108 protein-coding genes and 1 pseudogene (2 of these 109 cut by a window edge) are annotated in these 113,531 nt (G+C 63.8%); 69 read left to right on the forward strand and 40 right to left on the reverse strand.

Annotated features, from left to right (window positions below; genetic code table 11):
* Both FJ949_RS13050 and FJ949_RS13055 read right to left on the reverse strand, forming a co-directional pair.
* A protein-coding gene (locus FJ949_RS13050) for a TAT-variant-translocated molybdopterin oxidoreductase (RefSeq protein WP_140496134.1) crosses the window boundary here: on the reverse strand, window positions 1–2,344 show its 5' portion. It extends 632 nt beyond the left edge of the window; only the first 2,344 of its 2,976 coding nucleotides appear in the window; the start codon lies at window positions 2,342–2,344; its stop codon lies beyond the left edge, outside the window.
* Window positions 2,328–2,984 (reverse strand): cytochrome c3 family protein, encoded by a 657-nt coding sequence (locus FJ949_RS13055; RefSeq protein ID WP_140496135.1) that lies wholly within the window; start codon window positions 2,982–2,984, stop codon window positions 2,328–2,330. Before FJ949_RS13055 ends, FJ949_RS13050 begins: the two co-directional genes overlap by 17 nt.
* A 195-nt stretch (window positions 2,985–3,179) precedes the next feature.
* On the opposite strand from FJ949_RS13055, the gene FJ949_RS13060 reads away from it, so the two are divergent.
* The 6 genes from FJ949_RS13060 to FJ949_RS13080 all read left to right on the forward strand — a co-directional run bounded on the left by FJ949_RS13060 (window position 3,180) and on the right by FJ949_RS13080 (window position 9,687).
* On the forward strand, window positions 3,180–5,648 hold the full coding sequence (locus FJ949_RS13060) for a membrane-bound PQQ-dependent dehydrogenase, glucose/quinate/shikimate family (RefSeq protein ID WP_140496136.1): 2,469 nt from the start codon (window positions 3,180–3,182) through the stop codon (window positions 5,646–5,648).
* A gap of 151 nt (window positions 5,649–5,799) precedes the next feature.
* The gene (locus tag FJ949_RS13065) at window positions 5,800–5,952 is read left to right on the forward strand and encodes a peptide ABC transporter permease (RefSeq protein ID WP_140496137.1); all 153 of its coding nucleotides are present in this window, start codon (window positions 5,800–5,802) and stop codon (window positions 5,950–5,952) included.
* Between the two features lie 258 nt (window positions 5,953–6,210).
* A complete protein-coding gene (locus FJ949_RS13070; RefSeq protein WP_246680008.1) occupies window positions 6,211–7,236 on the forward strand; it encodes an HlyD family secretion protein in 1,026 nt (341 codons plus the stop codon).
* The gene (locus tag FJ949_RS13075; RefSeq protein WP_140496139.1) at window positions 7,233–8,831 is read left to right on the forward strand and encodes a DHA2 family efflux MFS transporter permease subunit; all 1,599 of its coding nucleotides are present in this window, start codon (window positions 7,233–7,235) and stop codon (window positions 8,829–8,831) included. Before FJ949_RS13070 ends, FJ949_RS13075 begins: the two co-directional genes overlap by 4 nt.
* 101 nt (window positions 8,832–8,932) lie before the next feature.
* Window positions 8,933–9,097: a hypothetical protein gene (locus tag FJ949_RS30335; protein WP_181165226.1), complete on the forward strand. Its 165-nt coding sequence runs from the start codon at window positions 8,933–8,935 to the stop codon at window positions 9,095–9,097.
* A 146-nt stretch (window positions 9,098–9,243) separates the two neighbouring features.
* Window positions 9,244–9,687: a PPC domain-containing DNA-binding protein gene (locus tag FJ949_RS13080; RefSeq protein ID WP_140496140.1), complete on the forward strand. Its 444-nt coding sequence runs from the start codon at window positions 9,244–9,246 to the stop codon at window positions 9,685–9,687.
* Window positions 9,688–9,706: 19 nt separating this feature from the next.
* On the opposite strand, the gene FJ949_RS13085 is transcribed toward FJ949_RS13080, so the two are convergent.
* Window positions 9,707–10,315, reverse strand: coding sequence for an isochorismatase family cysteine hydrolase (locus FJ949_RS13085; protein ID WP_140496141.1), 609 nt, complete (start codon window positions 10,313–10,315; stop codon window positions 9,707–9,709).
* A 256-nt stretch (window positions 10,316–10,571) separates the two neighbouring features.
* On the opposite strand from FJ949_RS13085, the gene FJ949_RS13090 reads away from it, so the two are divergent.
* The 3 genes from FJ949_RS13090 to FJ949_RS13100 are packed head-to-tail and all read left to right on the forward strand — an operon-like array spanning window position 10,572 to window position 12,407.
* On the forward strand, window positions 10,572–10,970 hold the full coding sequence (locus FJ949_RS13090; protein ID WP_263496447.1) for a GFA family protein: 399 nt from the start codon (window positions 10,572–10,574) through the stop codon (window positions 10,968–10,970).
* On the forward strand, window positions 10,922–11,977 hold the full coding sequence (locus FJ949_RS13095; RefSeq protein WP_140496444.1) for an ATP-dependent DNA ligase: 1,056 nt from the start codon (window positions 10,922–10,924) through the stop codon (window positions 11,975–11,977). Before FJ949_RS13090 ends, FJ949_RS13095 begins: the two co-directional genes overlap by 49 nt.
* A gap of 13 nt (window positions 11,978–11,990) precedes the next feature.
* Complete coding sequence (locus tag FJ949_RS13100) at window positions 11,991–12,407, forward strand: HD domain-containing protein (RefSeq protein WP_140496143.1); 417 nt, start codon at window positions 11,991–11,993, stop codon at window positions 12,405–12,407.
* Window positions 12,408–12,484: 77 nt separating this feature from the next.
* Here the strand turns inward: FJ949_RS13100 and FJ949_RS13105 are convergent, their stop codons facing one another.
* Entirely contained in the window at window positions 12,485–12,823 is a 339-nt protein-coding gene (locus tag FJ949_RS13105) for a DUF427 domain-containing protein (RefSeq protein ID WP_318012459.1), read from the reverse strand.
* Window positions 12,824–13,186: 363 nt separating this feature from the next.
* Here FJ949_RS13105 and FJ949_RS13110 point away from each other — a divergent pair, with 363 nt between their 5' ends.
* Window positions 13,187–13,468: a hypothetical protein gene (locus FJ949_RS13110; RefSeq protein ID WP_140496145.1), complete on the forward strand. Its 282-nt coding sequence runs from the start codon at window positions 13,187–13,189 to the stop codon at window positions 13,466–13,468.
* 120 nt (window positions 13,469–13,588) lie between these two features.
* Here the strand turns inward: FJ949_RS13110 and FJ949_RS13115 are convergent, their stop codons facing one another.
* A complete protein-coding gene (locus FJ949_RS13115) occupies window positions 13,589–14,185 on the reverse strand; it encodes an NAD(P)H-dependent oxidoreductase (protein ID WP_140496146.1) in 597 nt (198 codons plus the stop codon).
* 149 nt (window positions 14,186–14,334) lie between these two features.
* Between FJ949_RS13115 and FJ949_RS13120 the strand changes: the two genes are divergently transcribed.
* From FJ949_RS13120 to FJ949_RS13130, 3 genes are all read left to right on the forward strand, one after another.
* Entirely contained in the window at window positions 14,335–15,048 is a 714-nt protein-coding gene (locus tag FJ949_RS13120) for an MgtC/SapB family protein (RefSeq protein ID WP_181172114.1), read from the forward strand.
* Window positions 15,049–15,210: 162 nt separating this feature from the next.
* Window positions 15,211–15,597, forward strand: a complete 387-nt coding sequence (locus FJ949_RS13125) for a hypothetical protein (protein ID WP_140496147.1) — start codon at window positions 15,211–15,213, stop codon at window positions 15,595–15,597.
* A 77-nt stretch (window positions 15,598–15,674) separates the two neighbouring features.
* Window positions 15,675–16,865 carry an NADH-quinone oxidoreductase subunit D gene (locus FJ949_RS13130; RefSeq protein ID WP_140496148.1) on the forward strand — a complete coding sequence of 397 codons (1,191 nt, stop codon included), beginning with the start codon at window positions 15,675–15,677 and terminating at the stop codon, window positions 16,863–16,865.
* Window positions 16,866–16,919: 54 nt separating this feature from the next.
* Here FJ949_RS13130 and FJ949_RS13135 read toward each other — a convergent pair whose 3' ends face one another.
* Both FJ949_RS13135 and FJ949_RS13140 read right to left on the reverse strand, forming a co-directional pair.
* Window positions 16,920–17,357, reverse strand: a complete 438-nt coding sequence (locus tag FJ949_RS13135; RefSeq protein ID WP_140496149.1) for a CBS domain-containing protein — start codon at window positions 17,355–17,357, stop codon at window positions 16,920–16,922.
* Between the two features lie 121 nt (window positions 17,358–17,478).
* On the reverse strand, window positions 17,479–17,652 hold the full coding sequence (locus FJ949_RS13140) for a hypothetical protein (protein WP_140496150.1): 174 nt from the start codon (window positions 17,650–17,652) through the stop codon (window positions 17,479–17,481).
* 202 nt (window positions 17,653–17,854) lie between these two features.
* Here FJ949_RS13140 and FJ949_RS13145 point away from each other — a divergent pair, with 202 nt between their 5' ends.
* Window positions 17,855–18,040, forward strand: coding sequence for a hypothetical protein (locus FJ949_RS13145; RefSeq protein WP_140496151.1), 186 nt, complete (start codon window positions 17,855–17,857; stop codon window positions 18,038–18,040).
* A gap of 24 nt (window positions 18,041–18,064) precedes the next feature.
* Here the strand turns inward: FJ949_RS13145 and FJ949_RS13150 are convergent, their stop codons facing one another.
* Both FJ949_RS13150 and FJ949_RS13155 read right to left on the reverse strand, forming a co-directional pair.
* Window positions 18,065–18,814 (reverse strand): metallophosphoesterase, encoded by a 750-nt coding sequence (locus FJ949_RS13150; protein ID WP_140496152.1) that lies wholly within the window; start codon window positions 18,812–18,814, stop codon window positions 18,065–18,067.
* Window positions 18,807–19,616 carry a nucleotidyltransferase family protein gene (locus FJ949_RS13155; protein ID WP_140496153.1) on the reverse strand — a complete coding sequence of 270 codons (810 nt, stop codon included), beginning with the start codon at window positions 19,614–19,616 and terminating at the stop codon, window positions 18,807–18,809. Before FJ949_RS13155 ends, FJ949_RS13150 begins: the two co-directional genes overlap by 8 nt.
* Before the next feature lie 269 nt (window positions 19,617–19,885).
* On the opposite strand from FJ949_RS13155, the gene FJ949_RS13160 reads away from it, so the two are divergent.
* On the forward strand, window positions 19,886–21,589 hold the full coding sequence (locus FJ949_RS13160) for an HAD family hydrolase (RefSeq protein ID WP_140496154.1): 1,704 nt from the start codon (window positions 19,886–19,888) through the stop codon (window positions 21,587–21,589).
* Window positions 21,590–21,688: 99 nt separating this feature from the next.
* Here FJ949_RS13160 and FJ949_RS13165 read toward each other — a convergent pair whose 3' ends face one another.
* The 5 genes from FJ949_RS13165 to FJ949_RS13185 all read right to left on the reverse strand — a co-directional run bounded on the left by FJ949_RS13165 (window position 21,689) and on the right by FJ949_RS13185 (window position 27,554).
* Window positions 21,689–21,886: a hypothetical protein gene (locus FJ949_RS13165; protein WP_140496155.1), complete on the reverse strand. Its 198-nt coding sequence runs from the start codon at window positions 21,884–21,886 to the stop codon at window positions 21,689–21,691.
* 173 nt (window positions 21,887–22,059) lie between these two features.
* Window positions 22,060–23,406, reverse strand: a complete 1,347-nt coding sequence (locus FJ949_RS13170) for a sorbosone dehydrogenase family protein (protein ID WP_140496156.1) — start codon at window positions 23,404–23,406, stop codon at window positions 22,060–22,062.
* Window positions 23,393–23,851: a DUF2231 domain-containing protein gene (locus tag FJ949_RS13175; protein ID WP_140496157.1), complete on the reverse strand. Its 459-nt coding sequence runs from the start codon at window positions 23,849–23,851 to the stop codon at window positions 23,393–23,395. Before FJ949_RS13175 ends, FJ949_RS13170 begins: the two co-directional genes overlap by 14 nt.
* A 106-nt stretch (window positions 23,852–23,957) precedes the next feature.
* Window positions 23,958–25,139: an acetate/propionate family kinase gene (locus tag FJ949_RS13180; RefSeq protein ID WP_140496158.1), complete on the reverse strand. Its 1,182-nt coding sequence runs from the start codon at window positions 25,137–25,139 to the stop codon at window positions 23,958–23,960.
* A gap of 27 nt (window positions 25,140–25,166) precedes the next feature.
* Window positions 25,167–27,554 carry a phosphoketolase family protein gene (locus FJ949_RS13185; protein WP_140496448.1) on the reverse strand — a complete coding sequence of 796 codons (2,388 nt, stop codon included), beginning with the start codon at window positions 27,552–27,554 and terminating at the stop codon, window positions 25,167–25,169.
* Between the two features lie 164 nt (window positions 27,555–27,718).
* Here FJ949_RS13185 and FJ949_RS13190 point away from each other — a divergent pair.
* From FJ949_RS13190 to FJ949_RS13215, 6 genes and pseudogenes are all read left to right on the forward strand, one after another.
* Window positions 27,719–28,305: pseudogene (locus tag FJ949_RS13190) on the forward strand (alpha-ketoglutarate-dependent dioxygenase AlkB).
* A 147-nt stretch (window positions 28,306–28,452) separates the two neighbouring features.
* Window positions 28,453–28,893 carry a DUF2267 domain-containing protein gene (locus tag FJ949_RS13195; protein ID WP_140496159.1) on the forward strand — a complete coding sequence of 147 codons (441 nt, stop codon included), beginning with the start codon at window positions 28,453–28,455 and terminating at the stop codon, window positions 28,891–28,893.
* A 49-nt stretch (window positions 28,894–28,942) separates the two neighbouring features.
* Complete coding sequence (locus FJ949_RS13200) at window positions 28,943–30,712, forward strand: thiamine pyrophosphate-dependent enzyme (protein WP_140496160.1); 1,770 nt, start codon at window positions 28,943–28,945, stop codon at window positions 30,710–30,712.
* Between the two features lie 354 nt (window positions 30,713–31,066).
* Entirely contained in the window at window positions 31,067–31,531 is a 465-nt protein-coding gene (locus tag FJ949_RS13205) for an Hsp20 family protein (protein ID WP_140496161.1), read from the forward strand.
* A 66-nt stretch (window positions 31,532–31,597) separates the two neighbouring features.
* Entirely contained in the window at window positions 31,598–32,065 is a 468-nt protein-coding gene (locus tag FJ949_RS13210; RefSeq protein ID WP_140496162.1) for a hypothetical protein, read from the forward strand.
* A 153-nt stretch (window positions 32,066–32,218) separates the two neighbouring features.
* Window positions 32,219–32,521 (forward strand): DUF982 domain-containing protein, encoded by a 303-nt coding sequence (locus tag FJ949_RS13215; protein ID WP_140496450.1) that lies wholly within the window; start codon window positions 32,219–32,221, stop codon window positions 32,519–32,521.
* A gap of 141 nt (window positions 32,522–32,662) precedes the next feature.
* Here FJ949_RS13215 and FJ949_RS13220 read toward each other — a convergent pair whose 3' ends face one another.
* From FJ949_RS13220 to FJ949_RS13235, 4 genes are read right to left on the reverse strand one after another with little or no spacing between them, the layout of a single operon-like run.
* Window positions 32,663–33,451 carry an SDR family oxidoreductase gene (locus FJ949_RS13220; RefSeq protein WP_140496163.1) on the reverse strand — a complete coding sequence of 263 codons (789 nt, stop codon included), beginning with the start codon at window positions 33,449–33,451 and terminating at the stop codon, window positions 32,663–32,665.
* Window positions 33,452–33,505: 54 nt separating this feature from the next.
* The gene (locus tag FJ949_RS13225) at window positions 33,506–33,841 is read right to left on the reverse strand and encodes a hypothetical protein (RefSeq protein ID WP_140496164.1); all 336 of its coding nucleotides are present in this window, start codon (window positions 33,839–33,841) and stop codon (window positions 33,506–33,508) included.
* Window positions 33,841–34,707 (reverse strand): DUF6772 family protein, encoded by an 867-nt coding sequence (locus tag FJ949_RS13230; protein ID WP_140496452.1) that lies wholly within the window; start codon window positions 34,705–34,707, stop codon window positions 33,841–33,843. The genes FJ949_RS13225 and FJ949_RS13230 overlap by 1 nt, the downstream gene beginning before the upstream one ends.
* Before the next feature lie 52 nt (window positions 34,708–34,759).
* The gene (locus tag FJ949_RS13235; RefSeq protein WP_224646427.1) at window positions 34,760–35,899 is read right to left on the reverse strand and encodes a mandelate racemase/muconate lactonizing enzyme family protein; all 1,140 of its coding nucleotides are present in this window, start codon (window positions 35,897–35,899) and stop codon (window positions 34,760–34,762) included.
* Window positions 35,900–36,032: 133 nt separating this feature from the next.
* Here FJ949_RS13235 and FJ949_RS13240 point away from each other — a divergent pair, with 133 nt between their 5' ends.
* From FJ949_RS13240 to FJ949_RS13320, 17 genes are all read left to right on the forward strand, one after another.
* Entirely contained in the window at window positions 36,033–36,791 is a 759-nt protein-coding gene (locus tag FJ949_RS13240; RefSeq protein WP_140496166.1) for a FadR/GntR family transcriptional regulator, read from the forward strand.
* Window positions 36,788–37,576 (forward strand): SDR family oxidoreductase, encoded by a 789-nt coding sequence (locus FJ949_RS13245; RefSeq protein WP_140496167.1) that lies wholly within the window; start codon window positions 36,788–36,790, stop codon window positions 37,574–37,576. The genes FJ949_RS13240 and FJ949_RS13245 overlap by 4 nt, the downstream gene beginning before the upstream one ends.
* 79 nt (window positions 37,577–37,655) lie before the next feature.
* A complete protein-coding gene (locus tag FJ949_RS13250) occupies window positions 37,656–38,900 on the forward strand; it encodes a sugar ABC transporter substrate-binding protein (protein ID WP_140496168.1) in 1,245 nt (414 codons plus the stop codon).
* A 23-nt stretch (window positions 38,901–38,923) separates the two neighbouring features.
* Window positions 38,924–39,844 carry a sugar ABC transporter permease gene (locus FJ949_RS13255; protein WP_140496454.1) on the forward strand — a complete coding sequence of 307 codons (921 nt, stop codon included), beginning with the start codon at window positions 38,924–38,926 and terminating at the stop codon, window positions 39,842–39,844.
* Window positions 39,841–40,683: a carbohydrate ABC transporter permease gene (locus FJ949_RS13260; RefSeq protein WP_140496169.1), complete on the forward strand. Its 843-nt coding sequence runs from the start codon at window positions 39,841–39,843 to the stop codon at window positions 40,681–40,683. Before FJ949_RS13255 ends, FJ949_RS13260 begins: the two co-directional genes overlap by 4 nt.
* Window positions 40,684–40,691: 8 nt before the next feature.
* Entirely contained in the window at window positions 40,692–41,717 is a 1,026-nt protein-coding gene (locus FJ949_RS13265; RefSeq protein WP_140496170.1) for an ABC transporter ATP-binding protein, read from the forward strand.
* 120 nt (window positions 41,718–41,837) lie between these two features.
* On the forward strand, window positions 41,838–43,301 hold the full coding sequence (locus FJ949_RS13270) for a phosphatidylserine/phosphatidylglycerophosphate/cardiolipin synthase family protein (protein ID WP_140496171.1): 1,464 nt from the start codon (window positions 41,838–41,840) through the stop codon (window positions 43,299–43,301).
* Between the two features lie 107 nt (window positions 43,302–43,408).
* Window positions 43,409–44,209, forward strand: coding sequence for an endonuclease/exonuclease/phosphatase family protein (locus FJ949_RS13275; RefSeq protein ID WP_140496172.1), 801 nt, complete (start codon window positions 43,409–43,411; stop codon window positions 44,207–44,209).
* A gap of 112 nt (window positions 44,210–44,321) precedes the next feature.
* Window positions 44,322–44,654 (forward strand): hypothetical protein, encoded by a 333-nt coding sequence (locus FJ949_RS13280; RefSeq protein ID WP_140496173.1) that lies wholly within the window; start codon window positions 44,322–44,324, stop codon window positions 44,652–44,654.
* 125 nt (window positions 44,655–44,779) lie between these two features.
* A complete protein-coding gene (locus tag FJ949_RS13285) occupies window positions 44,780–45,382 on the forward strand; it encodes an ANTAR domain-containing response regulator (protein WP_140496174.1) in 603 nt (200 codons plus the stop codon).
* Window positions 45,383–45,384: 2 nt separating this feature from the next.
* The gene (locus FJ949_RS13290; RefSeq protein ID WP_181172119.1) at window positions 45,385–46,611 is read left to right on the forward strand and encodes a CmpA/NrtA family ABC transporter substrate-binding protein; all 1,227 of its coding nucleotides are present in this window, start codon (window positions 45,385–45,387) and stop codon (window positions 46,609–46,611) included.
* A gap of 210 nt (window positions 46,612–46,821) precedes the next feature.
* Window positions 46,822–47,142: a hypothetical protein gene (locus FJ949_RS13295; protein WP_140496176.1), complete on the forward strand. Its 321-nt coding sequence runs from the start codon at window positions 46,822–46,824 to the stop codon at window positions 47,140–47,142.
* Between the two features lie 68 nt (window positions 47,143–47,210).
* Window positions 47,211–48,512 (forward strand): nitrate/nitrite transporter, encoded by a 1,302-nt coding sequence (locus FJ949_RS13300; RefSeq protein ID WP_140496177.1) that lies wholly within the window; start codon window positions 47,211–47,213, stop codon window positions 48,510–48,512.
* Between the two features lie 20 nt (window positions 48,513–48,532).
* A complete protein-coding gene (gene nirB, locus FJ949_RS13305) occupies window positions 48,533–50,983 on the forward strand; it encodes a nitrite reductase large subunit NirB (protein WP_140496178.1) in 2,451 nt (816 codons plus the stop codon).
* A gap of 208 nt (window positions 50,984–51,191) precedes the next feature.
* The gene (gene nirD, locus FJ949_RS13310) at window positions 51,192–51,521 is read left to right on the forward strand and encodes a nitrite reductase small subunit NirD (RefSeq protein ID WP_140496179.1); all 330 of its coding nucleotides are present in this window, start codon (window positions 51,192–51,194) and stop codon (window positions 51,519–51,521) included.
* Between the two features lie 3 nt (window positions 51,522–51,524).
* Window positions 51,525–54,416 carry a nitrate reductase gene (locus tag FJ949_RS13315; RefSeq protein ID WP_140496180.1) on the forward strand — a complete coding sequence of 964 codons (2,892 nt, stop codon included), beginning with the start codon at window positions 51,525–51,527 and terminating at the stop codon, window positions 54,414–54,416.
* Window positions 54,417–54,798: 382 nt separating this feature from the next.
* A complete protein-coding gene (locus tag FJ949_RS13320) occupies window positions 54,799–55,653 on the forward strand; it encodes a hypothetical protein (protein ID WP_140496181.1) in 855 nt (284 codons plus the stop codon).
* A 188-nt stretch (window positions 55,654–55,841) separates the two neighbouring features.
* Here FJ949_RS13320 and FJ949_RS13325 read toward each other — a convergent pair whose 3' ends face one another.
* The 8 genes from FJ949_RS13325 to FJ949_RS13360 form a co-directional block, all read right to left on the reverse strand.
* Window positions 55,842–57,356, reverse strand: a complete 1,515-nt coding sequence (locus FJ949_RS13325; RefSeq protein ID WP_140496182.1) for an aldehyde dehydrogenase family protein — start codon at window positions 57,354–57,356, stop codon at window positions 55,842–55,844.
* Between the two features lie 171 nt (window positions 57,357–57,527).
* The gene (locus tag FJ949_RS13330; protein ID WP_140496183.1) at window positions 57,528–58,790 is read right to left on the reverse strand and encodes an RNA polymerase sigma factor; all 1,263 of its coding nucleotides are present in this window, start codon (window positions 58,788–58,790) and stop codon (window positions 57,528–57,530) included.
* On the reverse strand, window positions 58,787–59,161 hold the full coding sequence (locus FJ949_RS13335; RefSeq protein WP_140496184.1) for a YciI family protein: 375 nt from the start codon (window positions 59,159–59,161) through the stop codon (window positions 58,787–58,789). Before FJ949_RS13335 ends, FJ949_RS13330 begins: the two co-directional genes overlap by 4 nt.
* A gap of 84 nt (window positions 59,162–59,245) precedes the next feature.
* Window positions 59,246–60,349 (reverse strand): DNA topoisomerase IB, encoded by a 1,104-nt coding sequence (locus FJ949_RS13340; RefSeq protein WP_140496185.1) that lies wholly within the window; start codon window positions 60,347–60,349, stop codon window positions 59,246–59,248.
* Window positions 60,350–60,479: 130 nt separating this feature from the next.
* Complete coding sequence (locus tag FJ949_RS13345; protein ID WP_140496186.1) at window positions 60,480–61,364, reverse strand: transglutaminase family protein; 885 nt, start codon at window positions 61,362–61,364, stop codon at window positions 60,480–60,482.
* A 14-nt stretch (window positions 61,365–61,378) separates the two neighbouring features.
* Window positions 61,379–63,790: a circularly permuted type 2 ATP-grasp protein gene (locus FJ949_RS13350; RefSeq protein WP_140496187.1), complete on the reverse strand. Its 2,412-nt coding sequence runs from the start codon at window positions 63,788–63,790 to the stop codon at window positions 61,379–61,381.
* A 6-nt stretch (window positions 63,791–63,796) separates the two neighbouring features.
* Complete coding sequence (locus FJ949_RS13355; RefSeq protein ID WP_140496188.1) at window positions 63,797–67,156, reverse strand: transglutaminase family protein; 3,360 nt, start codon at window positions 67,154–67,156, stop codon at window positions 63,797–63,799.
* Window positions 67,157–67,260: 104 nt separating this feature from the next.
* A complete protein-coding gene (locus FJ949_RS13360) occupies window positions 67,261–68,457 on the reverse strand; it encodes an acyl-CoA dehydrogenase (RefSeq protein WP_140496189.1) in 1,197 nt (398 codons plus the stop codon).
* A gap of 104 nt (window positions 68,458–68,561) precedes the next feature.
* On the opposite strand from FJ949_RS13360, the gene FJ949_RS13365 reads away from it, so the two are divergent.
* A complete protein-coding gene (locus FJ949_RS13365; RefSeq protein ID WP_140496190.1) occupies window positions 68,562–69,473 on the forward strand; it encodes a LysR family transcriptional regulator in 912 nt (303 codons plus the stop codon).
* On the opposite strand, the gene FJ949_RS13370 is transcribed toward FJ949_RS13365, so the two are convergent.
* The 8 genes from FJ949_RS13370 to FJ949_RS13405 form a co-directional block, all read right to left on the reverse strand.
* On the reverse strand, window positions 69,474–71,795 hold the full coding sequence (locus FJ949_RS13370) for a Tex family protein (RefSeq protein ID WP_140496456.1): 2,322 nt from the start codon (window positions 71,793–71,795) through the stop codon (window positions 69,474–69,476).
* A gap of 121 nt (window positions 71,796–71,916) precedes the next feature.
* Window positions 71,917–73,095: a serine hydrolase gene (locus tag FJ949_RS13375; protein WP_140496191.1), complete on the reverse strand. Its 1,179-nt coding sequence runs from the start codon at window positions 73,093–73,095 to the stop codon at window positions 71,917–71,919.
* A gap of 33 nt (window positions 73,096–73,128) precedes the next feature.
* Window positions 73,129–74,325, reverse strand: a complete 1,197-nt coding sequence (locus tag FJ949_RS13380; protein ID WP_140496192.1) for a serine hydrolase — start codon at window positions 74,323–74,325, stop codon at window positions 73,129–73,131.
* A 64-nt stretch (window positions 74,326–74,389) separates the two neighbouring features.
* On the reverse strand, window positions 74,390–75,424 hold the full coding sequence (locus FJ949_RS13385) for an extracellular solute-binding protein (protein WP_140496193.1): 1,035 nt from the start codon (window positions 75,422–75,424) through the stop codon (window positions 74,390–74,392).
* A gap of 23 nt (window positions 75,425–75,447) precedes the next feature.
* Complete coding sequence (locus tag FJ949_RS13390; RefSeq protein ID WP_140496194.1) at window positions 75,448–76,248, reverse strand: ABC transporter permease; 801 nt, start codon at window positions 76,246–76,248, stop codon at window positions 75,448–75,450.
* On the reverse strand, window positions 76,241–77,161 hold the full coding sequence (locus FJ949_RS13395) for an ABC transporter permease (protein WP_140496195.1): 921 nt from the start codon (window positions 77,159–77,161) through the stop codon (window positions 76,241–76,243). The genes FJ949_RS13390 and FJ949_RS13395 overlap by 8 nt, the downstream gene beginning before the upstream one ends.
* The gene (locus FJ949_RS13400) at window positions 77,161–78,255 is read right to left on the reverse strand and encodes an ABC transporter ATP-binding protein (RefSeq protein WP_140496196.1); all 1,095 of its coding nucleotides are present in this window, start codon (window positions 78,253–78,255) and stop codon (window positions 77,161–77,163) included. Before FJ949_RS13400 ends, FJ949_RS13395 begins: the two co-directional genes overlap by 1 nt.
* A 153-nt stretch (window positions 78,256–78,408) precedes the next feature.
* Window positions 78,409–80,088 (reverse strand): amidohydrolase, encoded by a 1,680-nt coding sequence (locus tag FJ949_RS13405; RefSeq protein ID WP_140496197.1) that lies wholly within the window; start codon window positions 80,086–80,088, stop codon window positions 78,409–78,411.
* 246 nt (window positions 80,089–80,334) lie between these two features.
* Here FJ949_RS13405 and FJ949_RS13410 point away from each other — a divergent pair, with 246 nt between their 5' ends.
* The 4 genes from FJ949_RS13410 (at window position 80,335) to FJ949_RS13425 (ending at window position 83,996) form a co-directional block, all read left to right on the forward strand.
* Window positions 80,335–80,988 (forward strand): TetR/AcrR family transcriptional regulator, encoded by a 654-nt coding sequence (locus tag FJ949_RS13410; protein WP_140496198.1) that lies wholly within the window; start codon window positions 80,335–80,337, stop codon window positions 80,986–80,988.
* 22 nt (window positions 80,989–81,010) lie between these two features.
* Window positions 81,011–82,042: a histone deacetylase family protein gene (locus tag FJ949_RS13415; RefSeq protein ID WP_140496199.1), complete on the forward strand. Its 1,032-nt coding sequence runs from the start codon at window positions 81,011–81,013 to the stop codon at window positions 82,040–82,042.
* A 476-nt stretch (window positions 82,043–82,518) separates the two neighbouring features.
* Window positions 82,519–83,229 carry a helix-turn-helix transcriptional regulator gene (locus tag FJ949_RS13420; RefSeq protein WP_140496200.1) on the forward strand — a complete coding sequence of 237 codons (711 nt, stop codon included), beginning with the start codon at window positions 82,519–82,521 and terminating at the stop codon, window positions 83,227–83,229.
* Window positions 83,226–83,996: a helix-turn-helix transcriptional regulator gene (locus tag FJ949_RS13425; RefSeq protein ID WP_140496201.1), complete on the forward strand. Its 771-nt coding sequence runs from the start codon at window positions 83,226–83,228 to the stop codon at window positions 83,994–83,996. Before FJ949_RS13420 ends, FJ949_RS13425 begins: the two co-directional genes overlap by 4 nt.
* On the opposite strand, the gene FJ949_RS13430 is transcribed toward FJ949_RS13425, so the two are convergent.
* The 6 genes from FJ949_RS13430 to motA are packed head-to-tail and all read right to left on the reverse strand — an operon-like array spanning window position 83,997 to window position 88,835.
* Complete coding sequence (locus FJ949_RS13430; protein ID WP_140496202.1) at window positions 83,997–84,431, reverse strand: hypothetical protein; 435 nt, start codon at window positions 84,429–84,431, stop codon at window positions 83,997–83,999.
* Complete coding sequence (gene flhB, locus FJ949_RS13435; protein WP_140496203.1) at window positions 84,428–85,510, reverse strand: flagellar biosynthesis protein FlhB; 1,083 nt, start codon at window positions 85,508–85,510, stop codon at window positions 84,428–84,430. The genes FJ949_RS13430 and flhB overlap by 4 nt, the downstream gene beginning before the upstream one ends.
* An 8-nt stretch (window positions 85,511–85,518) precedes the next feature.
* Window positions 85,519–86,532, reverse strand: coding sequence for a flagellar motor switch protein FliG (locus FJ949_RS13440; RefSeq protein WP_140496204.1), 1,014 nt, complete (start codon window positions 86,530–86,532; stop codon window positions 85,519–85,521).
* A gap of 43 nt (window positions 86,533–86,575) precedes the next feature.
* On the reverse strand, window positions 86,576–86,962 hold the full coding sequence (fliN, locus tag FJ949_RS13445) for a flagellar motor switch protein FliN (protein WP_140496205.1): 387 nt from the start codon (window positions 86,960–86,962) through the stop codon (window positions 86,576–86,578).
* 17 nt (window positions 86,963–86,979) lie between these two features.
* A complete protein-coding gene (locus FJ949_RS13450) occupies window positions 86,980–87,927 on the reverse strand; it encodes a FliM/FliN family flagellar motor switch protein (RefSeq protein ID WP_140496206.1) in 948 nt (315 codons plus the stop codon).
* A 32-nt stretch (window positions 87,928–87,959) separates the two neighbouring features.
* Complete coding sequence (gene motA, locus FJ949_RS13455; protein WP_140496207.1) at window positions 87,960–88,835, reverse strand: flagellar motor stator protein MotA; 876 nt, start codon at window positions 88,833–88,835, stop codon at window positions 87,960–87,962.
* Between the two features lie 157 nt (window positions 88,836–88,992).
* Between motA and FJ949_RS13460 the strand changes: the two genes are divergently transcribed.
* The 26 genes from FJ949_RS13460 to FJ949_RS13585 all read left to right on the forward strand — a co-directional run.
* Window positions 88,993–90,804, forward strand: a complete 1,812-nt coding sequence (locus FJ949_RS13460; RefSeq protein ID WP_140496208.1) for a DUF1217 domain-containing protein — start codon at window positions 88,993–88,995, stop codon at window positions 90,802–90,804.
* A 2-nt stretch (window positions 90,805–90,806) separates the two neighbouring features.
* On the forward strand, window positions 90,807–91,529 hold the full coding sequence (gene flgF / locus FJ949_RS13465) for a flagellar basal-body rod protein FlgF (RefSeq protein ID WP_140496209.1): 723 nt from the start codon (window positions 90,807–90,809) through the stop codon (window positions 91,527–91,529).
* A 1-nt stretch (window position 91,530) separates the two neighbouring features.
* Entirely contained in the window at window positions 91,531–92,931 is a 1,401-nt protein-coding gene (gene fliI, locus FJ949_RS13470; RefSeq protein ID WP_140496210.1) for a flagellar protein export ATPase FliI, read from the forward strand.
* Window positions 92,912–93,571 carry a hypothetical protein gene (locus FJ949_RS13475; protein ID WP_140496211.1) on the forward strand — a complete coding sequence of 220 codons (660 nt, stop codon included), beginning with the start codon at window positions 92,912–92,914 and terminating at the stop codon, window positions 93,569–93,571. Before fliI ends, FJ949_RS13475 begins: the two co-directional genes overlap by 20 nt.
* A gap of 86 nt (window positions 93,572–93,657) precedes the next feature.
* Window positions 93,658–94,038 carry a flagellar basal body rod protein FlgB gene (flgB, locus tag FJ949_RS13480; RefSeq protein ID WP_140496212.1) on the forward strand — a complete coding sequence of 127 codons (381 nt, stop codon included), beginning with the start codon at window positions 93,658–93,660 and terminating at the stop codon, window positions 94,036–94,038.
* A 2-nt stretch (window positions 94,039–94,040) separates the two neighbouring features.
* A complete protein-coding gene (gene flgC, locus FJ949_RS13485; protein WP_140496213.1) occupies window positions 94,041–94,457 on the forward strand; it encodes a flagellar basal body rod protein FlgC in 417 nt (138 codons plus the stop codon).
* A complete protein-coding gene (locus tag FJ949_RS13490) occupies window positions 94,454–94,777 on the forward strand; it encodes a flagellar hook-basal body complex protein FliE (RefSeq protein ID WP_181168599.1) in 324 nt (107 codons plus the stop codon). The genes flgC and FJ949_RS13490 overlap by 4 nt, the downstream gene beginning before the upstream one ends.
* Before the next feature lie 11 nt (window positions 94,778–94,788).
* Window positions 94,789–95,577, forward strand: coding sequence for a flagellar basal-body rod protein FlgG (gene flgG / locus FJ949_RS13495; protein WP_140496214.1), 789 nt, complete (start codon window positions 94,789–94,791; stop codon window positions 95,575–95,577).
* Between the two features lie 5 nt (window positions 95,578–95,582).
* A complete protein-coding gene (flgA, locus tag FJ949_RS13500; RefSeq protein ID WP_140496215.1) occupies window positions 95,583–96,107 on the forward strand; it encodes a flagellar basal body P-ring formation chaperone FlgA in 525 nt (174 codons plus the stop codon).
* Window positions 96,104–97,345: a flagellar basal body P-ring protein FlgI gene (locus FJ949_RS13505; RefSeq protein WP_140496216.1), complete on the forward strand. Its 1,242-nt coding sequence runs from the start codon at window positions 96,104–96,106 to the stop codon at window positions 97,343–97,345. Before flgA ends, FJ949_RS13505 begins: the two co-directional genes overlap by 4 nt.
* Window positions 97,346–97,348: 3 nt before the next feature.
* Window positions 97,349–97,927 carry a MotE family protein gene (locus tag FJ949_RS13510; protein ID WP_181169624.1) on the forward strand — a complete coding sequence of 193 codons (579 nt, stop codon included), beginning with the start codon at window positions 97,349–97,351 and terminating at the stop codon, window positions 97,925–97,927.
* The gene (flgH, locus tag FJ949_RS13515; protein WP_140496218.1) at window positions 97,924–98,628 is read left to right on the forward strand and encodes a flagellar basal body L-ring protein FlgH; all 705 of its coding nucleotides are present in this window, start codon (window positions 97,924–97,926) and stop codon (window positions 98,626–98,628) included. Before FJ949_RS13510 ends, flgH begins: the two co-directional genes overlap by 4 nt.
* A gap of 21 nt (window positions 98,629–98,649) precedes the next feature.
* Window positions 98,650–99,144 carry a flagellar basal body-associated FliL family protein gene (locus tag FJ949_RS13520; protein WP_140496219.1) on the forward strand — a complete coding sequence of 165 codons (495 nt, stop codon included), beginning with the start codon at window positions 98,650–98,652 and terminating at the stop codon, window positions 99,142–99,144.
* Window positions 99,141–99,872, forward strand: coding sequence for a flagellar type III secretion system pore protein FliP (fliP, locus tag FJ949_RS13525; protein WP_140496220.1), 732 nt, complete (start codon window positions 99,141–99,143; stop codon window positions 99,870–99,872). The genes FJ949_RS13520 and fliP overlap by 4 nt, the downstream gene beginning before the upstream one ends.
* A gap of 214 nt (window positions 99,873–100,086) precedes the next feature.
* On the forward strand, window positions 100,087–101,085 hold the full coding sequence (locus FJ949_RS13530; protein WP_140496221.1) for a flagellin: 999 nt from the start codon (window positions 100,087–100,089) through the stop codon (window positions 101,083–101,085).
* A 263-nt stretch (window positions 101,086–101,348) separates the two neighbouring features.
* Window positions 101,349–102,413: a flagellin gene (locus tag FJ949_RS13535; protein ID WP_140496222.1), complete on the forward strand. Its 1,065-nt coding sequence runs from the start codon at window positions 101,349–101,351 to the stop codon at window positions 102,411–102,413.
* Window positions 102,414–102,537: 124 nt separating this feature from the next.
* Window positions 102,538–104,187 (forward strand): flagellar basal-body MS-ring/collar protein FliF, encoded by a 1,650-nt coding sequence (gene fliF, locus FJ949_RS13540; protein WP_140496223.1) that lies wholly within the window; start codon window positions 102,538–102,540, stop codon window positions 104,185–104,187.
* A gap of 3 nt (window positions 104,188–104,190) precedes the next feature.
* Window positions 104,191–104,811 (forward strand): hypothetical protein, encoded by a 621-nt coding sequence (locus FJ949_RS13545; protein ID WP_140496224.1) that lies wholly within the window; start codon window positions 104,191–104,193, stop codon window positions 104,809–104,811.
* Entirely contained in the window at window positions 104,808–106,142 is a 1,335-nt protein-coding gene (locus FJ949_RS13550) for a MotB family protein (RefSeq protein ID WP_140496225.1), read from the forward strand. Before FJ949_RS13545 ends, FJ949_RS13550 begins: the two co-directional genes overlap by 4 nt.
* Complete coding sequence (locus FJ949_RS13555) at window positions 106,139–107,503, forward strand: chemotaxis protein MotC (protein WP_140496226.1); 1,365 nt, start codon at window positions 106,139–106,141, stop codon at window positions 107,501–107,503. The genes FJ949_RS13550 and FJ949_RS13555 overlap by 4 nt, the downstream gene beginning before the upstream one ends.
* Before the next feature lie 362 nt (window positions 107,504–107,865).
* Complete coding sequence (locus FJ949_RS13560; protein WP_224646433.1) at window positions 107,866–108,864, forward strand: flagellar hook-length control protein FliK; 999 nt, start codon at window positions 107,866–107,868, stop codon at window positions 108,862–108,864.
* On the forward strand, window positions 108,794–109,381 hold the full coding sequence (locus FJ949_RS13565) for a transglycosylase SLT domain-containing protein (protein WP_181169824.1): 588 nt from the start codon (window positions 108,794–108,796) through the stop codon (window positions 109,379–109,381). Before FJ949_RS13560 ends, FJ949_RS13565 begins: the two co-directional genes overlap by 71 nt.
* Before the next feature lie 222 nt (window positions 109,382–109,603).
* On the forward strand, window positions 109,604–110,272 hold the full coding sequence (locus FJ949_RS13570) for a response regulator transcription factor (protein ID WP_140496228.1): 669 nt from the start codon (window positions 109,604–109,606) through the stop codon (window positions 110,270–110,272).
* A gap of 79 nt (window positions 110,273–110,351) precedes the next feature.
* The gene (locus tag FJ949_RS13575; protein WP_140496229.1) at window positions 110,352–111,608 is read left to right on the forward strand and encodes a flagellar hook protein FlgE; all 1,257 of its coding nucleotides are present in this window, start codon (window positions 110,352–110,354) and stop codon (window positions 111,606–111,608) included.
* Between the two features lie 28 nt (window positions 111,609–111,636).
* On the forward strand, window positions 111,637–113,088 hold the full coding sequence (gene flgK / locus FJ949_RS13580; RefSeq protein ID WP_140496230.1) for a flagellar hook-associated protein FlgK: 1,452 nt from the start codon (window positions 111,637–111,639) through the stop codon (window positions 113,086–113,088).
* A 3-nt stretch (window positions 113,089–113,091) separates the two neighbouring features.
* Window positions 113,092–113,531, forward strand: partial view of a flagellar hook-associated family protein gene (locus FJ949_RS13585; protein WP_140496231.1) — the start only. Its footprint extends 604 nt past the window's final position; the window shows 440 of its 1,044 coding nt (coding positions 1–440); it begins with the start codon at window positions 113,092–113,094; its stop codon lies off the right edge, out of view.

Genomic DNA, 113,531 nt, shown 5'->3' on the forward strand with positions numbered 1-113,531 from the left:
CGAGTGCCGCCTCGTCCGGCCCCACCGTTGCGATGTTGTTCTCGGCCTGACAGGCCGACACGCAGGCCATGCAGCCGATGCAGGCCGACAGGTCTATCGACATGCCCCAGGCTTCCTGGTCGTAGCTCCAGTCGGGGTAGAGCGATTCCACGGGCGCTGGGGGCGCGTGGTCGCGCACGAAATGGGGATTTGCCCTGAACGCATCGAGCGAAGCATGGCGGATGATCGCCCTGCCCTCCATCGCTTGATGATGTTGGGTCGTGACTACACGCGCCGAACCGCCGCGCGGGCTCAGGACGACATCGTCGGCAAACCATGGCGCATCGCTGGTCCGGATCGCGAAGGCATCGTAGCCGCCCGCGAGTGCCGCCACCGAGCCGGCCTTGCGTCCAAAACCGAGCGACAGCGTCACTGTGTCGTCAGGCTGTCCCGGCGTGATCCAGACGGGTGCGTCCAGCGTCCTGCCGTCCCGCGCCAGGTTGACCACCTGCCCGTTTTCGAGCCTCAGGCGCTGCGCGGTGGCTGGCGAGACCAGCGCCGCATTGCCCCAGACGAGCTTGCTTAACGGCCGGGGCAATTCCTGAAGCCAGGATGAATTGGCGTGGCGGCCGTCGCGAAGCCAGGGATCGGCGACGAAGCGAACCTCCAACCCCTTGGTGGCGGCATTGGGTGCCGAGCCATCGCTATCCGGCGGTGCCGAAACGGCAGCGGGACCAGCAGCAGTGTTCGGCACGATGCCGTCGCGCAGCGCCTTGCGCCAGGCCACCTCGTCCATGGCGGCCCACGTCCGGCGCACGGGTGCCTGCGCATTGGCGCCGAATTCACCGCCCAGCGCGGCAAGCAACTGATGCAGGCTCTTGCCACCGAACAGAGGCTCTATGAGCGGCTGCACGATCGAAACCGTACCGTCATAGGCCCGGATATCGCTCCAGCTCTCCAACTCGTGCGCGGCTGGGATATGCCAGCGAGCCAGAAACGCCGTCTCATCGCGGTAGAGTCCCCAGTGGACAAGAAGCTTCAGGCTCGAAAAAGCCTTCCGTGCATCGAGGTCCGATGGCGCCGTGTGCAAGGGATTGGCGCCGAGCACGACGGTCTTGTCGATCGAACCATCCGTGATGGCCCCGCAGAGCGTGGCAAGATCGCCATCCACCGGCATGGCATCAGGCGGCTCGATCAATTGCAGCGTGTTGCCAAGGGCACCAAGCCTGGCATTCATCGCTAGGGCCAAGGCATGCACGGACGGTGCCTGGTGCGCTCCGGCCACCACAAGCGCATTGCGGCCGGCGCCGCGCAGATCGTCGGCAAGCGCGTTTGTCCATTCCGGACCGAGCGGCGACAAGCCGGCCGCGGCATTGTCGCCATCGAGGGCGGCCTTGATCGCCGCCGCAACGCTTGCGACGGCGCTTGGCCTGATAGCTCGGCGATGGTCGGCGGCAGCACCCGTGATGGTGGGAGTCGTCTCGACGACATAGAGGCGACTCATCGTGTCCGTCGATTTGCGCACCCGTCGCCGCTGCGCGAAATCACGAGCATAGGCCAGGCGCCCCGGACCATCGCCCAGGAAATCGGCATCCAGGCTGACGATCACATCGGCGCGGTCGAAACGGTAGATCGCCGTCAACGGCCTGCCGAACAATGTACCCGTTGCCTGTTCACCGGAATTGGCCGCAAGCGGATCGTGGCGGAAGACGCGAAGTCTGGGATAGCGCACCCTCAGCGCCGCGATCTGCGCCTTCGTCGTCGGCGATGTCGTCGCCTCGAGCAGCAATGCCAGCCCTTGCCCGCCTGAAGCGAGGAATCCACCAGCCAGTTCGGCGATATCTTTCAGGAACTCATCGTAACTTGCGGGCTCGCCCAGCTTGAGCGGTGTGCGAGATCGCTCGGGATCGAACAGCGACAACACCGCCGCCTGCATGACGGCATCGGTGGCGCCGCGCGATGCCGGATGATCCGGGTTGCCCTCGACCTTTGTCGGCCGGCCCTCATGGCTCTCGATCACGGCTCCGATGCCGTAGCCGTCGCTGGAGAGGGCTGTCGCGTAGTAGAGCGGCCGGCCGGGAATGATGTTCTCCGGCTGGCGGACATAAGGCACGATGCTCTCGGCCTCGCTGCAGGCGGTCAGGCCGGCCAGCGACAGCGATGCACCCATCAGTTTCAGGACGGTGCGCCGGTCGAAGCCAGGCTGAAGGCGATCGGCCATCGCGGGGAATTCCGCCTCCACAAAGCGCTGGAACTCCGCCGTGTCAGCCAGTTCGCCCATGCTTCGCCATGGCTCGCGCCCCGCCGCGGCGAGCCGCAATGCCGCAAGATCGAAAGCCGGATTTCGGTCAACGGTGGCAGACATAGCAATCCGTCATGGTCTCGGGATGAATGTCGAGCACGCCGATCAGGGAACGCCGGATCTGCTCGATGTCGTCAGGCGGCTTCCAGTGCATCAGGAAAACGTCCCGCGGCGGGCGAAGGTTGGGACCTGGGTCCCGGTGGCAGCCAAGGCACCATTCCATCGACAATGAATGCGCCCGTCGCGTCAGCGGCATGTCGTCGACCGCGCCATGGCAGGTCTCGCAGGCGACGCCCTTCGCGATATGGATGGAGTGGTTGAAGTAAACGAAATCCGGCACCGAATTGACCCGCTGCCATTGCAGCGGCTGTCCCGAAGCGAGACTTGCGCGCACCGGCGCCAACATCTCGGCATTGGTGAAGAGCTGCGAATGACAGGTCATGCACACTTCTGTCGCCGGCAGCCCCGCCGAGGCTGATGTCTCGACCCCGTTGTGGCAATAACGACAGTCCAGTCCGATATCGCCGACATGATGCTTGTGGCTGAACGGAACGGCCTGGGCCACCGGTTGCCCCACGCCGGTAACGAACCCTGAACGCAAAAACGCCGTGCCGCCGACGGCCGCCAGAAGCGCGAAACAGCAAACACCCCACAGAAAGAAGCGGGCAATCCCATTGGCGTTGCTGGAAAAGACCTGCGGCATCCTCGCCGATTTTTCGCTTGGAACAAGCTTTTGGATCGAGCGCCTAACGGCGGCAAAGCGACAAAGGTTCCGTCGGCGCGGAATGCTCACAAAATGGTGAGTTAGGAGCACCCTCGAAAACCGCGGCCGATCGCAACCATGCGGGACGGCCAGCGTTCGAAATAATCATGAGCCTGTCGTAATGGAAATGCTGTCATGACTTCTGCCAATCCGAATCTCGCCGACAGGCGTCGCTCCGGCGTCGCCTTCTGGTGGACCATGTTCGTGGGTGTGCTGCTGGCAATACTTGGTTTGCTGATCGGCGCAGGCGGCGCCTGGCTCATCGCGCTGGGCGGCTCCTGGTACTATTTGCCCACCGGAGTGGCTCTCCTGGCGGCGGGTGTTTTGCTTTTGAGCGGCAATGCCGCCGGAGTCTGGCTCTACGTGCTGACCTGGATCGCGACGCTCGCCTGGGCTTATTGGGAAATCGGCATGGACGGCTGGGGGTTGATGCCCCGGGTGCTCGCGCCGACGGTCATCCTGATCTTCGTTCTTTTGACCTTGCCCGCCTTTCGCGCCGGGCACGCGAAACGGGTTCGCGACCGCGGCTGCGCGACCGCATCCGCTGCCCTTTTCATTGTCGGCTGCGCGATCGGGCTTCAGCATTTCACGCCCTCGGCACAATCCCAGGAGGCATCCCCGGTTGCCCCGGTCACGCCACCCGCCGCAGGAAGCGCATCTGGTCAGTCTCCGGTCAGCCCTCAGCCCGATGTCGCGATACACCAGGCTGGACCGAATTGGCCCGTCTATGGCGGCTCGGAACTTGCCACCCGCTATTCGCCTCTCAAACAGATCACCGCCGACAACGTCGCGAAGCTGACCAAAGTTTGGGATTTCCACACGGGCGATATGCCAAGCAAGGCGGCGACCGACAAATACTCCCCGGAAAACACGCCCCTCGAAGTGGACGGGCACCTGTTTGCATGTTCGGCCAAGGGCATCGTCATCTCGGCCAACGCGGCAACCGGCAAGGAGGAGTGGCGCTATGATCCGAAGGTATCCGACGCCGCCATCCCATACGGCGCCAGTTGCCGGGGCGTCGCCTACTACGCCGTTCCAGGCGCAAGCGCCGATCGACCATGCGCAACACGCATCCTGTGGGGCACGCTCGATGCAAGGCTGATTGCCATCGACGCCAGGACCGGAAAGGCATGTGGCGATTTCGGCCAGCAGGGCGTCGTCGATCTCACCCAGGGGCTCGGCAAGACCGTGCCCGGCTGGTATTCGGTGACGGCGCCTCCGACCGTCGTGCGCGGCATTGCCGTGCTTGGCGCCCAGGTACTGGACGGCCAGGCCGAGGATGCGCCGTCAGGCGTCGTGCGCGGCTATGACGTGATGTCGGGGAGACTGGTCTGGGCTTGGGACATGGGCCATCCGGACCGCACGGGCGCACCGCCCCAGGGCGATACCTACACGCGCGGCACGCCGAACATGTGGACCGTAGCCGCCGCCGATCCGCAGCTCGGCTATGTCTTCCTGCCGCTCGGCAACGCCGCCGTCGACTATTATGGTGTCGATCGCAAGGACTTCGAAAACCAATACAATTCCTCAATCGTCGCCATCGATGTCACGACGGGCAAGCCGGTCTGGCATTTTCAGACCGTCCATCACGACCTTTGGGACTATGACCTCGGTTCGCAGCCGACGCTCGTCGATTTTCCGTCAACCGACGGAAAGGTTCCCGCAATCATCGTGCCCAGCAAGCAGGGCCAGATCTATGTGCTCGACCGCAAGACCGGAAAATCGCTGTTCCCGGTCGAAGAACGGCCGGTGCCGTCGGGCGGCGTCGAACCAGAGAAATTGTCCAGGACGCAGCCTTATTCCGGCTATGCCCATCTCGACCAGCCTGTGCTGACCGAGAAGGATATGTGGGGCATGAGTCCGCTCGACCAGCTCTACTGCCGCATCCAGTTCCGGCAGGCTTCCTACCAGGGCGAATATACGCCCCCCACGGTGGACAAGCCTTTCATCGAATATCCCGGCTACAATGGCGGCTCCGACTGGGGAAGCGTTGCCGTCGACACCGACGCCGGCATCCTGGTCGCCAATTACAACGACATGCCCAACTATGATCAGTTGATACCGCGCCAAAAGGCGGACCAGATAGGCTTCAGGTCGATCGAACAGGGCGGCGCTTCGAAAAGGGCCAAGGACATGGGTGACCCGCAGATGGGTTCGCCGTACGCCATTGCCGTCAACGCGGGCTGGCGCCTCTCGACGGGGCTGCTTTGTTCCGAGCCGCCTTACGGCCATATCCGTGCCATCGAGTTGAAGACAGGCAAGACGCTCTGGGACAAGCCGCTCGGCGAGGCGGTCGAGAATGGCCCCTGGCGCATCCCGTCCATGCTGCCGCTGGATATCGGCACGCCAAACAATGGCGGGCCGCTCGTGACCGCCGGCGGCCTGATCTTCATCGCAGCGGCGACGGACGACAAGCTGCGCGCCATCGACATCAAGACCGGCAAGGTGGTCTGGCAGACGGATCTGCCCGCTGGCGGCCAGACCACCCCGATGACCTATGAGGTCGGCGGCCGGCAATATGTCGTGATCGCGCCCGGCGGTCATCATTTCATGGAGACGAAGGTCGGCGACGACGTGATCGCCTATGCGTTGCCGGCCGACTGATGGCGCGCCCGGCGTGGCCCGGACTGGCTTGCGCTTGTCGGCTGGCAAAGCGTGACCCCGGCCGTCAGCCCCCGTGATTTCTGGGGAACCTTGCCGGGATGAGCAGGTTTAGCTGCCTGAGACACTCCAAATTCGTCGGAAGGAGCAGCTCATGAGCAACGATCCCGACAAGGAGGGGCCTGTTTTTTCCGCAGAGGATGCGCGGCAAGGCGAGATTATCCTGCGAACGCGAACGCGCCGTATCATCTTCATTGCGGGACTTGTCGGCATCGTGCTGGTGATGATGCTGCTGCACTTCGCCTAGCGCGGCCGGCCACAAACCCTCAATCTGAAACAGGAACTTTTTCGGACGCGGGTCCGTTGATTTACGTCCTTCCAGTACGCGGCTTTTGCCGCACCAACCCTACCGCGGACCGCTAACGTGGACACGAACTCTCCAGACGTCGCACCGGTCGACGAAAGACCTCAAACAAAACGTCGCCCCGATGCACGACCGAAGCGCGCCTCGTCGCGCCCACAACCGAAACAGGACCTCGATGCTTCCGCCGGGAACAAAGAGGGCCTGTTCGGCTCGCTCAGGCGGCACCCCTACGTCACCGCGGCGGTCATCCTTGTTCTGCTGCTGGCACCGGCCGCAGCGATAATCTGGTGGCTCCAGGCGCGACAGTATGAATGGACCGACGATGCCTTCATCGACGCCCGTACCGTAACCATAGGTGCCGAAATCGCCGGCCGCATCACCGATGTGGCGGTGACCGACAATCAGAGCGTAAAGGCCGGCGATGTCCTGCTGCGCATCGATGACAGGGATTATCAGGCATCCCTCAAGCAGGTTCAGGCGCAGGTGGCGCAGGCCGACGCCGAAACCGCTGACATCGCAGCCCAGATCGAAGCGCAGCAGGCCAAGGTGGACCAAGCCCAGAAGCAGGTGTCGCAAGGCCGGGCAGCGCTTGATTTCGCGAAAGCCGAAAATCAGCGCAACAGCGAATTGCTTGCCAAGGGAACCGGAACGCTGCAGCAGGCGCAACAGGCTGCCTCGACGCTTCGCCAGGCCCAGGCGATGCTCGACAGCTCGCAGGCGAACGTCGTGGCGGCCCAGAGACAAGTCGCCGTCCTCGAGGCCCAGCGCAAAAGCGTGGCGGCAAAACTCGACCAGGCCCATGCCAGCGAAGAGCAGGCCCGCACCGCGCTTTCCCGCACCTCGATCACCGCTCCGGTGGCCGGACGGGCGACGAACATATCCGCCGCCGTGGGCGCATATGCCCAACCGGGGGAAGTGCTGATGATGTTCGTGCCCGAGGACGTGTGGGTGAAGGCCAACTTTAAGGAAACACAACTCGACCTTATGCGGCCTGGCCAGCCCGTCGAGATCGATATCGACGCCTACCCGGAGCAGACCTTCAGGGGCCACGTCGACAGCATCCAGGCCGGCAGCGGAACCGCTTTCAGCCTGCTGCCCGCAGAGAACGCGACCGGCAATTTCGTCAAGGTGGTGCAGCGCGTGCCCGTGAAGATCGTCTTCGACAAGAAGACCGGCCTGCTGCTCGGGCCCGGCATGTCCGTCGTGCCGACGGTCAAGGTGCGATGACCGGCCAGGCGACCGCGCAAGCCGGCGAAAGCCGGTCCGCCGCGGGCGGGCGCAATCCCTGGCTTATCGCCATCGTCGTCTCCATCGCCACCTTCATGCTGGTGCTCGATACGTCCATTGCCAATGTGGCGCTGCGCAACATAGCCGGCAGCCTCGCGGCCGGAATGGACGAAAGCACCTGGATCATCACCACCTATCTGGTCGCCAATTCCGTCATCATCCCGATCAGCGGCTGGCTCGCCGGCGTGATCGGCCGCAAACGCTACTACATGATCTGCGTCGCTACCTTCACGCTCGCGTCGCTGCTCTGCGGCCTCGCGCCGAACCTGGAAATGCTGATCCTGTTTCGCATCCTTCAGGGACTGGGCGGCGGTGGGATGGCACCCAGCGAGCAGTCGATCCTCGCCGATACTTTCCCGCCCGAAAAACGCTCGCAGGCCTTCGCGCTCTACGGCATCGCCGTCATCGTTGCACCGACGGTCGGGCCGACCATCGGCGGCTGGCTGACCGACCATTTCTCCTGGCACTGGATCTTCTTCATCAACGTGCCCTTCGGCATCATGTCGTTGGCCCTTGTGCAATGGCTGCTGGTCGAACCAGACGTGCTGGAGCGCGAGCGCCAGGAGAGGCTGAAGGATGGCCTCAAGATCGACTGGGTCGGCTTCATCTTCGTCGTGCTGGCGCTCGGATCCCTTGAGATCTTCCTTGACGAGGGCCAGCGCAACGACTGGTTTGCCTCGGGCTTCATCACGACGTTCGCCGTGATCTCGGCCGTCTCGTTCCTTTTCCTGATCCCCTGGGAGTTTCGCCATCGCGATCCGATCGTCGACATGCGGCTGGTTTTCACCCGCCAGTTCGGCACATCCTTCCTGGTGATGATGGCGGTCGGCGCGGTGCTGTTCAGCACCACGCAGATATTGCCGCAGCTCCAGCAGACCACCTTCGACTACACCGCGACGCTTTCGGGGCTTTCGATGATGCCCGGCGGCATCGCCATGCTGATGCTGATGCCGATTTCCGGCTTCGCCTCCGGTTTCGTCCAGCCGAAATACCTGATCATGATCGGCATGTCGGCGGTTGCCGTGGGATTGTGGCACCTGACCTCGCTGTCGCCGGATGCCGGTTTCAGCTATTTCACCTATGCTCGCATTTTCATCACGGTAGGGCTTCCCTTCCTGTTCATCCCCATTTCGACGGCCGCCTATGTCGGCCTGCCGCCGCAAAAGACCAACCAGGCCTCGGCGCTGATCAATGTCGCCCGCAACATCGGCGGCAGCGTCGGCGTATCGCTCTCCAACACCGTCGTGGCGCAGAACGCGCAACTGCATCAGACCCATCTGATCGGCAACACGGCGCAGTCCTCGCCTGTCTATCAGCAGATGCTTCGGCGCATGACCGACTATTTCGTCGCTCAGGGCTCGCCCGCGGTCGAGGCGAAAGTCCAGGCGGTCGGCTGGATTGGCCAGACGATAGGCCGGCAGGCGACGCTTCTGGCTTACGTGGACTTGTTTCGCTACTCCGCGATCGCGACCGCCCTGCTCGTGCCGCTCGCACTTTTGCTGCGCTCTCCCAAGTCGAGTTCCTCCGCGAAATAGCTTCTGCCGAGGCAGGCGCTCCCTCGAGCAGGGCAGTTTCATGGAACCGGGGGGCGCTTGTCTGGTTACGTCCCATGACACGGAAAAAAGGAGACAGACCGATGGCCAAGGAAAAGATCCGGCCGCAGGACGAAGATCGCGAAGCCGTGCATCTGGCCGAAACGACCGACGTCTCGCCCAAGCAGGCGAAAGATCTCATCCGCAAGCACGACAACGACAGGAAAGAGGTGAAAAAGGAAGCCAAGAACTTTAAGGCTGAGGGCTAGGCGTTCGGAGCGATATTGGCCGGTCGCTTCGACGCCGCGCGCCTGCCGCAATATGGAACCGGGGCGCGAACGGTTCGTTCGAATAAGTGGGCCGGCCTGAAAATTCACCGCCAAGGTTTCTGCGCCTTGGCTACAGGACAACGGCAATGAAATCGAAACTGGTTTCGAAAGTCGCGGGACAGAGGACCTTCGTGTTGGTGCTCGAGCCTGGCGAAGAGGCGATTGGCGCGCTCACTGCCTTTGCCAGCGAAGAACAGATCGACGGCGCATCGCTGACCGCGCTTGGCGCGTTCGAGCGAGCAGCGGTCGGTTGGTTCGATTTCGAGGCAAAGCACTATCGCAAGATACCGGTCAACGAGCAGTGCGAGGTTCTCAGCGCGATCGGCGACATTGCCTTGGGCGATGACGGCAAGCCCAGCCTCCACTTGCATGCCGTGCTCGGACTGAGCGACGGAGCGACGCGGGGCGGACATCTGCTGGGCGGCGTGGTGCGACCGACCTTGGAGGTCACACTGGTCGAGTCTCCCGCTCATCTGCGCCGCAGGAAACACGCCGATCTCGGCATCGCCTTGATCGACCTGAGCGCCTGAACTGGACATTGCTTCGAGATCAGGTCCAGTTGGAAAGAACCGTCTCCATCTCGACCGTTTCGACCTGCTGCGCGAACCGCTGATGATAGACGGTCATCAGCGCGTCGTGTGTTGCATCCGAAGAGCTGCACAGGGCATCCGTCACCAGAACCACGCGGTAGCCGATATCGATCGCGCCAAGCACTGTCGCCAGAACGCAGACGTCGGTCTCGCCGCCGGTGATGACGAGAGTGTCGATCCGGCGGGATGAAAGCAGCGTGTGCAGATGCCCTTCGGGCCACGGTGAATAGATATGCTTGTCGACAACGATCGCCGGCGGGCAGCATGCCGCCAGCGGCGGCAGCAGTTCGATCATCTCCTCGCCGATCCTGTCGATGGTCATCGATGCCCAGCGTTCATAGTACCGCTTCCAGGTGCCGGCGCCCTGCCCCGGGCTTCGCGCTGGAAGGAAGCGAGTGAAGATCGTTTGTGAAGGATATCTTTCGGCAAGGCTGACGATCCGGGGAAGGACACGGGTGATCCAGGGTGTCGCCCACTCCGACGGCTCGGCGAACAGCCGCTGCATGTCGACACACAGATGGGCGCAATGATCGCCCAGAGGTCCATATACCAGACCCGGAACCGACATCAGCAGCAACCCGCTTTGTCGTCTTCGGCGTCGAGCCGGCACAAGGCGGCCAGGGACGGATACCTGAACGTACATGCCAGCCGGATAGGGGTTCCGTTCAAGTCGACGTCCTTGCGCTAGTCCCCAGTTTCTCGAGTGCCGACCAAACGCGAGGCAGCGAAACTCGTTCCCGTCGGGCTTTCGGAAACCACATCATCGGTGGAACGTTGACCAGCATCGAGGTTCGAGAGATCGGCCAATGGTCGCGCAGCAAGAAATGAGAGAACGAACCGGGGGATGCCTGTGCGGCAACGTCCGCTATCGCACCATCTCCAGGCCGCGCGCTCACTATTGCCACTGCGACATGTGCCGACGCTCGACCGGCAGTGCGTTCGCAGTCCCGGCGTGGGTACCATCAGCCAGCTTGGAATGGCTTTCCAACAAGCCTTTCTGCCGCAGGTCATCACCCATCGCACAAAGAAGCTTCTGCCGCGACTGCGGATCGCCCGTCGCGTTGGCCTACGATGCATCGCCGGATGAGATCGCCCTGCATGTCGGAACCTTCGACGATCCCGCCGATCTCGAGCCACGCTACAATTACGGATCCGCGCAACGGCTCGGATGGACATGCTGCGGTGTGGACCTGCCGCACCACGACGCCGAAGAGCGGTGGTAGAAGCCGTGGCCGCTGCTTTTCCGCTGCCTTTGGATACCCGCCCCATGGAGGCCAAGGCGGCCGACGCACTGCCGGGCGACGACGGTCTCTGGCAGTATGAGCCGAAGTGGGACGGATTCCGCTGCCTAGCCTTCAAAGGCACCGCAAGCGTCGATCTCAGGGCCAAGTCCGGCAAGCCGCTCGGCCGGTATTTTCCGGAAATAACGACACTGTTGCGCGATCTCGATACCCAGTCTTTCATTCTCGACGGCGAGATAGTCATCGAGGTGAATGGCGATCCCTCCTTCGAGGCCTTGCAGATGCGGCTTCACCCTGCCGAAAGCAGGATTCGCATGCTGAGCGCGAAAACCCCGGCCCATCTCGTCCTGTTCGATATTCTCGCCGATCCGGACGGCGGGATCATGCTCGACAAGAGCTTGACGGAACGACGGGCCGCGATCGAGCGCTTCGTCACGAGGTCGGGCGTTTCCTCGTTGCGGTTGTCGCCGCGCACCACCGACGTGACCACCGCCAGGCGCTGGCTGGGCGAGGCCGGCCACGGCTCCACCGATGGAGTTATCGCCAAACTGCTGACGGACCCTTATCGGCCGGGCGAGCGCACCATGATCAAGGTGAAGCGGCTGCGCACCGCGGACTGTGTCGTCGGCGGGTTCCGCTACCTGACGGGCAGCAGCCAGGTCGGATCCCTACTGCTCGGACTCTATGACGACCACGGCAAGCTCGACCATGTCGGGTTTACGTCGACGATCGGCAAGGACGACAGGGCAGAAATTACCGCGAAGCTCGAGAACCTGAGAGGCGGACCCGGCTTTACCGGCAGGGCTCCCGGCGGGCCGAGCCGCTGGAGCACCGAACGCAGCGGGGAGTGGGAGCCCGTGCGGCCGGAGCTGGTGGTCGAAGTCCGTTTCGATCATGTCACCGGCAATCGGTTTCGCCATGGAACGAAACTGCTGCGATGGCGGCCGGACAAGGCGCCCCGGCAATGCGGGTTCGAACAGATTGAATGAAGGGAGGCTGGCAATGAGCATGCTCTACCGCGCGGCCAAGATTGCCGAGGACGCGCATCGATCGCAGACCGACAAGACCGGGCAACCCTATATCGAACACTGCAGGCGCGTGGTCGACACGGTCGAAACCCTTGACCAGAAGATCGTGGCATATCTGCATGACGTCCTCGAAAAAGGGGAGGGCTGGACAAGGACGAGGCTGAAATCCGCAGGCTTTGGTCCCTCGATTGTCGCCGCGGTCGATGCACTGACGAAGAGGCCTGGCGAGAACGAAATCGCTTTCGTGCGCCGGGCTGCGTCAAATCCCCTGGCGCGGCCGGTCAAGCGTGCGGATCTGGCCGACAACCTGTGGCAAGCGCGGCGGGCCGGGATTCCCCTCGCGAAATTTGAGGAGGGCCTGCGCATTCTCGAGGAAGACCGCGCAGCGTGAAGGCGACCTGGGCCCGGTGTCATCGCACGACAACCCAATGGAATCGGTTCCCTTGGATAAATCCTGCCGCTGTCCTGCTATTCCACTATGTGAGGCGTGTGGCGCTCGTCTTCAGCGGGATCGGCGTCTATGCGAGCCTTGCCGGGATCGAAGGCGGCGTGGCGAGCAAGCACCCGGACAGGCGCCTCGGGCTCTTCATACGCCCACATGAAATCATCCGCCGATCCGCCAACGGCATGCACGCGCCAATAGCTCGCAGTGCCTTTTGGCGATATCGAGGTGGTATCGGTTTTCTCGAGCAGGTCGAAATAGATGTCCTGGAACGGGATGTAGAACACAGGATCCCTCCCCGTTTCCTGGACCTGCAGCGCATGTTCGGTGGAGGCGATGATGGCGTCGGAGAATCTGACAGTCACCGTTCCATGGAAAGGCTGAATATGGAGATTGTTTCCCGACGGTGATCGGGGCTCGGCTGAAGGGTTCATTTGAGTGTCTCTGAGATTTCCAATTGGTAAAGTTCAGGGCCGGTCTCAAAGGCAAAACGAGGTAATGCGGGATTGGTTGCGCGAATGCGGCGGCTACCCCGCGATGCTGCATCCCAGGCCCCAGGCGGAACACCAACCGATCCCGCTGAGAGGAACAACGGGCCGGGTCGGCGGTTATCCGTTAGCCTTTCCGATTCCACGATCCATCAGGATAGCCGAGTTCTGGCGGCGGAAAGAGACGCAACTAGCGACAAAGGGGCCACATGAGGCACCCGTTCATATCGGAGACATGAGATGGAACCGCGCAAGAAGCAACGATCCGAACAACGGGACGAAACTGAAGCCCCGGCAATCCAGCAGGCGGACTGGGATGCAATCAAGGGCGGCAGGGTTCTTCCAGACAAGGTGTCCGACAATGTCGACGCCGTCGTCGACGTCGAGAAGGAAGGCGACCTGCCGGAGGAGGACGATGACAACGCCTACCAGAACAGCGACGAGGCATTGCCCGATGACGAAGAGGAAGGTGCCATATCGCGCGATCTGGCCAGGCGAGCCGGGCCTTTTGACGAGCCCTGACCCCAAGGGCGCCGACACTGATCTTGCTGGCGCCCGGCAACCATCGAGTGGCCGATGGTGTCAGGGCAACGGGCACTCTGTGCCGCCACGAAAATCTCTTCACTTTCCGACGCCGCGATACTACCTTTCCTTCAGCACGCTGGCCAGATGGGCCGCATTCGAAGCCGTCATTTCGATCATCTCGACCACGGCTTCCGGCGTTCCGGGCAGGTCGACATAGTTGACGTCGCCCATAGCCTGCCCAACCCAATACACGCCGCCATTGGCAGGAATCGTGAAGCCGACGTCGTTTAGCGCCTGAAAGCACGCCGCGTGACAGGCGTGAGCGCCGTCTTCATTGCCGACGATCGCCACGATCGCGACCTTGCCGGCGGCCGGCATCCGGCCTTGTTTGTCGGTCTCCGATAGAAACGCATCCATGCGCTCCAGGATGCGCTTGGCGACACTCGACGGCTGGCCGAGCCAGATGGGCAGGCCCAGCACGAAGATGTCGGCGTCGAGGATCTTCCTGCGGAGCTGCGGCCAACCGTCTCCCTCGCCCATGTCCGACAGCACGCCGGGTTTGACGTCATGGTCGAGGGCGCGAACAATCTCGCCGCGGACCCCATGCGGCACCATTGCCGCCAGCAGATCCGCCAGCAGGCGGTCCGTGGACGATTTCTCGGCGTCGTCGGAGGCCTTCAAGGTGCAATTGAGCGCAAAGGCGGTGAGCGGCATGGAAAGATCTCCCGAGTGCGTTCTGTGCCAAACGCAGCGGGACGTCGTGGGTTGCCTGAACCCGACAAGAAGCTTCACCTTCCACCTAGGGAACCATCGAACGCTCCGCGGTGTTGGAGAACGAGCCCGTTGCGTGAGTCGTCCCCGCTATGACCATGCCGCTTCATCCAACCTTGACCGACCTAGCCCTGCGCCTGGCTCTTGCTTTTGTTGCCGGCGTGATCATCGGAATGAACAGGGAAGCCCGCGGCCACACCGCCGGGCTCAGAACAACCATCCTGGTCGGCGTGGCGGCCGCGATCGCGATGATGCAGGCCAATATCCTGCTCGAGGTGGGCGGCAAGGGCCCCGATTCGTTCAGTGTGATGGACGTGCTCCGTTTTCCGCTGGGCGTGCTGACGGGTGTCGGTTTCATTGGCGGCGGAGCCATTCTCCGCCGCGGCGATTTCGTGACGGGTGTCACCACGGCCGCCACCTTGTGGGTCATGACCGCAATCGGCCTCGCCTTCGGCGGCGGGCAACTGGCACTTGGCACAGCGGGGACGGTTTTGACGTTGATAACGCTTCAGGTGCTGAAGCAGGTCGATCTGTGGGTCCCACGAACCCATCATGCGATCCTGGCGATCTCGTCGGCGAACGGCGTTCCGCCTGACCTCGACGCGCTGGTTCAACCGCTGGGCTATCGCTGGCGCTTTCTCGGAATGCAGCACGACATCGAGCGCGGCCGGTTCGTATTTTCCTTCGAGCTGAGCTGGAAACAGCCCGACGCGGCCAAACCCTCCGTCGAGATACTGGCGCGGATCAGTCCGCGCTACGACATCGAACGGTTTGACGCGATCAGCGATAAAGGTCCCCGACCATAGGCAGGGCAGCGATGCGTCCTCGTCCCTGCCTTGGATTCGATCGGAGCCGGAACAAATCCGGACTTCGCGCTTTGAACACGCAACACTGTTCGAGGCGATGGCTTGCTGTCCCTGTCGCGCGTCATCCCGATCGACCCTCCTCGAACAAGGAAGGAAGATATCATGAATAAGGCAATCATCATCCTGGCGGCACTCACTCTGGCTTTGCCTGCCCATGCTCAGTCCCGAAACGCACCCCTTCCCCCGGACGCACCGGCACCGGAAGCCGTGCCAGGTCAGACCGGCCCCGACCAGGGCATCACCGGACAGACATTCACCAACATAGCCATCGTCGCATTGGCGGACTTGCCACCCGACCTCAAGGCCAAGGTCGAGACCGTGGTTGCCCAGACCAGCCAGGAAGACCTTCACGTCCTGCAGCGTTCGGTCAGCGCATCGCCGGAAGCTTCCTCGGTCCTGGCCGCGAATGGGCTTGACGCCTCCGAAGTGGTGGCGGCCAACATTGACGGCGACGGCACGCTGACGCTGATCATCCAGACCACGACCTGACGGCGTGGGGCAGAACCCGGTGCTTCGGCGGATGTCCCATTCCCGGTGCCAGGCGGCAACGGTCGAAGGAGGGCGTCATGGCTGACGCGACGGTCCGCAATTTCACGATAAACTTCGGGCCGCAGCACCCTGCGGCGCATGGCGTCCTGCGGCTGGTGCTCGAACTCGACGGCGAAGTCGTCGAACGCGTCGATCCGCATATCGGGCTGCTGCATCGGGGCACGGAGAAGTTGATCGAGTACAAGAACTACCTACAGGCCCTGCCCTATTTCGACAGGCTTGACTATGTGGCGCCGATGAATCAGGAGCACGCCTTCTGCCTGGCGGCGGAGAAGCTGCTCGGGATCTCGGCTCCACAGCGCGGCCAGCTCATTCGCGTGCTGTATTGCGAGATCGGCCGGCTGCTGTCCCATCTGCTCAATGTCACCACGCAGGCGATGGATATCGGCGCCCTCACGCCGCCGCTCTGGGGTTTCGCCGAACGCGAGAAACTGATGGTGTTTTATGAACGGGCATCGGGCGCCCGCATGCATGCCAACTATTTCAGGATCGGCGGCGTACATCAGGATCTTCCCCCGGACCTGTTGGACGATATCTGGGATTTCTGCGATCCGTTCCTCAAGGTCTGCGACAATCTCGAAGAACTGCTCACCGAAAACCGCATATTCAAGCAACGCAATGTCGACGTCGGTGTCATCGGTCTCGACGATGCCTGGGCTTGGGGGTTTTCGGGCGTAATGGTGCGTGGGTCGGGCGCGGCATGGGATTTGCGCAAGGCGCAGCCTTACGAATGCTACCCGCAGATGGAATTCGATATTCCCATCGGCAAGAATGGCGACTGCTATGACCGCTACCTCGTACGAATGGAGGAGATGCGCCAGTCGGTCCGGATCATGAGGCAATGTCTTGACAAGCTACGGTCGCCGCAAGGCCAAGGACCGGTCGCAATTCCCAACCGGAAGATCACGCCGCCACGCCGCGCGGAGATGAAACGCTCCATGGAAGCGACCATTCACCATTTCAAGCTTTACACGGAAGGCCATCACGTGCCCGAGGGCGAGGTCTATGCCGCCGTCGAGGCGCCGAAAGGCGAGTTCGGCGTCTATCTGGTTTCGGATGGGGGCAATGTTCCTTACCGGTGCAAGATTCGCGCGCCGTCCTTCGCACATCTGCAGGCGATGGACTATCTGTCCCGGGGGCACATGATCGCCGACGTCTCGGCGATCATCGGCTCCCTCGACATCGTCTTTGGAGAGATCGATCGCTGAACCGCCGTCGCCGCCCGCGGGACGCGGGCAGCGCTCTCGCAATGTCATCGATGGTCAGTGTGCCGTCTGCGAATGCGCGCCGCCTGCCTGTGAGATGCCGTTCAGCGCTTCGCCGGCTCGTGCTGCCTCGCCGTTTTTCGTGAGATCGCCAAGCGAGATGATGCCAACCAGCCGTTTTTCACGGCTGATCACCGGCAGCCGTCTAACCTGAAGGTCCCCCATCTGCTGGAGCACGTCTTCGATCTCCTCGTCGTCGTAACAGTACCTGATCTCGGCACTCATCACTTCGCGTATCCGCGTATCCGGGCCCCTACCCTGGGCGACGCCACGGACGGCGATGTCGCGATCAGTGATCATTCCGACCAGCCGGTCGTCCTCGCCTACGGGCAGAGCGCCGGCATCGAGGCTGGCCATGGCGGCGGCGGCCTCCCGCAGGGTCTGGTCCGGACTGGCGACCTGAACGCCTTGCGTCATGCAGTTGCCAACTTTCATGATGTTCTCCTTTGGTTGAAGCGCCCCTTGCCGTTGCTGCGATGGAAACACGATGGGGGGACAATGGCGCCGGCCCAAGACGTTCCATTGCCACGGGATCGGGATCTCATGCGTCGCACGTTCAGACGACGCGGCTCCCGGCATGCATCGGCGATTCTTCGTTCTCGTCGGGATTGGGCAGAGGCGTCTCGTCCGGGAGTTGTTCCGGATCAGGCTCCTCGATCGGTTCGGGCTTCCAGGTCGGCGCCGGCATCGGCACGTCGCGATTGGGATCTGGTTTTCCTGGGTTTGGCATCGGGATCACCTCCCTTCATTCGGGACGCAACTCCTGGCCGGCGTCATTTGTTCCATCGCCAATTCGCGGTCGCCTCCGGCCTTGCCGCCACGGATCGAGACGGCGCGCTGCCGATCGGATCCGCCGGTCGACTTCAGCCCCGTCTTTCGGAACCGGACGGTTTTCCAATCCGTTGTCTCGGCATCGATCGAGGAGAAAGACGATGGCTGGTGACGAGAGAATTTCCGGCAGCAACTTGCCCCAAGTCGCGGTCGACAGTGAACAGGTCCGGCAACTGGTGGCGACAGCCGATCTGCCGTCCAATCAGGCACGCGAGCTCGTGCGCCGTCACGGCAACGATCCGCACAAGCTCGAAGAACTGGCAAAATCTATCAAAGCGGTAAGCTGACCGTCGGGACGGCGTCCGACTCCGTCAGATTTCAAGCAAGGCATAGGGTCGGCCGGTCGGTTTGGAAACGTGCATGGCGACGTTGTAGACCCTCGCCCCGCCGGGCGTGCGGCCCTCATAGCTTCCCCGATGCGCATGGCCGTGCACGACAGCACTGACCTGGAACCGGTCGATCGTTTCCGCCAGCCGCGACGAGCCCAGAAACGGAAATATCTCCAGGGGTTCGCCGGCGATGGTCTCGACGATCGGAGCGTAGTGCAAAATGACAAGCGTGCGTTTTGCGCGAACCTGGCGCATCGCGTTCTCAAGCCGCATGGCCTCGCTGACGCTCTCGGCGACCATCGACTTGATGGCCGGCTCGCCGAAGGAGCCGAGCATGCGTGAACCGAACCCCCCGACGAACCCTTTCACGCCGACAAAACCGACCTCCTCTATTTCGGTCGTCTGCCCGTCGAGGAGATGGACGCCCGCTTGACGCAGGATTTCCGCGACGTCCTCGACCGCACCGGATTCATAATCATGGTTGCCGAGCACGCCGACCACCGGGATAGAGCAGGCGCGCAGGTCTTCGGCGAGGATCTCGGCTTCGCGGGGCTTGCCCAGATTGGTCAGATCGCCTGGAAGAACGAGGATATCGGCCTCGCGCGACATTTCGCCGAAGAGATCGCGATACGATGTCTGGGCGTCCTCCTTCACATGCAGGTCGCCAACGGCCGCCACCTTGATCGTGGCGGTGCCCTCCATCGCCGGAGCGTCTTCGGTCCGTTCAGCCATCACGAAATTCTCCTGTACCGCCGACGCCGGCGAAGCCCCATTCCTTGACGTCGATTTCGTAATCGGTCTGCGAAAGCAGGCGCCCGCGGCAGATCTTCATTCTGGGGGAAGGCAATTGGCGCTGCTTGGCAAGGCGGTCGAGCAGTTCGTCAAGCAGCCATGTGGGGATGCGGTCGCGCTCGCTCGGATAGATCCATCTGAAACTGAGAATCTGCATCAGCAGCACTTCCCAGTGGACTTCCAGGTAGGAGAGCAGCCTGTGCCAGTCGATCTGGTCCTGCGCCTTGAGGATCGTATGGGCGATGTCCGCCCCGTCATGACGCCCTCGGTCCTGGATGAAGCATTTGGACCATATGAGCTCGGTCGGGCCGACGATCCTCACCCGGCTTCCCAGCAGTTCGGTTTGGCGGGCATGCTCCATCCACTGGTCGCTTACCGGCATCGTTCCATTCGCCGAGGCGAATATGATGTCGAAGAAATGCGTGCCCTTGAAGACCTTTCCAAGCCACCGGTCGTCCTCGATTTCGACCGCGTAGCCGAGCTGCTTGAAATGGGCCAGGATGCGCGAGAAGTCGCCTGCCTTGCAGAAGATATCGAGATCCTTGGTCTGACGGATGACGCCGGTGTAGGCGCTTACCGCATAGGTTCCGGCGACAAGGAAAGGAATGTCGGTGGCGGCGAGTTCGCGAATGGCTTCGGTATAGAACACCTCCGCCTCGGCGTTCTTGAGCGTCGGGGCGGCCTTTGCGTCGATCGCGGGAAGGGATGCCGGAACAGTTCCCGGCAACGGATCGTTGATCATGGCACGCATGGCTCCCACACATCGGCAACCGATTGATCGCCCGCGTTGTTAACAGCGGGAACCCTGCCTGGTTCCGCCATGGTCGCGTTGCGGCCTGAAGGAAATCGGGCGCAACGGGCAAAATTACCCGCAGAGTCCCGGGTTTCAATATGGTTGCATGGGCCGTTTCCCTGCATGGAACCATCGCCATTCGGCATCGTTAGCCCGGACAGCCAAAGCTGCCTTCGGGCGATCGGGGTGTCTGGTTTCAAGCGCAGACGATATCCAGGATGTATGTTCTTGCCCTAGCGACAGACTATGACGGCACGCTCGCCGAAGACGGGGTCGTCTCCGATGCGACCTATGCTGCGCTCGAACGGCTGAAGCAGACGGGCCGCAAGCTGATCATGGTGACCGGCCGCGAGATTGCCGATCTTGAGCGGGTCTTTCCGGCACTCGACATCTTCGACAGGGTGGTCGCCGAAAACGGCGCGTTGATCTATACGCCCGCTTCGAAGAAGGAACGGCTTTTGGCGCCGGCGCCCCCGGCTGAATTCGTCGACCGGCTGAAGCGTCGCGGGGTCGCGCCGCTGTCGGTCGGACGCTGCGTCGTGGCCACTTGGGAACCACAGGAAGCCGCCGTGCTGTCGGAGATCAAGGAGCTTGGACTTGAGCTCGAGATCATCTTCAACAAGGGCGCGGTGATGGTGCTGCCAAGCGGGGTCAACAAGGCCACCGGCCTTGCCTGCGCACTCGAGGAATTGGGGTTTTCCGCCCACAACGTCGTCGGTGTCGGCGATGCCGAGAACGACCATGCATTCCTGCGCGCCGTCGGCTTCGGCGTCGCCGTAGCCAACGCGTTGCCGACCGTCAAGGAGACGGCGGATTTCGTCACAGCCAGCCCTCGAGGTGCCGGCGTGGTGGAACTGATCGAACAGCTCATATCGCGCGATGCCGGCTTCGTGGAGACGGCTCGCCAACATGTGGAAGTGGGAACCGACATATCGGGCGCGCAGGTGCACCTTTCACCGCATGGCGGCGGCGTGCTGCTGGCCGGCACATCCGGCATCGGCAAATCCACGCTTGCCACCGCGTTGACCGAGCGCTTTGTCGAGAAGGGTTTTCAGTTTTGCGTTCTCGACCCCGAAGGCGACTATCAGGAACTCGAGAATGTGGTGGTGGTTGGCGACGCCAAGACCCCGCCGATCTCGCGTGAGGTCTTCGATCTTCTGTCCAAGCCAACCAACAATGTCGCTGTCAACATGCTGGGGCTGAAGACCGCCGAACGGCCCGGCAATTTTGCCAAGCTGCTGCCGGACATGGCTAGCATTCGCGCGCGCACCGGCCGACCGCATTGGCTGATCATCGATGAGGCGCATCATCTTTTGCCCCAGGCCCGTGACGGCGCGTCTTTCGCGCTGCCCAAGAGCCTCCCCGCGACCATCCTGATCACCGTGCACCCCGATCTGGTTTCGCGCGACGTCCTGGCTGGCGTCGAAACCGTCCTGGCGCTTGGACCGGAAGCCGACAAGATCGTCGCAAGCTTCTGTGCCGCCACCGGCATAGACGTTCCCGACGGCGCCGTGCCGCCGCCAAAGGACGAGGTCCTGTTTTGGAACCGATCATCGGGCGAGCCGATCAGGACGGTCAAGGTCGAACGGCCCCGCCAGGTTCGCAAGCGGCACATGCGCAAATATGCCGAGGGCGACCTTGGCGACAACAGCTTCTATTTCCGGGGGCCGGACGGAGCGCTTAACCTGAAAGCGCAGAACCTGATGATGTTCCTTCACATCGCAGAAGGCATCGACGATCGCACCTGGGAACATCACCTGCGCGCCGGCGACTATTCGAAATGGTTCCGCAGCAAGATCAAGGACAAGAACCTCGCCGACGAGGTGGCGGACATAGAAACGGATACCGGCACGGACATGCAGGAGAGCCGCGCGGCCATCGCCGAGGCCATTGGCCGCCGTTACACTGCTCCCGCGGACTGACCTTGAGCCGGGGTAGACACAAGCCCATCCCGATTCCTCGGGATGGACCTTTCTCATGTCATGATACGGAGCGAGCGTCAGCGCGCCTGGCTGAAATGCCTAGCGGTTTTTGTGGCTCTGTTGGCCCGCTCTTACATGTTGTTCGTGCGAGCCGCCCCGCATGTTGGAGCCGTCGCCCTGTTGCCGCTCATTGTTGCCTGCGGCCTGTTGCTGCTGGCGGTTCTTGTTTTCCGTGTTCTTGTGGCTCTGCTGGCCCGCCTTCACATGTTGCTCGTGGCTACCACCTTGATTGGGCATGGTAATTCTCCTTTCAATCCAACTTCGAGACGACGGTCGTCTCCCCCGGAGAATGCAGATTTCGGCGCCGACGTTCCCTCACATAATATTTCGTGACATCCTGCCAAAGGGACGAAGGCGGACCGAGCTTGATGCCGACCGGCGGGAGAGCGACATGCCTGAAGCAGCGATCATCACCCCGAGGGTGTGACGCGCCACACTGTGTTTCCGACATCGTCCGCGATCAGCAGCGCTCCGGTTTTGTCGATGGCAACGCCGACCGGCCGACCACGCGCCTCCTCCTGGTCGTTGAGGAAACCTGTGACGACGTCTTGAGCCATGCCGCTGGGACGGCCACCGCTGAATGGCACGAAGACGACTTTGTAGCCATTCAGCCCGGGACGGTCCCAGCTGCCGTGCTCGCCGACAAAGGCGCCGCCTCGATATGTCTGCGGCAGGCTGGTTCCGGTGTAGAAGGCCATGCCCAGCGGTGCCACATGCGAGCTCAGCGCATAGTCGGGAACGATCGCCTTGGCGACCAGATCGGGGCGCTGCGGCATTACCCGGGGATCGACATGCTGGCCGTAATAGCTGTACGGCCAGCCGTAGAAGCCGCCATCCTTCACCGATGTCATGTAGTCTGGAACCAGATTTGGCCCAAGTTCATCGCGCTCGTTGACGACAGTCCAGAGTGCTCCGGTCTGTGGCTCGAAGCTCAAGCCATTCGGATTGCGCAATCCGGTGGCAAAAATGCGCGATCGCCCGGTGGCCCTGTCCACCTGCCAGATCGCGGCGCGGTCCTTTTCCGCGCCGATGCCGTTTTCGGTAATGTTGCTGTTCGAACCCACCCCGACATAGAGCAACGAACCGTCCGGACTGGCGACGAGGCTTTTGGTCCAATGATGATCGATCGGACCGCCCGGCAATTCCGTCAACCTGACGCCCGGCGCGGTGATCTTGGTGTCGCCTGGCTTGTAGGGGTAGCGCATGATCGCGTCGGTGTTGGCAACGTAGAGGTCGTTTCCCACCAGGGCGACGCCGAAGGGCGAATTCAGGTGATCGAGGAACACATCCCGGACGTCAGGCACGCCGTCGCCATTTCTGTCACGCAGCAAAGTGATGCGGTTGCTCGGTCCCGTATCGCCGCCCGAGGTGACAAGCGATTCGATCAGGCCCATCACGATATCCTTCGGCCGTTTGGCTGGCGGTTCCGGCGGGGCCTTCGATTCGACGACCAGCACATCGCCGTTCGGCAGGATGTAGAGCGAGCGCGGATGCTGAAGCCCGGTCGCCAGCGCATGGATCTGCAGGCCCTGCGCTACCGTCGGCGTTTCGTCCTTCTTCCAACCGACGACGGATGCAAGATGCATCGGCGGGAACAGATATTGCTTTATCTCCGGCAAATTCGGGTTGGGGCCGATCTGAGTGCTTGGGTCGGCGGCGTCGTCGCTGCAGCCCGCGGCGCCGAGCGTGGCAAAGCAAAGGAACGCAAGCCCTGTACCATAAGCGCGTCGCTTGCCGGATCGATCAAACGGTTTCATCGGCCACTCCCACGTGGTGGCGGTAGACAAGGGCCCAGCCCAGCCAGCCGGTAAATATCAGGATGAGTACCACCAGCGCCGACAGGATCAGGCCTGTCGGCAGGACCGAGGTCCAGGCATCACGGGTATGTATGAGCATGTTGAAGAAGGAGAGTATGACCGCCAGCGCATTGCCCAGCATGTGCAGCCACGCAGTTTTATGTGCGCGCACCCGGCGATCGCCCAGGAAGTCAGTGAAGCCGGCAATGGCGGCTAGGACGCCGACGATCACCCCGACCGTCAGCAGCCAGGCGGAGAAATTCGCCCACATCATCTCCGCCGTCCGCCAGTAGTTCAGGTCCGTCAGCAATGCGCCGACGAAGCAGGCGATGGGAATGGGCACGAGCATCGGATGGATGGGATGGCCGGCGATGCTGGCCGTGGAAGCCGGATTCTCCCTTGCCATGAGGAAGTCCTTCCATATCAACTCTTGGTTGGCCCATAAACAATCCCCAAGGCCGGAGGTTCCTGCCTGATGGTCCCGGCGGGTCGCCGCGGACCGAGTTCAGCGGTCAGATCGGCACGGTCGCCAGCACCTGGCGGGCGATGATCAATTCTTCGTTAGTGGCGATTGCGTAAACATCGACCGCGCTGCCCTCGCCGGTGATCCGCCCTTTTCCCGACCGGTTTGCATTCGCGTCGAGCAACACGTCCAGCCATCGCAGGCGCTCGCAAACCGCTTCACGGATCTGCCAGGAATGCTCTCCGATCCCTCCCGTGAACACCAGCGCCTCGATACCCTGGAGCGTGGCTCCCATCGCCGCGATCTCGCGGGCGATCCGAAACGTGAAGAGATCGATCGCCTCCGCCGCACGAGGATCCTTGCTGCCAAGCAAGGTCCGCACATCTGCCGACACTCCCGAAACGCCGAGCAGGCCGGACTTGTGATAGAGCAAGGTCTCCAACTCTTTCACGGACATGCCGCGCGCCTGCTGAAGGTAGAGAAGCACGCCGGGGTCGATGGCGCCCGGCCGCGTGGCCATCATCAACCCGTCAAGCGCGGTGAACCCCATGGTGGTGTCGAGACTTCTGCCTTCGCGCATGGCGCACAGGCTGCATCCGCTGCCGAGATGCGCGACCACGCAACGCTTGCCCCGGAGTCCGGGCGAAAGCGCCTGCAGCTGGCCTGCGACGAATTCGTAGGAAAGGCCGTGGAAGCCGTAACGGCGGATCCCGCTTTCCTCGAACTCGCGCGGCAGCGCATAGCGGTTGACGGGCGGCTCCAGCGTGCGGTGAAAGGCGGTGTCGAAGCACCCGATCTGGGGCACGCCCGGCAGCAGTTTGGAGATCGCGCGAACCGGCGCCAGGCCGGCTGGCTGGTGGAGCGGTGCCATCGGCGTCAGCGCATCGAGTGCCTCGATGATCTCGTCGGTCAGCACGACCGGAGCCGAAAACCGCTCGCCGCCATGGACGATGCGATGGCCGACGGCGCTCAGCGGAGCCTGCGCAAGATACGGATCGAGGACATCGAACAAGTCCCGCAGGAGAACCTCTACGGGCGGGCTTGCGGGCTTGACGGAGCGTTTGACGATGGATTTGCCCGACGCGTCCTTGGCGACGAGGCTTGGCTCGTCATCCAGGTCTTCGAACGCGCCGCTCACCGTGAGCACCGATCCCTCCTGTGATCCGGCTTCGAACAGGCCGAACTTCAGGCTGGACGAGCCCGCATTGAGGGTGAGTATTGCGCTGGTCACGAGCGGCGCTCCCCGGCGGGCGCGGCCTCAATCATCCGCAGCGCCCGCCCTGTCGCGCCAGGCCCAGTTCCGGATCTCGGGCATGTCCTCGCCATGTTCGCGAACATAGCGCGTGTGCTCGCTCAGGCCGTCGGCAAATCGGGCCCTCGCATCGGCTGCCGTGGCGCTCAGCCCCGGCACCCGGTCGATGGCCTCGATGGCAAGGTGAAAACGGTCCAGTTCGTTGAGCACCGCCATGTCGAAGGGCGTGGTCGTCGTGCCCTCCTCCTTGAAGCCGCGGACGTGGAAGTTGTCGTGATTGGCCCGTTTGTAGGTCAACCGGTGAATGAGATAGGGATAGCCGTGATAGGCGAAGACCACCGGACTGGCGGTCGTGAACAGCCTGTCGAATTCCGCGTCCGCCAGGCCGTGGGGGTGCTGCTCCTTGGGTTGCAGCGCCATCAGGTCCATTACATTGACGACGCGTATCGCGAGATCCGGTATCGCCTGGCGAAGAAGGTCGACAGCGGCCAGTGTCTCCAGCGTCGGCACGTCCCCCGCGCAGGCCATCACCAAGTCGGGATCCTCTCCTCCACGCTCGGTTCCCGCCCAATCCCAGATCCCGATGCCGGCCTCGCAATGACGTATGGCGTCGTCCATCGGCAGCCACTGGGGAGCCGGCTGCTTGCCGGCAACGATTACGTTGACCCGATTGTAGGTTCGCAGGCAGTGATCCGTGACCCAGAGCAGCGTATTGGCATCCGGCGGGAAGTAGATGCGCACGATGTCCGCCTTCTTGTTGGCGACGAGATCGACGAAGCCGGGATCCTGGTGGCTGAAACCATTGTGGTCCTGCCTCCACACATGGGAGGTCAACAGATAGTTGAGCGACGCGATCGGCCGCCGCCAGGCAAGTTCACGCGAGACCTTCAGCCATTTGGCGTGCTGGTTGAACATGGAATCGACTATGTGGATGAACGCCTCGTAGCATGAGAAGAGGCCGTGCCGGCCGGTCAGCAGGTATCCCTCCAGCCAGCCTTGGCAAAGATGTTCGCTCAGCACCTCCATGACGCGGCCGTCGCGCCCCAGATGCTCGTCATAAGGCTCGATCTTTTCCATCCAGACGCGCTCGGTCGCGTCGAACACCGCATCCAGCCTGTTGGACGATGTCTCGTCCGGCCCCATGAGCCTGAAGTTGCGGGCATCGGCATTCAGCCGTATGACCTCCTCGATGAACGCTCCCATGAGCTTCGTCGCCTCGGCCCTTGCGCCGCCGGGTTTCGGGACCGCGACCCCGAAGTGGCGGAAATCCGGCAATCGCAACTCCTGCTTGAGCATCCCTCCATTGGCATGTGGATTGCTGCCCATGCGCCGCTCGCCATCCGGTGCCAGGGCCTGTAGCTCGTTTCGAAACCTGCCCGCTTCATCGAAAAGCGTCTCGGGCCGGTAGCCGCGCATCCAACTTTCCAAAGCTGCGAGATGGCCTGCATCGTTTCGCGGGTCGGTGATCGGCACCTGATGCGCGCGCCAGAAACCCTCGACCTTCTTGCCATCCAGCTCCTTCGGGCCGGTCCAGCCCTTCGGGCTTCTCAGCACGATCATCGGCCAGCGGGGACGATGGTCCATTCTGCCGGTCTCGCGCGCTTCCTTCTGGATTTCATCGATCCGATCGAAGACCGTATCGAGCGTTTCGGCCATCAGCCGGTGCATCGCCCGGGGTTCGTCGCCTTCGACGAAAAAAGGTTCATAGCCATATCCAGCCAGCAGGCTCCGCAACTCTTGCGCCTCGATCCGGGCGAGCACCGTCGGGTTCGCGATCTTGTAGCCGTTGAGATGAAGAATCGGCAGGACAGCCCCGTCCTGGACCGGATTGAGGAATTTGTTCGAATGCCAGGAGGCTGCCAGCGCGCCCGTTTCCGCCTCGCCGTCGCCGATCACGCAGGCCACGACGAGGTCCGGGTTGTCAAACGCGGCGCCATAGGCGTGAGCCAGCGCATAGCCGAGTTCGCCGCCCTCATGGATCGACCCCGGCGTTTCCGCGGCGGCATGGCTCGGGATGCCGCCCGGAAAGGAGAATTGGCGAAAGAGCTTGCGCAACCCATCCTCGTCGCGACTGACCTCGGGATAGATTTCGCTGTAGGTCCCTTCGAGATAGGTATTGGCGACCATCCCCGGTCCACCATGGCCTGGGCCGCAAATGTAGATCACGTCGGCATCACGCTGCCTGATGATGCGATTGAGATGGACGTAGATGAAATTCAGCCCGGGCGTGGTCCCCCAGTGGCCAAGCAGGCGAGGTTTGATGTGCTCCGGCCGCAACGGCTCCTTCAGCAGCGGATTGTCGATCAGATAGATCTGTCCGACCGACAGAAAATTCGCCGCCCGCCAATAACGGTCGATGAGATCGAGCTCTCCTTGTTCAGGCCGGCTACGCATTGCCCGCACGAGTTTCTCCTTGGCAAAGCTGGTTGAAATACGATGCGTGCCGCCCGCATTGAATAATCCGACAGCGAAGTCGAGGTTCCCATCAAATGCGAGCCGCCCCACGCAGCCGGCCGGGGAAATCTTGCCTCAGCCGCGGATTTCACCATCTAAAGGCGATGCCATCGCCCGGATCCAGCAATCCCACGGACCCTCGCCAGGACGACCTCTTTGGTGCGCCCGACAGCTTGCCGGAAGGATTTCGTTACCGGCCCGAACTGATCACGCCGGCGCAGGAAGCTGAACTGGTGCGGGAGCTCGAGAGCCTGCCCTTCCAGCCATTCTCGCCAATAGGCGCGTGGCAGGCTTCGGCCTGCGCTACGACTATGAGCGGCGCCAGGTGATGGAGGCGCCGCCCATACCAGGTTTCTTGCTGCCCTTGAGGGACAAGGTAGCCGGCTTTGCCGGCCTGCCTGCCACCGATTTCGTGCAGGTCCTGATCAACGAATATCGACCGGGCGCCGGCATCGGATGGCATCGCGACAAGCCGCACTTCGGCATTGTCGCCGGAGTGTCGCTGTTGGCTGCGTGCAGTTTCCGCCTGCGCCGCAGGAACGGTGCGAAATGGGACCGCGAAACCGTCACGGTCGAGCCGAGATCCGCATATCTGATGGCGGGCGCCTCGCGGACCGAGTGGGAGCACAGCATACCGCCGGTGAAAGAGCATCGCTATTCGATCACGTTGCGGACGCTCCGGCCGTTGTGATTGTCGGACAGCGACTGCGACAGCCGGTGCAGCGTCTCGCGTAAACTGCCGAAGCGAAGAAATTTCGGCCGGGCATGAAACTTTCCCTGCCACCGATGGTTTTGCCGACGGGTTTTGCGGGTGAGCGATTCGATTGAGGAGGCGGCGATGAGCGCTACCGGACTCGAGATTTTCGACAAGACCACCCAAACCACCAATGTCTGGCTGGACGAGATCATGGCCGACCACGGACAGGATCGCCAGTTCGCTTGGCACCTGCTCGGCGTCGTCTTGCGCACCGTCAGGGACCGGCTTCCGGTCGACATGGCTTCGCATCTTGGAGCGCAGTTGCCGCTGCTCGTGCGCGGCACCTACTATGAGCAGTTCGAGCCGTCACGCATGCCGCAAAAGAGCCGTTCCCTGGAAGAGTTTCTCGGCCCCGTTGAGCAGGGCATGGACGATACGCGTCCCGTCGACCCGAAAGCTGCGGTTCAATCGGTCTTCAAAGTCCTCTTTCATCATATCGACCCCGGCCAGATCAGAAAGGTCCGCGCCTCGCTGCCTGCGGACGTACGGCAGCTCTGTCCCGATCCCGATACGAAACACTGAACCTCCTCTCGGTTCGAGAGGCCGGCGTGCTCAATAAAGGAAATCCGCCATGCCCAATGCCGCCGAAATCCTCGTCGACACGCTGATCAACTGGAAAGTGGAGGTCGTCTTCGGCCTGCCGGGCGACGGCATAAACGGCATCATGGAGGCGTTGCGCACCCGTCAGGACCGCATCCGGTTCGTCCAGGTCAGGCACGAGGAATCTGCCGCCTTCATGGCCTGCGCCTATGCCAAATGGACCGGCAGGTTGGGCGTCTGCCTGGCCACCTCGGGACCGGGGGGCACACACCTCCTTACCGGCCTCTATGACGCCAAGCTCGACCAGGCTCCCGTGCTTGCCATCACCGGCATGCAGTTCCACGACCTTATCGAGACTTTTACGCAGCAGGACGTCGACCTGACCCGCGCCTTCAACGACGTCGCGATCTTCAACGCGCAGGTCTCCGATGCCGCCCACATGGAAAACCTGGCGGGTCTCGCCTGCCGCTCGGCTCTTGCCCGGCGCGGCGTCGCCCATCTGTCGATTGCCAGCGATGTACAGGAAAACGAGTTGCCCGAGGCGGACCGCTCGAAGCGAAACCGGCCCTCCCACACCCCCGATCGATGGTTCGAAGGCAGCCGGCTTCCGGCTGCCGACCAGCTCGACCAGGCGGTTGAGATTCTCAATGCGGCGAAAAAAGTCGCTATCCTGGCCGGGCGCGGCGCACTCGGCGCACGCGAAGAACTCGAACGCGCGTCGGACCTGCTGGCGGCGCCCGTCGCCAAGGCGCTGCTCGGCAAAGCCGTGCTCCCTGATGACCATCCGAATACGACTGGCGGCATCGGCATTCTCGGCACCCGCGCCTCGCAGGATGCGCTGAGCGAATGCGACGCCCTGCTGATTGTCGGATCGACGTTCCCCTACATCGAATACTATCCCGAACCCGGCAAGGCGCGCGGCGTCCAGATCGACCGTGACGCGCAGAGGATCGGCCTGCGCTACCCCGTCGAGGCAGGGCTCGTAGGCGATGCCGCCGACACCTTGCGTCTTCTCAACGAACGCCTCGAGCGCAAGAGCGACCGCTCCTTCCTGGAAAAGGCGCGGCAGGAAATGACCCGCTGGCGCGATGCAATGGCATTATCCGAAGCCAAGCCGGATGTGCCGCTGAAGCCGCAACTCGTGGTCAAGGCATTCGGCAGGCGTATGCCTGAGAACGCGATCCTGGCAGCCGATTCAGGACAGAATACCGAGATGGCTGCCAGGCACATCGACATGAAGGCCGGACAGGCATTCGGGGTTTCTGGAGCGCTCGCCTCTATGGCCTGCGGCCTTCCCTATGCGATTGCCGCCGGCATTGCCTTTCCGGGGCGGCCTATCTTCGCAGTGGTTGGCGATGGTGGGCTTGCCATGCAACTCGGCGAATTCTCGACCGCGGTACGGCACGGCATTCCCCTCAAGGTCCTCGTGCTCAAGAACGGCATGCTGAACCAGATCGCCTGGGAGCAGATGATGTTCCTTGGCAATCCGCAATTCGGCTGCGAGCTGCAGCCCATCGATTTCGCCATGGCCGCCGAGGCCATGGGCGGCATCGGCTACAGCGTCTCGCGGCCGGAAGAGGTCGAGGGCGTGCTTGAGGCGGCCTTCGCCACGCAGGGACCGGTGATCATCGAGGCCGTCGTGGACGCCTATGAGCCAATGATGCCGCCCAGGATGCCGCCGGATTATGCGAGGAATTTCCGCAAGGCGCTGCCGGACACGCCTGGACACGACCAGATCGAGGACAATGTCGGCGAGGAGCCGCTGAAGTCCATGATGAACGAAGTTTCCGAGGAAGCGTAGGCACAGCCGATCTCGCCCCACGTCCGCGACGGATGGCGACGTGCGCGGCGACACTGCATAGGGATACTTCTGCCGAGTCCGTGGGATCGGTATCGGCGCCCCGACCATCGCGGAAGTCTCGGGCCATAGACCGCTTCGGGGCAGATCCTGCTGTTGCAAGAGTGAAAGGGTCGTGCGGCAAAACTACCGCAAGCCACTGTTCTTGCATGGCAACTTAGCATCAAAAAATTTTTGGGACCCCTCTTGAAGAGATTTCTGGCCGTTCCCAGATCGTTTCGCGTCGAGGCTTCGGCTCAATGAAAAAGGCGTCGCGACACCTGCGGCGTCCCATGTTGCTTTTCGGAGGATATGGATATGAGAAGCGTGGATTTTGCACCCCTTTACCGCACGACGGTCGGCTTCGACCGTCTTTTCGACATGCTCGACAGCAGCATTCGCTCGGACTGGCCTCCCTACAACATTGAAAAGAAGAATGAGAACAATTACCGCATCACCATGGCGGTAGCAGGCTACGACCTAGACGAGCTCGAACTCGTGCAGAACGGCGCCGAACTGTGCGTTACCGGACGCAAGAAGCCCGATCCAGAGCAGCGGCAAGTTCTCCACCAAGGCCTTGCGATAGGTAATTTCAGACAGGCCTTCAGGCTGGCCGACCACGTAAGGGTGAAGGCTGCGACGCTGAACTGCGGTTTGCTCGCCATCGAGCTCGTGCGTGAGGTGCCCGAAGAACTCAAGCCGCGTCGCATCGAGATTGGCGTCCGCGACCCTGAAAATACAACGAAGTCGATAAGCCAGGATGTGTCGCGCAAGGCGGCATAGAATGTCGCAACAACCTGCGGTCCGCCTCCCGGCAACGCCGGGAAGCCAAGATTGCGGAGAACGGAGATGACAAGCGAAGCTGATATCTTTCTTCAAGCCGGCACAAGAAAACCGACCCGCATCGACGTCTCGCCGGTGCCGAAAAACCCCGGCGACGTTCTCAACTGCTCAACCATGAGCCTTGAGGCGAAGCGTGCCTTGCTTGCCTCATGGGCCTCGGACGCGCATGCGGTTGACGACGCTCCGTCGCTGCGCAGGCTGGATGACGGCTCGGTCATGAATGTGGATGAGATCCTTCGCGCGCTGAAGGCACTGGATGAGCGCGAGCAAGGGCATCCGCCGCACAGGGCGGCGTCTCGGTCCCAGCGGCGTTCTTTCGGCCGCTTCCGTCGAGGGAGTTGGTCCCGCTGGATCGCGGGCACCCGAGGTGAAGACGATGATGACGATCCACCTCCGAGCCCGGTCTGCGCGGCGATCCCGCCGAGGGCAGGCGGTGGCGGGGCATTTTCCCTGCCGGAACCTGAAGCAGCCTAGAGCAATCCCGGGAAAAGCGCATACCGCTTTTTCCCTGGAGATTACGTAGAAACAAACAGTTAGAGCAGTTCGGCGTCTCGTGAAACGATGAACTGCCCCAATGAAGGGGTTGGGGCCAACCCCTCAAAAGCATCCAGCCAATGGAGGAAGTTCATGAATGACAAAATGTTCGAGCAGCCTGTTCTGGTGAAGAACGGGGATTTCATGATCGAGGAAGTAGCGTGCCTCGAAGATGCATTCGAGTTTCTGCAGAATTGGCCCCGGAACCGCAGAGGCCCGATTTTCGAAACCGCCCTGCGCGCGTGTCAACGCGCCTATGACGGCCATGTCCCAGCCTCGCTGGCACGCGATGCTTTTGCCGGCTTTGCGCGCTCGGCCAGGATCCTTGAAGACGTCTCGACCTCCATACCCTGGATGGCGGGGATCAAGACGGGCAGAGGCGGCATTTCCGCCTGAGGAGAACGTTCGCCGAACCTTCGGTTTCAAGTATGTCAGGTTCCGAGCAAAGTCATGGAGAGCGCCTAATTCCGTAGGTCGTGCCGCCGGCAGGGCGCGGTGACCGGTGCTAACGCCGGTCACCATGCTTGGCGGTGCCGGTCAGCGGAACATCGAGCCGCCATCAACGTCGAGCGCCGCGCCATAGACGAAGCTCGCGGCGTCCGAGCAAAGAAATAGGATCGCGGCGGCCATGTCGTCGGGCCGGCCCATGCGGCGCATCGGCAAATTGGCCGCGATGCGGTCCTTGAGAGCCTGGTCGATATGGGAATGCATCGGCGAATCGGTCGGCCCCGGATTGAGGGCGTTGATGCGCACCTTCTTTCCCGCCAATTCGCGCGCAACCGACTTCACCAGCGACAGCGTGCCGGCCTTGGACGCCGCATAGGCGGTGTCGGCGATGAGCCCGCCGCCGCCATGCACACCGGCGTCGGAGGCCACGCACACGATATTCCCCCCGCCGGCATTGCCTTGCATGCGCTGCACCGCCCCCTGGACGGTGAAGAAGGTGCCCAGCAGATTGACGCCGAGGACGCGCTGCCAGTGCGCCCAATCCTGCTCCGCGATTCTCTTGGCAGTGATGATCGCCGCGCAGGTCACGACGTTGTCGAGCCGCGCCAGCCTGGCGTCGCAATAGTCGAACATGCGCGCGATGCTGTCGGGGTCGCCCATGTCGGCCACCACCTTGTGCGGTGGGGTCCCGGCCCTTCCGCTCAATTCGTCATGGCGCTTCGCCAACCCCTCGGTATCGCGGTCGCACATCACGACCTCGGCGCCCTTGGAAAGAAAGGCACGGGCGGTCTCGAAACCCATGCCGCTCGCGGCACCGGTCACCAGCACGGTCTTGCCGGCAAAACTGTCCTGGGCAAACGTCGCATAAGGGTCGATCATGATGTCTCCGTGAACAGTAAGGGTTGGCCGGCGGCAACGTTTGGCGAGGCGTGTTCAGGCCTTCAGGTGCAGCGTCACGAGCACGCTGCACTCCGCGCCGCTGTCGAAACGCGCCGCGACGCGCAGCCAGTTGCCAAAATGGCTAAGCCGCGCCATTGCCATGCCGTCGCGCTCGGCCGGCATGACAAACTCGGTGCCTTCGCGCAGCCAGTGCATTCCATCCGGCGAGATCTCGATCCACGCCGTTGCCGCAGGGCCGACAGGTTGCTTCAACGCGCGCACGAAGAAGATCGCCTCGCGCGCCCATCCTGCCTCGTAAGGCTCGCTGGCGGCCTCGCCGCGCCAGCGCTCGTTGCGCGAGACGACCGCGGTGATGTTCTCGGGCAGCATCAGAAGTCTCCGGAAATGCAGATGGAATCGACATAGAGGAAGGCCCGTTTGGCAACGTCGGTTTCAGCGAAGAGGCCGAAATTGAGCATGCACCACAGATTCTTCATCGCCGGAATGCGGATCGAATCGAATCCCGAGAGATCGAAGCTGCGATCGTTGCAGCGCAGCCCGAGCGCCGTCATCGATTCCAGATCGAAATCGAAGCACAGATAAGTCCAGTTCACCTTGGTGGGGATCTCGTTGTAGCACAGGCGCTGCGATCCGCCGGGAAGGTCGAGCCATCCCTCCGGCGACAGGTGATAGTGGCTGATCGTCTTGTCGTCGCTGCCGATCGGGATGATCTTCTCGGTCTCGCGCTTGTATTGCCATTTTTGCAAGTGCTCGCCGTCGAGCGCGTTCAAAAAGCGCAGATGCGGCATGACCCGATCGCTGTTGCCATCCTGGTCTCCGCCCTGCAGGTCGAACAGGAAGCCGACGGAGCGCACATCGGTTTCGGACAGCTTCAGCGCATTGGCTTCGGGCTTGAAGGTGAAATACATTTCGAAGCGGATCGGTCCGCGCTTCCTGAATGTGTGGCGTTTGATGGCGACGTTGCGGGCTCCCGGCACGGGACGTGTCGCAACCTTCAACGCATAGGATGAATCCATTCCCCCATGTGAGCCGGCGTCCCAGTGCGCGAGCGTCGACAGCATCGCGCTGGTATGCTGTGCGTAGCCCGGCAGCATGGTGTCCAGATCGTCCTCATAGTTACCGACAAGCTGCGACCAGCCGCAATGGCCGCGCGCGAAGTCGTCGAACGACAATATCCGCGGCAGCGGGTCGAAGCGGCTGAGCGCGGGATCCGCGCGCAACAACGCCAGCCGCATCGCCTCGGCGAGGTCAGCGCCCTGGTTTGGAACCTGGTTCTTCATCTCGGCCTCATCCGGCTTTCAGTTTCTTGACGGCGCCCCAGTCGATCTCGATACCGAGCCCCGGTTTCTGCGGGACGTCCAGCGTGCCGTTCTTCTGCCTGACGCAACCGGGCGCGAGATCGGCCAGGCTGGCCTTGAACGGGCTCGCGTCGCACTCGCACTCCATGACGCCAAAGTTCGGCATCGCGGCTGACAGATGGACGCTTGCGGTCTCGCAGACGATGCCCGACATGCCGATATGCGGCGCGTAGCGGACATCATGCGCCGCGGCGTAGTCGGCCATGCGACGCGTCTCGGAGATGCCGCCCGCGCGCGCCACGTCGGGCTGCAGCACGGACAACGTCCGGTTGGCGATCAGGCGCTGCGCCTGGTCCAACGTGAAATTGCTCTCGCCCGCGGCCAGCGGCACGTCGCAGCGCCGGCGCAGTTCCTCGTAGCCCTGCTCGTTTTCCGGTTGCAGCGGCTCCTCGAACCAGAAATAGCCGTTTGCCGAAAGCGCACGACCTACCTCGACCGCCTCGTCCAGATTGTAGGCCCAGTTCGCATCGACGCAGAGCCCGATCGCATCGCCGGCGCGCTTGCGGATGCGCTCGATCCGTTTGCAGGCTTCGCGCACGGGCCGCGCCATCTTAACCTTGATGCGCGTAAAGCCCTCGCCGAGATAACGATCGAGTTCAGCGTCGGCGGCATCGTCGTCGACCCAGTTGACCGCGGCGGCATAGACGTCGATGCGGTCGCGTCCGACACCGCCGAGAAGCTTCGCGATCGGCTGTCCGGTCGCCTTGCCCAATATATCCCATAGCGCGATGTCCACGCCGGCGATGGCCTCGATCAGCACGCCGCCCGCCCTGCCCGAAAGCGCGCGGCGCATGGACTGCCATAGGGCGCCGATGTTGCGCGCGTCCTGGCCGAGCAGGCGCGGCTTGAGCGAGCTTTCGATCAGCTCGACATAAGCCTTGGGCGAGAACCGCGCCAGGGTTTCGCCTACGCCGACAATGCCCTCGCTCGTGCGCACTTCGACCAGGACCAGCGAGACCTTTTCATAGACGCCCCAGGACGTGACCGTGGGCCGGGGCAATGTCTGGCTGAGGGGATGGGCAATCACCTCGGCAATCTTCAGCGGCCCCGCCGCGATTGGATCGCTCACGTGCATCGGCTCCAGATTTCTCCCTTGGTCCTCTCGCACCGCCTTCATAGCTTTCACTTGTAAACTTAGCAACCAAAAAACTTAGTTGCTATGTTTGGGAAAACCGTGCTAGTGAGCTCGGAAAGGATTCCGAATGCCCCTGGACGAAGCACGCAAGCCGATTTTCTCCGCGAAACTCGCGAGCCCTTCCCGCCTCGCGGACGGCGTCTCGGATGCGATCGCCGCGGCGTTGTTCGACGGACGCATCGCGCCTGGCGAAGCGCTGCCGCCGGAAGGCGAGATCGCCCGGGAATTCGGCGTCTCCAAGCCCATCGCACGCGAGGCGCTGCGCCAGTTGACCAGCGCCGGCCTCGTTTCGACCCAGCAAGGAAAAGTTGCCCGCGCCAAGGCACTTAGCGGCGAGCCGATGGAGCGCATCTACGCCTATGCGGTCCGTTCGAGCCTGACGCGGCTTCAGGAAGCCAACGAGATGCGCCGCGTCATCGAGGTTGGCATAGCCAGGCTGGCCGCCGAGCGCCGCGATCCGCGCGGCCTGGAAATGATGCGCCAGGCCGTGCTCGACATGCACGCCGGCATCGGGAGGCCTGGCGATTTCACGCAAGCCGACATTCTGTTCCACCTCGGCCTCGCGACGGCCACGGGCAACTCCATGATCCGTATTCAGATGGAAGGGATGCGGTCTGTCCAACGCGAGGTTTCGGAACTGTTCTCCCAGCGCTCCAACCGCACGGAAACGGATTGGCGGGCCACCGTCGAACGGCACCAGGCGATCTACGACGCGATCATGGCGGGCGACACCGATCTCGCGGACCGGCGCATTCACGAGCATTTCGACGCGGCCGACATCGCCTCGTTCGAGGTGGCCGGCAAGCTCGGGGAGCCGTCGCCGTGAGCAAGGACCGTTTTTCCCTTGCCGGACGGCGGGCGCTGGTGACCGGCGCCAGCTCCGGCATCGGGCGCGCGGTTGCGATCGCCCTGGCGCAGCATGGCGCCAGCGTCGCGCTGCATCACTTCGGTGACGCCGCCGGCGCGCGCGAAACGGCTGCCGCTATCGGCCCGGGCACCGCGGTTCTCGAGGCCGATTTCACCGATAGCAAGTCAATGTCGGCCTTTACCGATGAAGCCGCCGGCGCCGGGCCCATCGACATCCTCGTCTCGAACGGCGCGATCGAGCGGCGCCGTGCATGGAGCGAGATCGACGAAGCGCATATCCAGGCCCATGTGGCGGCAAACTTCACGGCCCTGCTTACCCTGGCCACGCGGCTCGTTCCCGCCATGGCCAAGCGCGGATGGGGACGCGTGGTCGCGACCGGCAGCGTGATGGCGAGGCGTCCGCGCGCGGAAACGATCGTCTATGCTTCGCTGAAGGCGGCGCAACTTACGGCGGTGCGCGCCATGGCACGCGAGGTTGCGCCGCATGGCGTCACCATGAATGTGGTATCGCCCGGCGCGATCGAGACGGAGGCAACCGCCGAGCGCTACCGGGACGCAGCCTTCCGCCAAGCGGTCGCGGCGAAGATTCCCGCCGGCCGCCACGGCCAGGCCGACGACCTCGTCGGCGCCTTCGTTTTTCTGTGCAGCGACGCCGCCCGCTACGTCACCGGGGCTGACCTGCCCGTCGACGGCGGCTGGACGATCGGCGACGCGCCCAGCGCGCTGCCGGGGACAACAGCATGACAAGTCGCCGCCGCCTGCCGGCCCGTTCGTTGCGCGCCCGCAGTTGTTGATTGGACCATCGGCGTTTCGGGAGGAAACCATGAAGACCGCAATCAAACTTGCACTATCGACCTTGGCGCTGTGCGCCCTGTCGGCGCACTCGCTGGCCCAGGAACTCCGAGTGACCGTGTGGACGGGCAGCGAGGCCCACCTCAAGATGCTGAACGGCATCGCCCAGGGCTTCATCGCCAAGCATCCGGGCGTCACGGTGAAATTCGAGACCGTTCCGGTCGCCGACTACACGCAGAAGCTCACTTTCCAGGTCGCCGGGGGCAACGCCCCCGACATCGCCTGGATGATGGAGGATGCCGCACCCGCTTTCGAGAACGCCGGGCTGCTGATGGACATCGGCCCGACGCTCAAGGCGACCGAGGGATACAATTTCGACGATTTCTCCCAGCCCGCCATGGCGCTCTGGCAGAAGGACGGCAAGGTCTACGGCGTGCCCTTCTCCACCTCGCCTTTCCTGATCTACTACAACAAGGACATGTTCGACAAAGCAGGTGTCGAAGATCCCAACCAGCTCGCCGCGAAGGGCGAGTGGAACATGCAGAAATTCCAGGAGGTCGCCAAAAAGATCACCGAGGCTAATCCCGGCAAATGGGGCTTCGAATTCAAGGATGGCGAAGGTTACGCATCGCGTATGACGCACGCCTTGCTGCCGCCCGTGCGCGCTTACGGCGGCGATCTGTGGGCCGACGGCCAGTGCGGCCTCGACAAGCCTGAAGCGGTGGCTGCCATCAAGCAGCTCCATGATATGGTGTTCAAGGACAGGTCGATCGTGCCGCCGGGAGAGCAGGGCGACTACTTCTCCGGCAATTCGGCGATGACCGTGAACCAGATCTCGCGAGCCTCGAAGATGCCCGAGGCAGGCTTCAAATGGGGCATCGCCCCCTTGCCTTCGGGACCCGCCGGCGAAGCTCCGGTCATCGGCCAGGCCGCGCTGACAGTCTTTGCGTCCGGCAAGAACAAGGAGCTTGCCGCGCAACTCGTGGCCGACATGACCAGCAAGGACAATGTGGCTGTCATGGCCCAGTTCTTTCCGCCGGCCCGCAAGAGCGTCCTGGAGAGCGACGCCTTCGTCAACTCCAACAAGCTGATCCCGCCCGAGCAGATGAAAAGCGTCGCCGCAGCGATCGTCAACGGCCGCGTTCACCCTTCGCATGAGCATGTGCCGCAGATATTCGCCGCGATGGCGCCGCGCGTCGACGCGCTGTGGCGGGCCGACGCCAATGTCGAAGAGGCGCTGAAGGGCGTCTGCGCCGCCATTCAGCCATTGCTCTGACAGGATTTCGGTTCATGGCCGGCATGGCATCCCGGGACAATGCGGCGCGCCCTGCCAGCGCGCCGTGGCTGAGCTTGAAGGCCAGGGAGATGCTGGAGGCATGGCTGTTCGTCAGCCCGACCTTGATCGGCTTCCTGGTCTTCTTCCTTGGGCCGCTGGTCGCCATCTTCTATTATTCGACGACCGAGTGGAACCTGCTCAGCCAGCAGGCGACCTTCGTCGGGCTTCGCAATTTCCAGAATGCGCTGCTGGAGAACCCCGACTTCTGGCATGTCGTGCGCAATTCCGTGATCTTCGCGCTGGGGCTCGTTCCCCTGAACATGGCGCTGGCGCTCTCCCTCGCGCTGGCGCTTTCGCGGCCGTTCTTCGGTGTCGTCTTCTTTCGCACGGTCTTCTTCGCGCCGGTGGTCACATCGGCAATCGCCTGGGCCATCGTCTGGAAATTCATGCTGCAGGGCGAAGGCGGCGCCGTGAACCAGATGCTCGCCTGGATCGGCATCGATGGCCCGAATTGGTTGCGCGAGCCCAACTGGGCGATGGCGGCCGTCATCGTCACCCGAGTCATCAAGATGGTCGGCCTCAACATGATCCTCTACATCGCCGCGCTCCAATCGATACCGCGCGACTACGAGGAGGCAGCGGCGCTGGAAGGCGCCTCGCGCTGGCAGGTCTTTCGCATGATCACCTGGCCGCTGCTCGCGCCGACGACGCTGGTCATCATGGTTCTGACGACGATCGGCTCGTTCAAGGTGTTCGACCACATCTACCAGATGACCGGCGGCGGCCCGGAAAACGGCACCCTGGTGCTGGCCTTCTACATCTATCAGCAAGGCTTCAAATTCTTCAACGTCGGCTACGCGGCCGCGCTGGCCCTGATCATGTTCGTCATCGTGATGGCGCTCACCCTCGTGCAGGTGATGTTGCGGCGGAAGGAGATGGAGTGACCCAGCGCCGGACCGAGATTCTCTATCGCATCTGCTGGACCATGGCGCTGCTGCTTTTGGCCGTGCCCTTCGTGTTCCCGTTCCTGTGGATGATTTCCGGCGGCTTCAAGAGCACCACCGAAATCTTCGGCGCGCCGACCTTGATTCCCCGCGTCTGGCGCTTCGAGAACTTCGCGGAAGTGTTCACCTATCAGCCCTTCGCGCGGCAGTATTTCAACTCGCTCTACATCGCCGCGACGGTGACGGTGCTGACCTTGTTCATCGCCTCGCTCGCGGGCTACGCGCTGGCGCGCATCCGCTTTGCCGGCGCCGGGCTGTTGATGCTGTTCCTGATGATGGCACTGATGGTGCCGGAAGAGGTCACCATCATCCCTAATTTCTTCCTGATCCGCGCCATGGGCCTGATCGACACGCACTGGCCGCTCATCCTTCTGCCGGTCTTCGGCCCGCAGGGCGTCGTGGCGACCTTCCTGATGCGTCAGTTCTTCCTCGCGCTGCCCAGGGAACTCGAAGAGGCCGGCAAGATGGACGGCCTCTCGCGCTTCGGCGTCTGGTTGAAGATCGCCCTGCCCATGGCGCGGCCGGCGCTTGCGGCGGTTGCGATCATCACCTTCCTGCATTCGTGGAACCTGTTCCTCGAACCGCTGATCTTCCTCAGTTCGCTTGAAAAATTCACGCTGCCGCTGGCGCTGTCCAACTTCAACGACAGTTACGGCCTGCCCTTGTGGAACCTGCAATTGGCGGCGACGAGCCTGGCCGTGGTTCCCATCCTCATCATCTATCTGATCGCCCAGCGCCAGATCATCGAGAGCTTCGCCCTCTCCGGCGTCAAGGGATAAGGGGAGTCATGACAAAGCTTCTGCTCAAGGACATCCGCAAGCGGTTCGGAACGGTCGAGGTGATCCGTGGCGTCGATCTCGAGATCGAGGATGGCGAGTTCGTGGTCTTCGTCGGCCCGTCGGGATGCGGGAAGTCGACGCTGTTGCGGCTGATCTCCGGCCTCGAGCATCTCAGCGAGGGCGAACTCCACATTGGCGGCCGTCTGGTCAATGAGGTTCCGGCGGCCAGGCGCGGCGTGGCCATGGTGTTCCAGTCCTACGCGCTCTACCCTCACCTGACCGTCCGCGACAATATGGGCTTCGGCCTCAAGGTCCGCAAAGTGCCGGCCGGCGAGCGCGCCCGGCGCGTCTCGGAGGCCGCCGCGACGCTGAAGCTCGAGCCGTTGCTCGACCGTTTCCCGCGTCAGCTGTCGGGCGGGCAGCGCCAGCGCGTGGCCATCGGCCGCGCCATCGTCGCCAATCCCGACGTCTTCCTTTTCGACGAACCGCTTTCGAACCTCGACGCCGAACTGCGTGTGCACATGCGCTCCGAGATCGCCGCGCTCCACCAGCGCCTGTCGACGACGATGATCTACGTGACCCACGATCAGATCGAGGCCATGACGCTTGCCGACAAGATCGTGGTGTTGCGCGACGGAAAGATCGAACAGGTCGGCTCACCGCGCGAGCTCTACGACAGCCCCCGAACCATTTTCGTCGCCCAGTTCATCGGCAGCCCGAAGATGAACATCCTGCCGCTCGCCGATGGACGGCCAATCACCCACGGGGCGTCCGTGCCTGCGGCGGCCGTCTCGATCGGCGTTCGGCCCGAGCACCTGTCGCTGGCCCAGCCTTCGTCCGCCACGCTGCGCGGCAAGGTAAAGCTTGCCGAATACACTGGCGCCGTCACGCTCATCCACGTGGAATTGGACGCGGGCCAGACTTGTCTTGTCATCCACAATCAAGGAACGGCGCCCGAGATCGGCGCCGAGATCGGCCTGGACGCAGCCCCGACGAACCTGCACTTCTTCGACGGCGAGGGCCGCGCGGTCTGACGCGATCAGGAATGGCCAGCGCGTAGCCGGCGTGCGGACGCGATAACCCGCGGAAGCATGAGAACGGGCGAATGACCCGCCGCATTGCCTTCTGTACCCGCTCGCTGGATAGTTCCGGCCATGCTGCAGAGCCTGACGACTCACTGGCCTCAAATCCTGGCGATCATCTCGGTGATGATCGCCAGCGTTGGCATTGCCCATGCCGTCATGACCAAGGAGGACGTCCGGGCCGCCACCGGCTGGGTCGGCGTGATGGTGCTGTCGCCGATCCTGGGCGTGCTGATCTATGCCGTGGCCGGCATCAACCGCATCCGGCGCGCCTCGATCAGCGCACAGCGCTCGCTTGCCGGCGATCTGGCGTCCGCCAGGCACGACCGCGACATTGCCGCCGAGGAGGCCCTGATCGTCGAACGATACGGGCCGCGCTTCATCGGCCTCAGGACGCTGGGCGACAGGGTGGCGCGGCGCGCGCTTCATCCGGGAAATGCCATCACGGTCCTGGAAACAGGCGACGAAGCCTACACCGCGATGTGTGCGGCCATCGACGGCGCCGAACGCAGCGTCCTGCTCGAAACCTATATTTTCGACAATGACCCCGTCGGCCTGCTCTTCGTGGAATCCCTTGCCCGGGCGGTCCGCCGCGGCGTCAGCGTGCGCGTGTTGATCGACGCCGTAGGCGCCCGCTATTCCGTGCCCAGCATATTGGGCCACCTGCGCGGCGCCGACATCACCGCCGGGCTCTTCAACGGCAACATCGTCATGGGCCTGCACCTGCCCTATGCCAATCTGAGGACCCACCGGAAGATCCTGGTGGTCGACGGCACGGTTGCCTTTACCGGCGGCATGAACATTCGCAAGGGCTTTTCCGCCGAGTTTGCCGGCTCCAACAGTTCCAGGGACACGCATTTTCGCGTGACCGGTCCAGTGGTAGCCGACCTCTTTTCGGTTGCCGCCGAAGATTGGCGTTTCGCCAGCAACGAGGCGCTGAAGGGCGATGCCTGGCGAATTGCCCCGCTGTCGCCGGCGCCCGCCACGCCCATGCTGGTGCGGGCGGTCGCGTCCGGCCCGGACGCCAGCGTCGAGACCAATCACAAGCTGCTGATCGGCGCCTTCTCCGTCGCGCGCAAATCGATCCGCCTCATGTCGCCCTATTTCCTGCCGGACCGCGAACTGATCAGCGCCCTGACGACCGCGGCAAGACGCGGTGTCGAAATCGATATCGTGGTGCCGGCGGTGAACAATCTTTTCCTTGTCGACCGTGCGATGACGGCGCAATTCGACCAGGTTCTGAAGCACTATTGCCGCGTCTGGCGCACGGAAGGACCTTTCGACCATTCGAAGCTGCTTTCGATCGATGGCGCATGGGCCTATATCGGGTCTTCCAACCTTGACGCCAGGTCGCTACGGCTCAATTTCGAGATCGACCTGGAGGTACTCGACGCCGGCTTCGCCAGCGAGGTCGAAAAGCGGATCGCGGCGGCGATCGAGACGGCCGTCCCTGTCACGCTGGAAGCATTGCGGGCGCGGCCATTCGTCATCCGTCTGTTCGATCGCATCCTGTGGCTGGGCTCGCCCTATCTTTAACAAAAGGACGTGTTTGCCAGATAGCTTGAAATCGATGATGGAACAGATGCCGAAAGGTTCTATTTTTTGAGGTGCATGGTGCAAGCAGCAGGAATGGCGGGCAAACGATGCGGGTGAACGGGCGCAGCCTGCCGGCAAGCATGCTTTTGTCCATTCGCGACAAACGGATGCGGAAGGCCAATGCCACGTCGACCAACAAGGCGGACGCCACCGGAACGCTGGTCGCCTCCTACAATGTCCACAAATGCATCGGCGTCGACCGCAAGTTCGATCCCGAGCGCACCAGTCGCGTCATCCGCGAGATCGACCCGGATGTCATCGCCCTGCAGGAAGCGGACAATCGTTTCGGCGACCGGACCGGACTTCTCGACCTGTCCCGGCTCGAACTGGAAACCGGCCTGGTGCCGGTGCCGATTTCGGCAACCGGCAAGGGCCATGGCTGGCACGGCAACGTCTTGCTTTTCAAAAAGGGCGTCGTGCGCGACGTGCATCAGATCAGGCTTCCCGGGCTGGAACCGCGTGGCGCTCTGGTGGCAGAAATCGACCTCGACGGAAGCCAGTCCCTGCGCGTCATCGCGGCGCATTTGGGCCTGCTGCGCCGTTCGCGGTCGCAGCAGGCACAGGTCGTACTGGATATCATGAACAGCCCCGACGAGAAGCCGACGCTGCTGCTCGGCGACCTCAACGAATGGCGCCTCGGAAACCGCTCCGCGCTGAACACGCTGCATCTGACGTTTGGACCGTTGCCTCCGGCTGTTCCCACCTTCCCCTCGAACCTGCCCCTGCTGGCGCTCGACCGCATCGTGGCCAACCGGCACGGAATGATCGCGGCCGTCGAAGCGCATGACACGCCGCTGTCGCGGGTCGCCTCCGACCATCTGCCGCTGACCGCCTTTGTCCGCCTGTAGCCACGCGCCGATAACGCCTTGATGTCGACCGCGTTGGAAAGCGTGTAGGGCGGTATCGGAACGGCGGCTCCTTTTGCGAGTTGATATGGCTTGGACAACAGGAGGACGAGACATGAGAAGCTTTTTCCTGGCCTCGATGATGGCGTTGGCCGCTTCGGCTTCCGTCATTGCGCCGACGCAGGCCGCGAGCGTCACCATCCAGTCCGGCGACGAGCCCCAGTATTCGCCCGACGACGACTATGACAATGGCGAGGTCGTCGTGCGCCGCCATCACGATCGCCAGCGTTATATCGACAATCGCTATAACGACGACGAGGACAGCGATGTTCGTTACAGCGACCGCGAATACCGCCGCTACCATCGTCACCACCGCTGCCACATCGAGTTGGTGAAACACTGGCGCCACCATCACAGGGTGATCGAAGAGGTTCGTGTCTGCACCTGACCCGAGGATCGCTGAAGTGCATCTGCGTGGCCTGATTGCAATGCGGTAAGCTGCGGCCACGCCCCTTCTGCTGCACTGGCTATGCCGCATTGCACAATTCCGCGACCTTGCCCACAATGCGGGGCATGGTCCTATCCTCCCTAGCCGTCCTGGTGATCGACGAAAACCGTATCCGCGCCTCGATCATCGAGGCGGGACTGCGCGAGGCCGGCCATCAGCGGGTGACCGTCGTCCATGACGTGGCGGGCATTGCGCGCCGCATCGCCGAGATCGAACCCGACGTGATTGTCATCGACCTCGAAAATCCCAACCGCGACATGCTGGAGAACATGTTCCAGCTGTCGCGCGCGGTGAAGCGCCCGATCGCCATGTTCGTCGACCGTTCCGACCAGGCCTCTATCGAGGCCGCGGTCGATGCCGGCGTGTCCGCCTATGTCGTCGATGGCCTCAGGCAGGAACGCGTGAAGCCGATCCTCGACATGGCCGTCAGCCGCTTCAACGCCTTTTCTCGCATGGCACGCGAACTGGAGGAAGCGCGCAGCGAACTCGAGAACCGCAAGGTCATCGACCGCGCCAAGGGAATATTGATGAAATCGCGGGGTCTGAGCGAAGACGCGGCCTACACGCTGCTGCGCAAGACGGCGATGAACCAGAACCGCAAGATCAGCGACATCGCCCATAGCCTGGTGACGACAGCCGGGCTGCTCGGGCCGCTGGAGGATGAATGAGCATGACAGCTGCGCATCAGATCACCGCCGGCTTCATGCCCCTGTTCGACAGCGCCGTGCTGGTCGCGGCCGGCGAAATGGGCTTTGCCGCGCGCGAAGGCGTCGATCTCGTCCTCCACCGCGAAACCTCCTGGGCCAACATCCGCGACCGCATCGCCATTGGCCATTTCGACCTTGCCCATATGCTTGGGCCGATGCCGCTCGCCTGCAACCTCGGGCTCACGCCGCTGGCATCCGAGACGATCGTGCCCTTTTCGCTCGGCCTCGGCGGCAATTGCGTCACCATCTCCAACGTCGTCTGGGAAGGCATGGCGGCGCACGGCGCCGTATCGGATCTCGATCCGGCCCGCGCCGGCGCGGCGCTCGGCGCGTTTATCCGCGAACGCGCGGCGGCCGGCCGCGACCCGCTACGCTTCGCCGTCGTGCATCCGCATTCCGGGCACAATTACGAACTGCGCTATTGGCTCGCCGCCTGCGGCATCGACCCCGACGGTGAGATCGAGATCGTCATCGTGCCGCCGCCCTTCATGGCCGACGCGCTGGCCGCCGGCCGCATCGACGGCTATTGCGTCGGCGAACCCTGGAACAGTGCGTCCGTCGCGGCCGGCACCGGCCACATCGTCACCGTCAAGGCGCTTTTGTGGCGCAACAGTCCCGAAAAGGTGATCGGTGCGCGCAAGGCCTGGGCCGAAGCGCAGCCGGAGGCGCTGGCGGCGCTGCTCAGGGCACTGCACCACTCCGCCCGCTGGTGCCAGGACCCGGCCAATCGAGGCGAACTGGCGGCGCTGATGGCGCAGCCCGGCCTCCTTGGCCAGTCCGCCGAAATCCAGATGCCGGTCCTGACCGGACATCTCCGCCTCGGCAGCGGCGCCGAGCGGAACGTCGAGGACTTCTTCGTTCCGTTCGACAAGGCGGCGAACTTTCCCTGGAAGAGCCATGCGCTGTGGTTCTACACCCAGATGGTGCGCTGGGGCGATATCGCGCACACGCCTGAAAACCTCGCCGTCGCCCGCGACTGCTACCGGCCCGACCTCTATCGGGCGGCGCTGAAGCCACTCGGCGTAGCGCTGCCGGGCGCCAATGCCAAGGTCGAGGGGGCGTTGAAGATCGCAACGCCCGTCGGCTCGGCCGGGGCAAGCCTGGTGCTCGGCCCCGACGGTTTCTTCGACGGCCGCATCTTCGATCCGGACCAGATCGACGCTTATATCGGGGCGCAGCGGCAAGGGTGATCATTTCCGCGCCATTCTTGTGCATTGCACAAAATTTATGCGGACTGATCGCATAGCTGACCAATGTTTGGCCTTGTCACCTGGTGGCCGGATCTGCCCGTGAATCGGCTATTCAGCTGAATTCATTCGAAATTCCTTTCTAAGGCGAGACTGGCACGGTTCCTGCATTGAAATAACCGGACCCTTAGTGGGTCACGGAACAGGCGTCCAATGGCGGGCGCCCACAGGCAAAGCTGCCGCTCAGGTCAAGACGCGATCCGGATTCCCGGACGCGAAGACCTGGCCGGCGGCTTTTTTGTTTGGCCGAACACGCAATCGACGGTGCTGGTCCCAGGCAGCGCCCAACCGGAGACGACGATGACGAAACGGATCGGAACTGGAACAACCCTCAAGGATTTCACGCGCCGCGATTTTGTCGCCAGCAGCGCGCTGGCGGCGGCGCTGTTCGTCGCAGCGAAGATGCTGTTCCCGGTTGGCGCCGTGGCCGAGGGCAAAGGTGCCCAAGTGAACGCGCCAAGCTCGCCGCGCTGATGCCGCGCCGCTGACCATCGATCAAGAAAACACGCGCGGTGCTTCTCCATCGCAAACCGGAGCCTGACATGACCGCAATCCTCCCAGCCGCGCCCAGCCAGGACAATGCCCCCCGGCAGGCGCTCGTGATGTCCACCATCGCGTTCACAGTCTGCTTTGCGGTGTGGACGATCTTTTCCATCATCGGCGTGCGCATAAAGCAGGAACTTGGGCTGAACGAGACGGAGTTCGGCCTGCTCGTCGGCACGCCGATCCTAACCGGCTCCCTCGTGCGCATGGTGCTCGGCGTCTGGACCGACCGCTATGGCGGACGGCTGGTTTACACCGCCACCATGCTCGCTGCGGCGGTAGCGACCTTCCTGCTCGCTTTTGCGCACACTTACGGACAGATGCTGATCGCTGCACTCGGCGTCGGGCTTGCCGGCGGCTCCTTCGCCGTTGGCGTCGCCTATGTCTCGCGCTTCTTCCCGGCGGGCAGGCAGGGCACGGCGCTCGGCATCTTCGGTGTCGGCAATGTCGGCGCCGCTGTCACCAAATTCCTGGCGCCTTTCGTGCTTCTCGCCTGGGGCTGGCAATCGGTCGCGCTGATCTGGGCGGCAGCACTCGTCATCATGGCCGCCATCTTCTGGTTCACGACCGGCGACGATCCCGTGATTCGCGAGCGCCGCGCCGGCAAGACCACGCCTGCGAGGAGCTTCTGGCAGGAATTCGCGCCGCTGAAGAACCCGCAGGTCTGGCGCTTCGCCTTCTATTACTTCTTCTCCTTCGGTGCGTTCGTGGCGCTGTCGCTGTGGCTGCCGCGCTACCTGATCGGCGTTTACGGCTTCGGGCTGGCGACCGCCGGCATGATCGGCGCGGCTTATTCGATTCCCGCGAGCATCTTCCGCGCCTATGGCGGAGTGCTTTCCGACCGCGTCGGCGCTCGTACCGTACTCTACTGGACCTTCTCCGTTTGTGCCGTCGCGACCTTGGTGCTGTCTCTCCCCTCGGCAGACTATGTGGTGCGCGGCATCAGCGGGCCGATCGCCTTCCATTTCGAGATCGGCCCGCTCGCCTTCATCGCCGTCGCCTGCGTGCTCGGCTTCTTCATGAGCCTCGGCAAGGCCGCCGTCTACAAACATATCCCGGCTTACTATCCGCAGAGCGTCGGGGCCGTTGGCGGCGTCGTGGGCATGATCGGCGGCCTTGGCGGCTTCATCCTGCCGATCGCCTTTGGCGCGCTGAACGATCTCACCGGCGTCTGGTCGAGTTGCTTCATGCTGCTCTTCGTCCTCGTCGTCGCCTGCTTTGCCTGGATGCATGTCAGCGTCAGGCGGATGGGGCGGGCCGCATCAACCAAGGCGTCGACCCTTTCCTATGCTGCAGAGTGACACCGGAGCGGATTAGGAACATGACCCAAAAACTCGTCATCATCGGCAACGGCATGGCCCCCGGGCGCATGCTGGAGCACCTGCTGGAACAGGCGCCGGACCGCTACAGCGTCACCATCTTCAACGCGGAACCGCGCGTCAATTACGACCGCATCATGCTGTCGCCGGTCCTCTCGGGCGAGAAGGCCTACGAAGAAATCATCATCCATGGCGACGGCTGGTACATCGCCAACAACATCACCCTCTACAAGGGCCACAAGATCGTCGCCATCGACCGCGCAGCGAAGACCGTCACGTCGGACCACGGCGTCACCGAACCCTACGATAAGCTCGTCATCGCCACCGGCTCGGTGCCGTTCATCATCCCGGTGCCCGGCCACAACCTGCCCGGCGTTCTCACCTATCGCGACCTCGACGACGTCCAGGCGATGATGCTCGCGGCCCAGTCGCGCGCCAAGGCTGTGGTCATCGGCGGCGGACTGCTCGGACTGGAAGCAGCAGCGGGCCTCAACGCGCAAGGCATGGACGTCACCGTGCTGCATGTCATGCCGACGCTGATGGAGCGCCAGCTCGATCCGGCGGCAGGCTATCTGTTACAGCGCGCCGTCGAGCAGCGCGGGATCAAGGTTGTCACCAAGGCCAATACAAAGGCGATCACGGGCAACGGCAAGGTCGAGCAGGTCGAACTCGTCGACGGCACCGTCATCCCCGCGACGCTGGTGGTGATGGCCGTCGGTATCCGGCCGAACGCAGCGCTGGCGAAGGAGGCGGGCATCGCCGTCAACAGAGGCATCGTCGTCGATGCCGGCATGCGCAGCAACGACCCGGACATCTACGCGCTCGGCGAATGCGCCGAGGTCAACGGCCAGATCTATGGGCTGGTCACCCCCCTATACGAGATGGCCCGCGTCGCCGCCCGCCAGCTCGCCGCCGACGAGGCGGTCGGTTTTGTCCACATGGACACGCCGACCAAGCTCAAGGTCACCGGCATCGACCTGTTCTCGCTCGGCGACTTCGCAGAGGGCGAGGACCGCCAGGAGATCGTGCTGCGCGACGCGGCGGCCGGCGTCTACAAGCGCCTCGTGCTCAAGGACGACCGCATCATCGGCACCGTGCTCTACGGCGAGACCGCGGACGGCGCCTGGTTCAACGACCTCAAGAAGAAGCAAACAGACATATCGCAAATGCGCGATACGTTGATCTTCGGCCAGTCCTACCAGGGGGGTGCCCCACTGGACCCTATGGCGGCCGTTGCAGCCTTGCCGGATGATGCGGAAATCTGCGGCTGCAACGGCGTCTGCAAGGGCAAGATCACGGGCGCGATCGCGGCCAAGGGGCTGACTTCGCTCGACGACGTGCGCGCGCACACCAAGGCGTCGGCCTCCTGCGGCTCCTGCACCGGGCTGGTCGAAAAACTGATGGTGCTGACCATCGGCGACAAGTACAACCCGGCCGCCGTACAGCCCATGTGCTCCTGCACGACGCTCGGCCATGACGAGGTGCGCCGGCTGATCAAGGCCAAGGCGCTGAAGACCATTCCCGCGATCATGCAGGAACTGGAATGGAAAACCTCCTGCGGCTGCGCCAAATGCCGGCCGGCACTCAACTATTATCTCGTCTGCGACTGGCCGGACGAATACGCGGACGACTACCAGTCACGCTTCATCAACGAGCGCGTCCACGCCAACATCCAGAAGGACGGCACCTATTCGGTGGTGCCGCGCATGTGGGGCGGCGTCACCAATGCCGCCGAACTGCGCGCCATCGCCGATGTCGTCGATAAGTTCGATATCCCGATGGTCAAGGTCACCGGCGGCCAGCGCATCGACATGCTGGGCATCCACAAGGAAGACCTGCCGGCGGTGTGGGCCGACCTCGGCCAGGCCGGCTTCGTCTCCGGCCACGCCTATGCCAAGGGACTGCGCACGGTGAAGACCTGCGTCGGTTCCGACTGGTGCCGCTTCGGCACGCAGGATTCCACCGGTCTCGGCATCCGCATCGAGAAATTCATGTGGGGCTCGTGGACGCCGGCCAAGGTCAAGATGGCGGTGTCGGGTTGTCCGAGGAACTGCGCCGAGGCGACCTGCAAAGACGTCGGCGTCATCTGCGTCGACAGTGGCTACGAGATCCACTTCGCGGGTGCGGCAGGCCTCGACATCAAGGGCACCGAAGTGCTTGGCCTGGTCAAGACCGAGGACGAAGCGCTGGAGCATATCGTGGCGCTGACGCAGATGTACCGCGAGCAGGCCCGCTATCTCGAACGCATCTACAAATGGGCCAAGCGCGTCGGCATCGCCGAGATCAAGCGCCAGATCATGGACGATGGCGACAAGCGCAAGGCCTTCTACGACCGCTTCGTCTTTTCCCAGAAATTCGCCCAGGTCGATCCGTGGTCGGAACGCGTGTCAGGCAAGGACAAGCACGAGTTCCGGCCGATGGCCTCGGTCGGGTTCGCGGAGGCGGCGGAGTGATGGAGATGTTCGCGCGAGCCACCCTCTGTCCCGCCGGCCATCTCCCCCTCAAGGGGGGAGATTGGATGCCACAACGGCCTTTGCCAATCGCCAACTTCGCAGAACGGACGCCATCAGCAAAACTGCCGATCTCCCCCCTTGAGGGGGAGATGTCCGGCAGGACAGAGGGGGGCGCCTGGGCGCATTCGTATCAAGTAAAGGCGACCCAATGACCTGGACACCGATCGGCTCCCTGTCCGACATCCCCCGCCGGGGCGCGCGCTGTGTTGCCACGCCGCAGGGCAAGATCGCTATCTTCCGCACCGCCGAGGACCAGGTCTTCGCCATCGACGATCATTGCCCGCACAGAGGCGGGCCGCTGAGCCAGGGCATCGTGCATGGCGCGGCGGTCACCTGCCCCTTGCACAGTTGGGTCATCTCGCTGGAGACCGGCAAGGCGCTCGGCGCCGACGAGGGCGCGGTGCGCACCATTCCGGTGAAGATCGAGGGCGAGCGTTTGTTCATCGCGCTCGAAGCGCTGGCAAGCCGCGCGGCCTGACCCATGCAGATTGGCGAAGCACGCGAGGTGAGGACCACTTGCCCCTATTGCGGGGTAGGCTGCGGCGTGCTGGCGAAGGTCGCCGCGGACGGACAGGTGTCGGTCCGCGGCGACCCCGACCATCCCGCGAATCTCGGCCGGCTCTGCTCCAAGGGCTCTGCTCTTGCCGAGACCATCGGCCTCGACGGCAGGCTGCTCCACCCCGATATCCACGGCCGCCGCGCCTCCTGGAATGAGGCACTCGATCTTGTCGCGTCGACCTTCTCGCAAACCATTGCCGAACATGGGCCGGATGCGGTCGCCTTGTATGTCTCCGGCCAGTTGCTGACCGAGGACTATTATCTCGCCAACAAATTGATGAAGGGGTTCATCGGCTCGGCCAATATCGACACCAATTCGCGCCTCTGCATGGCCTCCTCGGTCGCCGGCCATCGCCGCGCCTTCGGCTCCGACACGGTGCCCGGAACCTACGAGGATCTGGAGCTTGCCGATCTCATCGTGCTGGTCGGCTCGAATCTCGCCTGGTGCCATCCCGTGCTCTACCAGCGCATAGCTGCCGCGCGTGAGAAGCGCCCGGAAATGAAGATCGTCCTGGTCGACCCCCGCCGCACCATGACATCCGATATCGCCGACATGCACCTGGCGATCGCACCGGATGGCGACGTCGCCCTGTTCACCGGCCTGCTCGCCTGGCTCGGCCAGCACAATGCGCTCGACCGCGCCTACATCACCGCTCACACGACCGGCTTCGGACAAGCCCTTTTCGCCGCCTCGGCACTCGACCTTGCCGGCATCGCTGCCGCCACGGGCCTGAGCGAGGACGAGCTCGCCCGCTTCTACGGCCTGTTCGCCGCGACCGGCAAGACTGTCACGGTCTACAGCCAGGGCGTGAACCAGTCGTCGTCCGGCACCGACAAGGTCAACGCCATCATCAATTGCCACCTCGCCACCGGTCGCATCGGCAGGCCCGGCGCCGGGCCGTTCTCGGTCACCGGCCAGCCCAACGCCATGGGCGGACGCGAGGTCGGCGGCATGGCCAACATGCTGGCCGCCCATATGGAGATTGAAAATCCCGGGCATCGAGAACGCGTGAAGCGCTTCTGGAATGCACCTGACATCGCGCAAAAGCCCGGCCTGAAAGCGGTCGACATGTTCCGGGCGGTCGCCGACGGGCGGATCAAGGCGCTGTGGATCCTCGCCACCAATCCTGCCGATTCGATGCCCGATGCCGACGCCGTCGAAGCAGCGATCAAGGCCTGTCCGTTTGTGGTGGTGTCGGACGTGCTGGCAGAGACCGACACGGTGCGCCATGCCCATGTCCGGCTGCCGGCCACCGCCTGGGGCGAGAAGGACGGCACCGTTACCAATTCCGAGCGCCGCATCTCGCGCCAGCGCCCGTTCCTGGCCGCGCCCGGCGAGGCGCGGCCAGATTGGTGGATCATCGCCGAAGTGGCGCAGCGGATGGGTTTTGGCGAAGCGTTCGCGCATGCGTCCCCGGCGGAGGTTTTTGGCGAGCATGCCGCGCTGTCGGGATTTGAAAACGACGGTGGGCGCGATTTCGACATTGGGATTTATGCCGGCCTCGATGGGGAGGAATACGACGCGCTGGCGCCTTTCCAATGGCCAGCACCGAGCCCGGCCACCCCCCTCTGGCCTGCCGGCCATCTCCCCCTCAAGCGGGGAGATTGGATGCCACGACGGCCTTCGCCAATCGCCGATATCTCAGGACGAGCGCCGTCGACAAAACTGCCGATCTCCCCCCTAGAGGGGGAGATGTCCGGCAGGACAGAGGGGGGCGCCTGGGCTCGACATCTCTCGGAGGGGAACGTTCAAGCTGAGCCCCAACCGGAGAACGATAAAGCAGGGCCACCGAACACCCGCTTCTTCGCCGACGGCAATTTCTACACACCCGACCGCAAGGCGCGCTTCATCGCCGTCCGCTCTGCCATGGAAACCCGCACCAACGAGGATTTCCCCCTCGTCCTCAACACCGGCCGTGTCCGCGACCATTGGCACACCATGACGCGCACCGGCAAAAGCCCGCGTCTGTCGCAGCACATGGCCGAACCCTTCGTCGAAATCCACCCCGACGACGCAACGCGATACGGCATCGGCGACGCCGATATCGCGCGCATTTCCAGCCCGCGCGGCGCCGTGCTCGTGCGCGCGCTGGTCACGTCCCGCCAGCGCCGGGGCAGCGTGTTTGCGCCGATGCACTGGACGGACCAGTTCGCCGCCAAGGGCCGACTCGACACGCTCACCGCGACGCTCACCGACCCGGTTTCCGGCCAGCCGGCACTGAAGCACGTCGCGGTGCACATCGAGAAATTCGCCGCGATGGTGTTCGGCTTCGCCGTGACCCGACAAAGGCCCGAAGCGATCGCCGTCGACTATTGGGCCGTGGCCCGCTGCAGGGATGGCTGGCGGGTCGAACTCGCCTTTGCGGACGACAAAATCGACTGGACGACTTTTGCCCAATCCCTGTTCGGCACCTCGCCCGATGCCGAAATACTCGCCTATCACGACCGCGATGCCGGCCAGCATCGCATCGCCGCCTTCGATGGCGTACAGCTCGCGGGCGCCCTGTTTGTCGCTCCCGGCCCGGTCGCCGTGTCGCGCGGATGGGCAACGCAGCAGCTCGAAGAGGCCCATGCCAGCCAACGCGAGCGCTTCCGCATCGTCGCCGGCCGCGCCGGTGCCGAACGGCCCGATGCCGGCGCGACCGTCTGCTCCTGTTTCAACGTCGGGATCAACCAGATCACGGCGGCGGTGGCTTCCGGCTGCACGAATCTGGAAGCCATCGGCGCCGCGCTGAAGGCAGGCACCAATTGCGGCTCCTGCCGCTCCGAGATCCGCGCCATCATCCAGGCACATCGCGTTCAGGCGGCCGAGTAGGCGGCAGAACCCGCCATCGGCGGCCTCCCGATGCGTATGCGCCGGCGGGCCCCGCGTCAGCCCATCATAGCCGGGCGGCAGGACGACACCCGGGGCGTAGCTGCGGTTGTCCAGATCGCTAAACGCGCCGTACTTGCCGCCGTGTGGGTTGCCGCCGACGTCTCGCCGCCATCATTGGCTACAGAACTGGACTTTAGTCCGAGCTGTCTCATCTGGACACAAAAGCGCAAGGCTGAAAATGTCTTAATGCATGTCGCCCAAAAGTAACCTCGGTTTTGGGAGGACGACATGCACGAAAAAAGCCAAAAGCGCGTCGCATGAATCCGCTTCGACGCGACCCGCTCTTGGAGCGCAGTAAGCTTGGCCAACCAGAAGGAGGCGGATGCTGGACATCGAGGACATAGCCGCTCATCCGGATCTGCACCGCCACGTCCAGGAGCAGTCGCTGGCGCTGATCCACATCTACGAAGCCAGCCCGCGGCTTGCTTCCATATTCGCCACGCAGCAGCGCTGGCTGATGGGCCATGTCGGCCTTGCCATGCATTTCAGGCGCGACCCGGGCGACCGTCGCACCGCGTTGACGGTGTCGCGCTTCATCGAGTTCGTGCATCAGCACAAGGTCGCCAGCCGCAACACCGCCGACGCTTTCATCAAGGAGATGCTGAATTACCGCATCGCGGAATACGTCGCGGGCGGAGACGGGCGCACCCACCCGTTGCAGCCGACAGCGGACACGGTGCGGACATTCACCGGGTGGGTGCACGCACATCTACGGACCCTTGACCGACTCGACGGCGCGGACCGGCTGGCGAGATACCTGGAGCGGCCCGATATGCTCGCCGCCCTGCAGCCCCTCGTGGCCGACGGCCTGCTTTCGTCCAAACCGGTGCGCGAACCCAACCAGACCTTTTCCCTGTTCATCTGGCTCAACAATGGCGGCATCGTCATGGATCGGCTCATGTCCGGCATCGACCCCGACCATGCCGGCCTAGATCGGATTCCGACCAGCGTGGTCTCGGTGGCGGAATTCGCCAGTTGGCTCAAACTGTCGCGCACCCACCTCGCCCGAAAACTACGCGATGCCGAGGCGCTCGGCAGCATCGGCTGGCTGGGCCAGCGCGGCAATTCCGTGATGTGGGTCTCGCACCGCTTCTTTCAGGAATACATGACCGTCCAGGCCGCCAAGCTGGCCATCGTGGATGCCGCCTTCGCAGCATGCTTTTCCACCGACCACTGAGAGACTCGCCGCTGCCCAGGCTATGAAGGCGGTCCGTGCCGCTGTGTATCCTTTGAAACAAAAAAACCGCCTCGGCGGCGGGACGTCAGCACCATACGAAGAATGACAGCATAACTGCCCTCAGCAGTGAACTTCAGGCCGCAGAACGGCCCGGGTGCGCAAGGTCACCCGAGCCGGAACCCGCAATGTCACTCGATGTCGAAGGAAACACCCTGGGCGAGCGGCAGCGCCTTGGAATAGTTCACCGTGTTGGTGGCGCGGCGCATATAGGCTTTCCACGCATCGGAGCCGCTCTCGCGGCCGCCCCCGGTTTCCTTTTCACCACCGAAGGCGCCGCCGATCTCGGCGCCCGACGTGCCGATATTGACATTGGCGATGCCGCAGTCCGAGCCGTCGACGCCGAGAAAGCGCTCGGACTCCTGCAGGTCGCGGGTGAAGATCGACGACGACAGCCCCGCTCCCACCGCATTGTGCTCGTCAAGCACGGCGTCGAAATCGGAATACTTCATCACATAGAGGATCGGCGCGAACGTCTCTTCGGTCACCGGCGACACTTGGCTGGGCATTTCGACTAGCGCCGGATGCACGTAGTAGGCGTCCGGATGGCCATTCTCGACCCGCGTGCCGCCGGTCACCTTGCCGCCGTGGGCGGACGCTTCCTGCAGCGCCTTCTGCATGGCTTCGTAGGCTGCCCTGTCGATCAGCGGCCCAACGAGCGCCGACGTCTCCAGCGGATTGCCGACAGAGACGCTCTGATAGGCCTTCTTCAGCCGCGGTACCAAGGCGTCGTAGACGCTGTCATGCACGAACAGGCGCCTCAGCGTCGTGCAGCGCTGGCCCGCCGTGCCCATCGCGCCAAAGGCAATCGCGCGCAACGCCATGTCGAGATCGGCGGTCGGGCAGACGATGCCGGCATTGTTGCCGCCGAGCTCCAGCACCGCGCGTGCAAAACGCTTGGCCAGGCGCGGGCCGACGTCGCGGCCCATGCGGGTCGAGCCGGTGGCGGAGACCAGCGGCACCTTGGGATGATCCACCAGAATCTCGCCGACGGCGCGGTCGCCGATCAGCACCGACGCGAGCCCTTCCGGCGCATCAGTGCCGAAGCGCTTGACGGCGCGCTTGTAGATCGCCTCGCAGGCAAGCGCCGTCAGCGGCGTTTTTTCGGAAGGCTTCCATACCACCGCGTCGCCGCAGACCAGCGCGAGCGCCGCATTCCACGACCACACCGCGACTGGGAAGTTGAAGGCGGAGATGACGCCGACCACGCCGAGCGGATGCCAGGTTTCCATCATCCGGTGTCCTGGGCGCTCGGTGGCGATGGTCAGTCCGTACAATTGCCTGGAAAGACCGACGGCGAAGTCGCAGATGTCGATCATCTCCTGCACTTCGCCGAGCCCTTCCGAGGGGATCTTGCCGACCTCGATCGACACCAGCCGGCCAAGTTCGGCCTTGTGCGCGCGCAATTCCTCGCCGAGCAGCCGCACCAGCTCGCCGCGCTTCGGGCCCGGTACCAGCCGCCAGGCCTGGAACGCCTTGTGCGCGGCATCGATGGTCCTGGCGGCATCGGCCTGTGAGATCGTGCTCAACGCCGCGATCTGCTCGCCCGTCACCGGGCTGCGCACGATCAGGTCGCCGCCGGCAAGCGCCTCCTTGGCAACACCCAGTTTCGCCAGCAGCTCGGCGGTTTCCTTCGCTATCGTCATGTCTGTCCCTTTCAGATCCCGCCATTCATGTGGCGTGGTCAAAGCATTGCGCCGTGCGTTCCCTGTGCGGTCAGGCGCAGGGAGGCGCTGTCTTGGCGTGCCAATAGCGGTTTCAGGAAAAAATCGCCACCCCGGCATGGTCCAAGCCCGGGCCAGACCATTGAACCAGGGTCAGCTTGCGGTGCGCGCTGCGCTGTCCTTCATCAGCCGGTCGATATGCATGCGTATATGGGCCGCTTCCGCCGCGGTGTTGGCAAGCGCGATGGCGCGATCGAAGGCAACCCGCGCCTCCTCGCCCCGGTCGAGTTGCATCAAAAGCCCGCCCTTGAGGCCGAAGAAGTGGAAATAGCCGGAAAGCCTCTGCTCCAGCGGCTCGATCATGGCGAGCGCGGCCTCCGGGCCACGCACCTTGGAGACCGCAACCGCACGGTTGAGGGTGACGACAGGCGACGGCTGCATCTGTTCGAGCAGGCCGTAGAGCAGGTCGATCTCCACCCAGTCCGTGTCCTCGGCCTTTTCAGCCCGCGCATGCAGCGCGGCAATCGCCGCCTGCACCTGGTAAGGGCCGGGCTTTCGGTGGCGCAGCGCCTTGTCGACCAGCGCCAGCCCCTCATCGATCATCTTGCGGCTCCACAGGCTGCGGTCCTGATCCTCGAGCAGAACGATCTCTCCGTCCGCATCGAAGCGGGCCGGTGCGCGCGCATGCTGGAGAAGCAGCAGCGCCGTCAGCCCCATGATCTCCGGCTCGGTCTGGAACAGCCTGAGCAGCAGCCGGGCCAGCCGGATCGCCTCTTCGCACAGCGGCGCGCGGGCCGGCGCCTCGCCGCTGTTGGTCGAATAGCCCTCGTTGAAGATCAGGTAGACCATGGCCGCGACCGCGGCGAGCCGCTCCGAGCGCTCCACCGCGCCCGGCGTCTCGAACGGCACGCCTGCGTCGGCGATACGTGCCTTGGCGCGGGTGATGCGCTGCTCCATGGCGCTTTCGCCGACCAGGAAGGCGCGCGCGATCTGCTTGACCGTAAGGCCGGAGACGATGCGCAGCGCCACCGCGATCTGCTGCGTTGCCGGCAGGTCGGGATGGCAGCAGATGAATAGCAGCCGCAATATGTCGTCGCGGTAGTGCGCGCCATCGAGCCGCTCGGCGATGTCGCTCTCTGCGTCCTCGAGATCAGATATCTGGTCCTCTTCCGGCATCGGCGCCTGCTTGGCGCGCTTGCGCACCGCGTCGATGCCGCTGTTGCGTCCGACGAAGATCAGCCAGGCCGCCGGATCGCGCGGCGGACCGTTCTGCGGCCAGTTCTTCAGCGCCCTGAGGCAAGCGTCCTGGAAAGCTTCCTCCGCCGTATCGAGGTCGCGGAAATAGCGCAGCAGCGCACCCATCGCCTGCGGGCGAGCGGCGCTGATCGCTGAGCTGATCCAGGCAAGTTCGGTCATACGGCGACCCTAGTGGGATTGAAGATGGATACCGGCCGGATTTCGTAGGAGCCGCCGCTCGGATTGACCTCGGAAAGTTCGCGCGCGAACTCCACCGCCTCGTCGAGATCGGCGCATTCGAGCGTGTAGAAGCCGAGGAACTGTTCCTTGGTCTCGGCGAACGGCCCGTCGATGACGATCGATTCGCCCTTGACCTTCCTCAGCGTCGTCGCCGCCGTCGTCGGCAAAAGCCGCGCCACCGGGCCAAGCCGGCCGGCGTCCGCGTATTTCTGCTGGACATCGAGGATGTTGGCCATGACCTTGTCATCCTGCTCCTTGCTCCAGGAGCAGACGACGTCTTCGGAAGCATAGCACAAGATCGCGTAGAGCATGGTTTGTCCTCTTCTGTGTCAAAGGACGAAACACTAGGACCGATCCCGACACGGCGTCGATAAAAAAATCGAGGCGCCGCGGATTCAGCGGCCGCTGGTTGCCGCGGGTCCGCTTTCGTGCGTCTTCAGCCATCGCAGCACGAGCGCTTCCTCGTCATCGAGACCGTCTATCGACCGTTTGCGCTTGTTGGCTTCCGCCATTTCGGCAAGCAGCCGTCCCTGCAGCCATGCTTCGAAGACTTGCGGATGGATATAGCATTGGCGGCAGACGGCGCGCGTGTTGCCCAGCCGCTCGGCGACCCTGTCGATGACGCTGTTCATCGCCCGTTTCTGCTGTGCCTGGCTGTCGGGCAGCACCGTTTGCGCGAACAGCGACGCGGCGTGAATGGTGCCGCCCCATGTACGGAAATGTTTCGAGCTGAATGCATCGCCGATGGCCTCGCGGATGTAGCGGTTGACGTCCTCGGAGCGCACCGGGTGTCTGTTGCCGTCCTCATCGAGATACTGGAACAGCTTTTGGCCCGGCAGGTCCTGCGCGCCCCGCACGATTCGCGCGATGCGGCGATCGACCAGCTTCAATTTCCATTCCTTGCCCGATTTGCCCTTGAAGGCGAACCGCAGGCTCGATCCCTTGATGTCGACATGGCGGTCCCGCAGCGTCGTCAGGCCGAAGCTCTTGTTGTCGCGGGCGTAAGCGGCGTTGCCGACTCGGATCATGGTGTTGTCGAGCAGCCAGACGATCGCGGCGACGACGCGTTCGAGCGGCAGGCCATGGCGGCGCAGGTCGCTGTCGATCCTGCGCCGAAGCTCCGGCAGGCTTTCGGCGAAAGCGACAAGGCTCGAATATTTGGCGCTGTCGCGTTCCTCGGCCCAACGCGGATGGTAGCGATATTGCTTGCGCCCGCGCTGATCCCTGCCGGTTGCCTGGATATGGCCGTCCGCCTCGGGCGAGATCCACACATCCGTCCAGGCCGGCGGGATAACGATCGCCTCGATGCGCGCTCGGGTGGCATCCGAGACCGGCCTTCCGTCAGGTCCCCTGTAGGAAAATCCCTTGCCCGCTTTCAGTCGGCGGATACCGGGCTCGGTATCGCTGACATAGATCAGTGCGGCATCCTCGGCAGAGATCTGAGCGCCGTTCTTTGGTGCGGCCTCGCCGTCGATAGTCAATCCGGATTTCTGCAGCATGCTGGCCCCACGGAAACACCCGTAGATAAGCCTCTGGGCCGAGCACTGGTTCCATTCCTGTCCGAAAAGTCGGCGGCCACCCACGCCGGGGCGGAACCCTGCAAGGCGCTTTGCGCAAGCAGGCCTGACGTCAGGTCTTCTCCAGCACCACCGGAATAACGTCGACGGCTTGCTCTCCGACCTGTCCGCCGGTGGTCTTGAGAACGCCGACGATCGGCGCGACATCCGAATAGTCACGGCCATAGCCGACGGTGATGTGATCGTTGGAGGCCCGCATGCCGTTGGTCGGGTCGAACTCCTGCCAGCCGGCATCGCGCCCGCACCACACCTTGACCCATGCATGCATGGCGTCGGCGCCCTCCAGCCTGGCCTTGCCCTTGGGCGGAATGGTGCGCAGGAAGCCGCTGACATAGCCGGCCGGTATGCCAAGCCCGCGCAGGCCGGCGATCATGATATGCGAGAAATCCTGGCACACCCCGCGCTTCAGCCGGAATGCGTCGCCAGCCAGGGTCCGCACGGTTGTCGCCTCGCCATCATAGGTGAAATCGCGGTGGATGCGATTGCAGAGGTTCATCGCCGTACCGGCGGCCGAGCCGCCGACGCTATCGCGCGCATAGGCGGTGATCGCCGCATCGATGCCGGCGTGACCGCTGGGGGCCAGGAAATGGTGCGGTGTATCCGGTGCCAGCGAGCGCACGGCGGCGAGCTCCCGGCGCAGCCGGCTAAGGTCGGGCGACACGTCGAGCCCGGGTTCCGGTCGCGACACCGCCACGCGCGCGCTCATCCTGATGTCGAGCGCGTCATGCGCGTCGCGGAAGGCGATCGAGGTGATGTTGTTGCCGAAGAAATCGGAAAAATCCGAGCGTTCGTTTGGCGCCGGCGCGAAGGATAGCGACGCTGCGACGACGCGCTGCACGCCGTCGATGGTCGGCGGCAACACGCGCACCTGGTGACGGCCGCCGCCGGCGACGGCGGCGTAGTCATAGTGAAGGTGAAGCCTGATGTCGTAGAGCATGCCGGAGCGCCGCCTTATCCGAAATAGGCCTTGGCTAGGCTGCTGTAGAGCCCGCCTATCTCGCCGGCGAGATCGTTCAGCGCCTTCACCGTCATGTCCGCTGGCTCCTTGATGGCGATGGCTGTGTTGAGCTGCAGGATTTCCTTGGCAGCAGGCGACATGTGCCCCTCGCCACCGATCGCCGGCAGCAGTCCGATCTCGGCCTTCAGCCGTTCGAGCTGGAACAGGATGGAACGCGGGTTGAGCGGATCGAGCGCAAGAAGGTCGATCACCGTGCGGCGGCCGGCTTGCACAGGGTACTGCCGCCGGTGCGTCATGACGCTGTCGCCGATCTCCAGCATCATGTCGAGCGCGCCGTCCGGCGCCTTGTCACTGGTCAGCCGGGCGAGCGTGCTGGCGATCTGTATGCCGCGCTCCAGCCGCCGGCCGATCTCCAGGAAGCGCCAGCCCGCGAAGCGGTACATGTTCTCGTGCAGCAGGCCGGAAAAACCGGCGAGCTTGCGCAGGATGACGGTCATCGCCCGCGTCGCGTCATCCCCCGGCGCCACCGTCGTCGCGAACTGATGGATGGTCTTCGACAAGTCCTTGAGCGCCAGCCAGCCGTCCGGCGAGAAACGGTCGCGGATCTGGCCGGCGCTGTAGACCGCGCTGTCCAGCGTGCCGATCAGCCCCGATGGGATCGCTGTTTCGACATCGATGCCGAGCGGTTCGAGATGATCCCTGATGTCGGCCAGCAGCGGCATATCCGGATCGGAAGTTTCGGCGAGCCGCACATGATAGGCGCGCAGGATGCGCACCGTGTCTTCCGAGCGTTCGATGTAGCGGCCGAGCCAGGTCAGGTTTTCCGCTGCGCGGCTGGGCAGGCTGCCCGGCCTGGTGCGGCTGAAGCTGTCACCCTCTTGTGGCAGCAGCGTCTCGCGCTCCACCGGCCGGTCGCTGACTACCCATACGTCGGCCGCCTGGCCGCCGCGCTGCATGGCGATCGCCGTCGGATCGAGCGACAGGCCGACGCGGGCGAACCCGCCCGGCATCACCGTCCAGCCCTCGGGCGTGCGCGCCAGGTAGACACGCAGGCTCGCCGGCCGCGGCTCCAGCCATCCGCCCACATAGACGGGCGTCGTCGAAAGCGTCACCGCTTCCTGGCCGACGAAAGCGTCGCCGTCGCGCTCGATGCGCGCCACCAGGTCGGCCCGCTCCCCGGCCGACAGCGCCGCGCCGAGCTTGGTCTGGTCGTCGTCCTCGAAGGCCAGCCTCGTCGACAGCGCCGGCCCAATCACCATGCGGTCGATATTGGCGAGCACATGCGCTCGGTCGGATGCCTGACCGCACCACCATGTCGCGACGGTGGGCAGCTTGAGTTCCTCGCCCCGCAATTCGCGCGCGATCTTGGGCAGGAAGGCAAGCAGCGCGCGCGTTTCCATCAGGCCCGAGCCGAGCGCATTGACGGTGGACACGCTGCCTTGCCGGATCGCCTCGATCAGGCCCGGCGTACCGATCTGCGACTCCGAGCGCAGTTCCAACGGATCGGCGAACGCCGCGTCTAGCCGCCGCCACAGCACGCTGATCGGCATCAGCCCGGAAACGGTGCGCACCATCAGCCGGCCCCCGGAAACGGTCAGGTCCTCGCCTTCGAGCAGCATGATGCCGAGATAGCGGGCGATATAGGCGTGTTCGTAATAGGTTTCGTTGAGCGGTCCAGGCGTCAGAATGGCGACGCGGCCGTCAGCTTCCCTGGCCATGCCGATCAGCGCATCGCGAAAGCGCCGGAAGAAGCCGGCAAGCCGGTGCACATGCATCTCGCCATAGATGTCCGACAGCGCGCGGGTCGTGGCGACGCGGTTCTCCAGAGCGAAACCGGCGCCGGATGGTGCCTGAGTACGGTCGCCCAACACCCACCAGCGGCCGTCCGGCCCGCGGCCGAGTTCGAAGGCGCAGAAATGCAGGAAATGGCCGTCGGCCGGACGAGTGCCAACCACGGGCCGCAAATATTCGGGGCTCGCCGCGATCAGTCCGGCCGGCAGGATGCCCTTTTCGACCAGCCGGTTCGGCCCGTATATATCGGCGATGATCTCCTCGAACAGCTCGGCGCGCTGCACCAGGCCGGCGCTGATCGCTGCCCACTCGGCGTCCTCGATGAGCACCGGGACATGCGCCAGCGGCCATTCGCGCTCGTTGGCGCCGGCCTTGTCGTAGACGCGGTAATAGACGCCGGCGTCGCGCAGATACTGGTCGGCACGGGCAAAACGCTGGGCGAGTTCTTCGGCGCCGAGATCGTCGAGCGCCTCGATGAAATGCTTCCAGGCCGGACGGGGATTGCCCGAAGCGTCGACCATCTCGTCGACGACGCCGTCGATCGGCTGGTAGTGCTCCAGCAGGCGATGGATCTGCGCCTTGCCGCGTACCCGCTTGTGATTCCCCTTTGCCATGTCAGATCAGAATCTTGGTGGACGCCGAAGGTCAAGCGTCATGGGGAAATCTTCCGTGGGTTGTTCCTCGCGCAACACATAGGCCGACGGCGTGTGGCCGCGCGCTTCGAAGCGGGCGAGCCGGCGCGTTTCCGCCTCGTTGCCGTTGACCGGAAAAGTGTCGTAGCTGCGCCCGCCCGGATGCGCGACATGATAGACGCAGCCGCCAACCGCCCGACCCGACCAACGGTCGTAGATATCGAACACCAGCGGCGTATTGACCGGCAGTGCCGGATGCAGGCCCGAAGCGGGCTGCCACGCCTTGAAGCGCACGCCCGCCACCGCGACCTCCCTGTTGTCGGTAACCTTCATCGGCACGATGCGGCCGTTGCAGACGACGGCATGGCGCTCCGGATTGAGCCCTTCGGTCTTGACCTGCAACCTTTCGACCGAGGAATCGACGAAGCGCACGGTGCCGCCGATGGCCCCCTGCTCGCCCATGACATGCCACGGCTCCAGGGCCTGCCGCAGTTCCAGCTTGACGCCCGCATATTGGACCTCGCCGCAGAAGGGAAAGCGGAACTCGAGCTGCGCGTCGAACCATTCGGGGCGGAACGTGAAACCGTTGAGCTTGAGGTCGTCGAGAACGTCGAGAAAATCCGCCCAGACATGATGCGGCAGCATGAAGCGGTCGTGCAGCGACGTGCCCCAGCGCACGAAACGGCCGTCGAGCGGGTTCTTCCAGGCACGGGCGATGATCGCCCTGACCAGCAGTTGCTGCGCCAGGCTCATGCGCGCATTGGGCGGCATCTCGAAGCCGCGGAATTCCACCAGGCCCAGCCGTCCGGTCGGCCCATCAGGCGAAAACAGCTTGTCGATGCAGATTTCCGAGCGATGCGTGTTCCCGGTGACGTCGGTCAAAAGGTTGCGGAACAGCCGGTCGACCAGCCATGGCAAAGGCACGTTGCCCTGGTCCGGACGCGGCACCTGCGTCATGGCGATTTCAAGCTCGTAGAGCGAATCGTGGCGCGCCTCGTCGAAGCGCGGCGCCTGGCTGGTCGGGCCGATGAACAGGCCGGAGAAGAGATAAGACAGCGAGGGATGCCGCTGCCATTGCAGCACCAGGCTCTTCAAAAGATCGGGGCGGCGCAGAAACGGGCTGTCATTGGGGGTCGCGCCGCCGACCACAACATGGTTGCCGCCGCCGGTGCCGGTGTGGCGGCCGTCGATCATGAATTTATCCGCGCCAAGCCGCGTTTGCCGCGCCTCCTCGTAGATCGCCGTGGTCGTCGCCACGCAGTCCTGCCAGTTGGCAGCCGGGTGGATGTTGACCTCGATGACGCCAGGGTCCGGCGCGACGCGGATGACGTTGAGGCGCGGATCATGGGGCGGGCCGTAGCCCTCGATGTGCACTGGCAACCTGATCGCCTTGGCCGCGTTCTCGGCTGCTGCCACCAGCTCAAGATAATCCTCCAGCGCCTCGACCGGCGGCATGAACACGCAGAGCCGTCCCTCGCGCGGCTCGACCGAAAGCGCGGTACGCACCGCGCCGCCGATCTCGGTGATCTCCTGCTCGACCCGGTCCTGCTGGGCGGTCGCGGCCGTGAACGATGCCGCCTGCTGGCGGCGTGCCATTTCATCGGCGCCCTGAGGATCGGCCGGAGCCGCCATGGGCAAGATCGCCTCCCGCACGGGCAGCGCACCGCGCGGCTGCGACGGATCGACCGGAACGATGTAGGGAAACTGCTCCGGCGGCACGTGAGGCAGCGTGCCGAGCGGCAGGCGGTAGCCGACCGGTGAATCGCCCGGCACCAGGAACAGCCGCCCGCGCCGCGTCGTCCATTTTTCCGAGCGCCAGCGCTGGCCCGACGCCTGGCTGTTCCAGCGCTGCACCGGCAGCACATAGCCCGACGGCTTGGTCAGCCCGCGTTCGAACACCGTCGCCATGCGGCTGCGCTCTTCGGGATCCTCCAGCTTCGAATTGGACGGATCGACATTCTCCGGCAGCTTGCCTTCCTTGAGCAGCCACTCGGCCGGATCCTCATAGGCTTCGCTGACCATGGACGTTTCGATGCCGAGCTCGCCGGCGATCGCGGTCAGCAGGCTCTCGGCCTGCTTCGGACCGATATCGGCTTCGCTTTTCTCCCGCGCGATCAGCGACGGGTCGCTCCACACCGGCTGGCCGTCGGTGCGCCAGTAGAGCGAAAAGGTCCAGCGCGGTAAGCTTTCGCCGGGGTACCATTTGCCTTGGCCATAATGGAGGAAGCCGCCAGGCGCGAAGCGCTCGCGCAGCCTCCGGATCAGCGCATCGGCCTTTTCGCGTTTTGTCGGGCCGACGGCGGCGGTGTTCCACTCGGCGGACTCGAAATCGTCGATCGACACGAAGGTCGGCTCGCCGCCCATGGTCAGCCGTACATCCCCGTCCGCCAGCGCCGCATCGACCTTGTTCCCGAGCGCATCAAGCGCATGCCAGCTTTCATCCGAGAACGGCTTGGTGATGCGCGGATGCTCCGCGATGCGGTCGACCCGCATGTCGAAGCCGAACTCGACATTGGCAAAGCTCGCCATGCCGGAAATGGGCGCTGCATTGCGAAAATGCGGGGTGGCGGCAAGCGGTACATGGCTCTCGCCGGTAAGCAGGCCCGAAGTCGGGTCGAAACCGATCCAGCCAGCGCCGGGAAGATAGACCTCGCACCAGGCGTGCAGGTCAGTGAAATCCACTGATGTACCGGCCGGCCCATCGAGCGCGACGAGGTCGGGCTTGAGCTGGATCAGATAGCCCGAGACAAAGCGCGCGGCGATGCCTAGATTGCGCAGGATCTGCACCAGCAGCCAGCTTGAATCGCGGCACGACCCTTTGGCGGCCGCCAGCGTTTCCTCCGGCGAGAACACGCCGGTCTCCATGCGCACGATATAGGCGATTTCGCGCTGCAGCCGGGCATTGAGGTCGACGAGAAAATTGACCGTGTTTTTCGGGCTGGTATCGATGGTTTTCAGGAACGCCGACAGCAGCGGGCCTGCCGGTTCCGGTGTGCGATAGATGGCGAGGTCGTTGCGTGTCTCTTCCGGATACTCGAACGGGAAATTTTCCGCCGTCTCCTCCACGAAGAAATCGAACGGGTTGTAGACCGTCATGTCGGCGACGAGGTCGACCTCGATCTTGAGTTCGCTCACCGGGTCGGGAAAGACGAAACGGGCGAGGAAATTGCCGTAGGGGTCCTGCTGGAGATTGACGAAGTGGTTCGCCGGCTCGACCTTCAACGAATGGCTGAGCACTTTGGTGCGCGAATGTGGCGCCGGCTGGAGCCTGATCACCTGGGGACCAAGAACCACCGGCCGGTCGTATTTGTAATGGGTCAGGTGATAGACGGCGGCCAGAATTGCCATGGAGCCCCGGAAGATCGGCGTTTAGCTGGCCGAACCCTGACACATCTGGCCGTCATTCTCCAAGCGGATGTTGCGCTGCACCTAACTTAAACGGCTACCGAACCTCAGAAAAACGCTTGGATCCCCGTCTGCGCCCGTCCCAGGATCAGCGCGTGCACGTCATGCGTGCCCTCATAGGTGTTGACCGTCTCCAGATTCTGCGCATGGCGCATCACGTGATAGCCGATCTGGATGCCGTTGCCGCCATGCATGTCGCGCGCCTGGCGGGCGATGTCGAGCGCCTTGCCGCAATTGTTGCGCTTGACGATCGAGATCATCTCCGGCGCCATCTTGCCTTCGTCGAGCAGCCGCCCGACGCGCAACGAGGCCTGCAGCCCGAGCGCGATCTCGGTCTGCATGTCGGCGAGCTTCTTCTGATAGAGCTGCGTGCTGGCCAGCGGCTTGCCGAACTGCTTGCGGTCGAGGCCATACTGGCGCGCGCGATGCCAACAATCTTCGGCCGCGCCCATCGAGCCCCAGGAAATGCCGTAGCGAGCCCGGTTGAGGCAGCCGAACGGCCCCTTCAGCCCCGACACGTTGGGCAGCAGAGCATCCTCGCCGACCTCGACGCCTTCCATAACCACCTCGCCGGTGATCGACGCCCGCAGCGACAGCTTGCCGCCGATCTTCGGCGCCGAAAGCCCCTTCATGCCCTTTTCCAGGACGAAGCCACGGATCTCATCCTTGCCGTTCTCGCCCTTCAGCTTCGCCCAGACGACGAACACGTCGGCGACGGGCGCATTGGAGATCCACATCTTGGAGCCGGTAAGCTTGTAACCATTGGCGGTCTTCTCGGCGCGCGTCTTCATGCCGCCGGGGTCGGAGCCGGCATCCGGTTCGGTCAGGCCGAAACAGCCTATCCACTCGCCGCTGGCGAGCTTGGGTAGATACTTCCTGCGCTGTTCGTCCGAGCCATAGGCATAAATGGGATACATCACCAGCGACGACTGCACCGACATCATCGAACGATAGCCGGAATCGACGCGCTCCACTTCGCGGGCGACCAGGCCGTAGGTGACATAGTTGGCGCCGAGGCCGCCGAATTCTTCCGGAATGTTGATGCCGAGCAGGCCGGCCTCGCCCATCTCGCGAAAAATCGCCGTGTCGAAGGTTTCGTTGAGATAGGCCTCCTCGATGCGCGGCGCGAGCTTGTCGGCGGCGAAGGCCGCCGCCCCATCCCGCACCATGCGCTCGTCTTCCGAAAGCTGGTCCTCGATCAGGAACGGGTCTTCCCAGACGAATGCATTCTTGTCGGCAGCCATGGCGTCTCGATCCTTAAAAACGGGTGAAGTCCGGCTTATCGGCCCACGGCCTGAAAAAATCAAACGAAATTGCTTCACCGATCAATGAGCGTTAGGAATAGATCATGAGCGTCCAACGTCGTCTTTTGCCTAACATCAACGCGCTTGCCGCCTTCGAAGCGGTGGCCCGGCTTGGCAGTTTCACCGCTGCAGCCCAGGAGCTGGATTTAACCCAGGGCGCCGTCAGTCGGCAGATCAGGCTGATCGAGGACCAGTTTGGCCGCCGGCTGTTCGAGCGCGACAGCCGCAATGTCCGGCTGTCGGCGGCGGGCGAAACCTACGCCGAAGTGGTCCGTTCGGCACTTGGCCAATTGCGCGACGCAGCGCTTGGATTGATGAGTAATCGGCATAGCGGCATCCTGAACCTCGCAATCCTGCCGACCTTCGGCACGCGCTGGCTGATGCCGATGATCCCAGACTTCGTCGACAACAATCCCGACATCACCATCAACTTCGTCACCCGCGTCGGCCGCTTCGACTTCGCCAGAGAGCGGCTGGACGCCGCCATCCATTATGGCCTGCCGGACTGGCCCGAGGCAGACTCGACGCTGCTGGTGCGGGAGGTGGTGGCCCCGGTGGTGTCGCCCGAATTTCTCGCCGAGCGCTCCATCGCCACGCCGGCCGACATCGGCCGTCTGCCGCTGCTGCACATGGCGACGCGGCCTGGCGCCTGGACAGAATGGTTTGAGCATCAGGGCCTGAGCGCGCCGACCGGACCGGGTATGCAGTTCGAACAGTTCGGCACCGCCGCCCAGGCCTGCATGGCGGGTCTGGGCGTGGCTCTGCTGCCGCAAATCCTCATCTCAGGCGAGTTGCAGCGCGGCCAGCTGGTGCCCGCGCCCGGCCAGCCTATGCACAGCCGCAGCGCCTATTATCTAGTCGTCCCGCACGACAAGCGCGGCCATCCGCCGGTCGCGAGTTTTCGAGATTGGCTGACGAGCCAGGTTGAAAAGGACCCGGCTGTTCTGGCGTGGTAGCTACTTCCGCTTCAACGCATCCGCCAACGCCGCGCCGAACGCACCTTGCTGTGGCGGCCGCTCCGGCTGGCGCTGCGGCGCGGGCGAGCGTGGCGCCGGCCTGCCGCCGCCATTGTCGCGCGGGCCGCGCGATGCGCTGCCCTCGCCACCATCCCTGCGCATGGAAAGCGCGATTCGCTTGCGCTTGATGTCGACGTCGACGACCCGCACCTTGACCACGTCGCCGGCCTTGACCACCTCATGCGCGTCCTTGATGAAACGGTCGGCCAGTTGCGAAACGTGCACCAGCCCGTCCTGGTGGACGCCGATGTCGACGAAGGCGCCGAAGGCGGCGACATTGGTGACGGTGCCTTCCAGCAGCATGCCGGGCTTCAGATCCTTGATGTCGTCGATGCCATCGGCGAAGGTTGCCGTCTTGAAGCCGGGGCGCGGATCGCGGCCGGGCTTTTCCAGCTCAGCCAAAATGTCGCGCACCGTCGGCAGGCCGAACCGCTCGTCCACGAAAACGCGCGGATCGAGCGCCTTCAGCGCCGCACTGTCGCCCATCAGCGAACGCACATCGCGCCCGCAGGCGGCGACGATCTTTTTGGCCACGCCGTAGGCTTCCGGATGCACGGCCGAGGCGTCGAGCGGCTCGGAGCCGTTCGGGATGCGCAGGAAGCCGGCGCATTGCTCGAACGCACGCGGCCCGAGGCGGGAGACCTTGAGCAAATCCTTGCGGCTGGCGAACGGGCCGGTGGCATCGCGATGCGCGACGATGGCGTCTGCGAGCGACGCCCCGAGCCCTGAAACCCGCGCCAGAAGCGGCGCCGAAGCCGTGTTGAGATCGACGCCAACCGCGTTGACGGCGTCCTCGACCACCGCCTCCAGCGAGCGGCCAAGCCGGTACTGGTCGACATCGTGCTGATACTGGCCGACGCCGATCGATTTCGGCTCGATCTTGACCAGTTCGGCCAGCGGATCCTGCAAGCGGCGCGCGATCGACACCGCACCGCGCAATGATACGTCGAGACCGGGGAATTCCGCCGCCGCCGTCGCCGAAGCCGAATAGACCGAAGCGCCGGCCTCGCTGACGATCACCTTGAGCGGCTTCGGCCCGCCGTCGGAAGGCATGTCGGACAGCATGTCGGCCACCAGCTTCTCGGTTTCGCGGCTGCCGGTGCCATTGCCGATCGAGATCAGCTCGACCTTGTGCAGGCGAACGAGCTTGGCGAGCTCCGCCTGCGTGCCACGCACATCGTTCCTGGGCGGGAACGGATAGACCGTTGTCGTCGCCACCAGCTTGCCGGTGCCGTCGACCACCGCGACCTTGACGCCGGTGCGGATGCCAGGGTCGAGCCCCATCGTCGGCCGCGATCCGGCGGGGGCGGCGAGCAGCAGATCCTTCAAATTGCGGGCGAAGACGTGGATCGCCTCTTCCTCGGCCCGTTCGCGCAGGTCGCGCATCAGATCGAGCGTCAGGTGCAGGGATAGTTTTATGCGCCAGGTCCAGCCTGCGACCTCCATCAGCCAGCGATCGCCCGGCAGGCTGCCGCCGATGGCGTAGGCATTGGCGATCATCCGCTCTACCGGCTTCACCGGCGAAGAGTCGTCGGCATCGACCTCGATGTCGAGCGACAGCACCTCCTCGTTGCGGCCGCGCAGCATCGCCAGCGCGCGGTGGCTCGGCACGGTGGCCCAGCGCTCGACATGGTCGAAATAATCGGAGAATTTCGCACCCGCCTCCTGCTTGCCGTCGACCACCCTGGCGCGCATGAAGGCGCGTTCCTTCATGTAGCTTCGCAGCTTGCCGACCAGGTCGGCATTCTCGGCGAACTGCTCCGACACTATGTCGCGCGCACCCTCAAGTGCCGCCTTGGCGTCGGCCACGTCCTCGGTCAGATAGGCCAGTGCGAGTTCCGCCGGCACCAGCGAGCGGTCGGCCAGGATGGCTTCCGCCAGCGGCCCCAGCCCACGCTCCCGGGCGATCTCCGCCCTGGTGCGGCGCTTGGGCTTGTAGGGCAGATAGATGTCTTCGAGCTCGGCCTTGGTGACGGCGGAGGCGAGCTTGGATTCAAGCTCGTCGGTCAGCTTGCCTTGCTCCCGGATCGAGCCAAGGATGGTGTCACGCCGCGCGTCGAGCTCACGCAGATAGGCAAGACGCTCCGACAGCAGGCGCAATTGCGTGTCGTCGAGCCCGCCCGTCACCTCCTTGCGGTAGCGCGCCACGAACGGCACGGTCGCGCCTTCGTCGAGCAGCCCGATGGCAGCGGCGGCCTGTTCGGGCCGCGCTGTGATCTCGGTCGCGATAATGGCTGCGATGCGCTTGATGTCGGATGCCATGCCGTTCCTGCTCTTCTCGAAAAGAGCGGCGACCATAGGCGCAGTTATCCTGCCCGCCAACCTTCGCGGTTTCACCGGCGACAGAGGTCCACAGGAAAGCGCGCCCTAATGTTGCGGCCGCTCAGACCATCCGGCTCAGCGCTTCGAAGAATACGACGATCTCGAGATCGAGCGGATCGTCGACCGGCTCGGGCTGCGACGACATCTTGGCGATCACCACTTCCGTCCGGGGGTCGACATAGAGCCACTGGCCATGGATCCCGATGCCGCAATAGGCCCCGTTCTCATGTCCTGTCTGGTACCATTTGTTGCGGTAGCGGCCCTTGGGAAACAGCGGCAGCATGGCGCCACGCTGCCAGGCTTCAGAACTGCCGCCGGTTACCGTGGTGTCTCGCACCCAGGCCTCGGGCACGATGCGGCGGCCATTCGCAGTGCCCCCTTGCCGCATCATCTCGCCGACGCGCGCCAGATCGCGCGGCGTCACCGAGATGCCGCCGGCAGTGCGCGCCGTGCCCTCCATGTCGACCGCCACCGAAGCTTCGCCGGCAGCACCCAGCGGCAGCCACAGTTTCTCGCGCATCAGGTCGGCGAAGCGCTGGCCGGACGCCCGTTCGAGCAGCAGGCCAAGCAGGTCGGAATTGGGGGACCGGTAGCGGAAGGTCTGGCCATGCGGCTCGGCGAGCCGCTGCAGTGTCAGGAGGAATTCACGCAGGCTTTCCCTGCCGCCGCCCGGGTTCCACAAGGTGGCGCGACGGTAACGAGCAAAGGCGCTTTCGGGATCGAGGTAGGCCTCCTCGAAATCGAGGCTGACACTCATATCGAGCACATGCCGCACGGTAGCCTCGCCATAGGCCGAATCGCCGGCTTCCGGTATGTAGGCCGTCACCGGGGCTTCCGGATCGAACACGCCCTCGCCTTCCAATATGCCGGCCATGATCGCGGTCACCGACTTGCTGATCGAAAAGATGATGTGGCGGGCGCCGAAATCCATATGCGGCGCAAACCAGTCGCCGACGATCCTGCCGCCTCTCATGACGGTCAGCGCATCCGTGTGCGAGCGGCTGAGAAAAGCCGCGACGGTTTCCGGCGTGCTCGCCACCGCGATCTTTTCGTCGAGCAATCCGCCGAAATCCTCGGCCGGCGCCTCGTTGACCGGCAGGGCGGCGACACGCGCGCTCGGCACCAGCTCGCCGACGTTCTGGAATGACCATCGGTTGAACGGATTTTCCCGCCAGTTGGCGAGCAGCACCTGGTTGCGGCGGAAGCCGTAACGGGTCTCGAACGCGGTCTTGCCGGTCATGGCATTTCCTTCCAGGTCGTGTCTTGTGGGGGTTCAGCTCAGCGCGGCGGCGATGGCATGCACGGCCTTCAGCGTCGCCATGGAATAGGCGACGTTGCTGAAATCCGGCCAGCTCGAAAGCTTGACCACGACCATCCGCGTATTCCAGTCGATGTGGATCATCTGCCCGAACACGCCCCGGCACATCAGCGCCCGCGAATGGGGATTCTCGATCCAGAACTGGTTGCGATAGCTGCCCTCTGGCAGGCTCGGACTGAAGCCCGGCCCGTGGCTGCCGCTGCGCGTCGCCTCGATCCAATCGGCCGGCACGATGCCGCCGCCATTATCGAGGATCAGCTGGCCGAAGCGGGCATAATCGCGCAGCGTCGCGTTGAAGCCGCCATCGGCCAGCGCGTAGCCGGCGCTGTCGACGGTGAAGCAGGCGCTTTCATCGGCGCCGAGCTTTTGCCAGAGTTCTTCCGAGACCAGTTGCGCCAGCCGCTTGCCGGTCACCCGCTCCAGGATGAACGCGAGCACATCGGTTTCGACCGAGCGGTACTCGAATGCCGCCCCATGTGGCCGGACCGTCTCCGTCAAGCCCAGGATCAGCTCGAACATGTGCGCGGGCCAGCGAAAGTCCGGGTCGCTGCCCGGCGGCACCGGCTTCCAGCCGGTGGCGACATCGACCTGGCCTATGTCGGAATAACGGTCGTTATATTCCTCCGAGAAACACACGCCCGTCGTCATGTCGAGCACGTGCTGGACTCTGGCGCCGGCCCACCCGGTTGCCTTCAATTCCGGCAGGTAGTCCGTCACCGGCCTCGCCGGATCGACCAGCCCGCGCCCGGCCAGTATGCCGAACACCGAGCCGGTGACCGACTTGGCCATCGACTGCGACAGATGCAGCGTGCGCTCGTCCATGCCGTTGAAGTAGCGCTCAAAGGCTATCTTGCCGTCCTTGAGCACCAGGAAGCCATCCGTATAGGTCTCGTCCAGCAGGCCCGCGAGCGTCGTCTTCCGTCCCGTGCTGTCCTCGACCGGCAGCCCGTCGAGATCGACCTCGGCGCGTTCGAGGCGGTGACGGTGGCCGTTGCCGCGCCAGACTTCGACGGTCGGCAGAATTTCCCTGATGTGCTGGAAAGCCCAGCGGTTCCAGGGCGGCCTGTCCCAGTCGAGCCTTGGTGGCACCATGGCGGGCGGCGAGCCCTGCATGATCGGCGGCCGCGGATCGCTGTTGCGATAGGAGTCCATGAAAGCCATTCCCGGAAACGGAAAAGACCCGGCGGCATGTGCCGCCGGGTCCGTCATGCGGCGATTACTTCTGCAGTTCGGTCCAGATCTTGGTGTAAAGTTCCTGCGTCTCTGGCGCGCACATCTGCTGCAGTTCGCCAAGCGGCTTGGCGTCGGCCGGAATGACGACTTCCGGCGCGTCCTTCATGTCGGCCGGCATGTACTTGTCCGAACCGGCGATGGCATTGGCGTAACGATGGAAGGCCGAGAGGCCGGCCGCGTTTTCCGGATCCATGATGAAGTTCTGGAACAGCTTGGCGTTCTCGACATTCTTGGCCTCTTTCAGGACGACGACGTTGTCGCTCCACAGGCCATAGCCTTCCTTCGGGTAGTTGAAGTGGATGGCCGGGTTGGCGAGGCGCTGACGCAAAGCCGAGCCATTCCAGTCGCTGGTTGCCTTGAAGTCGCCGGCGCCCATCTTCTCAATGGTGTTGTATTCCATGGCGATCCAGTTCGGCTTGGCCGCCACCAGCAGGTCACGTACTTTCTTCAGCACCGTCTTGTCGTTGGTGCATTGCTGGCCGCCGACATACTTGATCGCGGCGAACATCACGTCGCCCATCTCCGGTACGACATTGACCTTACCCTTCAACTCGTCAGGCGTGTTGAAGATGATGCCCCACGTGTTGGCCGGGCCCTTGTAGGCGTCGGTGTTGACGACGACGCCGATCGTGCCCCAGGCCCACGGAACCGTGTATTTGCGGCCCGGATCGAACTCAGGATTGGCCCATTCCGGCGCCACGTTTTTGAAGTTCTCCATCTTGCCCGGATCGGTTTCCTGAACGAGGCCTTCCTTGATCCAGATCGGTACATAGGTCTGCGAAGGCACGGCAATGTCGAAACCGGTGCCGCCCTGGCGCACCTTGGCAAGCGCGGTATCGTTGGAATCGTAGTCGGTGATGGTCACCTTGACGTTGTATTTGGCTTCGAACTTCTTGATCACGTCGGGGCTGGTGTAATTGCCCCAATTGTAGATGTTGAGCACGCCGTCGGCGCGGGCAAGGCCCGTCGAAGCGAGCAACGCCAACCCCATGGCGGACGCCGTTGTCTTCCAGTTCATCGTTTTAACTCCCATTATCGGTTTCAGTCTCGTTTCCTGCTGACAAAGAAAAACAACGTGACGATCGCGACCGAAAGCAGCAGGAAGGCGGTCGATATCGCGTTGATCTCGGGTGTGATGCCGCGGCGGATCTGGCCGAGCATGTAGGTGGGCAGCGTGTCCTGGCCGCCCGACTTGACGAATTCGGTGATGACGACGTCATCGAGCGAGATGACGAAAGCCAGCATCAGGCCGGCGAGGATGCCGGGCCACAAAAGCGGCAGCGTGATGCGGCGGAAGGTCTTCCACGGCGTCGCATAGAGGTCGGCGGCGGCGCGTTCCAGCGTCAGGTCCATATTCTCCAGCCGCGCCCGGATCGGCAGGTAGGCAAACGGGATGCAGAACGCCGTATGCGCGGCGATCAGGTAGCCAAGGCCGGAATAGCCGGTGAAGATCTTGATGCGCGAGAAGAAGATCAGCAGCGCCACGCCGGTGACGATTTCGGGCACCATCAGCGGCTGGTTGATGGCCGCGTATTTGAAGGTCAGCCCGGGATAGGGCGGTGTGCGCGTGGTGGCGAGCGCGGCCATGGTGGCGAAGATGGTGGCAAGGGCCGCCGCTATGGCGCCGATCTGGAAGGAACGCATCGTCGCATCGATGACCTGCGTGTTCTGCCAGGCCGACTGGAACCATTTGAGCGAAAACCCGCCCCATTCCGAGGTCGAGCTCGCCGCGTTGAAGGCGTAGATGACCAGCACGATGATCGGCAAATAGAGCACGACGAAACAGGTTGCCGCGATGGCGGTGAAGCCAGGCTGGTGCTTGATGGAGAAATTGCTAGCCATGACGCACCCCCGACTTGCCGGCGTTGCGCACATAGGCCAGCAGCGCCACCATGACGATGATCATGACCGTGATCGACAGCGCCGAGCCAAGCGGCCAGTTGCGGCCCTGTCCGAACTGCAATTCGATCAGGTTGGACAGCATCATGTTCTTGCCGCCGCCAAGCACGCTCGGCGTCACATAGGCGCCAAGGGCCGGAATGAAGACCAGGATGGAGCCGGCGATGACCCCGGGTTTGACCAGCGGGAAAATGATCTTGCGCAGCACCTTGAAGCGCGTCGCGTAGAGATCGTAGCCAGCCTCGACCAGCCGGAAATCGAGTTTTTCCATGCTTGCATAGATCGGCAGCACCATCAGCGGCAGGTAGACATAGGCCATGCCGATCAGGATCGCCGTGTCGGTGTAGAGGATCTGCACCGGCGCCGAGACGATGCCGAGCTTCAGAAGGATGGTATTGACGATGCCTTCGTTGCGGATGATCTGCAGCACCGCGAAGGTACGGATAAGGAGGTTGGTCCAGAACGGAATGGTGATCAGGAATAGCCAGAGATCCCTGGTCTTTTCACTGCGCGTCGCCATGAAATAGGCGGTCGGGAAGCCGAGCGCCAAAGTCGCCAGCGTCGTCACCACCGCGAGCTTGATCGAGCGCAGGAAGATGGTGACGTGGGCGGCCGCGAGCGACAGCGTGTCGTCGAAAATGTCGCGTTCCATGAACACCGACACCCAGGCTTCCGGCGAAAATTGCCACTTCACGTCGCCATAGGCGCCGGGCGTCAGGAACGAATAGACGAGCACGATTAGCAACGGGCCGGTCGCGGCGAGCAGAATGACCAGCAGCGCCGGCGCTGACAGCAACCAGCGGTCGCGGACGTCGCGCCGCTCCGCTGCCTTGGCGACTTCTTCGGCGGTGGCCATCAGTCCCTCAGCACTTGCGCGGCGTCGTTGCCGATCAGGATGCCGACCTTGTCGCCGCGCTCGAAACCGCAGCCGGCGCTGCGCGTGTTCTGCTGGCGCACGGTGAAGGCTTCGCCGCTGTCGAGCTGGACATGGATATGCGTGTCGGTGCCGAAATAGACGATGTTGTCGACCCTGCCCGCCAGGTCGCCCTTGCTCTTGGTCAGCTTGGCATGCTCCGGCCTCACCACCACGGTGGCGTTGTCCTTCGGCTGGAAACCTTCGGCGACGGTCGCCTCGATGGTGGTGCCGGATTTGAGCGTCGCGCGCGCCTTGCCGTTGCCGGTGCCCGATATGGCCGCGGTGAGAAAGTTGGTCTCGCCGATGAAGTCGGCGACGAAGCGTTCGGCAGGCTTGTCGTAGATATCCCAGGGCGAGCCGACCTGCAGGATCTTGCCCGACGACATCACGGCGATGCGGTCCGACATCGTCAGCGCTTCTTCCTGGTCATGGGTGACGAAGATGAAGGTTATGCCGGTCTCGTGCTGCAGCCGCTTCAACTCGATTTGCATCTCCTTGCGCAGCTTGTAGTCGAGGGCGGAGAGCGGTTCGTCGAGCAGCAGCACCTTCGGTTGCGGCGCGAGCGCCCGGGCCAGCGCCACGCGCTGCTGCTGGCCGCCGGAAATCTGGCCGGTGCGCCGGCCCGCCAGCGCCTCCATCTTGACCAGCTTCAGCATCTCGGCAACGCGCGCCTTGATCTGCGCCTTGGGCTTGCCCAGCATCTCCAGGCCGAAGCCGATATTGTCTGCCACCGTCATGTGCGGGAACAGCGCATAGGACTGGAAGACGGTGTTGACCGGCCGCTTGAAGGGCGGCAATGGCGCGATGTCCTGGCCGTAAAGCAGGATTTCGCCGGCGGTTGGAAAGTCGAAGCCGGCGATCAGCCGCAGCAAGGTGGTCTTGCCGCAGCCGGATGGTCCCAGCAGTGTGAAGAATTCGTTTTCGCGGATGGATACCGAGACTTTGTCGAGGGCAGCGACCTGCCCCTCACCCGATCCGAAAATTTTGCTGACGTTTACTACTTCAATCGCATTCCGATCCGGTTTGTCCGGCACGATTACGCCTCACTGTTGACCCCGCTCTTGCTGGCGGAGCTTTTCCCCTGTTGGATGTGACCACACGGCCGATGGGTTGGCAAGTCCGGCATTGAATCACAGTTCAGTCGGTCATTTCAGTCCGCCATTTCAGCAGGCAAGCCGCATGCCATGTCAGGCCTGGTAGGTGACTTTGCCGCCGCAGATCGTTGTTACCGGGCGCACCTTGTGCAGGTCGGCCGGCATAGTCTTTTCGATGTCGGCCGACAAAACCACCAGATCGGCCATATAGCCCGGCTTCAGCGTGCCCTTGCGGTGCTCGGCGAATTCGGCATAGGCGCCCTCGACCGTGTAGGCGGCAAGCGATTCACGCAGCGAGAAGCTCTGGTCCGGATCGCTTGATGCCCATGGTTTGCGCATCACTGCCGCCTGGATGCCCAGGATCGGATCGATCGGCGACACCGGCCAGTCCGACGCGAACACGACATGCGCGCCGGCATTCTTCAGGGTGCGCCAGGCATAGCTCAGCGGCCAGCGCGCCGGCCCGATGCGCGACACAGTCGGCTCCAGCGGAAAATCCATGGCGCCGGGCGGATGCGGCGGCTGCATCGAAGCGATGGCGCCGAGTTCGGCGAAACGCGGCACATCAGATGCGCCGATGACCTCTATATGTTCGACACGATGCCGGCTGTCGCGCTTGCCATTGGCCTTTTGCGCCGCCTCGTAGCCGTTGAGGACGGCGCGCACCGCGCCGTCGCCGATCGAATGCACGGCGATCTGCAGGCCGCGCCTGTCGACGGCGACGGCGAGATCGATGAATTGCTGGGGCGTGAACAGTGGTTCACCCACCCAGTCGGGACGGTCGGCATAGGGCTCGATCATGACGGCCGTCCAGGAATCGAGCACGCCGTCGTAGAACACCTTGACCATGCCTGACGACAGCCACTCGCCATTGTAGCGCTCGGCCATCGCCGAGGCCTTGTCGAGTATGTCGAGCGTCATGAAATTCTTGTAGTGGAAGGGTATCTGCACCCGGCAGGACAGACCCTCCTCGGCCTCGATCTCGGCCAGCAATTCGAGCTGGTAGAGATTGCCGTCCATGTTCTGGATCGAGGTGATGCCGTGGCGCGCGCACCAGGCGAGCCCGCGCCGCATGATGTCGCGGTCGGCGGCGCGTTCTTCCGCCGATGGCATCGGGTCTGGCTCGCCGCCCGTCGCCAGCCCGAGCCGCACCCGGCCCTCGCCGGCAAGATCGAGCACCGGGCCGAAAGCCTCGCCCTCGCGCAGTTCGCCATTGGCCAGGCCGTCGTCGCCCATGACGATCTCATTGCCGGGGCCAAGCGCGCGCCCATTCAGGATGCCGGCCATATCCAGCGCCCTGCTGTTGGCCCACATCGTATGGTGATCGGGCGCGGCCATGACGAAGGGCCGGTCCGGCAGGATCGCATCGAGATGATGGCGCGTCACTCGCTCGTCATCGAGCACGGTGTAGTCGACGCCCTGTCCGACCAGCATCTTGGCATCGGGGTGCGTCGACGCGTAGTCGCGGATCGCCTTTTGCAGCGCCTCGAAACCGTGGACGCCCGACAACTGGAGATGGGCAAGCTCGGCCGCGCCTGAAAACAGATGCATGTGGGCTTCGATGAAACCCGGGATCACCGAACCGCCCCTGGCGTCGATGACCCTGGTGGCCGGCCCCTTGAACTCTTCGATGGAGGCGTGGCTGCCGAGAGCGACGATGGCGCCATCCTTGACGGCAACGGCTTCGGCGGTCGGATTGTCATCGTCCATGGTCAACACACGACCATTGATGACGATCAGATCCGCCTTGTGACCCGCACCCGTGACAGACATCGCGACTCCGCGCTTTTGACTGAGACCGACAACCACTGCCCACGAGCTGCCGCTCCGCGGGAGGGGCGATGGGGAAAGATGATGCCGGCGCGCTGTCTTCGAAATTCCCCTTGTTATCCCCAAGGCAGCGTGGATAAAAGAATGCGACTAATCATTCGCGTTTGTCAACATGCGGAATTTGCAATGTATTGTGGACAACACTCTGCGCCGATGTTGGGACTGGGCGGGGAACGAGGACGTCAAGCCGTGAAGCGCAGTCTCGATCGCAAAACCAGGATAGCGCTCGAACCGCGCAAGCAGCCGCGCCAACAACGGTCGAGCAAGGTGGTGGACCGGATCCTCGACGCGGCGCTGATCCTGACCCGCGAGCAAGGCACAAGGACGCCGACCACGCTCGCCATAGCGCAGCGCGCGGGCCTGTCGGTTGGTTCGGTCTACCAGTACTTCCCCAACAAGGAAGCCATTCTCCTGGACCTCGCCCGGCGCTGGCTGTCATCCTTTCCCGAAGTGATCGCGAGGCGCATCAGGGTCGATCCGCCCACCAACCGCGAGGAGTTTCGGCGGGAGGTGCGCAGGCTCTTCACCGATACCTCCAGGCTTTATCTCGACAATGCCAGCCTGATGCCGGTGATCGAGGCGATTTCAGGCAACGCCGACCTGAGACCGATCCAGAACGAGTATGACGACCAGATCATCGCCCTCTATGCGGCGTGGCTGCGGCACGTGAACCCGGCTCTCGAAGACAAGGTCGCCAACCGGCTCGGCGTGCTGATGATGGAGGTCGGACACGCCTGCCGTCTTGTCGGCCTGAAAAGGGATCGCCGGACATACGACCTCATCGAGGACGATGTCGAAACCATGTGGCTCGCTCTGGTGACCCCCTACCTCAACCTTGACTGATTTCGCATTCGAGAGGAATTTTATGAAGACTGTCTATTCGCCGCTTCACGCCGGCCACGCCGGCCAGATGGAACTGGTCACATCGGCGATCGTGCCGGGTTTCGAAAAACCCTCGCGCGCCGAGTTCATCAAGGCGCGGGTCAACAGCGAGAAACTCGGGCCGATCATCGCGCCGGCCGAGCATGATCTTGCCGCCGCCAAGCGCATCCACAGGGCCGACTACGTCGATTTCCTGCCGACGGTCTGGCCGCAATGGATCGCCGAGGGCCACACAGGCACAGCCATGCCCTTCACCTGGCCGACACGCGGCCTGCGCGGCGACGTGCCGCCCAAGCGCGTCGACGCCCTGCTCGGCTATTATTCCTTCGACGGCGGCGCCACCTTCGTCGAAGGAACATGGGATGCGATCAAGTCCTCCTACGACGTCGCGCTGACCGCCGCGGGCCTGGTCAAGGCCGGCGAAGCCTCCGCCTTCGCGCTCTGCCGTCCGCCCGGCCACCATGCCGGAGCCGGCTTCATGGGCGGCTATTGCTACATCAACAACGCGGCCGTTGCCGCGCAGTGGTTCCGCGACCAGGGGGCCAGCCGCATCTCGATCCTCGATGTCGACTATCATCACGGCAACGGCACACAGGAGATCTTCTACGACCGCGCCGACGTGCAGGTCCTCAATTTGCACGGCGACCCGATGGTCGAATATCCGTTCTTCCTCGGCCATGCCGACGAGCGTGGCGCCGGCGCGGGCGAAGGTTTCAACATCAACTATCCCATGCCGTTCGGCACCGGCTGGGACGCCTGGAGCGCCTCGCTGGAAGACGCCTGCGCCAGGCTCGCCGCCTACGCGCCAGACGTCGTCATCGTCTCGCTCGGCGTCGACACGTTCGAGAAGGATCCTATCAGCCAGTTCAAGCTGAAGTCGTCGGACTATCCCATGATCGGCCGCCGCATCGCCAGGCTCGGCCTGCCGACGCTGTTCGTCATGGAAGGCGGCTACGCCGTCGAGGAAATCGGCATCAATGCCGTCGGCGTGCTGACCGGCTTCGAGGGCCGGTGACACCGGCTGCCCGAAGCGCGGCAGCTCTCAGGGAAACCACGGAAAAGGGCGGCGTCAGCCGCTCTTTGACATCCTCTAGCCCCTTGGTGGGCGCGACCGAAACAGCCCCGGCCGAGAAGACTGGCTTGCACGGCTCGAACATTTTCACGCACCGAAACGTGCGAAAATCGGCGCCTGAGTCGCAGCTTGAGTCCACTCGATTCGATTTTGTCAAATCGCGTTTGATGTCAGATTCATCTACGGGTAGATTAGACCCGAATCAGCCGGTCCTCGGGGGGCGCGGCGACCACCCAAAGTCTCACGTGCCGGAATATTCCGGCGCCAGACGCGGACGGCTTCGCGTTCCCTGAATGGATTCCGTCTGATCGGGCGCGACCCCGCGCTTGTGTGTGTCTCGTAAATGTAACGCGTTTTCAGGTTCGGCGGCTGGCTCTCCAGCATCCGGACATCAGCATCGATTCCGGCCAAAAACAGCAATGAGCAGTCCCGCCGCGCTTCTTCAATCCGACACATTGGGCTCGCGCCTGACGTCGCGCGGCGATCTCACCAGCTTTTTCATGGAGTTGACCGCCGAGATCGGTGCCGACAGCTATATGCTGGTCGCCATCGTCCACGATCAGGACCGCAACGACGCGCGCATCGTCTCGTCCAACTGGATTTTCGACGCCATCGAACTGATCGGCAAGCGGCTAATCGCTGGCCTTGCCCAGGGCGCGCTCACCGTCGCGCCGGGCATGCGTCCAAGGCCGCTGGTGTCGGCGCAGGCACCACAGGCCGAGGGGCTGGTCTCCGGCGAAGAGGCACGTCTGCTCGACGTGCTCGGCCATGCCGAAATCTATTCGCTCAGGCTGAATGTCGGCCGCCAACGCCTGTTCGCGCTGTTCTCGGCGGCAGCCGCCGGTCGGATCGACCAACCGGCGCTGATGAAGGCGCAGTTGAAGTGCTGCTACGCGCTCTCGCATATTCCGCAACTGATCGCCGCCGCCGCCATGCAGGATCCGCTGTCGGACCGCGAGCGCGAATGCCTGTTCTGGGTCTCGGAAGGCAAGACCACGGACGAGGTTGCCGTCATCCTTGGCGTGTCCTCCAACACCGTCAACAGCTACATCACCCACGCCATCCAGAAATTCGCGGCCAGCAACCGCGCGATGGCCATCGCCACGGCGATCAGGAGCGGCATCATTTGAAACAGGCCGACGTCAAGCAGGCCGCCGAGGCCCTTTTTAACGACCAGCGCAATCCGTTCGGTGCCTTCTCGCTCGGCTCCGAAACGCATCACGCCGTGACCATTCCCGATGCTGTGCGGCGCTGCCGGTGGATCGCCGTCGACATCAATGCCTCGGCCTTCGGCCTGTTCTTCGTCAGCCCGTCGCTCGAGCGGGCGCGGCTGGTGCCGTGCTTCGATTCCGACTATCCCGGCATATCGGTGGCGACCAAGTTCATCTCGGGTGCCAATGGCGAGGAGATCGTGCGCCATAGCAGGATCTCGACCGAACCGCGCTGGTGGACGGATGACGGTGTGGCGGCCATGAGCGAGATGTTCGGCGGCCTTGCTTGGACCGAGCAGATGGCGCCGCTGGCGCCCGGCAGCAGCGGCATCGCCTTTCCCGTCCACGCCGATCGCGGCCAATGCGGCCTCGTCGTCTTCCTCGGCTCGGAGATCGCCCTGCCGCAGGACGCGCTCTATGAAATCCACGCCCGTTGCTTTTCGCTGTTCGCCGCTGTCGCCCGCATGCGGCCGGGCGATGCCGGCAAGACGCGCGCGATCTCCAAGCGCGAGCTCGAATGCCTGAAGCTGACCGCCAACGGCAATACCAGCGAGGAGATAGCGCGGCTGCTGAAACTGTCGGTGCATACCGCCAACCAGTATCTCACCCAGTCGACCCAGAAGCTCAACGCCGTCAACCGCAACCAGGCGGTCGCCAAGGCGCTGCGGCTCGGCCTGATCGAATAGTTAGAACGCCAGCGGCTCGACCTTGCGGATACGCGCCTGTTCGACCACCGCCTCGAGCAGGGCGGTGTTGTGCTCGGGGTCCTCGCCGGGCTTTTCGAACGACACGTAGTTGACCGCGACCGAGGCGCCTTTTTCGCTCAGCGTCAGCTGGAAATAGACCGTGACGCCGGGCGGCCGAAGCTCGAGATCGAGCACGATGCGCGGGCTGCCGCTCCAGTCGACATGCGCCTCGCCGCCATGGCCGAGCCTCAGCGTGCCCGGCTTGAAGAACAGTTCCGCCGCGGAATCGACCAGGTCCGACAGGCAGGCGAAATGCTCCAGCCGGATGAAGGCGATATAATCGGCGACATCGATCAGCCTGAGCTCCGCCACGACTTGCTCGATGGCGCTGGCGACGATGATCTCGCGGGAATTGGCGTGCGGTTGGCGGTTCATGAAATCTGTCTGCGCTCAGCCTTTTTCGAGTAGACGATCCGCACCAGTTCGGCGACGGCCTGGTAGAATTGCGACGGGATCACACTATCGACCGAAACTTGCTTGTACATGGAGCGGGCGAGCGCCACGTCCTCGAAGATCGGGATGTTGTGCTCGCGCGCGATTTCGCGGATCTTGAGCGCCACCAGATCCTGCCCCTTGGCCAGCACCAGCGGTGCCGAATCCTCGTCGCGCACATATTTAAGCGCGATCGAGAAGTGCGTCGGGTTGGCGATGATCAACGTCGCGCGCGGCACCGCCGTCATCATCCGCTTGCGAGCGCGGTCGCGCGCCAGCGAGCGCAGCCGCGACTTAACGATCGGGTCACCCTCGGACTGCTTGAACTCGTCCTTGACCTCCTGCTTGCTCATGCGCAGGTCCTGCTTCCAGTGGAAGCGCGACCAGACGATGTCGATCGCCGCGATCAGGCCCATGACGAAGACGATCGCCACCAGTATGTCGACCGCGATGCCGCGGATGACGAGGCCGAAGGCGACGGGATTGGTGATCATGCCGGCGAGCAGCTTGCGGTGATCCTCGGACAGCGTGAAGGCGAGCACGACGATGGCGAAGCCCACCTTGCCGAGCGCCTTCAGGAACTCGACCCAGCCCTGCACCCCGAACAGCCTGTTCCAGCCCTTGACGATCGAGATGCGCGACAGCTGCGGCCTGATGCGTTCGCCGACGAATTGCGGCATGTTCTGGAACACCGAGGCACCGACGCCGGCGATGGTCAGGAGCACCAGCAGGCTGAGGATGGCACGGCCCACCTCCAGCATGACGATCTTGTAGAGCGCGATGACGTCGGTCTCGGTGTCCATCGGCCAGGCTTCCGGCTTCTCCAGGAACATCGACAGGAACATGCCGAGATCGACAATGGCATCCTTGGCGTAGAAGACGGTGAACACCAGTATGGCGACGAAGGAGGCCAGCAGCGCGGTCTCCCTCGAATGGGGCAGCTTGCCCTGTTCGATGGTGTCGCGGATCTTCTTTTCCGTCGCTTCTTCGGTTTTGGAATCCTTGTCGACCGCCTCTGCCATGATCGGCCTTAGGCGGCGGCGTTCTGGGTCGCGGGAAGCTCGAACGCGCCTTCGCGCGCCAGCCGGATTGTCGTCGTCACGATCGTCTTGCGCGCCGCCATGATGTCGGCGAGGGGAACCCCTTCGGATCCTTGTCCGAGTTCGGCTTCGATCATGCGCCGCGAGCGCGCGCCGATCGCCGACAGCGCCGCTTCGGCAAGGATCGCCGAAGTGCCGCGCAGCGCCAGCGTGACCAGTTCGGTCGACAGCCCGTCGAATAGAAGCACGCGCGCTTTCTGGGTAAGCAGCGGCAAATCGTCAAAGGCGAACAGCCGAGCCCGGACGCCGTCGAGATCGGGCGTGCCGGCGGCCTCCAGGTCCTGCATGACCTCCTCGAGCAGCGGCTTGTCCAATTCGTTGAGAACGCTGGCGACGCGCGCCTGTCCGGCCGATGTATCCTTGGTCGCGGTTTCCGCCAGCACGCTGGTGCGCAGCCGGTTTTCGACGATCCTGCTGGCGGCGTCGGGAACATTGGCCATCGTCACCATGCGCTTGATGATCTCGCCGCGCGTCGGCTTGCTCAACGTCAACAGCACGCTCGCCGCCGCCTGCGGCGCCAGCTTCGACAGCACCATGGCCGCAGTCTGCGGATGTTCACCGGCCAGGAAAGTACCAAGCCGCACCGGCTCGAGCTTCTCGAGCTCGGGCCAGATCGGCGGCGGACCTTCCGGCGCAACCTCGAATTTCTTGTCACCCATGATCGCGCTCATCTCTTCAGGTGACAGCGATTCATTGAGGATGGTGTCCATCCTGTCGGCGGAATCGAGCAGTCCCGCCCCTTCGGTGAACTCCGCCTCGAACTCGGCGACGATGCGCTCGAGATCGCCTTGCGGAATGGTCCTGAGCAGCCGGGCGCCCTCGATGAGCGCCTTCAATTCCTCCTGCTTGAAGAATTTCAAGAGGCGGCTGGCCGACGGCTTGCCCATCGCCACCAGTATGGCGGCCGCCTTCTGCGGACGCGTCAGGGAAAGGGACGTCGTCATGCCTTTCGCTCCCGCTGCCGCCGGCAAGACCCGCGACGCATCTTCACGCGCCCTTCGTGCCGGCGATGATTTCGGTCAGCCTGATGCCGAAGCGCGACGGGTCGCTTTCGAGCACGGTAATCTCGCCGCGCGCTATTCTGCGGCCGTTGACCACCACGTCGACTGGTTCGCCGATGCGGCGGTTGAGCGCCACCGTGGAGCCCTTCTGCAGCGCCATCAGGTCGGACACCGGCATCTCGGTGCTGCCGAGGATGATCTGGACGTCGACGGGGATGTTCATGATGACGCTCGAATTGGCAGCGGACGCGGCCTTGAACGCGATATCGGGGCGCTGTTCCTCTTCATGCAGAACCCCGCGCAATTCCTCGATGGCGCGGTCGAGCTGCTCGTCCGGCTGGTCGATTTCGGCTTCTGCCTTGGTCTTGGCCATGCATCGTCTCCAAAAGCTCAGGCGTGCCCGGCACCAGCCGGCATGAGCCCGTCGATAAAATCCTGTCCGGCATCATAGGGATGCTTGATCCGGACGGTGTAGTTCTGTCCCAGCTTGCCGAACTCGCATACGAACAGCGTCTTGCCGCGCGCGCCGAGACGCGCTTGCGATTGCGCCGTTTCCTCGAATTCGATGATCTGGCCAATTTCGAAATCGGCAAGATCGCCGAGCGTCAGTCGGGCCAGCGGCATGGTCGCCTCGAGCGCTACCGTGGAGCGCATCACTTCTTCCGAAAAGCGCGCGCGCCAGCTGGCGCCCTGGTCGTTCTCGCCGCCGGCAGCAGCGCTGTCCCGGCTGGCCAGCACGACACGCTGCGGCATCGTCACCGTGACGGTGCCGCTGTCGGCCGGCGTCGAGATGCCGAAGACGATGCGGATTGCAGCGCCGTCGCGCAACACGTGTCGTTTGGCTTCGGTGCCCGACATCGCCCGCGGCACTGGCAGGCGCAGGTCGAGCGACCGTCGTCCCGATCCGTTCAATGCCTGCGCGACCTGCTGGAACATCATGGTCGAAACATCGACCTCGATCTGCGACAGATCACGCTCTATCGGCGATGCCGGCATCTCCGGGTCGCCGCCGAACAGCGTGCAAAGCGTGACCGCGATCGCCGGCGCATCGATCACCAGGGTCATGGCATCGGAGGACGTGGCTGACGAAACGATGGTCATGGCAAACGTATCGCCGGCACGGGAGCGGGCCTCCGCGACGCGGCTGACCTCGACCCCCCTGAGATCGACGGTGACCGGAACTCCAAGCTCACTGGTCAGGCTCTTCTGCAGCAGCGGCGCAGCGCGCTCTGCCATGCCCCGGCCGGCGCCGATGACCTGGGCGGCCTCGCCGCTGTCGCCGACCAGGCGCTCGATGATCAGGGAGCGCGCTTGTGAGGGACTGCCGGGACTGGTCATGACAATGTCGGCACCGATCTGTCGCGCATCGCTCAGGCGGCCCTTTTCTCGGCGGAGCCGGTGTTCATCGTGCTCTGCTCGACGGCGTCGATGGTCGGCCGTTCATAGGACGATATGGTCTTGCGGCCGAACTCGATCGCCACCTGCGGCAGGGCGCCGTTCATGTAGGCGAGCAACGTCTGCTTGACGATGATGTAGAGCCGGTTCTTCTTCTCGCGCACCGTCTTGATCTTGGTGGCGACGGGCCCGACCACCGCGTAAGACAGGAAGATGCCGAGGAAGGTACCGACGAGGGCGGCGCCGATCAGGCCGCCAAGGATTTCCGGCGACTGGTCGAGCGCGCCCATCGCCTTGACCACGCCGAGCACGGCGGCGACGATCCCGAGCGCCGGCAGGCCGTCGCCGACCGCCACCAGCGCGTGGTAGGCTTTCATCTTGTCGGACTTGATGGTCTGGATTTCCTCATCCATCAGCGCCTCGATCTCGTGCGAACGGGCGTTGCCGATGATGATGATCCGGCAATAGTCGCAGATGAAATGCGTCAGGTCGTGGTTCTTCAGCACGGTGGGGAATGCCTGGAAGATCGCCGATTCCTCGGGATTGTCGATATGCGCCTCGACCTCGCTGCGCGACTTCGAACGCAGTTCACGCATCAGGCTGTGCAGCACGCCGAGCGTTTCCAGATAATCCTGCTCCTTCGGCACGGCCTGCTTGAAGGCTTCGAGGATGCCCCTGCCGGTGTCCTTGACCGTTTTCATCGGATTGGCGACGAGGAAGGTGCCGAGTGCGGCGCCGCAGATGACCACCGCTTCCCAGGGCTGCATCAGCACATGCAGATGCCCGCCCATGGCCATGAAGCCGCCAAGGACGCAGCCGAGCGTCACCACCAGTCCAATCAGAATGCCCACGAGAGGTCCTTCCGCATTTCAAGTCAGGTGCAAGGGATAGTCCCCGTGCCTTGTGTGAGGCTTGAATCGGAGCGGCATCGAGCCGATCGGCGCGATTCAGTTTCGCGCAAGGAAGTGAGTCTATTGTGCTGGCATAGCTTCGGCCGGAGGCGCGTCCTTGCTCAGTACCTATACCAGCTACCAGTTGATCACCAGGGACATCGACAAGTCGATCGACCGCATCGAAAAGCAGCCGACGGTCGATCGCGACACCAAATATTATCTGGACAACATCACCAAGGTGAAATCGATCGACGATTTCGTCAACAATGACCGTTTGTTCAAATATGCCATGAAGGCCTACGGCCTGGAGGACATGGCTTACGCCAAGGCGTTCATGGTCAAGGCGCTCAAGGAAGGCGTTTCCGACCCCGACAGTTTCGCCAACAAGCTGACCGACAAGCGCTACGCCGAATTTGTCAGCGCCTTCAACTTCGCAGCCAACGGCGCCAATACCACCGTTTACAACAAGTCGCAGCAGCTGGTGACCGGCAACTATGCGCTGCAAGTCCAGATCGGCGCCTCGCAGGCGGGCTTCTCTTACTATCAGAGCGAAACCGCCTATTATGTCACCAACATCTCCAAGGTTAAGTCGATCGACGACCTGATGGGCGACAGCCGTCTGCTGACATACGCGATGGCCGCATTCGGGCTCGACGCCGAAACCGAACCGGCCGCAACGGTCAGGGCGATGCTCGAAGGTGGCGTCAGCGATACCAACAGTCCCGCCAACAAGCTGACCGACAAGAGTTACGCCAACTTCGTCTCGGCGTTCGACTTCGCCCAGTATGGCGATCAGACGACCACGCGCGACAACGTCCAGCAGGCGGTGCCTAAGGGCTACATGGCCGGAGCCGGGCTGACGTTGGTCAAGCCGAGCGCGCAGTACGTCAAGGGCGAGGCCGACTACTACGTGGCAAACATTTCCAAGGTGAAGTCGATTGACGACCTCATGGCGGACAAGCGCCTGCTTACATTCGCCATGGCGTCCTATGGACTGGATGCGTCAACCGAAACCCCGCGGCAGATCCGCGCCATGCTCGAGGGCGGCGTGAGCGATCCCAACAGCCCTGCAAACAAGCTGACCGATAAACGATACGCCAACTTCGTCACGGCCTTCGATTTTGCCCAATATGGCGATCAGACGACCACGCGCGACGCAGTGCTGAAAGATACGCCGAAAATCTACACGACAGGGTCGGCGCTTGGCCTGATCAAGCCAAATGCGGACTACATCAAGTCGGAGACCGCATATTATCTGGCCAACATCACGAACGTGAAATCCATCGACGATCTGATGGCCAACAGCCGCTTGTACAATTATGCCCTCTCGGCCTACGCGCTCGATCCGGCGACAGAGAGGAAGGATCTCATCCGCAGCGTTCTGGCCGGTGGCGTCCGCGACCCCGACAGCGTCGCCAACAAGATGACCAACAAAGCCTATGCCGGGCTCGCCTCCGCCTTCAACTTCGAACAATACGGCGAAGCGGCCACCACGACCAATCCGGCACAGCAGCCGACCGTCGACAAATACATGCGCCAGACGCTGGAGGAGGATGCCGGCCAAACCAACGAGGGCGTACGGCTGGCGCTCTATTTCCAGCGCAAGGCGCCTGATATCACCAGCTGGTACGATGTGCTCGCCGACACCGCTCTTGCCAGCGTGGTGCGCACAGTGCTCGGCTTGCCCGATTCCTTCGCCACCGCCGACGTCGACAAGCAGGCGCAGCTGTTCGAGCAGAAGCTCGACATTTCTGATTTCTCCGACCCCGAAAAGCTCGGCAAGTTCCTGACCCGCTTCACCTCCATGTACGAGATCAACCACCCGACCTCTTCAGCCGTGTCGTCGATCAGCGTGCTCTTCGCCAAGCCGGTCACGGCGGGGATCTCCACCGACCTGATGATGGCCATGCAGAAGTTGAAGTTCTGACCATGCGGGACAGTCTCTACGTCGCCCTTTCCTCGCAGATCGCGCTCGAGCGTCGGCTCGACACGATCGCCGACAATGTCGCCAACGCCTCGACCGTCGGCTTTCGCGCCACCGGCGTGAAGTTCGAGGACGTGGTGTCCGGCACCGGGCCGAAATCCGTGTCCTTCGCCTCCTCGGGCAAGACCTACCTTTCCGGCGCCCATGGCTCCCTGACCGAGACCGGCAATCCGTTCGATTTCGCCATACAGGGCGACGCCTGGTTCGCCATCGAGACGCCGGTCGGCACCATCATGACCCGCGATGGCCGCTTCTCGATGAACGAGAATGGCGAGCTGATGTCGGTCGAGGGCCATCCCGTGCTCGACGCCGGCGGCGCACCGATCCAGCTCGACCCCCGCAACGGCCCGCCCAAGGCCGGAGCCGACGGATCGTTGCGCCAGAACGATCAGCTGGTAGGCTCCATCGGCCTGTACAATTTCGATCCGGGTGAGAATTTCGTGCGCTACGGCAATTCCGGCATCGTGCCGGCGCGCACGCCCGAGCCGGTGACCGATCGCGCCGATATCGGCGTCGCCCAGGGCTTCGTCGAGGAATCCAACGTCAATCCGGTGTTGGAGATGACGCGGCTGATCATGGTCCAGCGCGCCTTCGAGAACACCGCCGCCCTGATGCGGCAGACTGATTCCTCAACCGACGAGGCGATCAAGACGCTCGGCTCGAAGTAGCATGTCGCTCGACCAGCCAACCCTGCGCGCACCCGAAAGACTGCCCCAGCCAACGCCGGAAGACCGGCTTGCCGCGCTGGAGCGGATATGGCGGCGCTTCAGCGATGCCGAGGGACTGCTCAAACGCGGCGGCCTCGTCACCGAAGTCACATCGACGCATTACAAGGTGCGCGGCCTTTCGGATTTCGCCAGGCTGGGCGATCTTGTCGAACAGCGCGGCCATGCCGGCACGCGCCGCGGCGAGATCGTCAAGATCAGCCGCGACGAGATTGTCGTGGCCCCCTTCGAACGCAGTGCCGATGCCGGCATAGGCGACGCCGTTTTCCGTCGCGGTCCGCTCGCGGTGGCGCCGCATGCCTCGTGGCGCGGCCGCACGATCGACGCGCTCACAAGGGCGATCGACGGCGGTCCGCCATTGGTCAGGGGCGACGGCATGTCGGCCGCCGCCGCAACGCCGGGCGCCATGGCGCGCCAGCGCGTCGGGACCGCCTTCATGACCGGGGTCAAGATCATCGACATTTTCACGCCGCTCTGTTTCGGCCAGCGCATGGGCGTCTTTGCCGGTTCCGGTGTCGGCAAGTCGACGCTGCTGGCCATGCTCGCCGGCGCAGACGCCTTCGACACCGTGGTCGTGGCGCTGATCGGCGAACGCGGCCGCGAGGTCCGCGAATTCCTCGAGGACACGATCGGCGACAGCATGGCCAAGACCGTAGCCGTCGTCGCCACCAGCGACGAAAGCGCCATGATGCGCCGGCGCGCGCCGGACACTGCGATGCGTGTCGCCGAACATTTTCGCGACCAGGGCCACCGCGTGCTTCTGGTGCTGGATTCGATCACCCGCTTTGCCCACGCCCTGCGCGAAGTTGCGACGGGAACGGGTGAGCCGCCGGTCGCGCGCGGCTATCCCGCTTCGGTTTTCACCGAGCTGCCGAAGCTGCTCGAACGCGCCGGGCCGGGAGTGGAAGGGAAAGGATCGATCACCGCGATCATTTCCGTGCTGGTCGACGGCGACGACCACAACGATCCAGTGGCCGATTCCGTGCGCGGCATCCTTGACGGCCATGTCGTGCTCGACCGCGCGATCGCCGAACAGGGCCGCTATCCGCCGGTCAATCCGCTGTCGTCCGTATCACGCCTGGCCGGCAAGGCTTGGAGCGTCGAGCAGCGCGCGCTGGTGACGCGGCTGAAGTCGATGATCTCCCGCTTCGAGGACACGCGCGACATCCGCCTGCTTGGCGCCTACCAGGGCGGCGCCGACGTGGAACTCGACATGGCGGTGCGCCAGGTACCCCTGATCTACGAGGCGCTGATGCAATCGCCGAAGGACCGCCCGTCCGCTGATCCGTTCTCCGATCTCGCCCGCCATCTCAAGGGAAAGCAGAATGCCGAACCAGGGGACTGAGCTCCAGCATACCGAGCGCATCCTGCGCGAAATGATCGCGGAGGCGAAAGCCGAAGAAGAGATAGAAGCCAGCCGCAACTCGGCCATCGACGGGCTCTTCGCGGCGCCGCAATGGCCGCAGCCGCCCAAGGCCGCGTTTCCCAGGCTGGGCAAGAAGGCCGGCCGGCGCAGCGATTTCGTCATCGCCGCGCTCGGCATCACGCTCGGCCTGATCTGCGCGCTGTTTCCCTGGTATATCTTCTTCAATCAGGAACAGTTCGGCGTCCAGGCAATCAAGTTCGGCGGCACCGGCACCAATTCTGGACGCGAGGGCGGCGGCGTGGTTGCCGAGCGCAGCGCGACGCTGACGGCCAAGGACGTTCCGAATGCCAATATCGACCTGCTTGCCACCGGAACCGTGCAGGACTATCCCAGCGCCGCCCCGGCGCCAGATGACCAGCCCTTTCCGGCCGACGTCACCAAATTCCGCATGGTCCACGTCGCCAATGGCCGCGCCATGATCGAGGACGACACCGGGCTGTGGATGGTCCAGCGCGGCTCGATACTGCCGGATTCCAACAAGGTGTCGTCGATCGAGCAACGCAACGGCAAATGGGTGATGGTCACCAGCGCCAACCAGGTGATCGAGCTTTCCAGATAAGTTCGCCGCGCTTGCCGGTTGCGTCCGCCCGCAAGGTCCGCGCAAGACTGGCGGCCTAGTCTTTGGGCACACGCCCGGAGATTCCCATGGAGCCCGTTTCTCTTTTCGATCTCGCCGCCAAGCAGGCGCAATGGCTGGCCGTGCGTCAGTCGGCGGTCGCCGGCAACATCGCCAACGCCAACACGCCGGGCTATACGGCAAACGATGTCGAGCCGTTCGAAAAGGTGCTCGACCGCGCGGCGGTGTCGTTGCAGACGACACAGGCCGGACACCTCGGCAGCGCCGCGACCAATGCCGGTTTCGCGATCAAGCCACAGGAAGACGACGGCGTCGTCATGCCGTCCAAAAACACCGTCGTGCTCGAGGACCAGCTTCTCAAGGCCGGTGAGGTGCGCCGCTCCTTCGAGCTCAACACGGCAATCGTCAAGGCATTCCATTCGATGATGATGATGGCGGTGAAGAGCTGACCATGGACGCGCTCACAGCAGCCCTCAAAGTAGCAGCCTCCGGCCTCGGCGCCCAGTCGGAGCGGCTGCGCGTGGTTTCCGAAAACCTCGCCAATGCCCAGTCGACCGGCACCACCCCCGGCTCCGACCCCTATCGCCGCAAGACCATCAGCTTCGTCTCGGAGCTCGACCGGACCACTGGCAGCTCAACGGTCGAAGTGAACTCGATCGACCGCGATCCCAGCGATTTTCCCGTGGAATTCCAGCCCGGCAACGAGGCCGCCGACGACAAGGGCTACGTCAAGATGCCCAACGTCAACGTGCTGATCGAAATGGCCGACATGACCGAGGCCAACCGCTCCTACGAGGCTAACCTGCAAGTCGTGAAGCAGGCGCGCGATCTCATTTCAATGACCATCGACCTGATGAGGAACCAATGATCGTGAACGGCATCGGCGCGCTAAACCTGAAGCCTGGACTTGGCGACACGGCGACTGAGCTGCTTCAGGGCGGCGTTGCGCCCGCGACCGCAGGCAACCTCGGCACCTCCTTCGCCGAGGCGCTGAGCCAGGCGGCCACAAAGACCGTCAACACGTTGCAGAACGCCGAGCAGGTCTCGGTCCAGGCGCTTAAGGGCGACGCCGACACCCGTCAGGTCGTCGATGCCGTGATGAGCGCCCAGCAGGCGCTGCAGACCGCCGTCGCCATCCGCGACAAGGTGGTCTCGGCCTATCTCGAAGTCAGCCGCATGGGCATCTGAGGAGTTCGGCCATGAAAGCACTCGCCATCGCCGCCACCGGCATGAACGCCCAGCAGACCAATCTGGAAGTCATCGCCAACAATATCGCCAACATCAACACCACCGGCTACAAGCGGGCGCGGGCCGAATTCTCCGACCTGCTCTACCAGGTCGACCGCACGCAAGGCGTGCCCAACCGCTCCAACGCTTCGCTGGTGCCGGAGGGCGTCTCGATCGGCCTCGGCGTCAAGACCACCGCCGTGCGCAACGTCCACACCCAGGGCGAACTGACCAGCACCGGCAACAGTTTCGACATGGCGCTCACCGGCAGGGGCTGGTTCCAGATCGAAGGCGCCGATGGCGGCACGCTCTACACCCGCGCCGGCGCCTTCAACACCAACGCCACAGGCCAGTTGGTGACGGTGGACGGCGCCAGCATCATTCCAGCGATCAACGTCCCGGTCGACGCCGTCGAGGTCATCGTCAACAAGACGGGCCAGGTCTTCGCCCGCATCGACGGCCAGACCGACCTGCAGAATCTCGGCCAGCTCCAGATCGTCAACTTCGCCAACGAAGCCGGACTGGCGCCGCTCGGCGACAATCTGTTCCAGGAAACGACCGCTTCCGGCCCGGCCAATGCCGGCGTGCCCGGCGATCCAGGCTTCGCCACCATCCAGCAAGGCTATCTCGAGGCCTCCAACGTCGACCCGGTCAAGGAAATCACCGAACTGATCTCGGCGCAGCGCGCTTATGAGATGAATTCCAAGGTCATCCAGGCCGCCGACGACATGGCCTCGGTCGTCTCCAAGAACATCAGGTAACGACAATGGCCGGTCCGGTCTCCTGCTCCGCGTTCCGCCGCACGGCGCTCGTCCTTGCGCTGGTGACCGGCGGCATGCCGGCTTTCGCGCAGGATGCGGCCAACCGGTCGGCAACGCAGATCGCCAGCAGCCAGCCTGCCGGCGAGGTCGTGCTGATCCCAAACCGGGTCATTTATCCCGGCGAGACCATCGAGCTCGCGGCCCTCAAGCAGGTGACTCTCATCCCCGGCAAGCACAAGCCCGACGCGGTGGCGACCCTTGCCGAGGAACTCCAGGGCAAGATCGCCAAGCGCACGCTGCTGCCCGGCCGCTACATCCCCGCCGCCGCCATTCGCGACGCCTGGCTGGTCGAGCAGGGCGCAGCCGTGCAGGTCTTCTTCATCGCCGGCGGATTGACGATATCGGCCACCGCCGTGACCTTGCAGCCAGGCTCGGCCGGCGATCTCATCAAGGTTCGCAACAGCGACAGCGGGAAAATTCTCTCCGGCACGGTGATGGCTGACGGAACCATCCAGGTCAGCGCTTCATGATGCGTCCGCTTGCTCTTCTGCTTGCGGCCACGCTCGGCCTGCAGCCTGCCTTGGCCGACGGCCTCACGCCCAAGGCCAAGCGCGAACTCGCCGCCAGGAATGGCGGCGTCTATGACGATCCTGAATATGATCCGGCCACCACCACGCGCATGTTCCGCGTCTCGCCCGGGCCAAGCTCGCTGCCGCCAGGCCAGGTCGCCTCGCGCATCAAGGACGTCGCGCAGCTGCAGAGTTCGCGCGACAACCAGCTCGTCGGCTACGGCTTGGTCATCGGCCTCGCCGGATCAGGCGACAGCTTGCGCAACTCGCCGTTCACCGAACAGTCGATCCGCGCCATGCTGGAGAATCTCGGCATCGCCACCGAAGGCGGCAGAGCGCGCGCCAAGAACGTCGCCGCCGTCATCGTCACCGCCAACATGCCGCCCTACGTGCAGTCGGGCGCGCGCATCGACATCGACGTTTCTTCGATGGGCGACGCCACCTCGCTCGCAGGCGGCACGCTGATCATGACGCCGCTGAAGGCGGCGGACGGTGAGATCTATGCCGTCGGCCAGGGCGCGGTCATCGTTTCGGGCTTCACCGCCCAGGGCCAGGCCGAGCAGTTGACGCAAGGCGTCCCGACCGCGGGCCGCGTGCCGAACGGCGCCATCATCGAGCGTGCCGTGAAGGCCGAGTTCGATGACCAGCCGATACTGACGCTGCAGCTGCGCAATCCCGATTTCTCGACCGCCATTCGCATCGCCGACGCGATCAATGACTACACCAGCCAGCGCTTCGGCATGCGCGTGGCGGCCGAGCGCGATTCCCGCACCGTGCAGATCAGACGGCCGAAAAGCGTCTCGGCGGCCCGCTTCTACGCTGAGATCGAGAACCTGGTGGTCGAATCCGATACGCCGGCCCGCGTCGTCATCGATGAGCGCACCGGCACCATAGTCATCGGCAACGACGTCAAGATCTCGCGCGTGGCCATCAGCCACGGCACGCTGACGGTGCGCATCACCGAAGCACCACGCGTCGTGCAGCCCGAACCCTTCTCCAAGGGCGAAACCGCCGTCGAGCCGTTTACCGCCATCGACGCCAGCCGGCCCGACGCACGCGTCGCCGTGCTCGACGGCCCCGACCTGCAAACCCTTGTTTCCGGTCTCAACCGCCTCGGCGTGAAGCCCGACGGCATCATTGCCATCCTGCAAGGCATCAAGTCGGCCGGCGCCCTGCAGGCCGACCTGGTTCTCCAATAGGCGATGCCGATGATCTCCTCCCTCTCATTCCATCAAGGACGCCGCCCCGCCGCGATCCTGTTCGCGGCCTGCGCTCTGGCGGCCTTTTCCAGCGGCGTGCATGCCGAGGAAGCCGTCCGCCAGGTCCTGCCGGGGGCGCCGCCCGCACCCGCGCCGCAGCTGTTGGCCCGGGAGAAGGCTCCCGACCAAAGCGAGATCGAGCGCTTCTGCTCCAACATAGCCGACGCCGCCCGCGACCGCCGCTACGTGTTGCAGGCGGAGGAGTTGAAACAGCTCCAGGCCGGCATCGACCAACGCATGAAGGCACTGGACGAAAAGCGGGCCGAATACGAGACCTGGCTGAAGCGGCGCGAGGTGTTCCTGGCCCGGGCCGAGGACAGCGTCGTCAAGATCTATGCCGGCATGAAGCCCGACGCGGCGGCCGAGCGCCTGGCCATTGTCAATGCCGATCTAGCCGCGGCCATCCTGATGAAGCTGGATTCGCGCAAGGCCGGCGTCATCCTCAACGAAATGGACCAGAAGGCGGCGGCGACGCTCACCGGCATCATGGCCAGCGCAGCCCGAAGGGTAGATCCGTCATGATCCGCAGAACGCTTATCCTGTGCGCGGTCGCAGCTTTGTCCGGCTGCGGCACCAATCTCAAGGAGATCGGCAGGGAGCCTTCCCTGTCGCCGGTCGGTTCCGGCATCGGCAATGAAGGAGCTTCGCCCTACAGCTATCCCGAGCCGCCTGCGGCGCCGGTCAAGAAATTCTCGCTGTGGGACGATCGCCAGAGCCGGCTGTTCACCGATCCCAGGGCGTTGCGCGAAGGCGACATTCTCACCGTCAGGATCAAGCTCAACGACAAGGCCAACTTCAAGAACCAGAACGACAGGAGCCGCACCGCCTCGCGCAAGCTGGGTTACGACGTCACGCTCGGATGGGAAGACAAGAGCACGAGCGGCAAGGGCGACGCCGGCCTGAGCTCCAGCACCGAAACCAATGCGGACGGCGAGATCAAGCGCTCGGAGAACCTGGAGCTCAACGTTGCTGCCGTCGTCACCGAAGTCCTGCCCAATGGCAATTTGATGATCAGGGGCTCGCAGGAAGTGCGTGTCAATTATGAGCTCAGGGTGCTCACCATCGCCGGCATGGTGCGCCCGTCGGATATCGGCGCGGAGAACACCATCTCCTACGAACGCATCGCCGAGGCGCGCATCTCCTATGGCGGCCGCGGCCGCGTCAGCGAGGTCCAGCAGCCGGCCTACGGCCAGCAGATCCTCGACCAGGTTCTTCCGTTCTAGGGCATTGGAGACCGCAGCACCGTGGCCAGCGTCGAACAGGTTCCGTCTCGCAAGGGTCCTTCCCTTGCCGTCCAGGGCGCCATGCTGCTCCTGGTGACGGCCGCCGCCATCGGCATGGGCTGGCTGTCCGGCGGCTATCTCAAGGGTGTGGGGGCACCGGCATCGGTACCCGTCGCGCCGGAAAACGAGGGCAAGGTACCCAAGCCCGCCGACGCGCAAGAGCCCGGCACGGGACCGTCACTCGTCGCGCTGGCGCCGATCACCACCAACATCGCCTCGCCCGCCGAGACCTGGATCAGGATGGAAGTGTCGGTGGTCTACGACGCGCCGCAGCCGCCGGCAATGTCGGATGAGATCCATCAGGATCTTCTGGCCTTCGTGCGCACCCTGAAGATGCACCAGATAGAAGGCGCCAGCGGCTATCAGCACCTGAAGGCCGATATCGAGGAGCGCGCCTCGATCCGCAGCCAGGGGCATGCCAAGCAGGTACTCATCAGGACGTTGCTGCTCGAATGAAGAAATTTCTTCTTGCCGCGGCGCTGCTCGGCGCCGCCACATCGATCGCGACGGCCCAGCAACTGGACCTCGGCGGCATCGGCAAGGCCGACGGCACCACCGTTGGCTACATCATCCAGATGTTCGGCCTGCTCACCGTGCTTTCGGTGGCGCCGGGCCTGCTGATCATGGTGACAAGCTTCACCCGTTTCGTCATCGCCTTCTCGATCCTGCGCGCCGGCATCGGCCTGCAGTCGACGCCGGCGAACCTTATCCTCATTTCGCTGTCGCTGTTCATGACCTTCTATGTCATGGCGCCGACCTTCGACCAGGCCTGGAATACCGGCGTCAAGCCGCTGATGGACAACCAGATCAGCCAAACCGACGCTTTCGAGAAGATTTCCGATCCCTTCCGCACCTTCATGCTGCACAATGTGCGCGACAAGGACTTCGACCTGTTCGCCGACCTCGCGCGCGAACGCGGCCAGACCGTTGCGAAGGAAACCGTCGACCTGCGCATCCTGGTGCCCGCCTTCATGATCTCCGAGATCAGGCGCGGCTTCGAGATCGGCTTCCTGATCGTGCTGCCGTTCCTGGTCATCGACCTGATCGTCGCCACCATCACCATGGCGATGGGCATGATGATGCTGCCGCCGACGGTGGTGTCGCTGCCGTTCAAGATCCTGTTCTTCGTGCTGATCGACGGCTGGAACCTGCTTGTCGGCAGCCTGGTGCGCTCCTTCAACTGATCGCGCCCGGCGCCGAACCGCGCCCTCCCGTTTTTTTCGACAATATTTTTCGATTAACCGTCCGGTTTAGTCCTTTGGTAGGGACTTGCCGCCATATTCCCCGCAGATGGCGGGTGATCGGGTCTCAGACAGATCATTGGCATGATGCCGCTCCGTCATACCGGCCAATCCGGTATGTCAAAAAACACCTGTAAAAAGTAAGGTACGAGTAGACATGGCCAGTATCATGACCAATGCCTCGGCGCTGACCGCGCTGCAGAGCTTGAACGCCACCAACAAGAACCTCGAAACCACCCAGGCCCGCATCTCGACGGGCTATCGCGTTTCCCAGGCTTCGGACAACGCCGCTTACTGGTCGATCGCCACCACGATGCGTTCCGACAACCAGCAGATGTCGACCGTTTCGGACGCGCTCGGCCTCGGCGCCTCGAAGGTCGATACCGCTTACACCGGCATGAACAGCGCGATCGACACCATCAACCAGATCAAGACCAAGCTGACCGCCTCTTACGGCCAGACGGATGCCGACAAGGAAAAGACCCAGACCGAAATCGCCGCCCTTCAGAAGCAGCTGAAGGCCTATGCCGACGGCGCCAGCTTCTCCGGCACCAACATGCTGTCCGTGGACAGCGGCACGGGCACGTCCGTGGCGGACATCAAGATCGTTTCGGCCTTCAACCGTGACGCTTCCGGCGCGGTATCGATCTCGACGATCGACGTCAACGTGGAAAGCACCAAGCTGTACGAGGCGGGTACCACGGCCGGCACCGCGAAGGGCATCCTCGACGCCGCGCGTCTGGGCACCGACGGCAGCGTCACCGCCACGGCGGCTACTCCGGCTGCTGGTGCTACCGTTGCGGCCGGCGACACCTATTCGGTCGCCAGCCTGAAGATCTTCGACTCCGCAACGGGCAAGGGCTTCAGCGACGACCAGATCTCGGGGATGATGAACGTCGTCGACGCCGCGCTCAAGGACATGACGAACGCCGCCACCACGCTCGGCGCCGCCAAGAGCAGCATCGACCTGCAGAAGACGTTCACGCAGAGCCTGATGGACTCCATCGACCGCGGCGTTGGCCAGCTCGTCGATGCCGACATGAACAAGGAATCGACCCGCCTCCAGGCCCTGCAGGTTCAGCAGCAGCTCGGCATCCAGGCGCTGTCGATCGCCAACGGTTCGTCGCAGTCGATCCTGTCGCTCTTCCGCGGCTGATCGCCTTCACCATCCACGAACAGCACCAAGATATCGGGCCGCGCCAAAAGCGCGGCCCGATTGCGTTTGCTCCAGCCCCGCGCAATCCTCGTTCCTTAACTGTCGAAAGCTGACTTTTAACAGGGCGTTAACCATATCGCGCTAGCTATGGTTAACCAATAGCTTACGACAGGTTGTCGAATCGGCCCGACCGGCACGATCGCAGCCGATGGGCAGGCCGACCAGGCCTGTGGGCATGCCGGCTTAGAGAAGGAGCGAGTTTCTTGGCGAGCATCATGACGAACGCTGCGGCGTTGACTGCACTTCAAAGCCTCAACGCCACCAACAAGTCGCTCGAGCAGACACAGGCCCGCGTCTCGACGGGCTATCGCGTCTCCGAAGCCTCCGACAACGCCGCCTACTGGTCGATCGCCACCACCATGCGCTCCGACAACCAGGCGCTCTCGACCGTGCAGGATGCGCTCGGCCTCGGCGCCTCGAAGGTCGACACCGCCTATACAGGCATGAACAATGTGCTGGACACGATCGGCAAGATCAAAACCAAGCTGCTTTCGACCGTCGGCCAGACGGATGCCGCCAAGGCAAAGACGCAGACCGAAATCACGGCGCTTCAGGCGCAGATGAAATCCTTTGCCGACGCCGCCACCTTCTCCGGTTCGAATTTCCTGTCGGTGATCTCCAAGCAGGTGTCGGCCGCCAATGACGGCGTCCAGCCCGACTCCAAGATCGTGTCCTCGTTCAACCGCACCTCGTCCGGCGCCGTCCAACTCGGGACGATTGACATCGATGTCGAGAGCACCAAGCTTTTCGATTCCGGTCTCGCCGGCGAGGTCAAGAACCAGGGCATTCTCGACCGCAAGACATCGGTCTATTCGACCGCGGCCGCGCAGACCCTGTATGACACCGCCTATGCGGCATCGATCGCGGGTGGATCAACGGATATCGCAGCCAACACCGCCGGCCAGACCGCGGCGGGGGCGGTTGCCAAGGTCGACAATATTTCCGCCTACAATCTCGACATCACGGCGGCGGGCGTGACCGACGACATCATCACCCAGATGATCACCAAGATCGACAACGTCATGAGCCAGCTGACCGATTCCGCCACCATCCTCGGTTCGGCCAAGAGCAGCATCGACCTGCAGAAGACCTTCACGCAGAGCCTGATGGACTCCATCGACCGCGGTGTCGGCCAGCTCGTCGATGCCGACATGAACAAGGAATCGACCCGCCTTCAGGCGCTCCAGGTGCAGCAGCAGCTCGGCATCCAGTCGCTGTCGATCGCCAACAGTTCCTCGCAGTCGATCCTGTCGCTGTTCAAGAGCTGACCGCCCACTCGACGTCTTCACCTCAAGGTTGACGGGCCGCGCGCCGAGCGCGGCCCGATTTCATTTTCGCACAAGCTTCGAGGGCTAGTGTTCCAGCGGACAGTCATGCTGGGAGTAGTCGACCGTGCCGGAACAGATCCAGAGCATCATCGCGAATCTCCGCGGGTTTGGCGTGAAGCGCCTGGCCATGCTGGCGGGCATCGCCGCATTGGTGATGAGCGTCATCGGTGTCGCTTCCGTCTATCTCAACCGTCCGGCCTACGACACGCTCTATGTCGGGCTCGACCGCGCCGACGTGAACCAGATCGGCCTCGTGCTGGGCGAGGCCGGCATCGGCTTCGACGTCGGCTCCGACGGAACCTCGGTCCTGGTCCCGGCCGGCACCACCGCGCAGGCCCGCATGCTGCTTGCCGAAAAGGGCCTGCCGACCAGCGCCAATGCCGGCTATGAACTGTTCGACAATGTCGGCTCGCTCGGCCTGACCTCCTTCATGCAGCAGATCACGCGTGTGCGCGCGCTGGAGGGCGAAATATCGCGCACCATCCAGTCGATCGCGGGCGTCAAGGCTGCGCGCGTCCATATCGTTATGTCCGAGCGTGCCAATTTCCGCCGCGACGAGCAGCAGCCCTCCGCGTCGGTCGTCATCCGCTACGCCGGCATCGACGCCGAGAAAAGCGCCATGTCGATCCGCCATCTCGTCGCCGCCGCCGTTCCCGGCCTGTCGGCCGACAAGGTGACGGTGCTCGATTCCAACGGCAATCTGCTGGCGGCGGGAGACGATCCCTCCAACACAAGTGCCGCCCGCACGCTGGGCGTCGAGCAGACCGTCGAGGCGCAGATCGGTGACAACATCCGGCGCGCCCTCACCCCGTATCTTGGCCCGGACAATTTCCGCGCCAGCGTCAAGGCCGACGTCAACACCGATACCCGCCAAACCGAGGAGACGATCTTCGATCCGGAGTCGCGCGTCGAGCGTTCGGTGCAGTCGGTGCGCGCCAACGAGAACAACAACCAGAAGCAGGCCTCCACCCCGGCCAGCGTCGAGCAGAACCTGCCCGAGACGCAGACGACCGCCACCGAGGGTCCGCAATCCTCCTCGCAGAACGACCGCAGGGAAGAGATCACCAACTACGAGATCAACTCCAAGAAGATCGCCACCGTCTCCAACGGCTACAGCGTCACCAAGATGTCTATCGCCGTGGTCGTCAACCAGGATCGGCTGAAGGCGATCCTGGGCAAGGACGCCACGCCCGAACAGATCGCCAAGCGCGTCGCCGACATCCAGAAGATGGTGACCTCTGCCACCGGCTTCGACGACAAGCGCGGCGATGTCATCGACGTCTCGGCGGTCGAGTTCATCGACGGGCTCGACGGCGAGGCGGTCCCGCAAGCCGGAATGCTCGATTCCGTCGGCCAGCATGCCGGCACGCTGATCAATGCCGGCGCCTTCATCGTCGTGGTGTTCCTGGTGGCCTTCTTCGGCCTGCGCCCGATGGCGGCGGCCCTGACAGCAAAGGCGACGCCGGCCATAGCGGGTCCCAATTTCGACGAGGTCCAGCGCTCGCTGCCGACGCCGGAGGGCACGGCTTCCGCCGAAGCCGGCTCGGCCGTCGGCGCGTTGCCGGGCGTGCGCGCCGGTTCCACGCCGCTCGACGACCTGCGCCAGAAGATCAGGCCCGCGCCGCAGGAGCGGCTTGCCCGCATGGTCGACCTCAACGAGGAGCGCACAGCGCAGATCCTGCGCAAATGGGCGGCCCAGGAAGTCGCGGTGTAGTCCATGCCTTCCCTAGCCCTTTTCGATCTCCTGCCGGATTTCGGCCCGCGCCCGCAACGTGTCAGCCAGCCGAGGGCCGCCGCCGAGCACGAGCCGGAAGCAGCCGCGCCGCAAGCCGATATCGGCACGCTGATCGCCGAAGCGGTCGCCCAGGCGGAGGCGGCGCTTGGCGAGCGGCTTGCGGCTGCCCACGAAGCAGCGATGGACGCTGAACGCCGGGCGAATGCCGAGGAAGCGAAGGCCTTTCTCGAGAGCTTCGGCGGCGATGTCGGCGAGGCGGTCTCGCTGCGCATCGATGCCATGGAGGCGCGCGTGACGGACCTCGTCGCCGCCACGGTCGCCCGCATCATCGGCGGCATCGTCAGTGACGACCTGCAAAAGCGCTCGCTTGAAGCGCTTGCCGGTGCGGTCCGCGAGGCGGTCGGCGATGGCGAAGCGGTGCGCATAGTCGTTCGCGGCCCGCTTTCCCTTTTCGAAGCGCTGAAGGCATCGCTCGGAGCGCGCGCCGCCAATCTCGACTTCATCGAAGCTCCCGGCTTCGATCTCACGGTCTCCATCGACGAAGCGGTGTTCGAGACGCGCATGGCCGAATGGTCGGCAACGCTCTCCCAGGTGTTGGCATGAGCGTCGCCGATGCCGATCAGGCCAGGCACGAGATCATCATCGTGCGTCGCGGCCAGGACGACCACGAGGAGGGCCATCACGGTGGCGTCTGGAAGATCGCCTTCGCCGACTTCATGACGGCCATGATGTGCTTCTTCCTGGTCATGTGGCTGATCAACGCCGCCAACGAACAGACCAAGGCGGCGGTCGCCAGCTATTTCAATCCGGTCAAGCTGGTCGACCGCACGTCGAGCCGCAAGGGCCTGGAGGATCTCGGCGACGGTCCGCGCGCCATCGGGCTGACCGCCGACAATCCGGAAGAGGCGGCCACCAAGGCCGGACAGGATGGAGCCGGCGGCGCGGGTTCATCCGATCCCAAAAAGGAAAAGCAGGAGCCGCAGCAGTCCGAGCAGTCCGACGAACACCTGTTCGCCGATCCCTACGCGGTGCTTTCGGAAATCGCCACCAACACCGGCATCATGCAGAACGTCAGCCAGAAGGGCGATGGCGGCGCGCAGAGTGCCGGCCCGGCAACGGGCGCTTCCGGCGGCGCCTCCTATCGCGATCCGTTCGAGCCTGATTTCTGGTCTCAGCAGGTGGCCTCGCCGGGCGCCGAGGCCAGCGCGCAGCGCGCCAGGATCGAAGGTGATCCGGTGAAGCCCGGCGACAAGGCCGCCGAGGCGCAGGTCGCCAAGGTCAAGGCCGTGCCGCCTGCGCCGCCGGTCATCGCGGCGCCGCTTGAACCTCTGGCAAAGGACGGCAAGGCCACAACGGCAATCGCCGAGGCGGGTGATGCGAAAGCCGGCGCCGCCGGGCCTGCGGACGCCAAGGTTGCCGCCGCCCAGGAGGCGGCCAAGCCCGATGCCGGCGAAAAGAAGCCGGGCGCGGCCGCGCTTAAGGCTGCGGCCGATGTCAGGCAGCAGCTGGCCGAGGCCTTCAAACCTGGCGACAAGTTGCACGACGGCGTCTCGGTCGAAGCCACCGACAAAGGCGTCCTCATCTCGATCACCGACCAGCTTGACTTCGGCATGTTCGAGGTCGGCTCCGCGATGCCGCGCCGTGAGCTGGTGCTCGCGATGGAAAAGATCGGCCGCATCGTCAACAGCCAGAAGGGCACGATCAGCATCAACGGCCACACCGACGCGCGGCCGTTCCGCAGCGCCGGCTACGACAATTGGCGGCTGTCGACGGCGCGCGCGCATTCGGCGTACTACATGCTGGTGCGCGGCGGCGTCGACGAGCGCCGCATCACCGAAGTCGCCGGCTTCGCCGACCGCCAGCCGAAGGACCCCGCCGATCCGCTGTCGGCGGTGAACCGCCGCATCGAGATACTGATGGCGACCGGCGGATGAAGCGGGCGGTCTTCACCAGCCGCTTGATGGGCCTTTTGCTGTTGGCCGGCCAGCCTACGGCCGCCCTCGCCCAGGATTCGTTGCAGCCCTATCAGCTGGTGCGCTCGCTGCAGCTTATTCAAGACCGTATCGCCGTCGGCGACCACGCCGCGCTGCCGATGCAGTCCAAGCTGCTGGAGATGATCGATACGCGCTTGCGCGAGGCGGACAAGGACGATTTCAGGGATCCGAAGAATTTTCGCGCGCTGCTGGTCTACGGCATGAGCGGCGGCAACCCGGTGACCGTCGAGGCGGCCGTGTCGCGCGCCACCGCCGATGCGCGGGACCTAGCCCTTGCCAGGGGCGTCATCGATTACCTGAACGGCCGCCCCGGCGAGGCCATCGAAGCCTTGAAGCCGGTCGATCCGATGGCGGAGCCCAGCGACCTCGCCGCCTTCCTTGCCCTGGTCAAGGGTTCGCTGCTCGCCAGCGACCAGCCGGCCGCGGCGCTGGTGCTGCTCGACGAGGCGAAATTGCTCGGCCCCGGGACACTGGTCGAGGAGGCGGCATTGCGCCGCTCGGTCGGCATTGCGGTCGCGCAGCGCGACGCGGCGCGCTTTGCGCTTGCCTCCACACAATATGTCGAGCGCTATCTCTATTCGCCCTATGCCAGCCAGTTCGCCGACTCCTTCGTCTCGGGCGTGATTGAGCTGCACATGTCGATCAGCCAGGACAAATTGGCCGATATCACCTCAATGATGGATCCCGAGCGCGAGAAGGTCATTTATCTGCGCATCGCCCGCCGCGCCGCGATCGACGGCCTGAACGAACTGTCCGCCTTCGCCTCGGCGCGGGCCGAGCAAGGCCGCGACGGCAACACCAATCAGGGCGATCCGCGCGCCCTGCTCTACTCAAGCCTGTCCACCGTGACATCGGGTACCATCGAGGACGTGCGCGCCAAGCTGGGCAAGATCGACCGCAGCCGGCTGTCGGACGGCGACCGCGCGCTGCTCGACGCCGCCGAGGCCATCGCCGGCGAAGTGGTGGCGCCGCCCGCTTCCCTTCCGACCGCCAGCCCGGCACCTGCCGAAGTCATGCCATCGCACGAGCCCGAGCCTGCCGCCGCGCAGTCCACCGACGCCGCCGGATTGCCGCCCGTCGAGGGTGCTGTCTCCGAACAGCCGGCCGTCGCGCCATCCGGCGACACAGTGGCAGCTGCGCCGAACCCGCCGGCTCCGGGCGATGCGGCAACTGTCCTGCCGGCATCGGCGCCGGTGGCCGCGGCCAGCACCGACACGTCAGACCCAACCGATGCCGCCATGGTCAAAACCCGTCGACAGCTCGACCTGATCGACCAGATGCTTGGAGCCGCTCCGAAATGACCCCCAGCCTCGGTCCGGCGCTGCCGGGAATCACCACCGCGCGCACGACGGCGGAACAGCCGGCGACCGGAAAAAATGACGACACGGGTTTCGGCAAGATGCTGGACGACAAGGCCGGGCCGGCCCACCCGGACAAGTATCCGGCAGCCGGGGCCGAATCGCGCGATGAGCGCTGGAGCAGGTTTGCCGCCGGTCCTGCCGGGCAGAAGGACGAGCCACTGCCGGCTGGCAAGGCAAGGATCCCATCCAGCGGAATGCCGGCCGCGAAAACAGCCAGGGACGACAAGACCGCCGAGCCGGACAAGGACGCCGATGGCGCAGCGGCCGAGACAGGTACGACGCCGCTCGAGGACCATCTGCCGTTGCTGATCGCGTTCCATGACCTGCGCCATTTCTCGACATCGGCCAGACCGGCCGATACGAGCGAAACCGGACAGGAACCGGCGCTCGACGGGCAGCTCCTGCCGAAGGCCTACCGGCCGAAATCCGCCGCCGGGCATGACGATCTCGAACCGATCTCGAAGCCCGAGCGGACATCGCTCGTGGATGGGTCGCTGACCAAGCTCGATGGCCAGACCGTCCACGACGCCGCCGGCAGGCCAAAACGCGACAATGCGATCGCGGCCGGGCCACTGCCCCAGACAGCGCCGGCCGAAGTGCCGGACCTGGATCCGAAGCAGGCGGCACCGCAGCTGAAATCCATGGCCGATGTTCAGTCCTCGTTGCGGCACGAGCCCGGAAAACAACTGTCGGCGGCAGGGCGCATCGACGTGGTTTCCGAGCGCAGCTTCCCTGCCCCGCCGCAGGCGCCGATGAGCCAGGCCGCCCTCAACGTGATCGGCGCCATAACAGCCGATGGCGGCCCGAAAACGACGCTTTCGACACACTCCGCAACTGCGCAACTGACAGGCCCTGTTGCCGCCGCGACACATGTGTTGAAGATCGAACTTCATCCGGCCGAGCTTGGCATGGTCACCGCCAATCTTCGCCTCTCCGGAGAACAACTTTCGATTGAGTTAAAGCCTCAAACACATGACGCCTACCACCGGCTGTCCTCTGATAGCGATGCCATCGTCAAGTCCCTGCGCGGACTCGGCTTCGAGGTTGACAAGGTCACGATACTACAACCTTCGGTAGCGGTCCCCGCAACGACCCGCACTGATGCGACCGCATCCTTGCAGACGGCGGCGGGCCGCGACCAGTCGTCCTTTCAACCCGGGAATTCCGGCGGCGGCAACAGCGGCGCCGGCGGCCAGCAACCGGGCCAGCAATCCGCCGGAAGACACAATGATGACGCGCAAGCACACGGCCGCCCCGCTTCGCCTTCTCGCGAGCGTGCTGGCGGCGATATCTTTATCTAGTCTTGCGAGCGCCGCCGCTGCCGCCGCCAATGCTTGCGAACCGGAGATCCTGCGCGCCGCCGACCGCTACGGCGTGCCGGCTGGCATCCTCTATGCCGTCGGCTTGACCGAGACCGGCAAGAAGGGCAGCTTGCAGCCCAACGCATTGAATATAGAAGGAAAAGCGGTCTTCCCGACAAGCCGCGCGGAAGCTCTTGCCACCTTCGCCAATGCCCGACGCGAAGGCAAGACGCTGATTGATCTCGGCTGCATGCAAATCAATCACCACTACCACGGCGCGCATTTTCGCAGCGTCGAGGACATGCTAGATCCGCGTCAGAATGTCGACTATGCGGCGCGTTTCCTGGCCAGCCTTCATGCCCGTCACGTGACCTGGTCGATGGCTGTCGCCCGCTATCACGCGGGGCCCGACAACGACCCGGCGCAGAAGGTCTATGTCTGCCGCGTGATATCAAACATGGTGGCCACAGGCTTCGGCAAATGGACCGGCAACGCTCGCACGTTCTGCAATCCATGAGTGTATTGTTGCATCTCATGCAATCGGTCGCAAAGTCTCGGCGTTGCGCTTCGACTTGGCCGGGACTTGGAGCACCAAGCATATCTCACCCCATGCTAATGCAACCGATGCGATTCCGGACTCCCAAGAAACTAGTTACAAGAAATGACGGTTGTTCAGGATTCCTGCCAGCGGATACGGCTTTCCCCACGGGGCAGATGAGCTGATTCGGAGGCGGGGCCGATGATCGTTATCGTTGACGAGCGAGAGCTCGTGACAGACGGATACAATTCACTTTTTGACCGCGAGGGCATCGCCTGCGCGGGCTTCGCTTCCGGCGAATTCGGCGAGTGGGTGAACTCGGCCGCCGATGCCGATCTGCGCTCGGTCCGGGCCTTCCTCATCGGCGACTGCCGCGAAGGCGCGATCTCTCCGCGCCAGATCCGCGACCGCACCGGAGCCCCGGTGATTGCTCTCAGCGAGCAGCATTCGCTGGAAAACACGTTGCGGCTGTTCGAGAGCGGTGTCGATGACGTCATCCGCAAGCCGGTCCATATCCGCGAGATCCTGGCTCGCATAACAGCCATCCGCCGCCGCGCCAACGAGGATGCCGCCTTTACCGAGATCGGCGCCATGCGCATTTTCATGGATGGCCGCGACCCCGAAATCAATGGCCAGCCGCTTCCCTTGCCGCGCCGTGAGCGCCGCATTCTCGAATATTTGGCAAGCAATCGCGGCCGCCGCGTCACCAAGACCCAAGTATTCAACGCCATCTACGGCATCTTCGACGAAGAGGTCGAGGAGAACGTGGTGGAAAGCCACATCAGCAAGCTGCGCAAGAAGCTGCGCGAGAAGCTGGGCACCGATCCGATCGATTCCAAGCGCTTCCTCGGTTACCGGCTGGTGTTCTGATGCACCGCCGCGCCAGCCTCGCGCAAGACAGGACGCGTAGCCTCGCTGCCAATGGCATGGACATTGCGGAGACATTTCGATGAGCCTCTACGGGATGATGCGGACCGGCGTTTCCGGCATGAACGCGCAGGCCAACCGTCTGTCGACGACAGCCGACAACATCGCCAATTCCGATACCACCGGCTACAAGCGGTCCTCCGCCGAATTTTCAACGCTGGTCATGCCCTCGACGGGCGGCGCCTATAATTCCGGCGGCATCACCACCACGATCCGGCAGGCGGTCAGCGATCCCGGCGTTCTCCAATACACCACCTCTGTCTCCGACCTTGCCGTCAGCGGCGACGGCTTCTTTGTCGTCCAGGACCCGAGCGGTACGCCTTTCCTGACCCGCGCCGGTGCCTTCGTTCCCGATGGACAGGGCAGGCTGGTCAACTCGGCCGGCTTCCAGCTGATGGCCTACAGCTACGAAAATGGCGTGCCGGCGGCGACGGTGAACGGTTTTGAAGGACTGGTCCCGGTCGTCATCTCCGACCAGGGAATGACCGCGACCCCGAGCACCGAGGGTCTCTACAGCGGCAACTTGCCCGCAGGCGCGACGCCGGTCGCGGCCGGCAACCTGCCCACCACCAACGCCGCAGGCGCGCAGTACACCTCGAAATCCTCGATGGTCGCCTATGACAATCTCGGCAACAAGAAGCTGCTCGACGTCTATTTCACCAACACCGGCGCCGGCACCTGGCAGGTGTCGGTCTTCGACCAGTCGAAGGCGACCGCCGGAACGTCATTCCCCTACACCGGCGGCGCGCTTGGCTCGGCCAACCTGACCTTCGACACGACCACGGGCAAGCTCACCGGCGCCGTCGACAGCGTCTCGCTCACCGTGCCCAACGGCAGCACCTTTTCACTGGATCTGTCGGCATTGACTCAGCTCGGCACCGGCTTCACGGTTTCGGACGCTCAGGTCAACGGCCACGCGCCGAGCACCATCGACAAGGTGCAGATCAGCAAGGACGGCACCATCTACGCCCAGTACAAGGACGGCTCCACCAAGCCGCTCTACAAGATCCCGCTGGCCGATGTGCAGAGCCCCGACCAGCTCACCGCGCTGCCCGGCAATGTGTACTCGCAGGGCACCGAATCCGGCGCGGTCCGCGTCGGCTTTGCCAATGAAGGCAAGCTTGGCTCCATCATCTCCGGCGCGCTCGAGAATTCGAACGTCGATATCGCCGAGGAACTGACCAACATGATCGCGGCGCAGCGCAGCTACACCGCCAATTCGAAAGTCTTCCAGACGGGTTCCGACCTGATGGACGTCCTTGTCAACCTGAAGAGATAAAACCGGGCAACGCCCGTGAAAGACCCGCATGTCGCTTTCCACCGCATTGAGCATCGCCCAATCGGCGCTTATGAACACCGCTCGGCAGACCAGCGTTGTCTCGCGCAACGTCGCCGACGCTTCCAATCCGGACTATACGCGCCGCATCGCCGTCGTCACCAGCACTGCGCCGGGCGCGCGCTCGGTTGACATCCAGCGCGTAGCCAACGACCTGCTCTTCCGTCAGAATCTAAGCGCCCTGTCGGCGTACAGCGGCCAGAACGCGCTCTATAGCGGCCTGGATCAGCTGGATGTTTCGGTCAATGGTGTCGACAATGCGTCCTCTCCCTCGACCGCGATCGGCAATTTGCAGCAGGCGCTGCAGCTCTATGCCACCTCGCCGTCCAACCAGAATCTCGGCTCCAGCGTTATCGACGCGGCCAAGCAGGTCGTGCGCTCCCTGAACGAAGGCTCCAGGGCCATTCAGGACTTTCGCACCCAGACCGACGGCCAGATCGCCACGGCGGTAGACGATCTCAACTCGCTGCTCAGCCAATTCCAGGACGCCAACCAGGCTGTCATATCAGGCACGCGCTCCGGCACCGACGTTTCCGATGCGCTGGACCAGCGCGACGCGCTTTTGAAGAAGATCTCGGACTATGTTCCGGTCTCCACCTTCACGCGCGGCGACAATGACATGGTCATCACCACGGGTGACGGCACGACGCTGTTCGAAACCATCCCGCGCACGGTCAGCTTCGCCCCGTCCTCCGGCTACAGCGCCGGTACCGTCGGCAACGCCCTCTACATCGACAATGTGCCGATCTCGGCGGGAACCGGCGGCAACACCAGCGCCAGCGGCAAGCTTGCCGGTTTGCTGCAATTGCGCGATGGCGTAGCCTCGACCATGCAGAGCCAGCTCGACGAGACCGCGCGCGGCCTGATCACGGCGTTCGCCGAGACCGCGCCGTCAATGCCCAACGCCGCCGGGCTGTTCACCTGGTCGGGCGCGCCGGCGGTGCCGGCCGCTGGCACGCTGGTCAATGGCCTTGCCGGCACGATCAGCGTCAATGCCGCCATGGATCCAAGTGTCGGCGGCAATCCGGCACTGCTGCGCGACGGCGGCGCCAACGGCGCGGCCTATATCGTCAACACTGGTGGCGCCTCTTATTCCAGCCTTCTGGTCGCCTATGGCGACCGGCTCGATCAGCCGATGACATTCGACCCCGCCGCCGGGATTTCGGCGACGTCGAGCGTTGCCGACTATGCCGCCAATTCGATCGGTTGGCTCCAGAGCGTGCGCCAGCAGGCTTCGACCGCAGCCGACGCCAAGCAAGCCCTGGCATCGCGCAGCGCCGAGGCGCTGTCCAACGCGACCGGCGTCAATGTCGACCAGGAAATGTCGCTGCTTCTCGATCTCGAACACACCTATCAGGCATCGGCCCGAATGATGAAAACCGTCGACGACATGTTGGCGGCTCTGCTCAGCGCGGTGGGATAATCCATGACCTCAGTCTCTTCGGCCGCTCTCTCGAACGCCATGCGCTATCAGCAGATGCGCATGCAGGCCGAGCTCGTCAAAGCCACGAAGGAGTCCTCCACCGGCAGGGTCGCCGATGTCGGCCTGGCACTGGGCGGACGCACCGCCCAGTCCGTAACCTTCTCGCGCGATCTCGACCGGCTCAATGTCATTATCGATTCCAACGGCCTGGTGGCCGCCCGGCTCTCCTCGACGCAGACCTCGCTCGGCCAGCTCTCCAGCGTCGCGCAGACCTTGCTGTCGAGCCTGACCACCTCAACGTCGGGCGATTCTTCCGCCAACCTCACCCAGTCGGCCGGCAAGACGGCCGTCCAGCAGCTCGCCTCGATCCTCAACACCAGCGTCAACGGCGAGTATCTGTTTGCCGGCACCAACACCGACGTCAAGCCGATCAACGATTTCAC

Source organism: Mesorhizobium sp. B2-4-1, from assembly GCF_006442185.1.
Classification (GTDB): domain Bacteria; phylum Pseudomonadota; class Alphaproteobacteria; order Rhizobiales; family Rhizobiaceae; genus Mesorhizobium.

What these genes read in the sequence shown, in the direction of transcription:
- FJ949_RS13395 (WP_140496195.1), bottom strand. Translation starts at nt 77,161, where the DNA reads ATGGCCACCGCCGAAGAAGTCGCCAAGGCAGCGGAGCGGCGCGACGTC.
- FJ949_RS13130 (WP_140496148.1), top strand. Translation starts at nt 15,675, where the DNA reads ATGGCTGACGCGACGGTCCGCAATTTCACGATAAACTTCGGGCCGCAG.
- FJ949_RS13125 (WP_140496147.1), top strand. Translation starts at nt 15,211, where the DNA reads ATGAATAAGGCAATCATCATCCTGGCGGCACTCACTCTGGCTTTGCCT.
- FJ949_RS13510 (WP_181169624.1), top strand. Translation starts at nt 97,349, where the DNA reads ATGCCGATGATCTCCTCCCTCTCATTCCATCAAGGACGCCGCCCCGCC.
- FJ949_RS13280 (WP_140496173.1), top strand. Translation starts at nt 44,322, where the DNA reads ATGAGAAGCTTTTTCCTGGCCTCGATGATGGCGTTGGCCGCTTCGGCT.
- FJ949_RS13550 (WP_140496225.1), top strand. Translation starts at nt 104,808, where the DNA reads ATGAGCGTCGCCGATGCCGATCAGGCCAGGCACGAGATCATCATCGTG.
- FJ949_RS13335 (WP_140496184.1), bottom strand. Translation starts at nt 59,161, where the DNA reads ATGCTCTACGCGATCTTGTGCTATGCTTCCGAAGACGTCGTCTGCTCC.
- FJ949_RS13440 (WP_140496204.1), bottom strand. Translation starts at nt 86,532, where the DNA reads ATGACGACGTCCCTTTCCCTGACGCGTCCGCAGAAGGCGGCCGCCATA.
- FJ949_RS13375 (WP_140496191.1), bottom strand. Translation starts at nt 73,095, where the DNA reads ATGACCGGCAAGACCGCGTTCGAGACCCGTTACGGCTTCCGCCGCAAC.
- FJ949_RS13340 (WP_140496185.1), bottom strand. Translation starts at nt 60,349, where the DNA reads ATGCTGCAGAAATCCGGATTGACTATCGACGGCGAGGCCGCACCAAAG.
- FJ949_RS13250 (WP_140496168.1), top strand. Translation starts at nt 37,656, where the DNA reads ATGAAGACCGCAATCAAACTTGCACTATCGACCTTGGCGCTGTGCGCC.
- FJ949_RS13275 (WP_140496172.1), top strand. Translation starts at nt 43,409, where the DNA reads ATGCGGGTGAACGGGCGCAGCCTGCCGGCAAGCATGCTTTTGTCCATT.
- FJ949_RS13570 (WP_140496228.1), top strand. Translation starts at nt 109,604, where the DNA reads ATGATCGTTATCGTTGACGAGCGAGAGCTCGTGACAGACGGATACAAT.
- flgA (WP_140496215.1), top strand. Translation starts at nt 95,583, where the DNA reads ATGGCCGGTCCGGTCTCCTGCTCCGCGTTCCGCCGCACGGCGCTCGTC.
- flgH (WP_140496218.1), top strand. Translation starts at nt 97,924, where the DNA reads ATGATCCGCAGAACGCTTATCCTGTGCGCGGTCGCAGCTTTGTCCGGC.
- FJ949_RS13210 (WP_140496162.1), top strand. Translation starts at nt 31,598, where the DNA reads ATGACAAGCGAAGCTGATATCTTTCTTCAAGCCGGCACAAGAAAACCG.
- FJ949_RS13505 (WP_140496216.1), top strand. Translation starts at nt 96,104, where the DNA reads ATGATGCGTCCGCTTGCTCTTCTGCTTGCGGCCACGCTCGGCCTGCAG.
- flgG (WP_140496214.1), top strand. Translation starts at nt 94,789, where the DNA reads ATGAAAGCACTCGCCATCGCCGCCACCGGCATGAACGCCCAGCAGACC.
- FJ949_RS13170 (WP_140496156.1), bottom strand. Translation starts at nt 23,406, where the DNA reads ATGAAACCGTTTGATCGATCCGGCAAGCGACGCGCTTATGGTACAGGG.
- FJ949_RS13270 (WP_140496171.1), top strand. Translation starts at nt 41,838, where the DNA reads ATGCTGCAGAGCCTGACGACTCACTGGCCTCAAATCCTGGCGATCATC.
- FJ949_RS13240 (WP_140496166.1), top strand. Translation starts at nt 36,033, where the DNA reads ATGCCCCTGGACGAAGCACGCAAGCCGATTTTCTCCGCGAAACTCGCG.
- FJ949_RS13385 (WP_140496193.1), bottom strand. Translation starts at nt 75,424, where the DNA reads ATGAACTGGAAGACAACGGCGTCCGCCATGGGGTTGGCGTTGCTCGCT.
- FJ949_RS13135 (WP_140496149.1), bottom strand. Translation starts at nt 17,357, where the DNA reads ATGAAAGTTGGCAACTGCATGACGCAAGGCGTTCAGGTCGCCAGTCCG.
- FJ949_RS13355 (WP_140496188.1), bottom strand. Translation starts at nt 67,156, where the DNA reads ATGGCAATTCTGGCCGCCGTCTATCACCTGACCCATTACAAATACGAC.
- FJ949_RS30335 (WP_181165226.1), top strand. Translation starts at nt 8,933, where the DNA reads ATGGCCAAGGAAAAGATCCGGCCGCAGGACGAAGATCGCGAAGCCGTG.
- FJ949_RS13230 (WP_140496452.1), bottom strand. Translation starts at nt 34,707, where the DNA reads ATGCGGCTGGCGTTGTTGCGCGCGGATCCCGCGCTCAGCCGCTTCGAC.
- FJ949_RS13185 (WP_140496448.1), bottom strand. Translation starts at nt 27,554, where the DNA reads ATGCGTAGCCGGCCTGAACAAGGAGAGCTCGATCTCATCGACCGTTAT.
- flhB (WP_140496203.1), bottom strand. Translation starts at nt 85,510, where the DNA reads ATGGCAGAGGCGGTCGACAAGGATTCCAAAACCGAAGAAGCGACGGAA.
- FJ949_RS13545 (WP_140496224.1), top strand. Translation starts at nt 104,191, where the DNA reads ATGCCTTCCCTAGCCCTTTTCGATCTCCTGCCGGATTTCGGCCCGCGC.
- FJ949_RS13225 (WP_140496164.1), bottom strand. Translation starts at nt 33,841, where the DNA reads ATGCTGCCCGAGAACATCACCGCGGTCGTCTCGCGCAACGAGCGCTGG.
- FJ949_RS13390 (WP_140496194.1), bottom strand. Translation starts at nt 76,248, where the DNA reads ATGGCTAGCAATTTCTCCATCAAGCACCAGCCTGGCTTCACCGCCATC.
- FJ949_RS13175 (WP_140496157.1), bottom strand. Translation starts at nt 23,851, where the DNA reads ATGGCAAGGGAGAATCCGGCTTCCACGGCCAGCATCGCCGGCCATCCC.
- FJ949_RS13360 (WP_140496189.1), bottom strand. Translation starts at nt 68,457, where the DNA reads ATGGCTGCCGACAAGAATGCATTCGTCTGGGAAGACCCGTTCCTGATC.
- FJ949_RS13200 (WP_140496160.1), top strand. Translation starts at nt 28,943, where the DNA reads ATGCCCAATGCCGCCGAAATCCTCGTCGACACGCTGATCAACTGGAAA.
- FJ949_RS13220 (WP_140496163.1), bottom strand. Translation starts at nt 33,451, where the DNA reads ATGATCGACCCTTATGCGACGTTTGCCCAGGACAGTTTTGCCGGCAAG.
- FJ949_RS13450 (WP_140496206.1), bottom strand. Translation starts at nt 87,927, where the DNA reads ATGACCAGTCCCGGCAGTCCCTCACAAGCGCGCTCCCTGATCATCGAG.
- FJ949_RS13145 (WP_140496151.1), top strand. Translation starts at nt 17,855, where the DNA reads ATGGCTGGTGACGAGAGAATTTCCGGCAGCAACTTGCCCCAAGTCGCG.
- fliP (WP_140496220.1), top strand. Translation starts at nt 99,141, where the DNA reads ATGAAGAAATTTCTTCTTGCCGCGGCGCTGCTCGGCGCCGCCACATCG.
- FJ949_RS13165 (WP_140496155.1), bottom strand. Translation starts at nt 21,886, where the DNA reads ATGCCCAATCAAGGTGGTAGCCACGAGCAACATGTGAAGGCGGGCCAG.
- FJ949_RS13315 (WP_140496180.1), top strand. Translation starts at nt 51,525, where the DNA reads ATGCAGATTGGCGAAGCACGCGAGGTGAGGACCACTTGCCCCTATTGC.
- flgF (WP_140496209.1), top strand. Translation starts at nt 90,807, where the DNA reads ATGCGGGACAGTCTCTACGTCGCCCTTTCCTCGCAGATCGCGCTCGAG.
- FJ949_RS13155 (WP_140496153.1), bottom strand. Translation starts at nt 19,616, where the DNA reads ATGATCAACGATCCGTTGCCGGGAACTGTTCCGGCATCCCTTCCCGCG.
- FJ949_RS13420 (WP_140496200.1), top strand. Translation starts at nt 82,519, where the DNA reads ATGAGCAGTCCCGCCGCGCTTCTTCAATCCGACACATTGGGCTCGCGC.
- FJ949_RS13295 (WP_140496176.1), top strand. Translation starts at nt 46,822, where the DNA reads ATGGCGGGCGCCCACAGGCAAAGCTGCCGCTCAGGTCAAGACGCGATC.
- FJ949_RS13380 (WP_140496192.1), bottom strand. Translation starts at nt 74,325, where the DNA reads ATGGACTCCTATCGCAACAGCGATCCGCGGCCGCCGATCATGCAGGGC.
- FJ949_RS13075 (WP_140496139.1), top strand. Translation starts at nt 7,233, where the DNA reads ATGACCGGCCAGGCGACCGCGCAAGCCGGCGAAAGCCGGTCCGCCGCG.
- FJ949_RS13150 (WP_140496152.1), bottom strand. Translation starts at nt 18,814, where the DNA reads ATGGCTGAACGGACCGAAGACGCTCCGGCGATGGAGGGCACCGCCACG.
- flgC (WP_140496213.1), top strand. Translation starts at nt 94,041, where the DNA reads ATGGACGCGCTCACAGCAGCCCTCAAAGTAGCAGCCTCCGGCCTCGGC.
- fliN (WP_140496205.1), bottom strand. Translation starts at nt 86,962, where the DNA reads ATGGCCAAGACCAAGGCAGAAGCCGAAATCGACCAGCCGGACGAGCAG.
- nirD (WP_140496179.1), top strand. Translation starts at nt 51,192, where the DNA reads ATGACCTGGACACCGATCGGCTCCCTGTCCGACATCCCCCGCCGGGGC.
- FJ949_RS13060 (WP_140496136.1), top strand. Translation starts at nt 3,180, where the DNA reads ATGACTTCTGCCAATCCGAATCTCGCCGACAGGCGTCGCTCCGGCGTC.
- FJ949_RS13195 (WP_140496159.1), top strand. Translation starts at nt 28,453, where the DNA reads ATGAGCGCTACCGGACTCGAGATTTTCGACAAGACCACCCAAACCACC.
- FJ949_RS13370 (WP_140496456.1), bottom strand. Translation starts at nt 71,795, where the DNA reads ATGGCATCCGACATCAAGCGCATCGCAGCCATTATCGCGACCGAGATC.
- FJ949_RS13345 (WP_140496186.1), bottom strand. Translation starts at nt 61,364, where the DNA reads ATGCTCTACGACATCAGGCTTCACCTTCACTATGACTACGCCGCCGTC.
- FJ949_RS13300 (WP_140496177.1), top strand. Translation starts at nt 47,211, where the DNA reads ATGACCGCAATCCTCCCAGCCGCGCCCAGCCAGGACAATGCCCCCCGG.
- FJ949_RS13415 (WP_140496199.1), top strand. Translation starts at nt 81,011, where the DNA reads ATGAAGACTGTCTATTCGCCGCTTCACGCCGGCCACGCCGGCCAGATG.
- FJ949_RS13265 (WP_140496170.1), top strand. Translation starts at nt 40,692, where the DNA reads ATGACAAAGCTTCTGCTCAAGGACATCCGCAAGCGGTTCGGAACGGTC.
- FJ949_RS13475 (WP_140496211.1), top strand. Translation starts at nt 92,912, where the DNA reads ATGCCGAACCAGGGGACTGAGCTCCAGCATACCGAGCGCATCCTGCGC.
- FJ949_RS13090 (WP_263496447.1), top strand. Translation starts at nt 10,572, where the DNA reads ATGAGAGAACGAACCGGGGGATGCCTGTGCGGCAACGTCCGCTATCGC.
- FJ949_RS13065 (WP_140496137.1), top strand. Translation starts at nt 5,800, where the DNA reads ATGAGCAACGATCCCGACAAGGAGGGGCCTGTTTTTTCCGCAGAGGAT.
- FJ949_RS13205 (WP_140496161.1), top strand. Translation starts at nt 31,067, where the DNA reads ATGAGAAGCGTGGATTTTGCACCCCTTTACCGCACGACGGTCGGCTTC.
- FJ949_RS13140 (WP_140496150.1), bottom strand. Translation starts at nt 17,652, where the DNA reads ATGCCAAACCCAGGAAAACCAGATCCCAATCGCGACGTGCCGATGCCG.
- FJ949_RS13120 (WP_181172114.1), top strand. Translation starts at nt 14,335, where the DNA reads ATGACCATGCCGCTTCATCCAACCTTGACCGACCTAGCCCTGCGCCTG.
- flgB (WP_140496212.1), top strand. Translation starts at nt 93,658, where the DNA reads ATGGAGCCCGTTTCTCTTTTCGATCTCGCCGCCAAGCAGGCGCAATGG.
- FJ949_RS13330 (WP_140496183.1), bottom strand. Translation starts at nt 58,790, where the DNA reads ATGACCGAACTTGCCTGGATCAGCTCAGCGATCAGCGCCGCTCGCCCG.
- FJ949_RS13115 (WP_140496146.1), bottom strand. Translation starts at nt 14,185, where the DNA reads ATGCCGCTCACCGCCTTTGCGCTCAATTGCACCTTGAAGGCCTCCGAC.
- FJ949_RS13255 (WP_140496454.1), top strand. Translation starts at nt 38,924, where the DNA reads ATGGCATCCCGGGACAATGCGGCGCGCCCTGCCAGCGCGCCGTGGCTG.
- FJ949_RS13565 (WP_181169824.1), top strand. Translation starts at nt 108,794, where the DNA reads ATGACGCGCAAGCACACGGCCGCCCCGCTTCGCCTTCTCGCGAGCGTG.
- FJ949_RS13490 (WP_181168599.1), top strand. Translation starts at nt 94,454, where the DNA reads ATGATCGTGAACGGCATCGGCGCGCTAAACCTGAAGCCTGGACTTGGC.
- FJ949_RS13575 (WP_140496229.1), top strand. Translation starts at nt 110,352, where the DNA reads ATGAGCCTCTACGGGATGATGCGGACCGGCGTTTCCGGCATGAACGCG.
- nirB (WP_140496178.1), top strand. Translation starts at nt 48,533, where the DNA reads ATGACCCAAAAACTCGTCATCATCGGCAACGGCATGGCCCCCGGGCGC.
- FJ949_RS13405 (WP_140496197.1), bottom strand. Translation starts at nt 80,088, where the DNA reads ATGTCTGTCACGGGTGCGGGTCACAAGGCGGATCTGATCGTCATCAAT.
- FJ949_RS13530 (WP_140496221.1), top strand. Translation starts at nt 100,087, where the DNA reads ATGGCCAGTATCATGACCAATGCCTCGGCGCTGACCGCGCTGCAGAGC.
- FJ949_RS13100 (WP_140496143.1), top strand. Translation starts at nt 11,991, where the DNA reads ATGAGCATGCTCTACCGCGCGGCCAAGATTGCCGAGGACGCGCATCGA.
- FJ949_RS13285 (WP_140496174.1), top strand. Translation starts at nt 44,780, where the DNA reads ATGGTCCTATCCTCCCTAGCCGTCCTGGTGATCGACGAAAACCGTATC.
- FJ949_RS13430 (WP_140496202.1), bottom strand. Translation starts at nt 84,431, where the DNA reads ATGAACCGCCAACCGCACGCCAATTCCCGCGAGATCATCGTCGCCAGC.
- FJ949_RS13320 (WP_140496181.1), top strand. Translation starts at nt 54,799, where the DNA reads ATGCTGGACATCGAGGACATAGCCGCTCATCCGGATCTGCACCGCCAC.
- flgK (WP_140496230.1), top strand. Translation starts at nt 111,637, where the DNA reads ATGTCGCTTTCCACCGCATTGAGCATCGCCCAATCGGCGCTTATGAAC.
- FJ949_RS13055 (WP_140496135.1), bottom strand. Translation starts at nt 2,984, where the DNA reads ATGCCGCAGGTCTTTTCCAGCAACGCCAATGGGATTGCCCGCTTCTTT.
- FJ949_RS13215 (WP_140496450.1), top strand. Translation starts at nt 32,219, where the DNA reads ATGAATGACAAAATGTTCGAGCAGCCTGTTCTGGTGAAGAACGGGGAT.
- FJ949_RS13350 (WP_140496187.1), bottom strand. Translation starts at nt 63,790, where the DNA reads ATGGCAAAGGGGAATCACAAGCGGGTACGCGGCAAGGCGCAGATCCAT.
- FJ949_RS13325 (WP_140496182.1), bottom strand. Translation starts at nt 57,356, where the DNA reads ATGACGATAGCGAAGGAAACCGCCGAGCTGCTGGCGAAACTGGGTGTT.
- FJ949_RS13085 (WP_140496141.1), bottom strand. Translation starts at nt 10,315, where the DNA reads ATGTCGGTTCCGGGTCTGGTATATGGACCTCTGGGCGATCATTGCGCC.
- FJ949_RS13555 (WP_140496226.1), top strand. Translation starts at nt 106,139, where the DNA reads ATGAAGCGGGCGGTCTTCACCAGCCGCTTGATGGGCCTTTTGCTGTTG.
- fliI (WP_140496210.1), top strand. Translation starts at nt 91,531, where the DNA reads ATGTCGCTCGACCAGCCAACCCTGCGCGCACCCGAAAGACTGCCCCAG.
- FJ949_RS13110 (WP_140496145.1), top strand. Translation starts at nt 13,187, where the DNA reads ATGGAACCGCGCAAGAAGCAACGATCCGAACAACGGGACGAAACTGAA.
- FJ949_RS13080 (WP_140496140.1), top strand. Translation starts at nt 9,244, where the DNA reads ATGAAATCGAAACTGGTTTCGAAAGTCGCGGGACAGAGGACCTTCGTG.
- FJ949_RS13160 (WP_140496154.1), top strand. Translation starts at nt 19,886, where the DNA reads ATGTATGTTCTTGCCCTAGCGACAGACTATGACGGCACGCTCGCCGAA.
- FJ949_RS13290 (WP_181172119.1), top strand. Translation starts at nt 45,385, where the DNA reads ATGACAGCTGCGCATCAGATCACCGCCGGCTTCATGCCCCTGTTCGAC.
- FJ949_RS13095 (WP_140496444.1), top strand. Translation starts at nt 10,922, where the DNA reads ATGCTGCGGTGTGGACCTGCCGCACCACGACGCCGAAGAGCGGTGGTA.
- FJ949_RS13365 (WP_140496190.1), top strand. Translation starts at nt 68,562, where the DNA reads ATGAGCGTCCAACGTCGTCTTTTGCCTAACATCAACGCGCTTGCCGCC.